This is a genomic window from Filimonas effusa, from assembly GCF_004118675.1.
GTDB lineage: Bacteria > Bacteroidota > Bacteroidia > Chitinophagales > Chitinophagaceae > Filimonas > Filimonas effusa.
On record NZ_SDHZ01000001.1, the window covers coordinates 1,614,800 to 1,730,142 of the forward strand.

At 45.1% G+C, this 115,343-nt stretch carries 99 protein-coding genes and 1 tRNA gene (2 of these 100 running past the window's edge); 51 read left to right on the top strand and 49 right to left on the bottom strand.

The annotated features are described in order from the left end of the window. Positions 1 to 251 carry the 3' portion of a hypothetical protein gene (locus ESB13_RS05950; RefSeq protein WP_129002095.1) on the top strand. The gene continues 73 nt to the left of window position 1, outside the view, so only the last 251 of its 324 coding nucleotides appear in the window; the start codon falls outside the window, past its left edge; the stop codon is at positions 249 to 251. On the opposite strand, the gene ESB13_RS05955 is transcribed toward ESB13_RS05950, so the two are convergent. The 4 genes from ESB13_RS05955 to ESB13_RS05970 all read right to left on the bottom strand — a co-directional run bounded on the left by ESB13_RS05955 (position 215) and on the right by ESB13_RS05970 (position 4,655). Continuing rightward, positions 215 to 880, bottom strand: a complete 666-nt coding sequence (locus tag ESB13_RS05955; protein WP_129002096.1) for an HAD family hydrolase — start codon at positions 878 to 880, stop codon at positions 215 to 217. The two genes, ESB13_RS05950 and ESB13_RS05955, sit on opposite strands and share 37 nt — an antisense overlap. Before the next feature lie 409 nt (positions 881 to 1,289). Next, complete coding sequence (locus ESB13_RS05960) at positions 1,290 to 2,435, bottom strand: aldose epimerase family protein (protein ID WP_129002097.1); 1,146 nt, start codon at positions 2,433 to 2,435, stop codon at positions 1,290 to 1,292. Between the two features lie 28 nt (positions 2,436 to 2,463). After that, positions 2,464 to 4,041 carry an alpha-N-arabinofuranosidase gene (locus tag ESB13_RS05965; RefSeq protein ID WP_129002098.1) on the bottom strand — a complete coding sequence of 526 codons (1,578 nt, stop codon included), beginning with the start codon at positions 4,039 to 4,041 and terminating at the stop codon, positions 2,464 to 2,466. 158 nt (positions 4,042 to 4,199) lie between these two features. Then, positions 4,200 to 4,655 (bottom strand): hypothetical protein, encoded by a 456-nt coding sequence (locus ESB13_RS05970; protein WP_129002099.1) that lies wholly within the window; start codon positions 4,653 to 4,655, stop codon positions 4,200 to 4,202. A gap of 206 nt (positions 4,656 to 4,861) precedes the next feature. Here ESB13_RS05970 and ESB13_RS05975 point away from each other — a divergent pair, with 206 nt between their 5' ends. After that, the gene (locus ESB13_RS05975; RefSeq protein WP_129002100.1) at positions 4,862 to 5,446 is read left to right on the top strand and encodes a DUF4142 domain-containing protein; all 585 of its coding nucleotides are present in this window, start codon (positions 4,862 to 4,864) and stop codon (positions 5,444 to 5,446) included. A gap of 263 nt (positions 5,447 to 5,709) precedes the next feature. Here ESB13_RS05975 and ESB13_RS05980 read toward each other — a convergent pair whose 3' ends face one another. Genes ESB13_RS05980 through rpoN form a run of 4 tightly spaced genes read right to left on the bottom strand, consistent with a single transcriptional unit; the run spans position 5,710 to position 11,275 of the window. Continuing rightward, positions 5,710 to 7,158: a hybrid sensor histidine kinase/response regulator gene (locus ESB13_RS05980; RefSeq protein ID WP_129002101.1), complete on the bottom strand. Its 1,449-nt coding sequence runs from the start codon at positions 7,156 to 7,158 to the stop codon at positions 5,710 to 5,712. 9 nt (positions 7,159 to 7,167) lie between these two features. Beyond that, a complete protein-coding gene (locus ESB13_RS05985; protein ID WP_164974109.1) occupies positions 7,168 to 8,355 on the bottom strand; it encodes a sensor histidine kinase in 1,188 nt (395 codons plus the stop codon). Positions 8,356 to 8,366: 11 nt separating this feature from the next. Further along, a complete protein-coding gene (locus ESB13_RS05990) occupies positions 8,367 to 9,851 on the bottom strand; it encodes a sigma-54-dependent transcriptional regulator (RefSeq protein ID WP_129002103.1) in 1,485 nt (494 codons plus the stop codon). 5 nt (positions 9,852 to 9,856) lie between these two features. Further along, positions 9,857 to 11,275 carry an RNA polymerase factor sigma-54 gene (gene rpoN, locus ESB13_RS05995; protein ID WP_129002104.1) on the bottom strand — a complete coding sequence of 473 codons (1,419 nt, stop codon included), beginning with the start codon at positions 11,273 to 11,275 and terminating at the stop codon, positions 9,857 to 9,859. Positions 11,276 to 11,578: 303 nt separating this feature from the next. On the opposite strand from rpoN, the gene ESB13_RS06000 reads away from it, so the two are divergent. Together ESB13_RS06000 and ESB13_RS06005 are read left to right on the top strand one after the other, a co-directional pair. Continuing rightward, positions 11,579 to 11,986: a response regulator gene (locus ESB13_RS06000; RefSeq protein WP_164974110.1), complete on the top strand. Its 408-nt coding sequence runs from the start codon at positions 11,579 to 11,581 to the stop codon at positions 11,984 to 11,986. A 31-nt stretch (positions 11,987 to 12,017) separates the two neighbouring features. Further along, positions 12,018 to 12,830 (top strand): type 1 glutamine amidotransferase, encoded by an 813-nt coding sequence (locus ESB13_RS06005; protein WP_129002106.1) that lies wholly within the window; start codon positions 12,018 to 12,020, stop codon positions 12,828 to 12,830. On the opposite strand, the gene ESB13_RS06010 is transcribed toward ESB13_RS06005, so the two are convergent. Together ESB13_RS06010 and surE are read right to left on the bottom strand one after the other, a co-directional pair. Next, positions 12,825 to 13,166 carry a hypothetical protein gene (locus ESB13_RS06010; protein ID WP_129002107.1) on the bottom strand — a complete coding sequence of 114 codons (342 nt, stop codon included), beginning with the start codon at positions 13,164 to 13,166 and terminating at the stop codon, positions 12,825 to 12,827. The two genes, ESB13_RS06005 and ESB13_RS06010, sit on opposite strands and share 6 nt — an antisense overlap. Before the next feature lie 30 nt (positions 13,167 to 13,196). Continuing rightward, complete coding sequence (surE, locus tag ESB13_RS06015) at positions 13,197 to 13,931, bottom strand: 5'/3'-nucleotidase SurE (RefSeq protein WP_129002108.1); 735 nt, start codon at positions 13,929 to 13,931, stop codon at positions 13,197 to 13,199. Positions 13,932 to 14,054: 123 nt separating this feature from the next. Between surE and ESB13_RS06020 the strand changes: the two genes are divergently transcribed. Beyond that, entirely contained in the window at positions 14,055 to 14,921 is an 867-nt protein-coding gene (locus ESB13_RS06020) for a diacylglycerol/lipid kinase family protein (RefSeq protein WP_129002109.1), read from the top strand. A 6-nt stretch (positions 14,922 to 14,927) separates the two neighbouring features. On the opposite strand, the gene ESB13_RS06025 is transcribed toward ESB13_RS06020, so the two are convergent. Next, positions 14,928 to 15,380: a response regulator gene (locus ESB13_RS06025; protein ID WP_129002110.1), complete on the bottom strand. Its 453-nt coding sequence runs from the start codon at positions 15,378 to 15,380 to the stop codon at positions 14,928 to 14,930. 150 nt (positions 15,381 to 15,530) lie between these two features. Here ESB13_RS06025 and ESB13_RS06030 point away from each other — a divergent pair, with 150 nt between their 5' ends. Beyond that, the gene (locus ESB13_RS06030; protein WP_129002111.1) at positions 15,531 to 15,839 is read left to right on the top strand and encodes a response regulator; all 309 of its coding nucleotides are present in this window, start codon (positions 15,531 to 15,533) and stop codon (positions 15,837 to 15,839) included. Here ESB13_RS06030 and ESB13_RS06035 read toward each other — a convergent pair. The 11 genes from ESB13_RS06035 to ESB13_RS06085 all read right to left on the bottom strand — a co-directional run bounded on the left by ESB13_RS06035 (position 15,832) and on the right by ESB13_RS06085 (position 28,719). Then, a complete protein-coding gene (locus ESB13_RS06035; protein ID WP_129002112.1) occupies positions 15,832 to 16,269 on the bottom strand; it encodes a GNAT family N-acetyltransferase in 438 nt (145 codons plus the stop codon). The two genes, ESB13_RS06030 and ESB13_RS06035, sit on opposite strands and share 8 nt — an antisense overlap. A gap of 46 nt (positions 16,270 to 16,315) precedes the next feature. Further along, entirely contained in the window at positions 16,316 to 16,936 is a 621-nt protein-coding gene (gene prfH / locus ESB13_RS06040; protein ID WP_129002113.1) for a peptide chain release factor H, read from the bottom strand. 4 nt (positions 16,937 to 16,940) lie between these two features. Continuing rightward, on the bottom strand, positions 16,941 to 18,341 hold the full coding sequence (locus ESB13_RS06045) for an RtcB family protein (RefSeq protein WP_129002114.1): 1,401 nt from the start codon (positions 18,339 to 18,341) through the stop codon (positions 16,941 to 16,943). 252 nt (positions 18,342 to 18,593) lie between these two features. Continuing rightward, positions 18,594 to 19,376, bottom strand: a complete 783-nt coding sequence (pflA, locus tag ESB13_RS06050) for a pyruvate formate-lyase-activating protein (protein ID WP_129002115.1) — start codon at positions 19,374 to 19,376, stop codon at positions 18,594 to 18,596. Positions 19,377 to 19,494: 118 nt separating this feature from the next. Next, positions 19,495 to 20,403, bottom strand: coding sequence for an AEC family transporter (locus tag ESB13_RS06055; RefSeq protein ID WP_129002116.1), 909 nt, complete (start codon positions 20,401 to 20,403; stop codon positions 19,495 to 19,497). Between the two features lie 68 nt (positions 20,404 to 20,471). After that, on the bottom strand, positions 20,472 to 21,320 hold the full coding sequence (locus ESB13_RS06060) for a helix-turn-helix domain-containing protein (protein WP_129002117.1): 849 nt from the start codon (positions 21,318 to 21,320) through the stop codon (positions 20,472 to 20,474). A 357-nt stretch (positions 21,321 to 21,677) separates the two neighbouring features. Next, positions 21,678 to 22,208, bottom strand: a complete 531-nt coding sequence (locus ESB13_RS06065; RefSeq protein ID WP_129002118.1) for an RNA polymerase sigma factor — start codon at positions 22,206 to 22,208, stop codon at positions 21,678 to 21,680. Between the two features lie 236 nt (positions 22,209 to 22,444). Beyond that, entirely contained in the window at positions 22,445 to 23,875 is a 1,431-nt protein-coding gene (locus ESB13_RS06070) for a TolC family protein (RefSeq protein ID WP_129002119.1), read from the bottom strand. Then, the gene (locus tag ESB13_RS06075; RefSeq protein WP_129002120.1) at positions 23,868 to 27,035 is read right to left on the bottom strand and encodes an efflux RND transporter permease subunit; all 3,168 of its coding nucleotides are present in this window, start codon (positions 27,033 to 27,035) and stop codon (positions 23,868 to 23,870) included. Before ESB13_RS06075 ends, ESB13_RS06070 begins: the two co-directional genes overlap by 8 nt. A gap of 24 nt (positions 27,036 to 27,059) precedes the next feature. Beyond that, a complete protein-coding gene (locus tag ESB13_RS06080) occupies positions 27,060 to 28,142 on the bottom strand; it encodes an efflux RND transporter periplasmic adaptor subunit (protein ID WP_129002121.1) in 1,083 nt (360 codons plus the stop codon). Positions 28,143 to 28,296: 154 nt separating this feature from the next. After that, positions 28,297 to 28,719, bottom strand: coding sequence for a hypothetical protein (locus ESB13_RS06085; RefSeq protein WP_129002122.1), 423 nt, complete (start codon positions 28,717 to 28,719; stop codon positions 28,297 to 28,299). A gap of 752 nt (positions 28,720 to 29,471) precedes the next feature. Between ESB13_RS06085 and ESB13_RS06090 the strand changes: the two genes are divergently transcribed. From ESB13_RS06090 to ESB13_RS06105, 4 genes are all read left to right on the top strand, one after another. Continuing rightward, a complete protein-coding gene (locus tag ESB13_RS06090; RefSeq protein ID WP_129002123.1) occupies positions 29,472 to 31,331 on the top strand; it encodes a DNA/RNA non-specific endonuclease in 1,860 nt (619 codons plus the stop codon). 25 nt (positions 31,332 to 31,356) lie between these two features. Continuing rightward, positions 31,357 to 32,646, top strand: a complete 1,290-nt coding sequence (locus ESB13_RS06095) for a S8 family serine peptidase (RefSeq protein WP_129002124.1) — start codon at positions 31,357 to 31,359, stop codon at positions 32,644 to 32,646. Between the two features lie 29 nt (positions 32,647 to 32,675). After that, positions 32,676 to 32,906: a hypothetical protein gene (locus ESB13_RS06100; RefSeq protein WP_129002125.1), complete on the top strand. Its 231-nt coding sequence runs from the start codon at positions 32,676 to 32,678 to the stop codon at positions 32,904 to 32,906. Positions 32,907 to 33,228: 322 nt separating this feature from the next. Beyond that, positions 33,229 to 33,302: transfer RNA gene (locus tag ESB13_RS06105), tRNA-Arg, on the top strand. A 133-nt stretch (positions 33,303 to 33,435) separates the two neighbouring features. Here the strand turns inward: ESB13_RS06105 and ESB13_RS06110 are convergent. After that, positions 33,436 to 34,293 (bottom strand): glycoside hydrolase family 16 protein, encoded by an 858-nt coding sequence (locus ESB13_RS06110; RefSeq protein WP_129002126.1) that lies wholly within the window; start codon positions 34,291 to 34,293, stop codon positions 33,436 to 33,438. Between the two features lie 313 nt (positions 34,294 to 34,606). Between ESB13_RS06110 and ESB13_RS06115 the strand changes: the two genes are divergently transcribed. After that, positions 34,607 to 35,533 (top strand): hypothetical protein, encoded by a 927-nt coding sequence (locus ESB13_RS06115; RefSeq protein WP_129002127.1) that lies wholly within the window; start codon positions 34,607 to 34,609, stop codon positions 35,531 to 35,533. 107 nt (positions 35,534 to 35,640) lie between these two features. On the opposite strand, the gene ESB13_RS06120 is transcribed toward ESB13_RS06115, so the two are convergent. The 3 genes from ESB13_RS06120 to ESB13_RS06130 all read right to left on the bottom strand — a co-directional run bounded on the left by ESB13_RS06120 (position 35,641) and on the right by ESB13_RS06130 (position 38,627). After that, complete coding sequence (locus ESB13_RS06120; RefSeq protein ID WP_129002128.1) at positions 35,641 to 35,850, bottom strand: hypothetical protein; 210 nt, start codon at positions 35,848 to 35,850, stop codon at positions 35,641 to 35,643. 46 nt (positions 35,851 to 35,896) lie between these two features. Next, on the bottom strand, positions 35,897 to 36,136 hold the full coding sequence (locus tag ESB13_RS06125; protein ID WP_129002129.1) for a VF530 family protein: 240 nt from the start codon (positions 36,134 to 36,136) through the stop codon (positions 35,897 to 35,899). A gap of 76 nt (positions 36,137 to 36,212) precedes the next feature. Then, positions 36,213 to 38,627 carry a TonB-dependent receptor gene (locus ESB13_RS06130; protein WP_129002130.1) on the bottom strand — a complete coding sequence of 805 codons (2,415 nt, stop codon included), beginning with the start codon at positions 38,625 to 38,627 and terminating at the stop codon, positions 36,213 to 36,215. A 126-nt stretch (positions 38,628 to 38,753) separates the two neighbouring features. On the opposite strand from ESB13_RS06130, the gene ESB13_RS06135 reads away from it, so the two are divergent. From ESB13_RS06135 to ESB13_RS06165, 7 genes are all read left to right on the top strand, one after another. Further along, complete coding sequence (locus tag ESB13_RS06135; protein ID WP_129002131.1) at positions 38,754 to 39,860, top strand: hypothetical protein; 1,107 nt, start codon at positions 38,754 to 38,756, stop codon at positions 39,858 to 39,860. A 358-nt stretch (positions 39,861 to 40,218) separates the two neighbouring features. Beyond that, positions 40,219 to 41,196: a trypsin-like peptidase domain-containing protein gene (locus ESB13_RS06140; RefSeq protein ID WP_129002132.1), complete on the top strand. Its 978-nt coding sequence runs from the start codon at positions 40,219 to 40,221 to the stop codon at positions 41,194 to 41,196. Then, a complete protein-coding gene (locus tag ESB13_RS06145; RefSeq protein ID WP_129002133.1) occupies positions 41,193 to 41,966 on the top strand; it encodes a TIR domain-containing protein in 774 nt (257 codons plus the stop codon). The genes ESB13_RS06140 and ESB13_RS06145 overlap by 4 nt, the downstream gene beginning before the upstream one ends. A gap of 5 nt (positions 41,967 to 41,971) precedes the next feature. After that, on the top strand, positions 41,972 to 43,399 hold the full coding sequence (locus tag ESB13_RS06150; protein ID WP_129002134.1) for an SIR2 family protein: 1,428 nt from the start codon (positions 41,972 to 41,974) through the stop codon (positions 43,397 to 43,399). Continuing rightward, positions 43,383 to 46,418: an nSTAND1 domain-containing NTPase gene (locus ESB13_RS06155; RefSeq protein ID WP_129002135.1), complete on the top strand. Its 3,036-nt coding sequence runs from the start codon at positions 43,383 to 43,385 to the stop codon at positions 46,416 to 46,418. The genes ESB13_RS06150 and ESB13_RS06155 overlap by 17 nt, the downstream gene beginning before the upstream one ends. 84 nt (positions 46,419 to 46,502) lie before the next feature. Continuing rightward, the gene (locus tag ESB13_RS06160; RefSeq protein ID WP_129002136.1) at positions 46,503 to 47,603 is read left to right on the top strand and encodes a helix-turn-helix domain-containing protein; all 1,101 of its coding nucleotides are present in this window, start codon (positions 46,503 to 46,505) and stop codon (positions 47,601 to 47,603) included. Between the two features lie 95 nt (positions 47,604 to 47,698). After that, entirely contained in the window at positions 47,699 to 50,092 is a 2,394-nt protein-coding gene (locus ESB13_RS06165; RefSeq protein WP_129002137.1) for an outer membrane beta-barrel protein, read from the top strand. 90 nt (positions 50,093 to 50,182) lie between these two features. Here ESB13_RS06165 and ESB13_RS06170 read toward each other — a convergent pair whose 3' ends face one another. The 3 genes from ESB13_RS06170 to ESB13_RS06180 form a co-directional block, all read right to left on the bottom strand. Continuing rightward, positions 50,183 to 51,343, bottom strand: coding sequence for a sialidase family protein (locus ESB13_RS06170; RefSeq protein WP_129002138.1), 1,161 nt, complete (start codon positions 51,341 to 51,343; stop codon positions 50,183 to 50,185). 135 nt (positions 51,344 to 51,478) lie between these two features. Beyond that, positions 51,479 to 52,249, bottom strand: coding sequence for an SDR family oxidoreductase (locus tag ESB13_RS06175; protein WP_129002139.1), 771 nt, complete (start codon positions 52,247 to 52,249; stop codon positions 51,479 to 51,481). Between the two features lie 33 nt (positions 52,250 to 52,282). Next, entirely contained in the window at positions 52,283 to 53,038 is a 756-nt protein-coding gene (locus tag ESB13_RS06180) for an SDR family NAD(P)-dependent oxidoreductase (RefSeq protein ID WP_129002140.1), read from the bottom strand. Positions 53,039 to 53,143: 105 nt separating this feature from the next. Here ESB13_RS06180 and ESB13_RS06185 point away from each other — a divergent pair, with 105 nt between their 5' ends. The 3 genes from ESB13_RS06185 to ESB13_RS06195 all read left to right on the top strand — a co-directional run bounded on the left by ESB13_RS06185 (position 53,144) and on the right by ESB13_RS06195 (position 54,436). Next, positions 53,144 to 53,497, top strand: a complete 354-nt coding sequence (locus ESB13_RS06185; RefSeq protein ID WP_246022450.1) for a winged helix-turn-helix transcriptional regulator — start codon at positions 53,144 to 53,146, stop codon at positions 53,495 to 53,497. Between the two features lie 15 nt (positions 53,498 to 53,512). Then, positions 53,513 to 53,872, top strand: a complete 360-nt coding sequence (locus ESB13_RS06190; protein ID WP_129002141.1) for a nuclear transport factor 2 family protein — start codon at positions 53,513 to 53,515, stop codon at positions 53,870 to 53,872. Positions 53,873 to 54,028: 156 nt separating this feature from the next. After that, positions 54,029 to 54,436 carry a nucleoside deaminase gene (locus ESB13_RS06195; protein ID WP_129002142.1) on the top strand — a complete coding sequence of 136 codons (408 nt, stop codon included), beginning with the start codon at positions 54,029 to 54,031 and terminating at the stop codon, positions 54,434 to 54,436. 205 nt (positions 54,437 to 54,641) lie between these two features. Here the strand turns inward: ESB13_RS06195 and katG are convergent, their stop codons facing one another. Further along, positions 54,642 to 56,915, bottom strand: a complete 2,274-nt coding sequence (katG, locus tag ESB13_RS06200; protein WP_129002143.1) for a catalase/peroxidase HPI — start codon at positions 56,913 to 56,915, stop codon at positions 54,642 to 54,644. A 282-nt stretch (positions 56,916 to 57,197) separates the two neighbouring features. Beyond that, positions 57,198 to 59,486 carry a glycogen debranching protein GlgX gene (gene glgX / locus ESB13_RS06205; protein WP_129002144.1) on the bottom strand — a complete coding sequence of 763 codons (2,289 nt, stop codon included), beginning with the start codon at positions 59,484 to 59,486 and terminating at the stop codon, positions 57,198 to 57,200. Positions 59,487 to 59,605: 119 nt separating this feature from the next. Between glgX and ESB13_RS06210 the strand changes: the two genes are divergently transcribed. Then, complete coding sequence (locus ESB13_RS06210) at positions 59,606 to 60,004, top strand: SPW repeat domain-containing protein (protein WP_129002145.1); 399 nt, start codon at positions 59,606 to 59,608, stop codon at positions 60,002 to 60,004. An 86-nt stretch (positions 60,005 to 60,090) separates the two neighbouring features. Continuing rightward, positions 60,091 to 60,528 carry a PNPOx family protein gene (locus tag ESB13_RS06215; RefSeq protein ID WP_129002146.1) on the top strand — a complete coding sequence of 146 codons (438 nt, stop codon included), beginning with the start codon at positions 60,091 to 60,093 and terminating at the stop codon, positions 60,526 to 60,528. 46 nt (positions 60,529 to 60,574) lie between these two features. Here the strand turns inward: ESB13_RS06215 and ESB13_RS06220 are convergent, their stop codons facing one another. The 5 genes from ESB13_RS06220 to ESB13_RS06240 all read right to left on the bottom strand — a co-directional run bounded on the left by ESB13_RS06220 (position 60,575) and on the right by ESB13_RS06240 (position 63,486). Then, positions 60,575 to 61,522, bottom strand: coding sequence for an aldo/keto reductase (locus ESB13_RS06220; RefSeq protein WP_129002147.1), 948 nt, complete (start codon positions 61,520 to 61,522; stop codon positions 60,575 to 60,577). Positions 61,523 to 61,629: 107 nt separating this feature from the next. After that, entirely contained in the window at positions 61,630 to 62,043 is a 414-nt protein-coding gene (locus tag ESB13_RS06225) for a rhodanese-like domain-containing protein (RefSeq protein ID WP_129002148.1), read from the bottom strand. A gap of 6 nt (positions 62,044 to 62,049) precedes the next feature. Continuing rightward, positions 62,050 to 62,364, bottom strand: coding sequence for a DUF3817 domain-containing protein (locus tag ESB13_RS06230; protein WP_129002149.1), 315 nt, complete (start codon positions 62,362 to 62,364; stop codon positions 62,050 to 62,052). 2 nt (positions 62,365 to 62,366) lie between these two features. Then, entirely contained in the window at positions 62,367 to 62,825 is a 459-nt protein-coding gene (locus tag ESB13_RS06235) for a hypothetical protein (RefSeq protein WP_129002150.1), read from the bottom strand. A gap of 70 nt (positions 62,826 to 62,895) precedes the next feature. Next, positions 62,896 to 63,486, bottom strand: a complete 591-nt coding sequence (locus ESB13_RS06240; RefSeq protein WP_129002151.1) for a TetR/AcrR family transcriptional regulator — start codon at positions 63,484 to 63,486, stop codon at positions 62,896 to 62,898. A gap of 126 nt (positions 63,487 to 63,612) precedes the next feature. Between ESB13_RS06240 and ung the strand changes: the two genes are divergently transcribed. Together ung and ESB13_RS06250 are read left to right on the top strand one after the other, a co-directional pair. Next, entirely contained in the window at positions 63,613 to 64,284 is a 672-nt protein-coding gene (gene ung / locus ESB13_RS06245; RefSeq protein ID WP_129002152.1) for a uracil-DNA glycosylase, read from the top strand. A 21-nt stretch (positions 64,285 to 64,305) separates the two neighbouring features. Next, positions 64,306 to 65,043: a lysophospholipid acyltransferase family protein gene (locus tag ESB13_RS06250; protein ID WP_129002153.1), complete on the top strand. Its 738-nt coding sequence runs from the start codon at positions 64,306 to 64,308 to the stop codon at positions 65,041 to 65,043. Between the two features lie 12 nt (positions 65,044 to 65,055). Here the strand turns inward: ESB13_RS06250 and ESB13_RS06255 are convergent, their stop codons facing one another. Beyond that, on the bottom strand, positions 65,056 to 67,779 hold the full coding sequence (locus tag ESB13_RS06255) for a putative LPS assembly protein LptD (RefSeq protein ID WP_129002154.1): 2,724 nt from the start codon (positions 67,777 to 67,779) through the stop codon (positions 65,056 to 65,058). Positions 67,780 to 67,849: 70 nt separating this feature from the next. Between ESB13_RS06255 and ESB13_RS06260 the strand changes: the two genes are divergently transcribed. The 14 genes from ESB13_RS06260 (at position 67,850) to araA (ending at position 86,655) form a co-directional block, all read left to right on the top strand. Beyond that, on the top strand, positions 67,850 to 68,797 hold the full coding sequence (locus ESB13_RS06260) for an N-acetylmuramoyl-L-alanine amidase family protein (RefSeq protein ID WP_129002155.1): 948 nt from the start codon (positions 67,850 to 67,852) through the stop codon (positions 68,795 to 68,797). Between the two features lie 133 nt (positions 68,798 to 68,930). After that, positions 68,931 to 69,896: an N-acetylmuramoyl-L-alanine amidase family protein gene (locus tag ESB13_RS06265; RefSeq protein WP_164974111.1), complete on the top strand. Its 966-nt coding sequence runs from the start codon at positions 68,931 to 68,933 to the stop codon at positions 69,894 to 69,896. A 137-nt stretch (positions 69,897 to 70,033) separates the two neighbouring features. Continuing rightward, complete coding sequence (locus ESB13_RS06270; RefSeq protein WP_129002157.1) at positions 70,034 to 71,044, top strand: MlaD family protein; 1,011 nt, start codon at positions 70,034 to 70,036, stop codon at positions 71,042 to 71,044. Further along, positions 71,044 to 72,672, top strand: coding sequence for an OstA-like protein (locus ESB13_RS06275; RefSeq protein WP_129002158.1), 1,629 nt, complete (start codon positions 71,044 to 71,046; stop codon positions 72,670 to 72,672). The genes ESB13_RS06270 and ESB13_RS06275 overlap by 1 nt, the downstream gene beginning before the upstream one ends. Positions 72,673 to 72,798: 126 nt before the next feature. Further along, positions 72,799 to 73,545: a DeoR/GlpR family DNA-binding transcription regulator gene (locus tag ESB13_RS06280; RefSeq protein WP_129002159.1), complete on the top strand. Its 747-nt coding sequence runs from the start codon at positions 72,799 to 72,801 to the stop codon at positions 73,543 to 73,545. Positions 73,546 to 73,862: 317 nt separating this feature from the next. Beyond that, entirely contained in the window at positions 73,863 to 76,982 is a 3,120-nt protein-coding gene (locus tag ESB13_RS06285; protein ID WP_129002160.1) for a SusC/RagA family TonB-linked outer membrane protein, read from the top strand. A 20-nt stretch (positions 76,983 to 77,002) separates the two neighbouring features. Beyond that, positions 77,003 to 78,664, top strand: a complete 1,662-nt coding sequence (locus tag ESB13_RS06290) for a SusD/RagB family nutrient-binding outer membrane lipoprotein (protein ID WP_129002161.1) — start codon at positions 77,003 to 77,005, stop codon at positions 78,662 to 78,664. 29 nt (positions 78,665 to 78,693) lie between these two features. Beyond that, on the top strand, positions 78,694 to 79,467 hold the full coding sequence (locus ESB13_RS06295; protein ID WP_164974112.1) for a DUF4397 domain-containing protein: 774 nt from the start codon (positions 78,694 to 78,696) through the stop codon (positions 79,465 to 79,467). 21 nt (positions 79,468 to 79,488) lie between these two features. Beyond that, positions 79,489 to 80,418 (top strand): fasciclin domain-containing protein, encoded by a 930-nt coding sequence (locus tag ESB13_RS06300; RefSeq protein ID WP_129002163.1) that lies wholly within the window; start codon positions 79,489 to 79,491, stop codon positions 80,416 to 80,418. A 523-nt stretch (positions 80,419 to 80,941) separates the two neighbouring features. Further along, positions 80,942 to 81,811 (top strand): AraC family transcriptional regulator, encoded by an 870-nt coding sequence (locus ESB13_RS06305; RefSeq protein ID WP_129002164.1) that lies wholly within the window; start codon positions 80,942 to 80,944, stop codon positions 81,809 to 81,811. Positions 81,812 to 81,880: 69 nt separating this feature from the next. Then, entirely contained in the window at positions 81,881 to 82,585 is a 705-nt protein-coding gene (locus tag ESB13_RS06310; protein ID WP_129002165.1) for an NUDIX hydrolase, read from the top strand. Between the two features lie 150 nt (positions 82,586 to 82,735). Next, entirely contained in the window at positions 82,736 to 84,406 is a 1,671-nt protein-coding gene (locus ESB13_RS06315) for a ribulokinase (protein ID WP_129002166.1), read from the top strand. A 10-nt stretch (positions 84,407 to 84,416) separates the two neighbouring features. Continuing rightward, on the top strand, positions 84,417 to 85,112 hold the full coding sequence (locus tag ESB13_RS06320; RefSeq protein ID WP_129002167.1) for an L-ribulose-5-phosphate 4-epimerase: 696 nt from the start codon (positions 84,417 to 84,419) through the stop codon (positions 85,110 to 85,112). Between the two features lie 52 nt (positions 85,113 to 85,164). After that, positions 85,165 to 86,655 carry an L-arabinose isomerase gene (gene araA, locus ESB13_RS06325; RefSeq protein WP_129002168.1) on the top strand — a complete coding sequence of 497 codons (1,491 nt, stop codon included), beginning with the start codon at positions 85,165 to 85,167 and terminating at the stop codon, positions 86,653 to 86,655. Between the two features lie 492 nt (positions 86,656 to 87,147). On the opposite strand, the gene ESB13_RS06330 is transcribed toward araA, so the two are convergent. Next, on the bottom strand, positions 87,148 to 88,473 hold the full coding sequence (locus ESB13_RS06330) for a nucleoside recognition domain-containing protein (RefSeq protein ID WP_129002169.1): 1,326 nt from the start codon (positions 88,471 to 88,473) through the stop codon (positions 87,148 to 87,150). Positions 88,474 to 88,576: 103 nt separating this feature from the next. On the opposite strand from ESB13_RS06330, the gene ychF reads away from it, so the two are divergent. Both ychF and queG read left to right on the top strand, forming a co-directional pair. Further along, positions 88,577 to 89,674 (top strand): redox-regulated ATPase YchF, encoded by a 1,098-nt coding sequence (gene ychF, locus ESB13_RS06335; protein WP_129002170.1) that lies wholly within the window; start codon positions 88,577 to 88,579, stop codon positions 89,672 to 89,674. 38 nt (positions 89,675 to 89,712) lie between these two features. Next, complete coding sequence (gene queG / locus ESB13_RS06340) at positions 89,713 to 90,642, top strand: tRNA epoxyqueuosine(34) reductase QueG (protein ID WP_129002171.1); 930 nt, start codon at positions 89,713 to 89,715, stop codon at positions 90,640 to 90,642. Between the two features lie 53 nt (positions 90,643 to 90,695). Here queG and ESB13_RS06345 read toward each other — a convergent pair whose 3' ends face one another. The 4 genes from ESB13_RS06345 to ESB13_RS06360 form a co-directional block, all read right to left on the bottom strand. Beyond that, positions 90,696 to 92,198: a hypothetical protein gene (locus tag ESB13_RS06345; RefSeq protein ID WP_129002172.1), complete on the bottom strand. Its 1,503-nt coding sequence runs from the start codon at positions 92,196 to 92,198 to the stop codon at positions 90,696 to 90,698. Beyond that, positions 92,188 to 92,748 (bottom strand): RNA polymerase sigma factor, encoded by a 561-nt coding sequence (locus tag ESB13_RS06350; RefSeq protein ID WP_129002173.1) that lies wholly within the window; start codon positions 92,746 to 92,748, stop codon positions 92,188 to 92,190. The genes ESB13_RS06345 and ESB13_RS06350 overlap by 11 nt, the downstream gene beginning before the upstream one ends. A gap of 68 nt (positions 92,749 to 92,816) precedes the next feature. Beyond that, entirely contained in the window at positions 92,817 to 93,371 is a 555-nt protein-coding gene (locus ESB13_RS06355; RefSeq protein ID WP_129002174.1) for an SRPBCC family protein, read from the bottom strand. Positions 93,372 to 93,375: 4 nt separating this feature from the next. Next, positions 93,376 to 94,485, bottom strand: coding sequence for an ABC transporter permease (locus tag ESB13_RS06360; RefSeq protein WP_129002175.1), 1,110 nt, complete (start codon positions 94,483 to 94,485; stop codon positions 93,376 to 93,378). 25 nt (positions 94,486 to 94,510) lie between these two features. On the opposite strand from ESB13_RS06360, the gene parS reads away from it, so the two are divergent. Together parS and ESB13_RS06370 are read left to right on the top strand one after the other, a co-directional pair. After that, complete coding sequence (gene parS / locus ESB13_RS06365; protein WP_129002176.1) at positions 94,511 to 95,020, top strand: type II RES/Xre toxin-antitoxin system antitoxin; 510 nt, start codon at positions 94,511 to 94,513, stop codon at positions 95,018 to 95,020. Next, on the top strand, positions 95,017 to 95,490 hold the full coding sequence (locus ESB13_RS06370; protein ID WP_129002177.1) for an RES family NAD+ phosphorylase: 474 nt from the start codon (positions 95,017 to 95,019) through the stop codon (positions 95,488 to 95,490). Before parS ends, ESB13_RS06370 begins: the two co-directional genes overlap by 4 nt. Before the next feature lie 6 nt (positions 95,491 to 95,496). Here the strand turns inward: ESB13_RS06370 and sppA are convergent, their stop codons facing one another. Further along, complete coding sequence (sppA, locus tag ESB13_RS06375; RefSeq protein ID WP_129002178.1) at positions 95,497 to 97,260, bottom strand: signal peptide peptidase SppA; 1,764 nt, start codon at positions 97,258 to 97,260, stop codon at positions 95,497 to 95,499. Between the two features lie 65 nt (positions 97,261 to 97,325). Here sppA and folK point away from each other — a divergent pair, with 65 nt between their 5' ends. Genes folK through ESB13_RS06390 form a run of 3 tightly spaced genes read left to right on the top strand, consistent with a single transcriptional unit; the run spans position 97,326 to position 99,750 of the window. Then, complete coding sequence (folK, locus tag ESB13_RS06380; RefSeq protein WP_129002179.1) at positions 97,326 to 97,808, top strand: 2-amino-4-hydroxy-6-hydroxymethyldihydropteridine diphosphokinase; 483 nt, start codon at positions 97,326 to 97,328, stop codon at positions 97,806 to 97,808. Positions 97,809 to 97,850: 42 nt separating this feature from the next. Continuing rightward, on the top strand, positions 97,851 to 98,483 hold the full coding sequence (locus ESB13_RS06385; protein ID WP_129002180.1) for a deoxynucleoside kinase: 633 nt from the start codon (positions 97,851 to 97,853) through the stop codon (positions 98,481 to 98,483). A gap of 16 nt (positions 98,484 to 98,499) precedes the next feature. Next, entirely contained in the window at positions 98,500 to 99,750 is a 1,251-nt protein-coding gene (locus ESB13_RS06390; RefSeq protein ID WP_246022452.1) for an MFS transporter, read from the top strand. Positions 99,751 to 99,806: 56 nt separating this feature from the next. On the opposite strand, the gene ESB13_RS06395 is transcribed toward ESB13_RS06390, so the two are convergent. Further along, complete coding sequence (locus ESB13_RS06395) at positions 99,807 to 102,062, bottom strand: cation:proton antiporter domain-containing protein (RefSeq protein ID WP_129002182.1); 2,256 nt, start codon at positions 102,060 to 102,062, stop codon at positions 99,807 to 99,809. Positions 102,063 to 102,131: 69 nt separating this feature from the next. After that, positions 102,132 to 102,632, bottom strand: a complete 501-nt coding sequence (locus ESB13_RS06400; RefSeq protein WP_246022454.1) for a YkgJ family cysteine cluster protein — start codon at positions 102,630 to 102,632, stop codon at positions 102,132 to 102,134. A 265-nt stretch (positions 102,633 to 102,897) separates the two neighbouring features. On the opposite strand from ESB13_RS06400, the gene gcvP reads away from it, so the two are divergent. Both gcvP and ESB13_RS06410 read left to right on the top strand, forming a co-directional pair. Next, complete coding sequence (gcvP, locus tag ESB13_RS06405) at positions 102,898 to 105,786, top strand: aminomethyl-transferring glycine dehydrogenase (protein ID WP_129002183.1); 2,889 nt, start codon at positions 102,898 to 102,900, stop codon at positions 105,784 to 105,786. A 40-nt stretch (positions 105,787 to 105,826) separates the two neighbouring features. After that, positions 105,827 to 106,789, top strand: coding sequence for a Gfo/Idh/MocA family protein (locus ESB13_RS06410; protein WP_129002184.1), 963 nt, complete (start codon positions 105,827 to 105,829; stop codon positions 106,787 to 106,789). 75 nt (positions 106,790 to 106,864) lie between these two features. Here the strand turns inward: ESB13_RS06410 and ESB13_RS06415 are convergent, their stop codons facing one another. From ESB13_RS06415 to glmM, 3 genes are all read right to left on the bottom strand, one after another. Continuing rightward, entirely contained in the window at positions 106,865 to 107,599 is a 735-nt protein-coding gene (locus tag ESB13_RS06415; protein ID WP_129002185.1) for a 2-C-methyl-D-erythritol 4-phosphate cytidylyltransferase, read from the bottom strand. Positions 107,600 to 107,677: 78 nt separating this feature from the next. Then, positions 107,678 to 108,805 carry a cysteine desulfurase family protein gene (locus ESB13_RS06420; RefSeq protein WP_129002186.1) on the bottom strand — a complete coding sequence of 376 codons (1,128 nt, stop codon included), beginning with the start codon at positions 108,803 to 108,805 and terminating at the stop codon, positions 107,678 to 107,680. Positions 108,806 to 108,987: 182 nt separating this feature from the next. Continuing rightward, positions 108,988 to 110,370 (bottom strand): phosphoglucosamine mutase, encoded by a 1,383-nt coding sequence (gene glmM, locus ESB13_RS06425; protein ID WP_129002187.1) that lies wholly within the window; start codon positions 110,368 to 110,370, stop codon positions 108,988 to 108,990. A 98-nt stretch (positions 110,371 to 110,468) separates the two neighbouring features. Here glmM and ESB13_RS06430 point away from each other — a divergent pair, with 98 nt between their 5' ends. Beyond that, entirely contained in the window at positions 110,469 to 111,218 is a 750-nt protein-coding gene (locus ESB13_RS06430; RefSeq protein WP_129002188.1) for a class I SAM-dependent methyltransferase, read from the top strand. Positions 111,219 to 111,277: 59 nt separating this feature from the next. Here ESB13_RS06430 and ESB13_RS06435 read toward each other — a convergent pair whose 3' ends face one another. Continuing rightward, positions 111,278 to 113,281: an LTA synthase family protein gene (locus ESB13_RS06435; protein WP_129002189.1), complete on the bottom strand. Its 2,004-nt coding sequence runs from the start codon at positions 113,279 to 113,281 to the stop codon at positions 111,278 to 111,280. A 168-nt stretch (positions 113,282 to 113,449) separates the two neighbouring features. On the opposite strand from ESB13_RS06435, the gene ESB13_RS06440 reads away from it, so the two are divergent. Both ESB13_RS06440 and ESB13_RS06445 read left to right on the top strand, forming a co-directional pair. Further along, the gene (locus ESB13_RS06440; RefSeq protein ID WP_129002190.1) at positions 113,450 to 114,076 is read left to right on the top strand and encodes a phosphatase PAP2 family protein; all 627 of its coding nucleotides are present in this window, start codon (positions 113,450 to 113,452) and stop codon (positions 114,074 to 114,076) included. A gap of 37 nt (positions 114,077 to 114,113) precedes the next feature. Beyond that, positions 114,114 to 115,343, top strand: the 5' portion of a protein-coding gene (locus ESB13_RS06445) for a hemolysin family protein (protein ID WP_129002191.1). The gene runs 57 nt beyond the window's last position; only the first 1,230 of its 1,287 coding nucleotides appear in the window; it begins with the start codon at positions 114,114 to 114,116; the stop codon falls past the right edge of the window.

Genomic DNA, 115,343 nt, shown 5'->3' on the forward strand with positions numbered 1-115,343 from the left:
CGGCGTTTGAGCTGGTATGGCTTGCCCGCCGGGTTGCCGGTTATATTTATGATGCTGCTTTGGATGAGGAGCTCAAGAAAGAAGTACCTGCCACGGTGAAAAAGCATGCCAATGAGCTTGCCGCCCTCAGTAACACCTCCGGGGCCAAAGCACTAAAACCTCATTTTGAGACAGCAAAGGAAGCTATCGCCAAAAGCATTACTCAACTGATAGATCAGCTGAACAAGACATCAAGTGCTTTATTGTTATAATCACTTACGCAGGCGATCACATTGGGAAAATGGCTGAAATCGGATGCCGGGTGCATGGTAGTTAATACAACCGCCTGCATGCCTGCGTTGAGGGCAGCTTCTATTCCTTTAGGCGAATCTTCGAATACAATGCATTTTTCGTAAGGCACCTGTAAAAGGTCGGCACATTGCAGGAATGTAGCGGGGTGTGGTTTGCTGACCGCAACGTCATCGGCTGTTACTATTGCTTTGAAGTAATGTCTTACGTTGAGGTTGTTGATGGCGAAGTCTACGTTATCGGAGATGGCAGCAGTGCCTATTGCCATGGCAATATGATGAGATCTGGCTTTGGCCAGGAAGGCTTCCAGTCCTGGTAACAGGCACAGATGTGGCAGGTAGGCTTCCTGGTAGCGCTTTTCTTTGGCCATGGAAAGTGCGGCGACCTTTTCGGGGGGAAAGTGGTCTTTGCCAAATATACGGTCAAGCACTTCTGCATTCTTGCCGTACATCTGTTTATCGACTTCTTCGCGTGTAAGGCCTGCGTTAGCCTGGTTGTTCAGTACTTCGTGCCATGCGAGGCCATGAAAGGCCATATCATCGATCATAGTACCGTTCATATCGAACAGAAATGCTCCGGGCTTTTGTATCATATATTCTCAGTTTCAATTACCATATGGCATGCAATCAAAAATACAGGCAACAGAACGAGTTTCTATCAAAGTTAAACAATGAAGAAGAAAATTTTTCATTACATTATACAAGGGGTTAGAGGCAAATGCTTTTACTTATTAAAGACAGAATGACATTATTTTAAGATGGATCGTAAGCGGCTTTAAGACGGCTTTAGTGTGGCTTTAGTGTGGCTTGCTCCATTGCCCGGGGTTTTGCAGTAAAAAAGCCAGAATGACAGCGATTTCGGGGTATGCGCTGCTATAAAAAAAGGGCTGACCGCTATTTGGTCAACCCTGGTAAAGTAAAGGCAATACTGCCGGCATTGTCGCAAGACCAGGAATAAGCCAGCCTTGTTCAGCCGGCAAACCGGCAGCGTGTTGCCCGGGTTTATTTATTCACGATCAGCTTATACTTGGTAACAGTATGATACTGTTGTCCCGGCTGGAGGATAGTAGACGGGAATCCAGGTTTATTAGGCGAATCGGGATAGTGTTGCGTTTCGAGACAAAGTGCTGAATTCTTGTTGATGGGTGTGCCGTTAGGCGCTTTGAAGGTACCATCGAGGAAGTTTCCGGTATAGAACTGTAAACCGGGTTCAGTTGTATATACTTCCAGGGTTCTGCCGCTGATAGAATCGGTAAGGGTTGCAGCCAGCATCAGCGAAGTGCTGTCTCCTTTTCTGTCCAGTACCCAGTTATGATCGTATCCACCGGGCACCTGTGCTATACGGCTTCCTATCTTTTGCGGGGAAGTAAAGTCGAAAGGACCACCAGCTACTGCCTTGATCTCACCTGTAGTAATGAGTGTGGAATCTACAGGCGTATAGTTGGCTGCATTCATTTGCAACACATGATCCAGGATGCTGTTGTTCACGTCGCCGGAAAGGTTGAAATAGCTGTGGTTGGTAAGGTTCACCGGTGTAGCCTTGTCGGTTTCAGCGGTGTAGTCGATAGCCAGTTCATCGTCATTGGTGAGTGTATATTTCACGACTACTTTCAGGTTGCCGGGATATCCTTCTTCGCCGTCTTTGCTTACATAGGTAAGTACCAGGGCGGGGATAGTATCTGAAAGAACGGTGCCCGTCCATATCACTTTATCGAATCCTTTGTTACCGCCGTGCAGGTGGTTAGGGCCATCGTTTACCGCCAGCTGATAAGTGGTGCCGTTGAGTTTAAAATTGCCTTTGGCGATACGGTTGCCATAGCGGCCAATGATAGCGCCAAAGAATGGTGGTTTAGCCAGGTATCCTGAAAGGCTGTCGAAACCTACCACTATGCTGGAAACCTTACCTGCTTTATCGGCAGCGGTCCATGAAGTTACCGTACCGCCATAGCTGCTGATCTTTACCTGTACACCGTTTTTATTGGTAAGTGTATACAGATCTACATCCTGGCCATCGGCTTTGCCCCATGCTGCTTTGGTAATACCGGCTTTCACGTCTTTCTTCTCTTCTTTAGTTGCTCCGCCGCAGCCTGCCAGCAGTGTTCCGGCAGCGATTGCAGCTACTGCCACATAACTGGTCCATTTGTTCATATTAGTTTCTTTTTTGTTTTTGAATTTATTAATTGAGTTCCAGCATTACAACGGATAATGCCGGCATCTGCACCTGCAGCGTGTTACCTGAAGCAACAGCATTGTTAAAGGCTGCGGGTTTTACCAGGTCAGGTTTCGCAAAGGTGTTAATGTCGGTAAATTTAGGAGAAGTTAGGATTTGGCCTGTCACCTTTTTAAAATTAATGCCGGCCAGATTCAACTGTAATGGAATAGCCTTGTTGGGATCGATGTTGGCAATGGTGAGATGCACTTTGCCTTCTTTGTCTTTGGAGGCAGAGATATTCACAGCAGGCAGTTTATCGTTGCCTGAAACATATTCAGGGCTTTTAAACTGGACAGGCAATAAGGTTGCGTCCTGGTGAACTTTATACAAATCAAATACATGATAAGTAGGTGTTAGCAGGAACTTTTCTTTTTCGGTAAGGATAAGGGCCTGCAGTACGTTTATTGTCTGTGCCAGGTTTGCCATTCTTACACGGTTGCAGTGATTATTGAAGATATTAAGTGTACTTGCGGCAACCAAGGCATCGCGCATACTATTCTGTTGGTACAGGAAACCGGGATTGGTGCCGGGTTCCACATTGGTCCATATCCCCCATTCATCTACTACCAGGGCTACCTTTTTTGCCGGATCATATTTATCCATGATGGCTTCATGACCATTCAGAAGCGTTTCCATGTAAAGGCAGCTCTTCATTGTAGTGAAGTATTCCTTTTCTTCGAATGCAGTGGCGGAGCCTTTGTTATCGCTCCAGTGTCCTGAAGGGAGTGTATAGTGGTGGAGGGTTATGCCCCACATCTGACCGGCGGGGATGTTGCGCATACATACATCTGTCCAGTTATAATCGGCAACATTGGCGCCGCTGGCAATTCTTTTCAGTCTTGCGCCCGGGTAATTTCTGGCGTAGGTTGCATAGCGTTTAAATTCGTTGGCGTAGTATTCGGGGGTCATATTACCACCGCATCCCCAGCTTTCGTTGCCAACACCCCAGAATTCGACTTTCCATGGCTTTTCGCGGCCGTTTTGTTTACGGATTGTGGTCATGGGACTTAAACCATCGAAGTTCAGGTATTCTACCCATTTGCTCATTTCTTCTACGGTGCCGCTACCTACGTTACCTGCGATATAAGGTTCGCATTGCAGCAGGTCGCAGAGTTCGAGGAATTCATGCGTACCGAAGCTATTGTCTTCAGTAACGCCGCCCCAGTTGGTATTTACCATTTTAGGGCGCTGGTTTCGGGGGCCAATACCATCGCGCCAATGATATTCATCGGCGAAGCAGCCGCCAGGCCAACGCAGGTTGGGAACTTTTATTTTCTTCAGTGCATCTACTATATCCAGCCTGATCCCCCCTTGTTTGGGGACTTTAATGCTGTCGCCTACCCAAAAGCCACCATAGATACACCTTCCAAGATGTTCAGAAAAATGGCCGTAAATGTGACGGCTGATTTGTTGTTGAGGATCGTACCCATTTACAAGAACCTGGGTTTGGGCAGTAGCTGATGACAAGCAGGTTACAGATGAAAAAGCAGCTAGTACAGCAAAAGACAAACGCTTTTTCAAATGCAGGCAAGCAATTTTCATTTTGAATCGTTTTAATGAGGAACTAAATTAAATGTAATTCCTACAATTAAAAAATCAAAATGATGCTTCTGCTGCCAACTCACAGAGCCTGAGACAAATGGGCTAAAAAATGAGCGAAAAAAGCGTATTCCGGCGGCAGATTGTGTACGTTACTATAACTATGCAGCAGAAGTATACCGGGCGGCAGCGGGCTCCTGGCGGAACATACCCACAATACTTTCCCTGAACCATTGCTGTACAACGGTAATCCAGCTACCGGAGGTTCCCTGAACCGGAGGTAAAGCAAGATCACACCATTCATACTGCTCCACCTTTACTTTTATTACAGCTATATTAGATGGCAGATACGATACTTCTGCAGCCCCCTCTACTTTTACCTTATGAGGTACCCCCTTTTGATAATACTGTAATGTTACCGGGAAGCGGCTTGCGATGCTATTCCAGGGTTGTTTCATCATGAGCCAGATGAAGTCGCCCTCTTCAGTTTCCTCGTAGCGGATAGTAGTGGTTAAAGCAGTTGGCATGTTGATGCCTTCTTCCAGCGTACCGTACATTAAAGCGGTCCTGACCGATTCAATACGGTGTTTCAGTGAGTGGTTAGAATTTTCTTCCATAGGTTGATGATTATATCCATCCAATATTCAAAGTTCATTCCATTTGCTGAGAGTGCCGGCCGGATGTGAATAAAACCGGAAGATTGCGGAACCTGTTCTACAAAATGCAGGTAATTTACCGTCAGATCCACTTGTTAGCACCTATTTTCTCATTAAAAAAGGCCTAATGGAACAGTTTTTTGAGCTTTATTGTTAAACAGAAATGTATGCTACGGAAAAACATTATTACCTGCCTGTCACTTGCCATTATTAGTATGAGTGTTGCGTGTAATGGCGGGGATGACAAAGCCAAAGAAAAAGACAGCAAAGAAGTTGCTGAAGATGTGAACGAACAAAAATTCACTAAAGACTCCAGCGAATCAAATGCACAGTTATTGGTAGATGTTGCTGCAGCCAACTATCATGAAATAGAGATGGCCACTATTGCGAAAGAAAAGAGCAAGGACAATGACATCCGCACTTTATCGGATATGCTCATAGCAGATCATAATAAAGTATTGGCTGAGGTAAAAGATATGGCATCGAAGAAAAGCGTTACGCTTCCTGTTGCAGAATCTGATGACAGTAAAAAAGCATCACAGGAGTTCCGGGATAAAAAAGCAGCCGATTTCAATAAAGACTGGGTAAAAGCGATGACAGACGCCCACGAAAAAAGCATCAGCAAATTTGAAAGCATTGTAAATGATTCTAAAGCCGACGGTGAAATGAAAACCTGGGCCGGCAATACCCTTCCTGCGTTACGTGCCCATTTGGATAAATTAACGCAGCTGAAGGCAAAATTTAAAGAGTAGTGTATAGAGTGGTGATTAAAGAAAGGCTGTTTCCTTATAGGAGACGGCCTTTTTTACGGGCATAAAAAAGCCCCTGAACCTAGAAAGGATGGGGCGTTGCTAACCTATGAAAAACACCTTCTTTTGGTGTGAACCTTCAATTAATTTCTAAAACAAACGTAAGAATTCATTTTCAAAACTGCAAACCCGGAAAACACATATTTGTTCTTTTAATGAGATTTAAATTCCCGGAAAGAAATTTAAAGGAATGTTTAAACAATCAACTACGCTGCAATTGAAAACAAAATAGTAAATAAAGTACCCTTCTTTTCTTCGGACCTTACTTCTATAGTTGCATTATGCGCCTGTAGTATATTAAGGGTAGCTACCATGCCCAATCCCATGCCATTACGCTTAGTGGTATAGTAAGGTTCAAACAACCGGCCCAGGCTTTCTGCGGGTATTCCCATGCCATTGTCCTGGATCTTAACAAGGATAGCATCTTTCCCTCTTTCAGCGGAGAGTGTAATAATGCCGTTGTCATGATCAATAGCCTCTATTGCATTGGTAAGCAGATTAAGAAAAGCAGAGGTCATTTTATCGAGATCTATATTTACATAGAGATCTTCCGGAGGCAGCGCCACTTTAATCTGAATTCCTTTCAGGTCCAGCCTGTCTTTTACTTTTGCCATTGCAGCATAAAATATATCATGAACAGGCCTACGTTGAATATTGATCTCCGTATGCCTCAGAGAATGCAACAACTCGGTGATCAGGGAATTTATATAACCGGAGTTGCGTGATACAATTTCGGTATAGGTGAGCAGGCTTTCATCGGTGATGAGCTCAACCATCTGGTCGATAGATAAATTAATATTGTTGAGCGGGTTTCTCACTTCATGCGCCAGCGTTCTAACAAGCCTGCCTACGGCCGCGAGTTTTTCGGCCTGAAAGAGATTACGTTCACTTTTACGGAGCTCAGTTATATCGTGCAGGAAGCACTGGAAGAAACGGTCCCCTTTTTCATTGGTAGAGCATGAAATAGATAAAAGTCCTATTTTAATGACGCCATCGGGAAGAACGAATTCGGTTTCGAGGTCTTTTATTTCCTTGCAGTGTGTAATAATATCGTTGAGTAATGCTTTCTGATGATCGGTAGTTACCAGGTCGGCAATAGAAAAACTGCCGCCTTCTTCTACAGAGAATCCCAGCATTTCGCGGAACACTGTATTTGTTTGCAGGATCACGCCTGAGCTATCGGCAATAAAGATCGCGTCTTTTGAGTTTTCAAATACAGTACGGTATTTTGTTTCACTTAAACGAAGAGCAGCGATAACTTTGCTCCGTTCTATTGCATACCTGATGCTTCTGTCGAGCTTTTCTTCATTCATTTCGCCTTTCACCAGGTAATCGGTAGCGCCGGCTTTCATGGCCATGGCATCGATCTTTGCATTACCTGCACCAGTAAGGAAGATAAAGGGTGTATCGGAATGAAACTGTGCTGCGTCGGACATCAGATCAAGCCCTGTTTTACCGCCGAGTCTGAAGTCTACAATAAACACGTCGAACTTACCTGATTTTACATGAGCAAGGGCATCGTTATAAGAGTAGGCCCAGGTTGTAACCACAGGATAGGAGATCGCCTGCAACATGTCTTTAATGATCATATAATCATCTTCATCATCGTCTACGATCAGAACCTGTACTGGCATTACATCATTCGTTGCTGGCATTATAATATTTTATCTGGTTTCGGGTAATAGAATAATAAAAGAAGCGCCTTCATCGGGTCTTCCTTCTGCGTAGATAATGCCATTATGCATTTCTACAATTCTTTTGCAGATAGAGAGACCAATACCGGTTCCTTCATATTCTGCTTTTCCATGAAGCCGCTGGAAGATCTGGAAGATGCGTTGTGCATCGGACTGGTCAAAGCCAATACCATTGTCCTTCACCTCAATCCTTAACACCTGTTTCTTTTGCAGCAACGGCCATCGGGAAAGCTCTCCGGGCTGCATTTTCCTGGCGGAAATTGTTATCTGTGATTTTACATCCTTACGGCGAAATTTGATGGCGTTAGACAGCAGGTTATTGAAAAGCTGGTGCATTTGTGAAGCAATAGCTTCTATTTCCGGAAGTTCATTTTCGATGACCACCGCAGCACCGGCTTCTTCGATACGCAGGTCCTGGTTACTCACCACCTGTTTTACGATATCGTCGAGCGATACTTTCAGGAATTCATGATTGCTGCCGGTAACACGTGAATATTCAAGCAGGTTTTCAATGAGTGCTCTCATGACACCTGCGGCCGCCATCATGCGGGACAGGTAGAAATTACCATCATCGCCCAGCACATCTGCATATTTCATATGCAGCCTTTCTCCAAACGTATTAAACTTACGCAAGGGCTCCTGCAGATCGTGTGAAGCGATATAGGCAAACTCCTCCAGTTCTTTATTAGAGCGGTTGAGCTCCATGATCTTTCCCTCCAGGCCCTCCTGGTAAGAACGGAGGTCGGTAATATCGCGGGTGGTACCCACCACGCGTAATAGAGCACCTTTGTTATCGCGGATAATACGTGCATTTGTTTCCAGGGTTTTTATTCTGCCCTGCCGGTCCCTGATGCGGAACTCCCAGCCATAACGCCCGGGATATTCGTTGAACGAAGCATTGATCTTCTTTGCGCGCTCAATATCTTCAGGAAACATATGACTATAATACAGATCGTGGTTTACCAGCAACGCCGGCTTGTCCTGCACAGGATCGTATCCAAAAAGCAGATACATACCATCGGACCAGGTAATAACCGGCTTACCAATGGTATAAGACCAGGTTCCAAACTGCAGATACGCCTCATTATCATGCACGTCAATTTCTTCAAGGGTAAAATGCTCCATGTTGTTCTCAATAAAAGGTAATGCAGTGGGCATAGGCATCCATATTAACGGTTATTATTGGCATCGAACTGCTTGATCTTGTTGTACAGGGTTTTCCTGTCTACATTTAATAACCTGGCTGCCTTGCTCTTATTAAAGTTCACCTCTTTCAGCGCCTTCAATATTGTCATATATTCTGCATCTGCCGCAGCGTCGCGTAAGCTGTTTTCCCCCAGCGTTTCTTCTCTTTTGGGAATAATTTCTTCATGCGTTTCCCGTGTTTCCTTAGCCGGAGCAGCTGCTGCTGCATTGCCTTCATCCGCCACATCAAAATTCAGCTTCGCAAAGTTGGTAACTTCAAAAGGCAGCGAAATCAATTCTATATAATCACCATCGGTCAGCAAGGAAGTACGCTTGATCACGTTCTTGAGTTCGCGCAGGTTGCCGTGCCATATATATTTCTTCAGTACATCTTCTACTTCAGGTGTAAATCCTTTGATATTCTTATTCAGCTCTTCATTCGCCTGATGCAGGAAATGCGTTGCAAACTGAAGCACGTCTTCCCTGCGTTCACGCAATGGCGGTATTTTAATGCTGAATTCATTGAAACGGTGAAAGAGGTCTTCACGGAACTTGCCTTTTTTAGCAGCTTCCCACAGTTCTTCGTTACTCGCTACGATAATACGTACGTTGAAATCGATGTCTTTGTTACCTCCTACCCTTCTGATCTTACGCTCCTGAACGGCTCTCAGCAAAGACACCTGTATGTCGTAAGAAAGGTTGGCTATTTCATCCAGGAAAACAGTGCCACCATCGGCCATTTCAAAGATGCCTACCTTTTGTCCAACTGCACCGGTGAAGGAGCCTTTTTCGTGGCCAAACAATTCGCTTCCTGCAAGTTCGCGTGATAATGCGCCACAGTCAACAGCCACGAACGGGCTTTTAGCCCTCCTGCTTTGCTGGTGTATTTCCTTCGCAAGCACTTCTTTACCACTACCGCTCTCACCGTAAATGATCACACTGTAATCGGTAGGGGCCACCCTGCGCACCTGTTCCAGTATATTTTTAAACAGCGGGCTTTTGCCTGCAACAAAATTATCGGAGAGACGAATAGGGTCTTTCGAGTTATCGGCAGACTGGTTTCTTGCGGCAAGCGTACCTTCGGTTACAGGCTGATGTGCTGCTCCGGCTCCTGTACGCAAGGCCTTTTCTATAGTAAGCAAAATTTCATCGGGGAAAAGCGGCTTGGTAACATAATCGAGCGCACCTTTTTTGATAGCGTCAACAGCTGTTTTGATATCGCTGTAGGCAGTGATGATAATGACCGGGATGTCGGGATAGTCGTTCTTTATTGAAGTAAGTAATTCTGCACCGGTAACATCCTCCAGTTTATAGTCGCAAAGTATGAGATGGATCTTATTCCTGAAAAGGCAATTCAATGCTTCTTTACCGGAATGGGCTACCACTACCTCATAATTCTTCTTCTTTAGAAAACGTTCCAGAAGCAAGCACATGTCTTTGTCATCGTCTACGACGAGAATTTTAGCCATAATTGTTATTTAGGTTGTATAGATGCTGATAATTTCCTTAACTGAGCAACAGGCAGTTGTAACTGTTCCCTGTATTTTGTAACCGTTCTGCGGGCAATAACAATACCGTTTTGCCTTAAGATATCGGCCAACTGCTGATCGGTATGCGGTTGTTGTTTGTTTTCACCGTCGATGATAGCAGCTATTTTATCCCTGATAATCCTGTTGCTTACAACTTCGCCAGCTGTATTATGCACTCCTTCGGAGAACAAGCGCTTCAGGGATACCATTCCGAATTCTGTTTCTACATATTTATTGGCAGTAGCCCTTGACACGGTGGAAATATCCACGCCCGCTTTATCTGCCACCTGTTTCAGGATCATTGGTCTTAACTGGTCGGTATCACCAGTTCTGAAATAAGCTTCCTGGAAAGCAACTATGGCTTCCATGATCTTCAGCATTGTAGCCTCTCTTTGCTGTACAGCACCTATAAACCAACTGGCAGCGGTTGTTTTATTTGAAATGTACTGTTTTGCCTGTTTTTGTTCTTTGGGAGTACTATTTACGTTGGCGAGTTTATAATCACCAACGCTGAGCCTGCCGCTATAAGGATTGTTAAGGCTTACCACCAAACGGTCATCTTCACTTGTTAAAAACAGATCCGGAATAATAAACTGTTTCTTTTCCTGCAACTGATCTGTTGTTACCATAGGATGCGGATTAAAGCGGGTGATATATTGCATCACAATCTGGAATTCTTCTTCGTCTAATCCCATCTGGGTTCTTACCTTATCAAAACTGCCTGCGGTAAGCAAGTCGTAGTAGCTCTCCAACAATGTACACGCTTTGCGGCAAACCGGATCTTTCCTGGTACGCTGTAACTGCAAAAGCAGGCTCTCGCGAACAGATGCGGCGCCTACCCCGGGAGGTTCAAGCGTTTTTACAATATCTATCGCTTTCTGCATGGTGGCGGTGTCTATAAACCGTTCCACCTGGAAAGAATATTCTTCTGCCAGCGCCTCTGCATCGGCATCGAGCATGCCATGTTCATTGAGCGAGTCTATCACGTAATCCCCCGCCTCGTGGATATCGGCATCTGCCTCCACCAGCCGAAGCTGCTTTTTAAGATCTTCTCTGAAATCGACCGTATCTTCCACAGGCTTGTCTACCGCCGCATTATCGGGCAGATAATTCTGATATTCTGCCTTATAATCCGGGATATCGTCATACATATATTCTTCCAGCCCCTTGAAATCTGCCACAGCCTCCGATGATTCCGGACCGGTATCGGTGGCGGGCGCCAGATCGAGTAAAGGGTTTTCTATCAATTCATTTTGTATTCTCATCTCCAATTCCTGCCTGTTCAGATATAAAAAATTTAAAAATTGTATTTTTTGTGGCAACACTTTCAACTGCCCCTTCTGTCCTAACTGCTGATGTATCATAGGGTATTTTTGAAAAGCACGGAATGAACCTGTAATTGCAATGACCAATCCAAAGATCCTTTACAGAAGAAAAAACACAATCAATTAAAAATCAAACAATTACAATTCAGAAAAAAAAGCGATCCTGCAACATAACAATAAAATTGTAGAATTGTTTCCACAACGTCATTTTATGCGCATGCGGCTCATTTTAGATGCAATACCAATTGCAGACCCTATTTTTAGGGAAAATAGAGGGTAGTTTCTACCCATTTGTGTAGAATATTGGGGATATCAACCGCGTCTTACAGATAAGAAATGTTTATGGAATGCATATTGCATGAAGGTGGATTAGATATTTCTGACGAATTACAATTAGAAATGAAACCTTACCGGATATTGATTATAGATGACGAAGCTGATTTCTGCCTGCTACTAAAAAACTATCTGGCAAGATTAGGACATGAGGTAGATACAGCCAATACCCTTCAGGATGGCCTTAACGCTGTTCAATCGTTTTCCCCTGATATTATTTTCCTTGACAACCATCTTCCTGATGGTCTCGGCTGGCAACAGGTGCCTTTCATCAAGAAAATCTTCCCTTCCACTCATATCAATCTTATGAGTGCTTATTATACCCATCTTGCACACCTGCAGAATTACCCCGATGTAACGTTCATAGAAAAGCCCATTGCTTTAAAAGATATTACCAGGTTGCTCGTCAGGGACTAGATATCTACCATCTATTCTTTATGTTTGCCTCATGGAGGTAAGAATAGCTTTACTGGATCTATATAACGGGCAGGCGAATGAAGGAATGCGCTGTCTGAGGGCTATTGTAAATGAATGGGCCGAAAAAAATAATTTCCAGCTCGTATTGAATGAATACGATGTTCGCAGGAAAATACAACTACCAGGTCTTTCTTACCAGATCTATATTTCTTCCGGTGGTCCCGGTTCACCGCTTACAACCAATGAGGCCTGGGAAAAGGCCTATTTCAACTGGCTGCATACCGTAGAAACTTACAACTTAAACAGGGACATATTGCCGGCAAAACATGTATTTCTTATTTGTCATAGCTTTCAGCTGGCATGCCGGCATTATGAATTAGCAACGGTATGCAAACGCCATTCGGAGGCTTTTGGCGTATTTCCTGTTCATCCTACCGAAGCAGGTAAAAATGATAAGTTACTGGAAGAACTGGCAGATCCTTTTTACGCTATGGACTCCAGACTATACCAGGTGATTTCGCCGGACGCTGAGAAGATGAAGAACATGGGAGCAGCAGTTCTTGCCATTGAAAAGGAAAGACCACATGTACCCTACGAGAGGGCATTAATGGCCATACGTTTCAGCCCTTATTGCGTAGGAACGCAGTTTCATCCCGAAGCAGATGCGGAAGGTATGAGCCGCTACCTGCTGCGAAGCGATAAGAAAAAGAAGATCATTGAAACGTATGGCCAGGAGAAATGGCAAAGCATGGTGACACAGCTGGATGATCCGGATAAGATCAGGTGGACTTACGATCACCTATTATCTGTATTCCTGGATCAGGCCATAGCCAATCATCTATAACTCGAAAAGCAATTGCTCTTCATGTCCTCTGGTAGGTATGAGACGGATAAAATTATCATAGTCTTCTTCATGCTCGCTGTACATACCGTATGCATCGAGACTATACCCCACCAATCCGTCTTTAGCCTGTATGATGTACAGGATCGACATATCGGAGGGATCGGTCATGCCTTCGAAACGAAATACTTTGATGATTTCAAGGTCTTCCGGCTGATAGGTTTTGCCTTTGCCGGCTGTGAATCCTTCGGGTTCCAGCCTGAATTCATTGTCCATTTTCTTAACCCTTAGTTTTTCCAGGACTTCGCTAAGGGTGGTCATTTCATGAGGTATCTGCATATAGCGTGTTTTTAAAGATAAATGCAAAAGCTATACCGTTTGCTGCTTCAAGGCTTTGGCCAGTTGTGCTTCGTTTGTAAGATCGAGACGCAGCGGCGTTACGGATACATAACCATTTTCAACTGCATGCCTGTCGGTTCCCTCTTCTGCTGCCTCAAGCGGCACCACGGTAAACCAGTAATGCTTACGCCCCAGCGGATCGGTTCCCGGCATGATCTTACCATCGTAGAGCCTTACAGACTGCCTTGTCCATCGCATCCCTCTGGGCTGTTTTGGAAAATTGATATTTGCCAATGTTAATTCTTTGTTTTCGAGCACCATTTCAAGCGATTTTTCCACAAAAGGAACAATGGCATCGAACTCTGGCGGCGTATTATCGTATGGCATACTTAACGCAATTCCCGTAACGCCCAGCAATACCGCCTGTTTGGCAGCGGCCAGTGTTCCGGAATGCCACATACCATTTCCCAGGTTAAGGCCCATATTAATGCCGGAAAGCACCAGATCGGTGGTGTTCCAAAGATGCGTACCCAGTGCTACGCAATCAGCCGGAGTACCGTTTACTTTATAGGCCGGGATGCCATCAAAATCTACAGGTGATTTACGATAAGAAAGGGGCCTTGTAGCGGTAATAGCATGTCCCATTGAAGACTGCTCCACATCAGGCGCTACCACTACTACTTCGCCAAATTTAGCCGCCACTGCAGCCAGGCATTTCAGGCCGGGACTATAGATCCCATCGTCATTGGTTACCAGTATTCTCATAGATATGTTTTTCGCTGTTACTGTCTGCGATTAGCATTTCTATTATCATGCCATCAAATCCCTGCGATAACAGCTGAAAAATGGTACACTTTTAAGGCATATATGGTTATTAATGAATGACCCATGAAAAAAGCACAGTTGCATCATAACCCAGGCGCCGGAGATGAGGGACTTAGCGAAGAGGCATTATGCGCCATTTTACGTGAAGAGGGCTTTGAGTGTAGACAATTTGCAACAGAAAATGATTTCATTATTGTTGCCGGTGGCGATGGTACGGTTCGCAAAACTGTTAAAGAGTTGCTGGAGCGCGATCATACTGCATCTATCCCTCCCCTGGCATTATTGCCAATGGGTACAGCAAATAATATCGCCAGGGCTATATCGATAGAAGGCTCTATAAAAGAAATTATCAGGAGCTGGCACCAGCGCCATATGCGTAACTATGACACAGGATCTGTAAAGGGAGTACCAGGCTCTTTCTTCTTTCTTGAAGGACTTGGATGTGGTGTATTTCCACAGCTTATAAAAAATATGGAGCCTATTGATGACCAGATAGAACATCTGGATACTCCTGCAAAGCTAAAGACTGCATTGAAAGAATTGCACCGGCTTATTCCTCAATTCGAAGCATTGGACGCCACTCTTCAAATAAATGATATTACTTATAAAGGACGGTACCTGATGATCGAAATCCTGAATATAAGATCGGTAGGTCCCAATTTATTACTGGCACCCCATGCCGACCCCGGAGACGGCTTTCTGGATGTGATATTAGTTCCCGAAGAAGATCGTTTCAAGCTGGCGCTATATGTAGAAGAGCAATTAAAAGATATTCCTTCCAGGTTTCCGTTCCCTGCAATACAATGCCGGGAAATGACGCTGGAAATACCTGCCGCTCTTTTACATATAGATGATCAGCTGACTACAATAACGCAGAAAACCAATATACAGATCCTGTTACAACCAGGAAGGCTATCGTTCCTGGTATAGACCTTTCTATGCATTTATCACAAAACTGGATTTAGGAGGATAGTACATCATCTTTTTCCAGTTAACGGAGAATATCTTTTCCAGAACATCTTTCAGTTCTACCAGGGAATGAGGCTTAATGGCATAAAGATTAGAGCCTTCACGGTAGCAGAACTCTATACTTTGCAGGTCTTCGAGAGAAGAGTACACGATAATGGGCATGGAATCATATTTCCTGTTTGCTCTTATCTCTCTCAGGCAATCCTTGCCATTTTTGCAAGGCAGCAGGAGGTCGAGGAAAAGCATATCAGGATGTTCTTCATCTTTTTCGAGCAGCTTGAACAATATGTCACCATTCTCTGCCCTGGTTAAAACCACTTTCACAGATAACTCGTTTACAGCCAGAGAAAAAAACATGTAATCATCATCGTCATCCTCAGCCATTAACACGTGTGTCGATTCGTAAGTAGATATAGCCATAAAATAATTTGCGCTAACAAATATCAAAATAAAGGAATTCTAAAGGAAGCTGTTAAAAAAACTGGTCCATATCCCCTTTTTTTATCCAAAATCAAAAACATAAGCATACTTACGTATAAAATAGCTATTCTTGCGCATTACGTCTCCCCCATGCTACTTACAACGTCGAAATATATTATCATAGTTTGCGATGACGAGGAATTATGCCGCCAACTTGATCAATCGTTAAAGGAACAACCGCCTGTAGCGCGCACTGCTATAGTAAATACATTGGAACAACTGCATGAACTGATAGCACAGGAACTACCGGATACCATCCTGCTTTACCTGGTACAGCCCGAATGTGCACCGGCACAATGGATCAGGAAGATCCGAAATGAAAAGGCAATGGATAACATCCCCCTTCTTTCTTATAGTGGCGAGCCCGATGCACCTGATTTAAGGGAACTGCTTAGCTAATCGACTTCAGCACCATTTTGAAATGCTGCAAACCCGCCTCCACAAAAATATCCCCCTCCTTTTGAAAGCCATTGCGTTCGTATAACGAAACAGCAGCAAGCTGCGCATGCAGGTACACAGGAAGACCATATTGCTGCAGATCGTTCAATACTGCTTTTACCAGCGCATCACCTACTCCCCTGTTCCTGAAGGAAGGCAACACAGCAAAGCGTTCCAGCTTATACCCTTTCCCGGTTTGCCGGTAACGTGCGGCCCCTGCAGGTATGCCATCTATCATAGCAACAAAATGTACCGACTGTTCATTTCCCTCCTGTTCCAATGAAGAAGCATGCCCTTGTCCTGCAACAAATACTTCGTGCCGCACACCAAATGCCGCCTGAAGATCCAGTTCAGCTATCGCCTTTCTTACTACAATATGGTTACTACTCATATAGCAAATGTACAAGTGTTTTATGGCTGTAAAAAAGAAGGCTGCATTAGAGCAGCCTCTCCTTTATTGTTTTTACGGGATTACCCCTTTCGAGCTCGTTATGACATTGCCATTGTTCCTGTTGCTGTGCAGTAAGCTGCTCTGCCTGCCAGGCCATTACTTTCAACTTTAACCGTTCCAGGCAGTTTTTCTTATTCTGCAACTGTGAGCGGCTATCCATAGCCAACACTTGTATACCTGAAGGAATATGTATTCCGCGTACAGCGGTTTCTACCTTATTCACATTTTGCCCGCCGGGTCCTGAAGCACGGCATGTTTCAAAACGAACCTGCCTTTCATCCCAGCGAAATTTTTGTTGCACTTCGAAAGCGGCTACACCTACAAACCAGTTCTTACGTTTGTGCATGGTTCTATAAGGACTTTCTGCAATCCATTGAACAGATCCCTGCCACTCACGGATCAATGTCTCCAATAAACCATTATCGTGCGCCAGTAAGGTAGCGGATACAAGTGTACCGCGCATGCCGGCTTTTTTATTCTCCAGCACCTCTATTGGTATGCTCATTTCTTTTGCCTGAATTAATAGCCGCTCCTGTACTTTGGCTACCACTCTGCAACATTCAACGGGTCCGCGGCCCGATGTTATCTGTATAATATAACTGCCCATTTCATTATTCTTTATTCATTCTTACAATACGTGGCTGAAATCTTCCCTGGATAGAAACCAGTTCCTGCTGCGCCACCATTACAGCATCTATGTCTTTATAGGCAAAAGGACTTTCTTCAACACTGCCGCCTATAAGTGTTACATCGGCCTGCGCCAGCATCTTTTTCAGAGCCGAAACCGTTGTGGTTTCCTTTGCTCTCTTGCGGCTCATGGCCCTGCCTGCTCCATGGGCTGCAGAAAATAATGCCTGTGCAACGCCCTTGCCTGCTACCAGATAAGCAGCAGTGGTCATACTGCCAGGTATAATCCCCAACTCATTATCGTGAGCAGGAGTGGCTCCTTTTCTGTGTATCACCACATTGGAACCATCAGGTAATACTTCGTGCCAGGCAAAATTGTGATGGTTCTCCACCTTCGCCAAACACTTCAGTCCAACCGATTTCAAAACATTTTTATGGATCTGGTCATGACAAGCTTTTGCATAGTCACCTGCCAGCTGCATACTCATCCAGTATTCTATACCGGCTTCACTATTCAAATCAAGCCAGGCCAACTGCTGCGCATGTCTTGGCAGTTTACAGTTATCCATAGCAATGCGGGTATATTCCTGCGCAATATTAGCGCCCAGGCCACGGCTGCCGGAATGCGACAACAAGGCCATATATGTTTTCGCAGGCAATCCCAGCGCATTATCTTCAAACAGCTCTATGGTCCCGAATTCCACAAAATGGTTACCGCTGCCTGAAGAACCCAGCTGCCGTGCAGCCTTACCATGTAAACGCCGCAACAGCGACGTCGCATGGAAAGATGGATGATCCAACACTTCGTGCTCTTGTCTGAAATCCAGTCCTCCTTCCATTCCAAAATGCGTAAACTCTTTCAAAGCCGTCTTCATTTGCCAGGAATGGCTTTTCATAAAGCTTTCACCTTCCTCTAAAATGGAAAGCGCCATACGACACCCGATATCTACTCCTACAGCATAAGGGATCACCGCATTCTTTGCAGCAAGCACACCGCCAACGGGTAATCCATAACCTGCATGCGCATCGGGCATCAAAGCCCCCTGAACACTTACAGGCAGCGACATCGCAACCTCCATCTGTGCCCTTGCCGTTTGTTCTATATTTTTTCCTCCATATACTTTTAGTTGTCCGGCTTCCTGCAGCAGATCAAAAGATTGAAAGATGCATGCTTCCTCTGCGGTTACAAAGGTGGCTGCAATATCTCCCAATACAGGATCCCCGGTATATTCAGCAGGATGCGCTTTGATACGTGTTAATAACGCTAATAGTTCTGTCTTACTATGATGTTTGTAATGTTTAGATAGTATGTTTATAACCAGGCTACGGGTGATGTTATTGGTATACCCCAGCCTGCTCAGATCTTTTAATTTAAGATTGTGCATATACGTACAGTTCCGATACCTGCCATACATTATGTATACAGGCATATGATCAATAAATGATTAACATGCTACCAGGAGATAACAAGGGCAGACAAACTGCTTAACAGTATATAGTTCTTATAAAAAGAAAAGAAGTCTGCCCTGCGTCAGGCAGCCACAAAAGGGGATGATATGGAGAGTCGTTCAGTCATGGTATTGTGTATTTAAAAGGTTACACAATATTGTTTATGACAGCAAAGGTATAGTATTCTTCTATTTCAATATTACATTGTCGAAATATTTATTGAAAATAGCAAGCGTTCTTTGCCTTACTTCATCAGAAGGAGAAGAAAGTTCTTTAAGTGGATAGTCCATTTTAAGCAACTCCCATTTATGAGCGCCTAACTGGTGGAAAGGAATGATCTCCACACGCTGAACTGTTTTATAATCTGCAAAATGACGACCCCATTCTTCAACATACTCGGGTTGATCAGTCCAGCCCGGAACCAGTACATAACGAAGCCACATAGGTTTACCGGTAGATTCGCGGTAAGCCGCCAGTCCAAGTGTATTTTTATTGGTAAGGCCTGTTAGCTTATGATGCCATTCGTCATTGATATGCTTTACATCGAGCAGCAGTATATCGGTATGTTCAAGAAGTTCATGAGCGCCGGCATCATTAAGCCGGCCATTGGTGTCGAGACAGGTATTGATGCCTTCTGCATGTAAGGCCTTAAAAAAGGTGGTGAGTTTACTGCGTTGCAGTAAAGGCTCACCACCGGACACTGTAACACCACCTTCTTCATCAAAATAATTCTTTTGCCTTTTCGCCCTCTTTACAAGTTCATCTATTTCAACCATCGTTCCTGCCTTCACATCAAGCGAGTCGGGGTTTTGACAGTAAACACAACGAAACTGGCATCCCTGTACAAACACTACCATCCTTACACCCGGGCCATCATGAGTACCAAATGTTTCAAGAGAATGAATTCTCAGATGACCGGGGTCATCTATATTCAATTTGGCTGCTTCAATATCTTGTAGTGGAAAGTACATGTATGCCTGTTTAAGCTCCTAAATAATCTATTGATAATGAGACAAAATTAATGGGAAACTGCGCTCTTACCTATGACGATGATCATAACTTATAATGATTTCAAACGGGGAGCATTCCTTAAAAGATGATTTCCATGATCTTAAACCAGGCTGCAGTAGTAAAAAATCCAAGTATGATGCTGATACCAATGATGAGGTTGGTGATCCTCGTATTCAGTTTAAATTGTTCAGCGATGATGCTGGATGTGATAAGTGTGGGCATAGCAGCTTCAAAAACACTTATTTTGGCAGCATGGCCGGTTTTGCCCGCCAGCAATGCCAGCCCTATCACCAATGCAGGAGCTATGAGCAGTTTATATACCTGTGTTACCATTACCTGCGAGATCTCCCTTTTCCAGCCATTGAACTTCAGTTGCAACCCAACGGAAAACAATGCCAGCGGAGCCACAGTTGCCGCCAATTTGTCAAAAAAAGGCTCAGCAGGTGAAATATCTATTACTGCCGATAGTAACAGCGCCAGCAAGGCACCAACAAAAGGCGGAAATGAAAATAACCTCTTTGCAACCAGCTTCGCAGAAACAGTAGCATGCTCCCCTCCTCCTTTCACCGCCCAGATAATACCAAAAGTTGAAAGCAGCAGGAACATGGCCTGGTCGCAGATAATGCCTATACTAATATACTGTTCGCCGTAATAGGCAGCAATAAGCGGGAATCCTATAAACGAAGTATTACTGAAGCCGCTTGCAAGAATCAGCGTGCTGCGCGTGCGTTTCGAATAACCCTTTATACGGCAGTAGACGGAAATGAATAACCATCCTGCAGCCATCACCACCAAAGAACCAATAGCCGGCAGGATCATTTCAGACGTCCAGCTTACCCTGGGAATATATTTAAAAGCAACTGCCGGCAATGCGATATATAAGATCCAGGTATTAATACCTTTATGTGCCTGCGGATGAATGAGCTTTGCCGATCTGAAGATCATACCCGCAACGATACACACTACGATCATAATAAAGTTAACCATAGTAATAACAAAGCTACTGGCTCAAAAGCAGCCACCATTGCACTATCCGGAAAGAATATGGTATTTTTTTACACCTGCGTTTTAGACCGCCTGAACTCAACAGGCGTCACATTCATATACTTCCTGAAGAAGCGGTTAAAATAAGCGGGATCCGCAAACCCCAGTTGATAGCTGATCTCCTTAACCGTTAACGCCGACGATGCCAGTAAGATCTTACTTTCTGTAAGCAGCCTTTTTTCTACAAGTTCATGCACCGTAAAATCCGATTCTTTTTTAACCATACGGTTCAGATTACGGGTATCCATATTCAAGGCACTGGCGTAAAACGACACTGGCGTACGGGTAGTAAAATTACTTTCAATCAACAATTCCAGGCGCGACATTAATTGTTTGGCATCGCTCAGCTGGGCAGCCGAAGCTTCATTTCTTCTATGCCGGCTGGCATGAAGGAACAACAACGAAATAAGATGGGTAAGCGCATAAATATCACCTGCTGCTGTTGAAAGCTGCAGACGCAGCATTTCAATAACATGATGAAAGAACGAAGCCCCCAGCGCATCTAAATCGGTATAGGGTAAATTTCGCCCCAACCGCATCATACCATTACCGGTATCTGCCGTATGAAAACGAAGGTATAACTGGTAAATAGACTCGTCAAAAATGATCATCCATCCCTCACGTTCAAAATCTTTCATTTGATGTACCTGGTCGGGATGCACGAAAAATACCCGGTTAGTGAGCATCTGGTATTCGTTCTCATCTATCAGCTGGCTCCCATGTCCCTTCGTGATCCACATGATCATATAATGATCATGACGGTGCGAAACCGGGGATAGCTCATGAACATAGCTATTCAGATTAATAAGCTGAACATGGTTATTATCGAGCAAAAGCTGCCTGGGAATCCTATTTTTCATACCTACAGGCAAATCTAAGGTTTTAGGCTACATAGCACAGCAACTGACACATGCCGGTGAAGCTATAAAAAATTGGGGCTGAAAGAATTCAGCCCCGCTTAACACTTAAAATACATCATATTTGTTGAAAACTAATCCAGCGTTGATGATCCAAAACTACCGCTACCACATCGGCGTCACTTGATAATTATTAATAAATACTATGCCTAAATTAACCCTTAGCCATGCATCAGTATCTGATATTTATCATATAATCAAAGCAATACTTATTTAAGTTATATCAACACGGCTATAATAAGAACAGGTTGTTTACCCGATGGCAACAACCTGCTTTCTTTGTACGCGCCCTATAAGGGATCAGAGGTATTGCTGCAGATAAGTGCGAACCGACCTGCGCGCCACTTCCAGATGATTTTTCAATGTATGTTTAGCGATCTGTAAAGTATCTGCCGCTTCATTCAAACTAAGATCTTCCTGCTCCACCAATTCGTATACCTCCTTTTGCCTGGGCGTAAGGCGGTCTATCGCCGTTTGCCACAAATGCCTGCATTCCCTGAATTCTGTATGATCCTGGCATATCCAGTAAGCATCACCCGGTTCATAAGACGAATGCAATAACGCATCCCTGCGCTGCTTCCTGTACACATCACTCACAACCATGTTCCGCAACAGCTGGTTAATATAAGCTTCCAGGTTTGCCACGTTCTTCAATAATGCCCTTCTTTCCCAAAGCTTCACAAATACTGCCTGGTGTAATTCAGCACAGGTATCCGGATCCGTTACCAGCTTCCGCAACCGGTGATGCACATAAGGACTGTACTTCTCATACATGCGATGAAAAGCTTCCCTATTCCCTTCGGCAGCAAGTACAAGCATCTCACGGTTCATAGCAGCGCTGGCATTTAGTAGTTTTATCAGATGAGTATGCAATATCCTACCTGTAGAATATTTTCCAATGGACTTCAATATTTTCCGTAAATTATTCGGAACAGAAGCAATAAAATGGTATTTTTTACAGATTCCAGAGTAACATTTCGTCACTGGCAATAAAAAATTTACCCCGGATGTTATAAAACAAAAAAAGCCGGCAAAATGCCGGCTCTTTTATTCTTTTCTCCTCTGCCTTACTTCCAGCCACCTCCCAGTGCCTGATAAATATTTACCATAACATTCATCTGCTGCTTCTTTGTTTCTATTAACTCAAATTTAGATTCCAGTGCATCACGCTGTGTCATCAGCACCTCCATATAATCTGCACGGGCCGATTTGAAAAGATCATTTGAAATATCTATCGATTGGGTCAACGCCTGTACCTGCCTGGATTTCAGGTCATAGCTTTTCTCCAGGTTTCCCATCTTCGATAATTGATTGGCTACTTCTACATACGCATTAAGAATAGTGCGCTCGTAATTATACACCGCCTGTACCTGCTTTGCATTAGCCGTATAATAAGCAGCCTTGATAGCATTTTTATTTACCAGCGGCGCAACCAGCTCACCCGCCAGTGAATACAGCATAGACTCAGGCGTTCTCACGATATAAGACGGATTAAAAGCCTGGTATCCCAATGCCGCAGAGATTCCCAGCGAAGGATAAAACTCAGCTCTGGCCGCCTTTATATCCAGTCTCGCAGCAGCTAGGTCCAGCTCCGCCTGCTTAATATCCGGCCTGTTCGCCAGTAACTGTGACGGAAGGCCTGCGTAAACAGTATTAGGCAGGAGATTGCCAAAAGCCTGGCCATCTCTCGGAATAGGCTGAGGATAACGTCCCAGTAAAAAGTTGATCCTGTTTTCAGTTTCGGTGATCTTCTGTTGTATATCATACAAAAGACTCCTTGTACTGAAAACTTCAGCCTCAAACTTACGTACAGCCAGCTCTGTTACCCGTGTAGCTTCTTTTTGCAGCTTCACGATCTCAAGCGCATTGCTTTGAATATCGATATTCTGCTTTACAATATCCAGTTGGTTATCTAATGCCAGCAATTCATAGTAGGAGTTCGCCACTTCAGCAACCAGGTTGGTCACCACAAAATTCCTGCCCTCTACAGTCGACAGGAAACGCATTACCGCAGCCTTTTTGGCATTACGCAGTTTATGCCAGATGTCAACTTCCCATTGAGCATAGGCCGCTACAAGAAAATCCGGTAGCGGATCAGGCATCTCTTTCCCGGGCTTTATTTCAGTGGTGGCATCACCAGCCCCCTGGCTGGTGTACCTTCCCACTTTTTCTATCCCCGCAGCTGCCTTTATACCAACAGAAGGCAACAACTCTCCTTTTCTGGCCCTGATTTCATTCCTGGCTACCTCAATTTCCTGCAGCGTAATATTCAGTTCCTGGTTATTCTTAAGAGCCGTATCTATCAAAGCATTTAAATAGGGATCCCTGAAATACTCGCTCCATTTCACAGCAGCCGTATTCGTAGTATCCTTTGTGCCGTTATAACTGGCAGGCACCTCCTTATTAGCTGTCTTTTCTACCAGCGACGGCACATGGCAGGCCGCAGCCAATGAGATACAAGCTATCCCCGCCACCCTGCATATTCTGTTTCTAAACATTATGATCAATTTCTTCGGTTAAGGGATTCTCATCTTCATCTTTGATGAGCTTGCGTTTGGCGGCAATACTGCCGAATATGTAATAAAGCCCCGGCACCACAATTACACCGAAGACAGTACCGAACAACATACCACCTGCTGCTGCAGATCCGATGGTTCTGTTACCTACCGCTCCGGGACCAGAAGCAAATACCAGCGGTATCAAACCTGCGATAAATGCAAACGAAGTCATCAATATCGGCCGGAAACGAACCTTGGCGCCCAGTATCGCAGCGTCAAGCACCGATAAGCCTGCCCTGTGTTTCTGCGCAGCAAATTCAACGATCAGTACAGCGTTCTTACCCAGCAAACCAATCAGCATCACCAGTCCAATCTGTGCGTAAATATTATTCTCCAATCCCATTAGCTTCAATAACAGGAATGCACCAAAAACACCTGCCGGTAAAGAAAGTATCACAGAAAACGGCAATACGAAACTTTCATATTGTGCCGAAAGGATCATATAGATAAACCCAAGACATATCAGGAAAATAAAGATCGCCTCGTTGCCACGTGCCACTTCGTCTTTGGTGATACCAGCCCAGTCTATGCCATAACCCCTGGGAAGGGTTTTCTTCGCAACTTCATTAACAGCTTTAATAGCCTCCCCGCTACTGTACCCGGGAGCAGCCGAACCGCTGATCTCGGCAGCTGTATACATGTTATACCGCGTTATCTCGCTAAGTCCGTATACCTTCTCCATTTTCATAAATGCAGACATGGGCACCATTTCATCGCGGTCGTTCTTTACATACAACTTAAGGATATCCTCCGGCAAAGCCCTGTACTGCGGAGCTGCCTGAACCATTACCTTGTATAAACGGCCAAATTTGATGAAACCCGTTTCGTAGTTACTGCCTATTAACGTAGACAATGTGGTCATAGCATTATCGATAGAAACGCCTTTCTGCTGCGCTATTTCATTATCGATCTTCAGCATGTATTGCGGGAAGCTGGCACTATAGAAAGAGAAGATAGATGTAAGCTCGCGACGTTTTGCCAGCTCTTTTATAAACTCCTTGTTTACATCTTCCATCCTTTTATAATCGTTACCACCCGTTTTATCAAGCAAACGCAATTCAAATCCGCCGGCAGCACCATAACCAGGTACAGATGGCGGCTGGAAAAATTCGATAGTAGCGCCTGGTATCTCTTTCGACTTCTCTTCAAGTTCAAGGATAATATCCTGGGCCGATTGCTTCCGTTCACTCCAGTCCTTCAGGTTAATCAAACAGGTACCGGAGTTCGACCCCGTACCTTCTGTCAGTACCTCATACCCTGCCAGTGCTGAAACTGATTGTATTCCTTCTATATGCTCCGCAATCCTTTGCAGCCTGCCGGAGATCTCATTCGTCCTCTCCAGTGAGGAACCGGGTGGCGTTTGAATGATGGCATAGATCATACCCTGGTCTTCACCGGGAATAAATCCCGATGGCACATCATTACTGATAAACCAGGTGCCAATACAGAAAAGAATAAGAATACCGAAAGTAACTACCCTGCGATTGACAATACCTCCCAGAACCCACTGGTATTTACCCGTAAGTTTATCAAACCCTCTGTTAAAGCCACCAAGGAACCGCACCAGCGGGGTTTTCTTTTTCGGTTTACCATGATTATTTTTCAGGATAATAGCACAAAGGGCAGGTGTAAGCGTAAGCGCAACGATACCCGACAGGATAATAGCCGTTGCCATCGTAATAGAAAACTGCCTGTAGAAAATACCTACCGGCCCCGACATAAACGCCACCGGTATAAATACCGCAGCCATCAGGAACGTAATCGCTATAATGGCCCCGCTGATTTCATGTATCACCTTTTTGGTAGCGGCATATGGCGAAAGATGCTCCTCTTCCATCTTGGCATGCACCGCCTCAATGACCACAATGGCATCATCTACCACCACCCCGATAGCCAGCACCAGCGCAAATAAAGTGATCAGGTTCAGGGTAAGCCCAAAAAACTGCATGAATACAAAGGTCCCGATCAGCGACACCGGCACCGCCAGCGCCGGAATAAGCGTAGAACGCCAGTCGCCAAGGAACAAAAACACGACAAGCCCTACCAGTATAAAAGCCTCACCTAAGGTATGAAGTACCTTTTCAATAGAAGCATCCAGGAACTTCGATACGTCATAGCTGATCTCATAATCCATTCCTTTCGGGAATGAATTCGCCTTGATCTCTTTCAGCTTCGCCTTTACATCTTTAATGACCTGGCTTGCATTACTGCCGTACGATTGCTTCAATACAATCGCAGCAGAGGGCCTGTCATTAAGATTGGAATAAATATCATACATCGCACTGCCAAACTCTATATCCGCTACATCTTTCAAATGCAGGATCTCTCCGTTTGCGTTAGAGCGAAGAATTACATTTCCATATTCCTCTTTGGTGCTAAACCTGCCCGAATACTTCAATACATACTCAAAAGCCTGCGAACGCTTCCCGGAGCTCTCGCCCGTTTTACCGGGAGAGGCTTCAAGACTTTGTTCTGCCAGCGCTTTCATCACTTCCTCGGCAGAGATCTTATAAGCCAGCATCCTGTCCGGCTTCAGCCATATGCGCATCGCATATTCCCGCGTACCCAGGATCTTGGCCGTACCTACGCCATTGATCCTGCGTAATTCAGGCAGGATATTGATATCGGCATAGTTATAAAGAAACTTCTCTTCAGCATGATTATCGGAACTGTACAGGTTCACATACATCAGCATGTTTGGCTGCTCCCTCGTGATCTGAACGCCTTCACGAACTACAAGCGGCGGCAGTTTATTCACTACCGAGGCCACCCTGTTCTGAACGTTCAGAGAAGCCTGGTCCGGGTCAGTACCTAAATCAAACACAACCTGTATAGAGGCTTCACCGTCGTTACCGGCATCAGAAGCCATATATTTCATACCCGGAACGCCATTGATAGCCCGCTCCAGCGGAATGATAACAGATTTAATTAATAACTCACCATTGGCGCCAGGGTACTCGGCGGTAACATTCACCGTGGGCGGAGAGATCGCCGGAAACTGTGTCACCGGCAGATGCATGATACCCAGCACACCCAGGAAAACAATAACAAGTGAAATGACTATAGAAAGGACAGGCCTTCTAATAAATTTACTAAACATGCAAAATGTGTTTGGGTACTTATTTTATTCCGTTCTCAATCTTAAATGGGTGACTACTTCCTTGGGATCCTGGTATTTATAAGACACCTTCTCGTTATCCTTGACCTTTTGTACCCCTTCCAGCAGAATATTATCACCTTCCGAAAGCCCGCCGCTAACCACGTAAAGATCTGGCAGCTCGGCACCGATGGTGATCTCTCTCGACTTGGCAACATTATCTTTACCTACTACAAACACATAACGCTTGTCCTGTATTTCATAAGTCGCTTTCTGAGGAATAACCAACACATTTTTGAGGGAAACTGTCATCTGTATCTTACCGGTTTCACCATGCCTGAGCAGCCTGCTGGCATTAGGAAACACAGCCCTGAAAGCAATATTGCCCGTTTCGTTATTGAACTCGCTTTCTATGGTTTCAACAACGCCGGACGAAGTGAACATACGCCCATTAGCAAGTAACAGGTTCACCTTCGTTTTACCAGCCGACTTTGCATTAGCCTGGTAATCGAGATATTCAGGCTCGGAAACGTTAAAATAAACATACATCTGGCTGTTGTCCGACAAACTGGTCAACAGCTCTCCTTCATCTACAAGACTGCCAAGTTTTAAAGGCAAACGGTCTATAATACCGTCAAAAGGCGCCCTTATTTCGGTGAACTCAAGATGAACCTTAGCCAACGCTGCCTCCGCCTTGGCATGATCCAGTTTCGCATTGGCCATAGCCAGTTCATTTTTCGATACCACGTTTCTGTCGGCCAGCGCCTTGGTATTCTGAACTTCTATCTCGGCAACTTTAGCCTCGGCCTGGGCCTTCAGTAACTCAGCTTCATAGATCTTCGGCATGATCTTAAACAACAACTGCCCCGCTTTTACAAACTGCCCCTCATCAACATAAATATTTTGCAGGTAACCCTTTTCCTGCGCCCGCAGCTCTATATTCCGTATAGAACGGATCTGGGAAACATACTCCTGCACAACAGAAGTATCGACTTTCAAAGGACTGGTAACGAAATAACTACTTGAACCTTCCTTTTCTTCTTTTTTGGATTTACAGCTTGTATGGCACAAAACGGCGCACAAGCTCATAAGCATGAGAATTCTCTTCATAAATAAGTATGCCTTCTAAAGCATTCCGGTTTTCTTGATAATTTCTATTTAGAGGTGCATAAACCCAATAGCATGAACGCTACGGGAAGCAAAGCAGTAAAAACAGTTTGAGAAATAAACAGGTTAACCTATAACCTGGAAGAAGCTGATAACATCAGATCCGGATCGCCCGGTACAGGATAAACCGGCAGGACTCGTTATGAAAAGAATGGTAACTGAACGGCAGGCGGTTATTGGAATACCAATAGCAGCAAACAGGAGGCCGGGCATTAAAGAAGGTGATACAATATTCGTCTACATCCGACTGTCTTCTGCAGGAAGAAGTTTCTTCCTCCTCCTCAATTTCTGTTTCGCTTAAATAATCGCTTCCATTTTCCGGGTTTGGAAAATCTGCCGCATAGAAAAGGGCCAATACCCCTTGTTGCAGTGTGCTCCGGTGGTATATTACCGGCTGTTTTACACCAGCCTTTCCTGAAGCAGCCCTGATAGTATTTTGACCGGTAGCGGCAAAAAGATGGCTGTTCTCCCCGTAAAGGAGAACACACAATAGGAGCGAAAACCTAATAAGCCATTTCATGATTTGACATCAAAAATAGCAGGAAGTTGACAAAATAGTACAAATAGCAAATTGTTAAATAAATTTAATCTGGCTTTTTCACCCCTGCCTCCAGTAAGCAGCCCTGTCCTTGCCCCCGGCAAACTCCCTCCCAAACAAGGAGTTATACACCACCTGTCTGCCCAATCCGGCTTACCGGTACCTGTGGCCGCAATCACTCATCCCCCCCGCCAACAAAACAGTAATATATTACCCGGTAACATTTTACTGGATCCCAACCCGTACAGCAATATACCACCTCACTCCCATCGATACCCAGCTTTCAGTATTTCCGGTATCTTTTAACCACCAACACTGGCAACCGCTCTTCGGTTAACTTTACATGAAACATCCCGGCGAATAGAATACTTTTTTCTTAAAACAAATTTTATGATTATTTTCATCGCAGTAACACCTGAACAATCTTCTTTTGCTTACCGGACCTGTTGCTGTTGACCAGAATGATTGCTTACTGGAACAAGAACACACATTGCCTATACGTATCTAAAACCGCAGTTATGCAAACACACCCTTATACCTATGTGCTGCACTATTCCCCCCCGGATGTATCTCCTCCAATACAACAATGCACTGGCAGCGCCATAAGTCATCGGGCCGCATCAGCCCGGCCCTCACAACTGTGCGTTAGCAAAGCCCCCCACGCCTCGGTTTTACCAGCTCAAAAAGCCTTCACACAAAAACGCAATTATATACATACTCAAATCAAATAAACAATGGCAAAACAAACCGGTTACCAAATCAACTTCATGGGCGTATCTGTACCCTTTCCCCAGCTGAGCGCTGGCCAGTTGAAAGACCTGGCAAGAACAGATGAAAAGAAAACCGGGGAGCTGAAATACCCGCATTTCAGTGTATTCCTGAGCAGCTCCCGGTGTTTCCCATTCTTCACCGCCACAAACATCGATGGAAAGCTGTTTAAAAAGATCCCAAGAAAAGAAGTCTTCCCCAGCGGCAACGACGAATGGTCGCTTGATGAAAGGGCTGCCGACTTCCAATGGGGCGCTCACCTGTACTCCGCTCAGAAAAGCGATTTTCAGCGCGGTCACATGACTAAAAGAGAAGACCCCCAATGGGGCGAAACCGTTGAAATAGCAAGAGAAGCAGCGCAGGCAACATTCCGTTTCGCCAACTGCGTACCACAAATGGGCGAACTCAATACAGAAGATTGGGGCAAACTCGAAACATATATCTTAACCAAACAAAGTGTACCGGAAAAACTAAAGGTCAGCGTATTTACAGGGCCGGTACTATCCGCTAACGACCCGGTATTCGTTACGGAAGTAGACGGCTATGAAGTGCAGATACCTACCCTGTTCTGGAAAATTGTTTATTACCTCGATGAAACGGGCACCTTAAGCCGCGCCGGCTTCCTTATGGGCCAGGAAAATGCCTTATTCGAAAAGAAGATCGTAGTGCGCCGTACAAAAGCCGCCATCGCAGAAGCAGCCGATTTTTCAGTCAGCTACTTCCAGGATTTTGAAGATGCAGCCATTTACCAGGTGAACATCAGCACTATCGAAAAACTCTCAAAACTTAAATTTCCTCCGGCACTGGAACCCTACCACGACGACCGCCCCCTCAAACTGGTCGTCGACAAAGTCCAGGTAGGCCCGCATATCGCAGCCATCTCAGACCAGGAAGCGTTGAATATGGACGAAAATGAAACCTTCCGTTTTCAATTCTCCAACATGAAAACAATCGCACTCCCCAACGCCGCAACCACCGCCCCTGCCGGAGTAGCCACAGCAGCAGGCATCGCCGGTACGGTAAGCGCCTCCGCAGCAGGGCCTGCCGGACAGTATACCGGGGAAATGAGAAAACACTTCGGCTATCACGCCACCTGGCTCCCTAACACGCCACTGGCGCTTGGCGACGTTGGTATTATGAAAGGCGATGTTTTCATCAAAGTATCCGACCTCGCCGCACGTGGCGTAAGCTTTCAAAAAGGTTTCCCTGAAACAAACCCCAAACCTGCCGACATAGATTACAGCTCAAAAGGCGCGGTATCTATGACAACAAAATTAGCCGGTAAAGCAGCCCCGGTCGGCAGCGCACTTACAGATGTCGATGCCGGTGTCATCATTGAATTTTCGAAGGAAAATGCCATCATATTCCAGGCAAACGGCACACTGGTGCATGCTATCGAAGACACACTGGAAGTAGGCGCGCAGATCATAGAACTATTCAAAGCAGGCAAATGGGATAAGAACTGGGTAGTAATAACAGAACTGGTATCTGCTGAAAGCGAAACCCTGCTTATAGCCAGCGGCAAAAACATGAAAGTGGAACTGAAGGCCAATGCAAACATCTCAGCAGCCTCCCTGAATATCGCCGACACCCAATTCGGCTTTACACTCCAGGGTTCCAGTTCATTACAAACAAAAATAGTAGCCAGCCAGGGCCTTACCCCATTGTTCCGCCTCATGAAATTAAGATCTCAGCTGTTTAGCCCCCTTGAATTCAGCATCGCAGGCGTCTCCCCGCTCGATATGCTCACACCCGAAGACGCCTCAGATCCTGCCAACAATGGAAAGATCCAGTTTAACTACCTGGAAGAATACAACCGTTCATAACCCTTAACTATAAAACCACATTTACATGAAAAAACCAATACTGGGTAAAAGAACCTTCCTGCGCGATAACACCGTACCGGCTATAGCCTTCGAGAAAGCAATGACCATACGTCATAGAAACACTTTCTCCATAGCAGCCGGCGAAGAACAGAATGAACCATTATACACAGGAAGATATATTGCCGTTTTAAAAGAAGGCGCCGACGATTTCAAACACGCCAGGAAAGTCTTTACCAACAACGCCGGCATGAAGATCTCCAGCATCAACGACTTTAACGCAAACAACTATGCAGCCGCAAACGAAGTTGACGCGGATGTTATCACCTACGACCAGCTCGGCGTAGCCCTTATCAGCGGAGAACCGGAACAGATCAGCACAGTGTCGGCAATGGCAGATAATGAATACATCATCATCCCCGAAAGGATCGCCTATGTGCCAGAAGACCTGCCCGCCCTCGCCGACAGGGATGTCGCTACATGGGGCCTGAACTGCACCGACGTACTGAAGTCAACCTATACCGGCAATGGCGTTAAAGTAGCCATCCTCGACACCGGTTTCACAATGAACCACCCCGACTTTGCCGGCCGCAACATCACAGCCCAGTCTTTCGTAGACGGCGACACCGATCCAATGGATCATCATGGCCACGGCACACATTGTACCGGAACCGCCTGCGGCGGTATAGATGCCAACGGTCTTCGTTACGGCGTAGCCACCAAAGCCGATATTTATATAGGAAAGGTCCTGGGTAACAACGGCAGCGGCTCACAACAGTCTATCTGGAACGGCATCCTATGGGCAGCCGATAGCGGCTGCAAAGTGATCTCTATGTCGCTCGAAAGCCCCGTTTTCCCAGGACAGAATTACGACCTCACCTATGAGCGCTTTGCTAAGTATGCAAGCGCAAAAGGAGCGATCGTAATTGCGGCAGCAGGTAATGGCAGTAAACGCAACTGGGGCCACTTTACACCCGTTAGCAGCCCTGCAGACTGCCCTTCAGTTCTCGCCGTTGCCGCACTCGACTCCAACATGAATGTTGCCGACTTCTCAAACAGGTGTATCAACCCCACCGCACAGGTAGATATCGCGGCCCCCGGTTACGACATCTATTCCTCCTGGACACTGCCCCAGCGCTACAACAGGATTCACGGAACCAGCATGGCAACCCCGCACGTCGCAGGAATACTGGCACTATTATGGGAACAGTACCCTAACTATTCCCCCTCAGAAATTACCGTGGAATTGTTTAAATTTGCTAAGAGACTGGCGCTTCCATCAATCGATGTCGGAATTGGGTTAGTAATGGCAAAGTAATATTAAAGTAATATTTAAAATTTACTGAGATGAAAGAGATCGTAATCACATTGGATGAGTCCTGTATAGAAAGAACGGGGGATCTGGCTAAAGACTACGGCAAAGAAGGCCTGTTGGTAAAAAGTGTATACCCCATAGGTGTGATCACAGGCACTGCCGACGATCAAACCATTGAAAAGCTTCGCACCCACAAAGAGGTTGCCCAGCTAAAAGAGGAAATAACTGTCCGGGTTCCCAATAAGAACAGCAAGATCCAGTAATCCCGGTAAAATATTGGTTCACACCGCGTAAAGGCTACCTTCAGGTAGCCTTTACGCTCTTAATCCCCTTCCTCATCAAATATTCCTCCCCCTCCCATCTACGAAAAAGTACGCTTTATATACGGACGATCGACGAACTATGAACGAGCCATAAACGGCCACCAACATAGCACCTCATTATAAACAAGCTGTCTTTAAATAAAGGCCGGGCCATTTTCAACTTTATTCCGCATCACAAACAAAATACACTGTAAACGAATGAATTAATCTCCAGATTTGTTAATTACAAACGAACCCCTTACCTTTGCCACCCTCATAAATTGGATCGGTAGCTCAGCTGGATAGAGCAGCTGCCTTCTAAGCAGCAGGTCATTGGTTCGAATCCAATCCGGTTCACAAAAGCGCAATCTGAAAATTGCGCTTTTTTTATACGATTTTATTCCAGCAAAACCTTCCGGCCATACCTGTAATCACAATAAGATACCGCAGGCCGGCAGCATTGTCTTAACTGCTGAAACTAACCCATTCCTCATTTTTCCACCATCTTAAAAACACGCACATAATCAATTTCCATTTTAGCGGGTAAAATGGAGGGGTCTATGCCCTGTTCACCACCCCAGTTGCCACCATAGGCAACATTGAGAAGCAAATGGAATCTTTTATCAAATGGCCATGCAGCAGCGCCTTTACCCTCATTCACAAAGGTGAAAACCAGCGCATTATCAATGTAACCGCGGATCGCATAAGGCGTCCAGTCCACCCGGTAAACATGAAATGCCGTCATAGCATTATCCACCATTTTAGTGGCCGTTTTCTGCGTGTTGATTACATGATTGTATGCTTCTGAATGTATGCTGATATGCACTTTATTGGGGGCGTAACCCACGTGCTCCATAATATCGATCTCACCGGATTTGGGCCATCCTCCATAAGCCCGGTCTGTTGGCAGCATCCAGATGGCAGGCCAGGTGCCTTTGCCGATGGGCAGCTTTGCTTTTACTTCAATACGGCCATACAGAAAGTCTCCTTTGCCCTTCGAAACCAGGCGGGCGGAAGTATACTCTTTTCCTTCAATGGCTTCCTTCTTTACAGTAATGGTGAGGATGCCATTCGCTACTGAAGCATTGGCAGCTTTGTCCGTGTAGTATTGCAGCTCGTTATTTCCCCATCCATTGCCGCCAAGGTCGTAGCCCCACTTGGTGGAGTCTGGCTTACCTGCCTTATCAAATTCATCCGCCCACACAGGCTTAGTCTCAAATGCCCATCCCTTATCCTGCGAAACCTGTAACGCTCCGCTTGCATCCACAGGCTTGCCTTTCCGCTGACCAGCACAGGCCAATAACTGAGTAGTGATCAGTACGATCATTCCAAACGTCAAAATTTTCATTTGATAAATTTTTATTTTTAATAACCAAAAGCAGCCGCTCCATCCCCCGTAGCACTGGCGAATATTTATAAAAAAAGAAACGGCATTGCCGTATTGTAAGCCAGGCATTTTAATCAGAAGGAATCGCCCCTGCTGACTGAAATGAGTTGCCCGGTTTAGACATATGGCCTGTTCTTGTAAAGCTAATAAAATATATCTACCAGCGGTTATTCCACAAAAGCCCGATCATTCTCTTAATACTGCATTCCAATAACAGTTGATCCCTAATTTCTCTTACCTATTGTATAACCAGGTAAATTGTGCTAACAGGTAGGTGTTACTTGTACTAAAGAAAATAATACTCAAAGTGATTTCAACCCTGATAAGACATTTCCTTATTGGAATACTATTTATTTCAATCCCCCGCTTAGTTTTCGCTCAATCTGATAGCGCAACAAAACATTCGGGAAAGCCTAAGATCTACCTGGTAGGCGCCGTCCATTCCATGCATTTCAATCCTGGTTTTCACTATTCTGTCAACGACTTGCTGGAACAGGTAATTCAGCTAAAGCCGAATGTAGTATGTGGTGAAATCACGCCCGAAGCGTTTGAAAAGGACATGGAAGGTTACTACCCCGTGGAAGCAGCATTTTTGGCAGAAATGGCAACGAAGCACAAGTATAGTTTTATACCTGCCGACTGGAGAATAGATGCATCTACTCAGGCTTTGGCTGCAAGCATCTTCCCAAAGGACATTGAAAACAGGCAGTCGGATATTGATAGCAGTTATTTAGACGGAATAAATAAATTTAATGGAGCGTCCTTATACGACTTTATACATGCCCCTGAAAGTGTTGGGCTAATGGATTCCCTCTTCGAAAAAGTGGTAGGAAGCAATCCTGTTTCCGAGATAGCAATGGGAAGCTGGCACGAACGTAATAGGCGAATTGTGGAAAATAGCTTGAAATATCTGAACGATAGCAGTGTCGTTGTGTTTGTGTTCGGAGCGGCTCATGTACCCCAAATAAAAAGACAGCTGGAGGCGTTGGGATTCCACGCGGAAATACCCAAACGCCTTTTTATCCCGTCAGATAACTTGAAGATCTCTCAACAGGTAATTAACCGCTGGAAAAAGAACCTGTCTCAATTGACCAGGATCCGTGACCAGACAATAAATAACTCCTACGATAACTATCAAAAAGTTATCAGCAGTAATAGAATTGCCGAATTGACTAAAACACTGGAGCTTGTAAAACAATGAATAACAGAAAACCTACGGTAAAGCCAAAGGGACGGAAGCGATCCCAGCCGATGCGTCTTTCTTTGGCGTGAAAGATCTGAACAATCCTGAAACCCGCATATGTATCATTAATGATGTGTTTGTGGATGCAATATTTTAAACAGCTCCTTTTGTAGATCTTCGTTTGACAGTTCGTTTAACGACTGGCTATCAATTTCATACCATTTCTTTTTATGGCCTAATACACCAATTACATAAGTGTGTCCGGCCTGAACAGCATCACCGGTTTCGGGATGCTTTTTAGAAAGTGTAACTACTATATCTTTATATTTTGACATCCTGTAAGATAACTAAAATAGCTGGTAGTATACGTTGAAAAAAAGACTACTTTTTTAACCTGTTATGCCTAAGTGAATATTTGTAGAAGTCCTCAACCTTGGTACGCGCCCAGGGTGTTTTGCGTAGAAATTTAAGGCTTGACTGAATGGATGGATTGCTGGTGAAGCAATTGATACGGATCCTGTTCCCCAATTCTTCCCAGCCATAGCTTTCTACCAACCTGGTAATAATATTTTCCAGCGTTAAGCCGTGTAAAGGATCTTTTGAGGAATTTTCCGCATTCATTCGCTACAGTTTTAGACCAAAGATAATCTTCTTTCCCCCAATAGTTCCCTTGCTAAATAATTGAAGGAAACATCTGTTAAATTCTTGCCTTAACTCCAATGGCAATATTCCTCCCAGGCAGCGGTGCAAGGTATTTCAAAAATGAATTCTGCGGACGCGCCTCAACATTCATCAGGTTATTTCCACTCAGATAATATTCCATCCCAACACTTTTGATCTCACTTTTATAAGATATCCTTGCCCCCAATATCGAATAAGCAGGCATAGGCGGTTCCGGATTTATATTCTTACCCAGGTACCGCTGTTTAAGATAACGATCAAATAGTAAGGCAGCTTCTATTTTCTTATAACCTGCCTTACACGAAATCCCATACCTGCTGGTAGGCATATTAGGCATGTAATCTCCTTCCGCCCATTGCCTCATCCTGTCGTCGGAGGTATTGATGTTTTTAACCAGGTCGAAGAATGAAGTCAATTCCCAGTTGTACCTTTTTTCTTTTGAATATTTATAACCCAACTCAGCCTCCCAGCCCGTTATTTTAGTATCTGATTGCCGCCACTCCTTTACAAGGAAGCCGCCTGACCGGGATATACCCGTATGCGCCAGGTACATATAATCTTTAAACCTGGTCAGATAACGACTAACAGCAATACGAACACCACGATAATTAATACCCCCTCCTAACTCAACAGTTTGAGACATCTCCTTCTTAAGCCTGTCATCGCCATTCTCCTCCAGCATAATGGTATAGTGGTTATTGCCGGCATATAGCTCGTTCACATCAGGAGCCCTTTCAGCATGAACATAAGAACCTTTCAGGTTGCCAATCCTAAACACATCCCACTGTATAGAACCATTGAAGTGATTCAAATGATAATCCCGCTGCGACAACTCCCCTCCTGCAAGCCCGCGGCCTGGCGTATAACCATTGCCACTTCTGGCCCGCCTGTTTGCAATATCATGCCTGTAGCCCAGTTCTATATTCAGCTGCTTTACTTCCAGCCGCTGTAGCGTGAACACACCATAGTCCTTGCTCTGATTATCTGGCAGATAACGGTGCTGCCCAAACCCGCTCATATTTACAGCCGATAAATCAACCCCACTTATCCCTTTCAATTTTTTTATTTGTTTTTGCTCAACTTCCATTCTTACTACATGACGCGTTGTAACGAACCTGTTTGCGCTGTAATTTCCGGTCAGCTCTCTGTCATCTCCCAGCTGTAGCATATAATTCAGCTTTAAAGAGGAAATGCCGGCTATCGGTGAACGCAAACCAGCTTCAAACAAAAAACTGTTATTATACGACCTTGTATTAATAGGCAGATATACCATTTTACCGCGCACAACATGCGAAGCCCCATCATTGTGGCTATGGGCATGCCCAGGCAATTGAAGCAGCGCATAACCGGGAATACCATAATAACCATAAGAGAAACGATACCCCATCCCTGCATAAAAGTTTTTGCCAACATAACTCCCTCCTAAGTTAACCGATCGGCTTTTAGAATGACTATTAGGCATAATCCCCCTGGTAACCGGCGCATAATCATAAATACCCTTTACAGTAGTTGTATAAAGCGGCGTATTAGGATCCTGGCCGGGAATATATTTATCATTCCTCGGATTTTGAACAGTTTTACCATCAACTACAGAAGTCTCCAGGAAAGTGTACAGGTCAGCTTCACTAAGATCCCAGGCCGGATTATTTATGTTCTCGAGAACAAACTGGCTGAGATAAGGATATAGACTAAGATTCCTGACCACCTCTTTATCTACATTCACTTGAGCCATAGCCTGCGTGAGATCATCTATTTTAGGATCATAGGCAATAGGAGCCTTGGTATTACCTGGAATGCGTATGTCTTTGTTCCATCGGTTCATAACGCCAACATGCCATGCCCAGTTTTTACCCATATTTCCATTAAGGTCAGCGGATTGTTTATATCCATTATTAGTACTCCCCTCCCCCGTCACAAATCCCGATACCTCCTTCGAAAACCTGGCTCCAGGAATGGTATTGTCTCTAAGGTTAACAGCACCACCAATAGCTTTACCCCCATATAAAATGCTCGCACCACTTTTATAAACGTCGATCCCCAGCAGGTTATCCATATCGGTAACTACGTTTAGGTTGGGGCTTATACCAGAAAGATCATTTATAGCTAATCCATTAGAAAGCGTTCTAACCCGGTTACCACTAAGACTTCTTACAACGGGCGCCCCGGAATTAGGTCCAAAATAAGAGTTATGAACACCAGCAATATGACTCAAGGTCTCTCCCAGCGTCGAAGACTGCAATAACTCCAGATCCTTACGGGATATCTTTTGCGCATTTAATTCGCCTGCATACACTTTTGTAGATACTATCACCTCCGGAAGTACCGCCACCTTCAGAGAATCTTTTACACTGCCCTGCTGCGCAAAAGCATCTCCCATAATTAAAAAGAAAATAACAGAAAACAGGTGGCAAGAGTACTTGTTAAGGAACATCTTCTGATAGTTTAGAATTTGAATGCCCGGATATTTTGGCGTTGCAAAGATAGAGTTCTAAATTAATAATTGCAACTACGTTTCATTTTTAAATTTTATCTTCTACTTTCGCAAAAATTTTTATCGATGCTTATTACAAACAACTACACACGACTATTAATCGTTACAGGAAGTTTATTATTCTCAGTTTTCACCTCTTGTAAAAAAGACGGACAGGAAGCTATCAGTGATGTTGACATCAATCTGCCATCAACGCTTACATTAAATTATGGAGAGGAAAAAGACCTGGATATACCGGCTGAACTCCTTGGCCGGACTGATCTAAACTTTACGCTTGAGTTTACAGAAACTGAAAATAATCAGATCAACACAGAAAACAGGCTTTACGATAAATTAGCAAAAGCTATCACTGTAAATAGAGCCCAGGGAAAGATCCACGTGAATAGCAATTTCATTTACCCAAATGGCGCAGTATCATCTGTAACAGGACAAAAGCTACCGGAGAGCTATAAGATAACAGTTATTGCAAACTCGGAAAACAAAACGCGCATTGGTAAAAAAACAGTAGCCATTACCGTAACACCAGCTAAATTCAACATCAAGGGAGCAGACAATAAAGCCGAGATACCATATGCTTATGTTTTATATAACAACGCAGGGGCTACTTTTGAATTGGAACCAGGTACGCTATCCCTGGACGGAACCTCCTGGTACCTGGATAGCAAAGGTGCAGAAACAGTCGTTTCGCTAAGCGGCAATAAAATTCAGTTTAAAGGAAGTGCCGGAGACCCCGCTAAGAAAACTGAAAAGGCATACGACCTAACGCCTTCATTGAAAAAAGACGGCTTTGATATTGCATCCAGGCCATTACGTGTTATTTTCATCCCTCAGATAAAGTTCTTCTACGGCGCATACTATCCCGAACTTGATCTTACCATTTTACTTAACCTGGTGCATATTGGCTTATCAAATGCCTACGTATCAGCCGCACCTGTACTTTATCCTGAAAATTACAAATCCACATTCAGCCTCACCTCTATCGAGAAAGACGGCAAAGCTTTTGAAGACAAGGATGGCATATTCGAAGTAAATGACAAAACCGGAATAATCACTGTAAAAAAGAACACCACGCTTACAGCAGGCAGTTATAAACTCAGCGTAAAAGCAACCACAACAACAGGGCTGGAATTCCCGGCAACTATGACACTGGAGATGTCTAAGCTTACAGACTAAAAAACTGTTACACCATTAAAACCATTAGTGAAGCCAGCCTATTTGCGATACATAGCAAATACAGCCAAAATCCCGCAGGCAAATGAATGCGCGGGATTTTGGCGCTAAAAGCATTATACAATTCAATGCGCTCCGTTTACCGCAAACAGGAATCAGCCAATATAATAATACCTGCTCATAGGTATTATCATACCCTGCGGCAAGCTTATTATAGTATTCGTTAATTCATAACAAAAAGAAAACATACAAAAACGAATTGTTTATTAAAAAAACAAGCATTTCTAAAAATATAATTCTATATTTAGAGTACTAACTGCACTAAAAAATACAATTCATACTCTAAAACACTCCTGACTGTATGTGGAAATACCTGCAACTATGCCAAACCCTGAAAGCCTTATATTATACACAAGAGGAGATAATAACACTCCTTAAAAAAGCCGGGCTCGAAGCCGGTGATTTCAATCTAACAGGCAGGGGAATTGTCGTCTGGGTAGGAATAATAACCAGACTGGAACAGCTGGATAATATAAAACAACTGGTACAGGCAGCCTTGGAAGACTTCCCCAAAAACCCGGTATTGCTTGCTACAATGGCCGATCACCCTCAGGCCAATGCAGGAGTATATAATGGCAGGGAAATAGATTGGAAAGACGGCCCGGTAAGTAAAAAAACATTGGAAAAAATTACCGGAGAAAAAAGCACCTTGCTTCCTGTAAGCTTCATGGAAAAAGGCATAATAAAAGCAAGAGCTGTAGCAAGGATCGAAACTTCAGACAGCCTCGGTACAGGTTTTCTGATCAGCAAAGACAATTTATTCCTGACTAATAACCATGTCCTGCACAGCCGGGAAGAAAGCGGGCTTAGCAAGGTTCAGTTTAACTACCAGAAAACCAATACCGGCGCGCTGGCTATTTTTGAAGAATTTGAAGTTGACAACACTGTATTTGAAACCTCAGTAGCCGATGACTGGAGCATTGTTAAAATAAAAGGAAACCCGGCCGAAAAATATGGCTTCCTGAAATTAACAGAAACGAAGACCAGAAAAGACGACTTCGTTAATATAATTCAGCATCCGGGCGGTGAAGACAAGAAAATAGGCATCTACCACAATATCGTTACATATGCCGATGACAATATCGTTCAATACCTGACCGATACTATGCCAGGGTCATCCGGCGCCCCTGTATTCGACTCTGACTGGAATGTGGTTGCTTTACACCATAGCGGCGGATGGATTAAAGAACCCGGTGCACCAACCGAAGCACTCCGAAACGAAGGAATCAACATAACAAAGATCATACACCAGCTTACAACCCTGGGATTCGAATTATGAGACTTTTTTCAAAATACTACAACGAACTGCTCCAGGAAATGTATACCAGATATCCCACCAGGGAAGACATTTCAACATTAGTTAAATCTGCAGAAATAGAGCCTGGAGACGTCAACTTAAACGGAAGTGCACTGGTAATGTGTAACTCAGCTTTAACTGTGGCGGAACAACAAAATAAATTATTGCCGTTGATAGAAGCAGTACTCCGGGAACATCCCAACCTATCAACGGTAAAAGAAATTCTGGAAAGAATAAAGGACGGCAGTGCCATGATCCATCCACTGCAATACACTCATAATAAGGCTCAGCAATATGTCGATAGTAAAAAAGTGTTCCTGGTATATGACGATACAAATAAAGACATGGTTTTACTCTTGAAAAAACACCTGGCACCACTTTACAGGTTTTCAAAAAAAATATCACTTTTTGACATACATACGGATCTGGGAGGAGGAGCTAACAGGGAAGAAATACTTTCCAGGAATCTCGAAAACGCCTCAATAGTATTACTCTTATTAACGCCGGACTTTTGGGGCAACATAAACAATGACTGCGACAAAATGATGTTCGCAGCCCTGGAAATGAGGAAATGCACCATCCCCGTACTATTGATCGATTGCCTTTGGACAAGGATCGAAGCGCTGGAAAATATAGTCCCACTTCCTAAAGACGGGCAATTTGTTTCATCGTCGGCAAACAAAGACCAGTTACTAAAAAAGATTGCAGAGGGCATAGAAGAAGTCGTCAATTCTAACTGTAACCAGAACTAACTATAATGAACATATCATCCGAAACCATAGCGCAGATAGACCAACTTTTAGACCGTATCAAATACGGGGATTGCGTTCTCTTTCTGGGACCCGACATCCTGGTTGATAACCGGGGAATGCCATTGAGCGTATCCTATTCGCATGATATCTGCAATCGGATGCAAAAAGCCAACATCGATTTCGATACCACCCAGCAAAATGATATTTACTATTCCACCAACAGGTATATAAGCGGACTCAATAAGTTACAAAGCAACAACTACGTAAAAACAACCGATCTAACGATTAAAAGGGAATACAACAAATTTATCAACGATAAGGCCAGTTATACAAACCTGCACAAACACCTGTCTAAGATGCCGTTTTATCTGACAATCAACACAAACCCGGATGATCTGATATTTAAGCTTATAAAAGAAGACATAGGCACAAACCAAAAATGTCACTTTGGTTATTACGACATAACCAAGGACAATAACGAGGGACGCGCAGAAAAAGACCTGCCTGCCGAAATCAACACAGAGAACTATGTTGTATACAACGTATACGGCCATGCAAGCGACAATACAGCCAGCTCTGTCATCATCAGGGAATCTGAGTTTCTTGATTTATCAAGAAAAATAAATACCACCGGAAACGCTATGCCGGACGTTATAAAAACATTTATAAAAAACAACAAAATTTGCCTGTTCCTTGGCTTTCAATATGACTCCTGGCCCCTAAAAATATTGCTACGATCCCTGGGATTCACGCAAGATGTACCTGGCCAGAATATCTCATTTACGTACAATGGCCTGCTAAAGCACCACGCCGATTTTTATAAAGACAATCTTCAATTTGTATTCATTGACTCGGAACCATCCAGCTTTGTAACATTTCTTTATGAGCGCATGCAGGAAAACATAAGCCCCGATGATATTCTTAAAAAAATACCCGACAAGCCTTTGAATATCGTATTTATCTCCGATCTATCCGATACAGAAGATAGTAAAATCGATACTCAAATACGCGATCATATTGCCAATACCCTGCAACCGCTCCGGTATAACGGATTTATCAGCATGTGGTCGGAAGACCTTCCTACAGGAGGAACCGATAAACAAGCGGAGCTAACAAGAAGATACAACGAGGCAGATATGTTTATTGTAGTTGGTACTGCAAATCTTTTTGCCGCCGACTATTTTTCCAGGATAGAAAACGCACTGGCATTAACTCATGAGGGAAATAAAATGCTGATCCCCGTTTATGCTCGTGATTTTCTCTACAACGACATCTCCGGTATAACAAACAACAGCTGGATCCCCCGCGAAAACAACAAACCGGTTCCTGTAAAAGAAGACCTGGACCGAAGAGGACTGGCCGCCTGCGAAGTAATTAAAACACACATCACAACCATACTAAAAGCTAGAGAAGCAAATGCAGGAAAAAATTAACAGGTATCCGAGCATCCGCTCGTTCGAAACCAACGAGCAGCAGCTTTTCATTGGCCGGGAAAAAGAAACCCAAAGCCTCTTCAACAAAACGATATCTGAAAAACTCGTCTTACTATTTGCCAGGTCTGGTATAGGCAAAAGTTCACTGCTGAATGCAGGCTTAATTCCATTACTTCAAAAAAAGGGGTTCCTGCCCATTAACGTAAGACTTAATACCAACGCTACCTCATCGCTGGACTCACCTGTTAAAATATTAAAAGACGCTCTCGCTCTTTATGAAAATAAATTTATTGTAAACCAGCTTCCCGGCGCCGGCAAAGAGGCGCCCGCGTCTGAAACACCAGGCAGTGAAGCCGCCTTAAATAAACTTCCACTATGGGAGTATATAAAATGCTGCAGCTTCCCGCTGGGCTGTACGCCAGTGCTGATCTTTGATCAATTTGAGCAGTTTTTTAACTTTGAAATCTCTCTCCAAAACGAATTCCTGACACAACTCAATGAACTCGTACAGGAAAAAATACCTTTACGTATCGCCGAAGACGCTGAAGACCATAACAGACCTGAAAAAGCGAAAACAGAACTCCAATATTCATTTTTGCAGGAACAACCCACCCTAAAAATAGTCGTAGCCATAAGATCCGATAAGATCTATGAAATGAACCGGACAGCCCAATTTCTCCCCGAAATCCTAAAAAACCGCTTTGAACTCTTACCCTTAGCTGAAGAAGACGCAGAACGAGCCATTAAAGAACCCGCCACGATCAATAACCCCGAAGTATTTGAATCAAATTGGTTCAAATACGACAACAAGCTGATTCAGGAAATTATACAAAGTCTTAAAGGCGGGAACGATGTTATCGAAACTACCCAGCTGCAAATTGTTTGTAGTCAAATAGAAAACCGGATTATTAAGCCAAATCCGGCATTGAAAGCCAGAGGCAAAACGCCCGGATATACAGTTACATCCAATGACATTGCTCAAATAGGCGGCATCCAAAAGATCATTGACGACTTTTACGGAAATCAAATTGCCTTATTAAAAACCGCAGAAGAGAAGGAATTGGCCAAAAGACTGATTGAGGACAAGATGTACGATAAAAATACTAATAACCGTAAAATCGTTTTTGAAAATGAAGTGATCTTGATAATAGAAACCGAAAAAAGAAAACTAGGCCTATTTTCTCTTAACAGCAAAAACTTCATAAACGACCTGCTTAACCTTCGTTTGATCAGAGAAGATTACAGGGAAAAGAAAATATTTTATGAGATAAGCCACGACTACCTGTTAAACGCAATAGGCGCTTCATTTGATTCACGCGAAGCAAAAAGACTTATCCACGAAAACTCCGAACTGGATATTTCCCGAAGGAAAGCAAAAAGACTGGCAAACATAACTATCATATTATTCGCATGCTTTATTATAGCTACAGTAATTGGAGTAATAGTCCTAAAACAAAAAAATAACAAAAACCGTTCACTGCTCTCACAGGTATACACCAATGAAGGAGAAAAAAAATACAGGAATGGGGAACAACAATTCGCACGCTACTACTGGAACCTGGCCGAAGAAATAAGTGATACGGAGATTAACAGATCCTATATCTATGGAGCCTTTTCCGGAAAATCCATCTCAGTATCAAAGGACGGCAATTACGTAGTAACGCAGTTCATGGATAATTCAGCCGCAATATGGAAACTTGTCAAAGACTCAATTATCTTAAAAAAACAATTTCCTAATCATAGTGTCTCATTTCTACCGGTTCAAGACATTCTCGAAACTACTGACACATCAGGAAAATCAGTATACTACTTCATAGCTAATCTAAATAAACCAATCAGCTTTGTTAAAAATGGTGTAAAGAAAGACACTTTAATATCCAAAAGAATAAGCTTTCAGGATTCCTCGTATTTCTGCTTAGCCGATAAAAAGAACCTTGGTATTGATCCATATTTTTACCCACTCCCGGGCAAGCCCCCTTTAACGAAAACAAATAGATTTCTGGACTCAGTTTATCTGTCATCTGTAAAAAAAGAAAAAGCAGAAGCAAAAAAAAGAGACAAACTCTTGCAAAAGTATCTCACTAAGGATTATGAACCGTATAGCACAGGTAATATCGTGACTAATGTAAGATCGCTTGACCACTCCTTCACTGTAGTAACAATTGCATCCTCCGGATACCTTGTGGACTTAAAGTCCGATACAGTTTTCTCTCTGAAAAAAAGCATATATCCCTACTCTTCAAGCACTTCTTCATCCGACACTTCCATTAGTATTGCTGCAGAAAAAGAATTATATCATTATGCCAGAACCAGTAAAAAGCTAACTATAACCCCTATTAAAATAAATACACAGGATGAAATACTGGCATTTGAACAGGATAAATACATAATATACGATAAATACAGGAATGAAGAGGATTCGGATCCATCTCTTGTTATTTATGACATCACTTCAGGTAACAAATACACAATTGGAGATTTTAATTTGGGAAGAATAACAAATGAAAACCTCTTCTTATCTGGCATGGACAACGACTTGTACTATATATATAACATCAGGAATAGAGATTTACAACTTCTGGATAGCCAATCGGTTAATATCATACTGTCAGAAGACCTCCGATATACATCTGTTATCAAAGAAGACAGTATTTTAATTATCGACAACAGGGAATATCCTGTCAGAATAAAAGCCCGCTACCCTTCTTCGCCATATACTTATAATCGCCGGCCCGGATTTAATGGATCATCCTTCTTCTTTTCGTATCAAAACAGAACATTTATCTATAACTGCAATACCAATGAGCTAAACACTTACAATTCTGAAGATTTAACCCTGACAAATATCTACAGCAACAAATTCATCAGTTACAGAATTGACAATACAAGCAAATATTACAAGCAGCAACCAGCAGGAGCCGCAATGTTGATCCTCAATTTCCAGGACAGCACAAAAAACACTCCATCTTACCTGCAAAAAGCATACTGTAATTACTTCAAAAACCAAATAGGTAAATAACAATACAGAAACTTAACGCAACCCTTACCGCAAAAAATAGGCTCCCCTGCGAAGTTTATTTTTTATGTATCTTGGTTGCGACACATGGATTATACCCAGCAGATATTATTCCTGGCAAGCGCCTTGGGAGCGGTTAATGGCCTCCTGTTAAGCCTGTACCTGTTTGCCAGCCGGAAAACCCGGTCCTTGCCTGCATTTTTCCTGGGACTACTGCTGCTGGCGCTAAGTATAGAAATAGTAAAAACTGTTTTTGTCTATTTCAATCCCGATCTGCCCAAGATCTACCTCCAGATAGGAGCCTCAGCCTGTTTTTTGATTGGCCCCGCTTTGTACTACTTCCTACGGGCATCATTAAAAACAGTATCCCATATGCCCGTTGCCTGGAAACGGCACTGGGGACTGCTGGCCGGGATCATATTAATAGGCGGCAGCCTCGTACCATATGCCTCCTACCCCGATGCCTGGTGCAGGTATATCATGCGCGGCGTCTACACCCAGTGGTTTGTATTTTTGGTATTATCCGGATTGCAGCTAAAACCGGTTTTCAAAGTGCTCAAAACCAACCGGAGCGAACTCCAGACAGCGGAAAAATTCTGGTTGCTGGTATTCCTGGGCAACTGCCTGGTTTTCTTCTTTTACGTGTTGTCTAAATCGCTCAGCAGCATTTGTATCAGTGGTGCTATCATTTTTTCATTCTGCTTATATCTTACCATCCTGTTTTACCTGTACAACGCCAACCTCGAAAATATCCTGCAGGTAAGAGCTGCCACCCCCGATAAGCCGGAAAAAAGAAAGATCGCCGATACCAATGCACAACAATGGATCGAAAAACTGGAGCAGATCCTCCACGATAAACAGCTCTACAAAGATCCTAATCTGAAATTGCATACCCTGGCGCAGAAAATGAATATCTCCGGTCACCTCTTATCGCAGCTGCTTAATGAAAACCTTGGCAAAAGCTTTTCAACATATATCAATGAATACCGTATTAATGAAGCCTGTAAGCTGATCTCTGTCAACGACCACCTTACCCTGGAAGCGATCGGCTATGAGGTAGGATACAATTCCAAGTCCACTTTCTATGCCTCTTTCAAAAAGATAAAAGACACCACTCCGGCTTTTTTCAAGGAAAGCCTGGAAAAGACAACACCCTCCCAACAAATTAATTATCAGCCACATAAATAAATCCGAATGTACGGATTTATAAATTCGTACGCCTGATTTCCCAAACCGGAACCCCGCCTGTTTCACTCATAATTAAGTTTACGCAAATACTTGTTATGCTGAAACAGATCCTGGCTGTCGCCCTTTTTTATTGGTGCTATTGGCCCCTGAATGCCCAGGTTACTATTACCGGTAAACTGGTAAATAACCAAACCGGTAACCCCATAGAAATGGCCCCCGTCCGTTTATTATCCTGCCACGATAGCTCCCTGGTTAAAACCACGGTAACAGACTCCACCGGTATGTTTTTGCTTAGCGGACTTCCCAGCAACAGGTACCTGTTACATTTCTCACCAATCGGCTATCAGCCACTATACCACCAGGTAATGCCGGAACAAGCCGGTTCCACGGTATGGAAACAGGATCAGATTACCATGACTGCAGACACCAGTTTACTGACCGGCGTTGTGGTAAGCGGACGAAAACCTGCTTTTCAGATGCAGCCAGGAAAACTGGTTGTAAATATCGCCGGCAATAAATTATTTAACACGGCAGCCCATACACTTGATATCCTGAAAAGAATACCTGGATTGGAAGTAACAGGTGACGGATCACTGCAAATGTCAGGCAGAATTACTCCCGCCGTATTTATAGACGGAAAGCCTGTGCCTATGGGAGCAGAAGAATTGCAAAATTACCTCGCTACACTTTCTCCCGACATGATTGCCTCCATTGAAGTGATCAATAACCCCTCTTCACAATACGATGCTGTATATAAAGGCATCATCAATATCCGCCTGAAACCAGACAAGGCGCTGGGCTGGAAAGGCCTGCTTACCGCGAATCTTCAACGTAATGCCTATACCCTCGCAGAACCCAACTTGCTGCTTACCTATAAAACACGTAAAATGGCTTATACGGCACGCTGGGGTTACACCAGCGGCACAACCATTCGCCGCTACGAAGCTTTGCAACACCTCGCCAATACCAATATAATGGCAACCAACACCAGGACTCTTACCGGCAACAACAACATCAATTACCAGTTGGGCATCGATTATAATATCAACCCCAGTCACAAAGTGGAGCTGCTGCTAAGAAACTACCGCCTAAACCGTACAACAGGTTCTTATAACGCCTTGTATACAACGGATTCTGCAAGCAATAAAGTAGTATCCAATACCAATAGCGATAATAACGCCACACTCAAACAACGGAATTATGCAGTCAATCTCAACTACACGGCACAACTGGGCCAAACCCTATGGCAGTTGCAGTCGTCTTTGTTAAGTATTACCAACAGGCAGCTCGAAGACATCCAAAACAAAAACATATTAACCAGCCAGCTGAATGATTACTGGAAAACAGCCTCTAAAAACGACATATCTGTACGAACTGCACAACTGGATGTTTCCGGAGATCTGGCAAAAGGCAAATGGAGCATAGGCACGAAACTGGTATTCTCCAATACCCAAAACGACCTGAGGTACGATACCCTAACCACAGCCAATATTTTTAAACCCGACAGCTCTCGTACTAACCGTTTTGACTATGATGAAAACATCACAGCAGCTTATATTGCTTACGAAAGGAAATGGAACAAACTACAACTGGCAATGGGCCTGCGTGCCGAACAAACGCACACAACAGCCAATAGTATTACCGATAGCCAGGTAACAAAAAGAAACTATATTAACTGGCTACCCAGCCTGAATATAACCTATACAATGGAAAGAAACAGGCAGCTGCAGTTTGCGTTCACCCGCCGTATCACCCGCCCCAACTTTGCACAACTAAACCCGTTCCGGTTTTATTTCAGCCCGTTGAACTATTGGGTAGGCAACCCCTACCTTAAATCTTCAGTAACCACGCTCTTCCAGTTTACTTATAACATCAGATCGTTAACCTTCTCTTTACAGGCAGGGCGGGAGAACGATCCCATGACACGATATCCCGAATACGATTCCGTTACCAATATCTTACAGTACCTGGGGCGGAACCTGCCTTACAACAACTTTGCTGGTATTGAAATGAGCATCCCCTGGTCTGTTACACCCTGGTGGCGAATGAGCCACAATCTGGGAGGGTATTATAAAAAAGAACAAACTCCCTACCATAACGTCACCTATGCAATTCCCATCTACAATCTTACCATTACCGGAAGCCAGGTTTTTACATTACCCGGGGCATTTACACTAGACCTTTACTATTACTATAACACACCCGGAGGCGATGGTTTATATACTGCAGGTGCAATATCCAACATCGACCTGGGTTTGCAAAGAACATGGCTGAAAGGAACGCTCAACACCAGGTTGAATTACTACGACCTGTTTAATATGTATCGTGTAAAGCGCGGATTTCGTGAAAAAAGCATCATAAACAATCGTCTTTCACATTGGTTTGGTATGCAACGTTTAAGCATCACTGTCAGCTACAGTTTTGGAAAGTCAACCTATAAAACAAAACAGGCAAAAAGAAACGAAGAAGAAAACAGGGCCGGCTGGTAAGCAATGAACACTGCTACACCAACAAAAGCCGTTATAGTTACATACTATAACGGCTTTAATACTATGCTGCAAACTGTTTTATATAGAAAACTATTTTTCCGTACTCTTGATAAAAGGTAATTTATCAATTGGCCATTGCCCGCCCTTTATAGGATATGTCACCAGCTTATTGGGATCTAACACTACATGCTTGATCCGTTCCCTGTGCCAGGTATATATAACATGCACCAGGCCATCTGAAGTCTGGATAATAGAAGGATACGAATATTGCTTGTTCGGCTCGTCAATATAGTCAAGCACCAACGCAGCCTCCCACTCCTTGCCATCTTTGCTTACGGCTATGTTAATAACGCCGCGTCCTTTATGCCCCATCCCCTTTTGATTGCGCGTAGAATGATTATATACCAATACCTGCCGGCCATCCTTGAGCGTAACAGCATCCAGCCCGGAGTTATTATTGGGAAGTGGAGTATTTTTCATTTCCGACCATGTAAGACCTTTATCCTTCGACCAGCATTCCACAATATGCCCTTCCTCATTATTACGGGTTCTGCATAACATTTGAATACTGCCGTCAGCATAGGTAAGTAACGTAGGTTGTATGACTCCTGTTTTTTTAGGATCATTCAATGGCCCAATGAATGTCCAGCTTTTACCACCGTCCGTACTACGTTCAATATGAGCACACCAACCACCATTCTCCGTACTTGAACCGGAAAGAATAGTACCGTCACTTAATTGAATGGGCTTGTTCTTGATCGGCCCCAGTACCTTTCCTGCAAGCCTCTGTGCCTTGCTCCATGTATACCCGTTATCGCTGGAAGTTTTAAAAGCTCCCCACCATTCACTCGGACTTGGCCCTACTTTATAATACAACATCAGTTCGCCGCCTCTGGGTTGAAAAATAACCGGGTTCCAGGTAGGCAGCCGCTTGCCATCGGGCTGAATACCGTCAGCAACACTTACAGGAGCTGTCCACGTTCCATCTGTTTTTTTCCGCTGTAAACGGATCTCAACATCGGGATGCCGCTCATAAGTACCACCAAAATAAGTAGCCAGCAACTCTTTGTTTTCAAGCTCAACCATTGTCACCGCATGACACGATGGAAATGGAGCGCTTGTATATAAAAACTCTTCCAGAACAATACCGGCTCGTCTGTCTGATACATCTTGCGTTGAATGGGTGCTGCTGTCATTCTTAAAACATAATCCGGCTGCTGCCAAACCTAAAGAAAGAAGGATCTTAATCATGTGGCTGTAGAATTAAAGTTATTACCTGGCTAAACTATCCATTCCAGAAACCAAATCTACCAAACTTGTTCCTACGATGAAACACCAGGAAACATAACCCAACCCCTCTACCGCAAACGCCCAACAGGCAACCAATTATTTCATCAGGCTGATATTGGTAAGGCCACCGTCTGAGAGAATTTCAGTACCAACTATAAAAGCCGAATCATCCGACGCTAAGAATACAGCCGCATTGCCAATGTCAGACGGAAGCCCTTGCCTTCCTGCCGGCGTAATATCTATCCAAACTTGTTTTACCTGTTCCAGCTGTTCCTGCGGTACAAGCTTACCAAAAACAGGCGTATCAATAGAGCCCGGCGAAAGTGTATTGACGCGTATCTTTCTTGGCAATAGATCCAGCGACAACCCCTTGGCTAAAAATACAATAGCCGCTTTTGCCGCTCCATAAATGGTCATTCCGGGTGCAGCACGATGCGCGGCACTCGACCCTATAAGTATAATAGAAGCGCCGTCATTTAAATAGGGAAGCGCTTTTTGTACCGTGAAATAGGCGCTTTTTAGATTCAGATCCATATAACGGTCATAATGTTCTTCCGTCACATCATCTATAGCAGCCAGCGGAACGCCATCTACAACGCCGCCCGCATTTACTACCAACGCATCGATCTTTCCAAACTTCTCAGTCGTCTTCCGGAATACCAGCTCCAGGTCATTCATATTCGTGACATCACCTTTGATACCAATAAAATCACCACCCAGGGCTTCTGCTGAATGGCGTAACGTCACCTCATTTCTTCCGGTAATGGCGCCAACTGCACCTTCATTTTTAAATGCTTCCGCAATGCCAAATCCAATCCCGCTATTGCCGCCTGTAACTACAGCTACCTTATTTTTTAACTTATCCATTTTTCTCTGTCTTATTAATGAACACCTGAATATTTATAAACCATAAATGCCCCCCGAAACAGCAATCAGTTCTCCCGTTATCCACGCCGCATCATCAGAAGCAATGAATACAGCTACTTTCGCAATATCTTCAGGCTGTCCGGTCCTGCCTAACGGCGTATGAGCAACAAACTTCGCCTCCGCCTCACTGCCAATGAAACCGGCACTACGCGAACCCTCTGTTTCCACAACACCAGGCAAAATAGAGTTGATATGGATATTTCGTCCACTGAATTCTTTCGATAAAGAAACCGTAATGGCATCCAATGCAGCTTTAGTGGAGGAATACACCGACCCTGTAGGAAGAGGCGTTCTGCCCGCCCCAGAACTGATATTAATGATATTACCTCCCTTGTCGCCAAACAGTTTTAAAGATGCCTGAATGGCAAGCAAAGAGCCTAAGACATTGATATTGAACTGCCGATGAAAAGAAGCTTCCGAAAACTGCTCGATCGGGGCATACTCATAAACACCCGCATTGTTTACAAGAATATCCAGTCCGCCAAAAGCCTTTTTCGTTTCATCAAACAGCCTCGTAATATCGGCTTCTTTCGATACATCTCCCTGTACAGCAATAGCTATACCTCCATCATCAGTGATGGCTTTCACAACATTCTCCGCATCATCCTTGGCAGATGCATAATTAACAACAACGCTGGCTCCTTCTGCTGCAAAATATTTAGCAATAGATGCACCTATCCCTTTCGATCCGCCTGTAACTACTGCTACTTTGTTCTCTAGTTTATTCATTTTTCTATTTGTTTTAATTCCTGAGAGACAAAGTTAGACAGGTTGCTTTATTTTAGTAACTTTGTAACCAAAAGTAACAGTAACCTACAGGTAACCAAGTAACATATGATGACGTGCAAAGATTTTGAAAAGGATCACAAAAAGGAAATGAGGGCCATCCAGGATTCGATGGACGTATTAAACGGGAAATGGAAAATAGCCGTTATCTCGTCTATCTGCTATTACAACAAAAGAAGGTTCTCCGATATACTGGGCGACATAGACGGCATATCCAATAAAATGCTGAGTAAAGAATTAAAAGAACTGGAATTAAACAAACTCATCAAACGAACTGTTTTAGATACACAGCCTGTAACTGTTCACTACGAACTCACAGCGCATGGTAAAACATTACAAACGATCATCAACAACCTCACAGATTGGGGAATAAAACACCGCAAGGTGATCATAGGAAAATAAAATCAGGAACTCCATATGAATTTAAGCAATAAGGAAATACTGGAAAAAGCAAACGCGGCTATTACCAGGGGCGATTATGAAGAATTTCTGTCTTTTTGTTCAGATGATACTGAATGGACATTTGTAGGCGACAAAACCCTGCAAGGAAAAGAGGCAGTAAGACAATATATGGCAACAGCATACATAGAGCCTCCCAAATTCACAGTCGAAAACTTAATTGCAGAAGACGGCTTTGTCACAGCGCTTGGCCAAATCAGTATGAAGTCCGCCGAAGACGGGCAAATGATTCATTATGCTTACTGCGATGTCTGGCGATTTCATAACGGCAAAATGATCGGATTAAAGGCTTTTGTCATCAAATCAGCATCAAAGTAGTTCAAAGACTGTGAATACCCATTAAATATCTAAAATTTATGTTTGAACCGGTTTCGCCGTAAACGGCCTTGCCCCTCTGACCCGCCATCAGGCCTTAAAAGAAGAACAGGCCACTTATCTGACAAATGTTAACCGGTTTCAATAATTTTGCCCGTTATGAATACACACAGAACATTTATGCACCGCTGCTACCAGCTTGCAACGCAGTCTGAAAACGAAGGCGAAAGTGCAGTCGGCAGCATCGTTGTTAAAGACGGTGTAATTATAGGCGAAGGAACAGAGAAAAGCCGTCAGCAGAAAGATATCACGCGTCATGCCGAAGTTGTAGCAATAATGAATGCAGCGCAGCACACAGCGTCACTGACCGGTGCAATCCTGTACACAAATGTAGAACCTTGCCTGCTCTGCTCGTATGTTATACGCCACCACAGGATCGCAGAAGTCGTTTTCGCCAAACACTCCGGCGAACTGGGCGGCACCAACGAAAACTTCAACCTGCTGACTTCCGGCGATTTCAAATCATGGGATGCACCACCTGTTGTCACTCTATACTCAGAGCAGTAAAACCGTAAATAAAAGCACGCCCCCCCCTGTAACATACTAATGAAGCGAAGATTTGTAAATACTGTTCATGCAAAGAGGTTGGCTCATAAATAAAAATAGCCACTGAGAATCGCTTAAACGGGAAACCTTCTCCATCAGGTACCCGAGAAAAACGAGGCCGTATCGCACTTATGATACGGCCTCTTCATATACACAAATTCAGAAGCTACAGATCAAACCTGTCAAGATTCATTACCTTATCCCATGCAGCTACAAAATCGTTCACGAATTTCTCCTGGGCATCCGCACTTCCATAAACCTCTGCAATGGCTCTTAATTCTGCATTGGAACCAAACACAAGATCCGCACGCGTGCCGGTCCATTTCAATTCACCTGTAGAGCGACTCGTTCCTTCATAGATCTCTTTATCAGGAGTTGCCGCCTTCCAGGCTGTCCCCATATCCAGTAAGTTGATAAAGAAATCATTCGTAAGCTGACCGGGACGGGAAGTGAAAACTCCATGACGGGATCCATCAAAATTAGTTTCCAATACACGCATACCCCCTACCAGTACAGTCAACTCCGGCGCCGTAAGCGTCAGTAGCTGAGCTTTATCGATCAATAACTCTTCCGTAGACACAGGGAAACCTGCTTTACGATAATTCCGGAAACCATCTGCAACAGGCTCCAGGTAACCGAAAGACTCAACATCCGTCTTATCAGCAGAAGCATCCATCCTACCTGGAGTAAAAGGCACGGAGCCTTCATAACCTGCATCTTTTGCGGCCTTTTCTACACCAGCGCAACCAGCAAGTACAATCAGGTCGGCCAGCGAAACTTTTTTGCCGCCTTTGGCAGCGCTGTTGAATTCGTTGCCAATACCTTCAAGAACATTCAACACCTTTTGCAGCTGCGCAGAGTTATTTACCTGCCAGTATTTTTGCGGAGCCAGGCGGATACGGGCACCGTTGGCGCCACCGCGCTTATCCGAACCACGGAAGGTTGAAGCAGAAGCCCATGCAGTACCAACAAGTTCAGAGATACTCAATCCTGCATTCAGTACTTTGGCCTTTAATGCAGTAATATCACTTTCATCTATTAATACATGATCCACTGGCGGAATAGGATCCTGCCAAAGCAGTTCTTCAGCAGGAACATCAGGCCCCAGATAGCGTGCGCGTGGCCCCATATCACGGTGTGTTAACTTAAACCAGGCACGCGCAAAAGCGTCTGCAAATTGATCAGGATTTTCAAGAAAACGCCGCGAGATCTTTTCATAAGCAGGATCCATCCTTAACGATAGGTCAGTTGTAAGCATCGTTGGCCTGTGTTTCCTGGAGCTGTCATAAGCATCAGGAATAATACCCTCGGCATCTTTAGCCACCCACTGGTGAGCGCCGGCAGGACTTTTAGTAAGCTCCCACTCAAAGCCAAAAAGATTTTCAAAGAAATTATTACTCCATTGTGTAGGTGTTTTTGTCCATATTACTTCCAGTCCGCTCGTAATAGTATCAGCGCCTTTACCCGAACCGTAACTGTTGCTCCATCCCAATCCCTGCATTTCAATACCCGCCGCTTCAGGTTCTTTACCTACATGACTTGCAGGAGCAGCCCCGTGCGTTTTACCAAAACTATGTCCGCCCGCAATAAGCGCAACAGTTTCTTCATCATTCATTGCCATCCGGCCGAAAGTATCGCGGATATCTTTTGCTGCGGCAATAGGATCAGGATTACCGTCAGGCCCCTCAGGATTCACATATATCAACCCCATTTGAACAGCCGCAAGCGGCTTTTCAAGGTTGCGGGAATGAATATCACCATCATCATCATCATCAGACGATACTACCCCATGCTCTTTAGGCACGCCGGGGGAGCCGTGCGCATAACGGATATCACCTCCCAGCCACGTCCTTTCAGAACCCCAGTAAACCGACTCATCCGGCTCCCATACGTCCTCACGTCCACCGGCAAAACCAAAAGTCTTGAAACCCATCGATTCCAATGCTACATTCCCTGTAAGGATCAATAGATCAGCCCAGGATATTTTCTGCCCATATTTTTGCTTGATAGGCCAAAGCAGCCTGCGGGCCTTATCCAAACTCACATTGTCGGGCCAGCTGTTAAGCGGCGCAAAACGCTGCATGCCTGCACCTGCACCTCCCCTGCCATCACCTACACGGTAAGTACCCGCGCTATGCCATGCCATACGGACAAACAAAGGACCATAATGCCCAAAATCAGCCGGCCACCAATCCTGTGAATCTGTCATTAATGCATGAAGATCTTTTTTAACTGCTTCCAGATCCAGGCTTTCAAAAGCTTCCTTATAATTAAAAGTTTTGCCCATAGGGTCCGATAAAGGCGAATGCTGGCGCAGTATAGTCAGCTTTAACTGGTTGGGCCACCAATCACGATTCCTGGTGCCACCACCACCAACACTTTGCTTCATGCTGCCATTATGAAAAGGGCATTTACTGATGTCGTTTGTTCCTTTTTCCATTAGTTTCTTGTATTGAATGAACAATTACTTGCACCGGTACTTGTGCAGACGATAAAATTATAATATCGGGTAAATAAGCGCAATCGTTAATATCTATTCTTTAATAGTTAAAACCTATTAAACATCACTTCACTCATCAAAAAGCCCTATAAATATAATTAGGAAAGAGCGCAAAACAAGAAGCCCGGCATTAAAATATAAAATGAAAAGCCCCCTGAAACCCAAAGTTAACAGGAGGCGTTATTGGCTTTTATAATCAAAAACTACATCGATCGCAGCAATTTAAATAGTTGTTTCGTTTGGCAAACGGTTGTGCGGTAATAGCTCATCTTTGTCAACGGGCTGAATGAGCAGCAAAATGGCTCTCGGGCCTAACAGCACCTTATCTGTAGCGCCGAATTGCAGTGCCGCTTCAGGAAACGAAGGAGTTTTCGAGGTGTCGAATACCACTGTCCATTGTTTACCATATTTCTCAGGAGGCAGTACAAATTCCAGAGGCTCGGTATGTGCATTAAAAATAACATAGAAATGATCATCGATCATGCGCTCCCCCAGCTCATTTAAACAACGTAGCCCTGTACCATTTAAATAGATACCGATAGATTTTGCATAATAGGTATTCCAATGCGCTTCCTGCATTTCACTGCCATCAGGTAAAAACCAGTTAATATCTTCAACACCCTTAATAGGCCGCCCCTGAAACCAGCGTCTGCGGCAAAAAGCAGGATGTGCTTTTCTTAAAGCTACTACCTCCGCAGTAAAAGCAGTCAGTTCTTTATCCGCTTTGGCCCAGTTGATCCACGACAACTCGTTGTCCTGGCAATAAGCATTATTATTCCCCTGCTGCGAATTACCAGCCTCATCACCGGCAAGTAACATAGGCACTCCCTGGGAAAGAAATAATGTTGCAATAAAATTTCTCTTTAACTGGTTACGTAAAAAGTTGATATCAGCATTATCGGTCTCTCCTTCTACACCGCAGTTACATGAAAAATTATCATCTGTACCATCGTTGTTCTCATCACCATTAGCTTCGTTATGTTTATGCTCGTAAGTTACCAGGTCATGAAGCGTAAATCCATCATGTGCGGTAACAAAATTAATGCTGGCAGTAGGTCGTCTGTAATCGTTCTGATACAGATCAGGACTGCCTGTAAATCGTAGGGCAAACTCTCCCAACATACTATCCGCTCCACGCCAGTAGTCTCTTATGCAATCCCGGAATTTGCCATTCCATTCCGCCCAGCCTGGCGGGAATTTACCTACCTGGTACCCACCCTCTCCTACATCCCAGGGTTCAGCGATAAGCTTCACCTGCGATATAACCGGATCCTGGTGAATGATATCAAAGAAGGCACTAAGGCGATGCACTTCATGTAATTCCCGCGCCAATGCAGCTGCAAGATCAAACCGGAAACCATCTACATGCATCACCTCTATCCAATAACGTAAACTATCCATAATAAGTCTTAGAACATTGGGCAGGTTTGCATTTAAAGTATTGCCGGTTCCGGTATAATCCATGTAATAACGCTTATCTTCCGTAAGACGATAATAAGAAGCATTATCGATGCCACGGAACGACAAGGTAGGTCCCATATGATTGCCTTCTGCTGTATGATTATAAACAACATCCAGGATAACCTCTATTCCAGCTTTATGAAGCTCCCTTACCATTTGCTTGAACTCTGTCACCTGCTGTCCCATAACGCCGGAAGAAGCGTACCGGGCATCCGGTGCAAAAAAGCCTATAGTATTATAGCCCCAGTAATTGGAAAGCCCCTGGTCGGTTAAATGGCGATCTACAACAAAATGATGTACAGGCATCAGTTCTATAGCAGTGATACCCAGTTTTTTAAGATAAGCAACAGTAACGGGGTGCGCAATAGCTGCATAAGTACCCCTTATTTCCTCCGGGATCTCCGGGTGCATTTGGGTAAATCCCTTCACATGTGCTTCATAAATGATACTATCGTGATAAGGAAGATGAAGTTGCTTATCACCCTGCCAGTCGAATCTGTCATCTACTACTACGCATTTGGGTATGAATGGCGCGCTGTCTGTTTCACTATAGCTAAGGTCCATATCCGGATGCCCTATCTCATAACCAAATAAGGAGTCGTGCCAGCGAACAATTCCCGCAATCGCTTTTGCATAAGGATCGAGCAGTAATTTGTTAGGATTAAAGCGGTGCCCTTCTTCCGGTTTATAAGGTCCGTGAACCCGGTAGCCGTAAAGCTGTCCTGGCTTTAGTCCGGGTATGTAAGCATGCCATACCTGATGAGATCGTTCAACCATATTTATCTTCACCAATTCCGGCTTATCATAAGGCTGATCAAAAAGGCACAGCTCCACCGCAGCTGCATAGTCGGCATATAAAGCGAAGTTTACCCCCTTGCCATCCCAGGTGGCTCCCAGAGGAGAAGGGCTGCCTGGCGGAATGTTCAATGGTAACTGGAAACTGGATGGTTCCGTTTTCAATGGCTCCCCTTCTCCTGTGACTTCCTGTTCCAACGCTCTTTTACCAGCACTTTTTTTATTTTTTTCTTTAAATATTTTGGGGCTATTCATAGACTTCCGCATTAGGTAGTTCCGGCCATAATAAGTTTCATTACACAAAGAAAAAAATCATACCATGCGAATTATCACCGGGAATAGTTTTTTCTGCATTCTTTTAAAAAACTTACATTATGCGATTCATACCTACAAAGATCCATGGCATATTGGATTACATTATGGGCGTCATCCTGGTAACACCCTGGATCTCTTATTACGAAGGTGTTCCAAAGCTACTGCCTTCGTTGGCAGGTTTATTCATTCTCGTCTATAGTCTTATTACTGATTATGAATTGGGTTTTGTTAAACTAATATCAATGAAAACCCACCTGGTATTCGATTTCATTATCGGTGCACTGCTGATTGTATCACCATGGCTCTTTAACTTCTCCGACGCTCTTATCGCGCCATTTGTAATTGCAGGATCAGTAACCCTGGTGGTAACATTGCTTACCAAACCCAAACCCTCCGATAAACCAACAGAAGCCCAGGCAAACCATTCCCGTGAAATGAAAGGCGCCAATATCCGGTAAACATGATTGAAACTTGTATTCAATCCGGGAACAGTGAAGTTGATGAACAAAAAAGCATTCCTTTGCACCTATAAAGCAAGCAGTGTATGCCATCAAACCGCATCCCGGATAATATCTGGAACTTCATCAGCCAGCAGCATGTAGTAGCTGTAACAGCATCAGCTGCAGGAGAGCTATGGAGTGCATGCCTCTTTTACGCCCCTCACAACAAAACGCAAACGTTATATGTATTAACGGAAGAAACAACCCGCCATGCCCGGTTGATGCTTGAAAATAACATCATCAGCGGCACCATTCATAATAACACCCGCGAAGCAAAACAAATTCAGGGTATACAGTTCAAAGGCTTCATTACCAAGCTGAACGATCCTGAAATGTTTGCTGCCCGTGAATACTATCAGCAACAGTTCCGCATTGCTTCATCACTGCCACCACACCCGGTTTGGAAAATAACCATGACGGAGATCAAATTCACTGATAACACAGAAACTTTCGGTAGTAAATATTACTGGAACCCGGAGTAAATAAAAAAGGCGGCACAATTGATGCCGCCTTTCAGGGGATAAGTTATTATTTGCTGGCTTCATTCAATTGCGCCAGATCCTGGTCGTCTAACACCAGTTCCGTAGCAGCAAATAAAGCCTGAAGTTGCTCCGTGCTTGTAGCGCTAACGATGGGAGCCCCTATATTAGGCTGAGCCAGTAACCATGCCAATGCCACACTGGTAAGTGCAGCCTCATGCTTCGCAGCTACCGCATCCAGTGCATTTAAAACGCCCAGTCCTTTTTCATTGAGATATTTTTTTGAAGCACCGCCACGTTTGCTTTTACCAAGATCTTCTATAGAACGGTATTTCCCCGACAGGAAACCCGAAGCAAGCGACCAGTAAGGAAATACGGTCAGATTATACTTTGCGGCCAGCGGCGCGTACTCCAATTCATATTTAGCGCGCTCTACCAGGTTGTAATGTGGCTGCAAAGCCTGGTACCTGGGTAAACCCTCCTTTTCAGCCAGCTCTATCGACGCTGTAAGCCTCGCAGGAGATAAATTGGAAGCCGCAACATAACGCACCTTACCCGCTTTGATAATTTCGTCATAAGCCGATAAGGTTTCCTCTACAGGCGTTTTCTCATCATCAAAATGGGTATAATATAGGTCTATATGATCTGTTTGCAGCCGTTTCAACGACTCATCTACAGTTTTCAGTATATGCGCCTTGCTTGTATCTATGGGATGCAGCCCGGTTTCTCCGCCAACTTTGGTAGCCAGCACAATTTTATCACGATTCCCCCTTGACTTCATCCAGTTTCCGATGATTGTTTCCGATTGTCCTCCCCCTTTCCCTTCTACCCAATAGGAATACATATCGGCAGTATCAATAAAATTAAAACCGCCCGCAACAAAAGCATCCAGGATCTCAAAAGACTGCTCCTGGTTCAACGTCCAGCCAAAAACATTCCCGCCAAAATTAATGCGGCCTACTTCCAGATCAGTTTGTCCGATTTTCACCTTTTTCATCTTTACATTCATTTAATATGTTTCACAAATGCAAACCCGTGTAAAGTTACACCCGACAACCAACCCCGCAATAGCATTTTTTAAGACATTCTATAAGCAGTTTCATCTCATTCCCTCTCCTCCCTGAAAGGCGACTTATTCTGATGGGAGCCATCTCCGGAAGTTTCTGAAACGGTAGGTAAACTAAGATCAGACCAGGCACCTCCGTTAAATACATTGGCAAATCCTCTTTCCTTTAAAAGGCTTACAGCTTTTACGCTTCGTAAACCATGAGAGCAAACTGTAATGTAAGTACGCTTTTTATCCAAAGGAATTACATCGCCATGTAACCTGCTCAAAGGAATATTAACCGCTCCTTCAATATGCCCCGTACTAAATTCCCGTTCTGTTCTTACATCCAGGATCACGGCACCATTAGCAATCCTGGCATCAAGTCCCTTATCAAGATTAACGAAACGATAGATCCTGTAACCGATATAAATGAACAGGCATACGCCCGCGATGATCAAAATTGTCTTCATACCTCTTTATTTATCTGCATCCATTTTAGAAAGAATATGCCTGTCGATATAAAACGTTCCGAATGGAATGATACAAGCCAGCAATACCCTAACCGTAACAACTCTGAATGGCCAGCGTTGCGCTACACCAACACTAAGCGCATTAAATACAAACAGGAGGAACAGCACCCCGTGTACAGGTCCCATCACTGTTGAGAGCTGCGGCTGATGCACCATATACTTCAACGGCACTGCTACAAAAACAAGCAGTAACAACGATATTCCTTCAAGCCAGCCAATGATACGTAGGCGGCCCAGGCTGGTATTCAATAAATGTTTCATTGTTATCTTAAATAAGGTCGCGCAACCAATGGAGAAAAAGGCCAGGGAACAGCTATAAAGATCAATACCAATGCAAAAACAAACCAATATAACATAGTCCTGAATTTCAGCTGGTCGGCAGCCCTTCTCTTTGCCATGGCCGATCCTATCGTGATGCATATAATAGCTGCCAGCATCAGTAAAAGATGTATCAAAGCAAAAAAACTCACCTGCAAATCGCTTATCGCCTCTGCTTTATTATGCCAGAAATAACCAATCACCGGGCTTTTTACATAAAGAAGGATACCAATGATCAATTGTATATGGGCAATGGTAGCCGTCCAATGCCTGACGGCGTTATCCTTCCTGGAAAAAAGCCGCTGTTGCTTATACCCGGTAAATGCACGATATACAGCGTAGATAAGACTGATAAACACCAGCCACCGGATAATGGAATGCAGGAATAGAAGAATAGAATACATCAGCTATTGTGTTTAACTGATGCGAAAATACAAAAACATACCAATTAGTATGTTTTTTTTATCATAAAGATTATACGAGTCCTTCCAGGTATTTCTTCAGTTCTTTAAGATAAGGCACGTAAGCAGCCTTGTCGCCCGATAACTTGCCGATATTGCGGATTCCCCAGTAGCCCGACAGTATAAATATCGTTACCTGTCCGGCATTCACCTTCTTGTTTACCAGCCCTTTTTTCTTACCCGTTTCAATTGCCTGTACCAATACACCGTTCCATTCTGTAGTTAGTTCATCAAGGGCTTTGTTGAAATCGGCATGCCAGGGCGCCATTTCCTGTGTAAGATTAGAAGCCGGACAACCATATTCTACCTTCATAAACTCATTCTCCATCAATAAATGATGCATCATATTATAAATAGCCGTCAAAGGGTTCGCCTCCTGCTGAAGCGGCTTTATAAAGCTATCCTTCAATGCAGGCTTGAGTACCTCATTGATAATGGCAAGTCCCATTTCATCTTTGTTTTTGAAATGGTAATAGAAAGCACCTTTTGTGACCTGCGTGGTAGCGATAATATCGTCGATACTGGTTGCATTATATCCTTTTGTATAAATAAGATCAAATGCTTTCAGGAGAATATTATGCCTGGTAGCGACTGCCTTCTTCATAGAAATACCCTTTATAAATTTCTTCAAAGGAACAAAATCTTTAACTGCAGGGGAAGAGATTCTGCTTACCTGTAGGAAATACAGGCAAGTTTTAGTTAGTTTGTAATCAAACTGTACAAGACCATTATGGACGTAAAAATAGAGGAAAGCTGGAAATCGGCGCTCAAACAGGAGTTTACCAAGCCTTATTTCCAGGAAATAGTCGCATTCCTGAAAACAGAGAAAATGCAGGGGAAGACCATTTATCCTCCGGGCCCCCTTATTTTTAATGCCTTTAATCATACTACATTCACCAACGTAAAAGTAGTGCTGCTGGGGCAGGACCCCTACCATGGCCCGGGACAGGCGATGGGACTTAGCTTCTCCGTTGCCGCCGGCGTGCCTCCTCCCCCCTCATTGGTGAACATCTATAAGGAACTTCATAAAGATATAGGCATGGCCATCCCTAAAACGGGCGACCTTACGCCTTGGGCCAACCAGGGCGTATTGCTCCTGAACGCAGCGCTAACCGTTCGTGCCAATGAACCAGCCAGCCACAGCAAAGCAGGTTGGATGCAGTTCACCGATGCCGTTATTCGTCGTATCTCCGAAGAAAAAAAAGGCGTCGTATTCCTGTTATGGGGCAGGTTTGCCCAGGAGAAGCAGGTGTTGATAGACGCCACCAAACACCATGTGCTAAAGGCTGCGCATCCCTCACCCTTTAGCGCCGATAAAGGCTTCTTCGGATGCCGCCACTTCAGTAAAACCAACGAATTACTAGCCAAAGAAGGACTCGATCCTATAGATTGGTCGCTATAGACATTTTTAAAGTATTACCCGATGAAATGGTGGAATAATGTGTTAGGCAGGATATGGGCTTTATGGGCCGTCATTGTTTTTGTGCCTACAATGCTGGTAGCCTTTATCTTTTATTTGCCTTGCTTTCTGCTGAAAGAACCTTCGCTGGCACGCTGGCACCGGCATGTTTCGCGCGTTTGGATGACCGTATTTTTGAATCTGATAGGTTGCCCGCTAAGGGTTAAAGGAAAAGAACATTTCCGGAGAGAAGAAAACTATGTGATCGTTTGTAATCACAATAGCCTGATGGATGTTCCGGTTACAACACCTTTCATGCCGCGCGCCAATAAAACTATCGCCAAAAAAAGCTTCGCCGCCATTCCCATCTTTGGATGGATCTATTCCTTTGGCAGTGTACTGGTTGATCGCAAAGACAACGACGACAGGCGCAAGAGCTTCGAAAAAATGCGTAAAGTGCTTTCATCCGGCCTGGATATGTTAATCTATCCCGAAGGAACACGCAACAGAACCGGCAAGCCCCTGAAAAGCTTTTACGACGGCGCTTTCCGATTGGCATTAGCTTCGGAGAAACCTATCATTCCGGCTCTGGTATTTAATACCAATAAAGTATTGCCTGCAAACAAACCTTTCTATGTAGCCCCATATCGCCTGGAAATGCATTTTCTTGCTCCTGTTGAAGTAAAAGGAAAAACGGTTGCCGATCTCAAACAGGAAGTCTTTGAGCTGATGTGGAACTATTATACGGTAAATGACAGGTAGCTGTCTTAATGTTTATTGCTCTATAGCACTATAGAAACTTCTGGACCTGTTTATTTTCAGGTCACGTAATATGCCCGATTTAGGGTTCAGCACTATATTAAAGCTCTTTATAGGTCCTATAGGTGTAACATTGATAGATAGTTGCCAGCAGTGCATTTCACGGGTAATATACATGGTAACGCCTTCTAACTTGGCCGTTCTTACATCGTAGAAAAAGCTGCCCCCCATCTTCCACTTGGGTGTAAGACTGAAATCGCCGCTAACATTAAGATTCGTATTGATCTGTGTGACATAGCTTCTATAGTCAGCCGATCTTTGCCTGTTGAAATTAATAGACAGAGAGGTTTGTACAGACCATGGAATATTGAAGTCTACGAATTCCGCCGGATTGGCTCTAACATAGTCCAGCTGTCGCTGCTGTTCGTCGGGCGTCATCGTCTGGTCTACAGGCATACGGCTTTTATCAGATCTTTGATCTGCCGCCTTGCTTTGAAAAGAAGAGGATATAACAAGGTTCCCACCGGTGAAACGTCCCAGGCTACCCTGTTTCCATAACAGTTTGTTTATACGATCTCCTACGGAATCTACCGCATAAGGATCAATACTTGCCCCGCCTGTAATATTGACCTTTTCAAACAAAGTACTACGAAAAGCAATACTTACCGGAGACCAGTTCATACTATCCAGGAAAAAGTTATAACCCGTATTAAAACTTAAACCGTCAATAAGTTTGATCTTTTTATATGGGTCGTCGCCAGTTGTGTCATTTTTGTTCCTCTTTTTCATTTCGAAGAGGTTGTCAAATCCGAAATTAAAGCCACCAAAACTGCCTTCACTAAATCCGCCGACGACACTGCCTTCAAACCTGGAAATCCTGATCTTTTTTCTGGCGGTAGAAGTATCTACCTGTAAAGAATCATAAAACTGTTTTACCAGGTCGGGCTTATAGTTGATGCTGAAAGTAGGTTTTATCTCATGCCGTAGTTTGGTATCCTTGCCCAGGTTAAAGGTACCGAAGATCCTGGTGTTGGTAGACATGCCAAAGTTCACCTCCCGCGCAGCAAAGAAACCACGGCTGATACGGGTTTCAACGGTATCTCTATCTGGATTCCATCTTCTCAGGATCTGCTGGCCATACCATTTTTCGGAAAAAGAAATGGAAGGAGAAAACAGAAGCGGCCCCACTGCCGGTAATGTTAAGCTGATAGGCACACTATGCTGTGCTCCCCATTGGGTTGTATCCAGCATCCGGGCAAAATTAAATGCAGTATCATAGAAAGCTACCTGGTTCAACAGGTTGCCGGTATAGGAAATACCCAGTTTTTCATACCATTTAGCAGTACCCACTGATTCCTTTTTTTGAAAAGGATAGAACGTATTGGCAGTGAAGTTAACCGTAGGAAGCGTTACGTTCACCAGACGCTGGTTATTATTCTGGCTATGGTTGGCGCTGGTTGTTAAGTTATACTTCCCTTGTCCCCAGGTCTTACTATAAGTGATAGATGAGCTCAACTGGTTCTGGAAGTTCTGGTAAATATTGTTGGTCACATAATCGTTATACCTGGTGCTTCCCGCATTCACACTGGCCGAAAAACTGGTTCCCGGCCGCGCCCTGGTGTCTGTACTATGGCTCCAGTTGATAAGAAAGCTGGTATACTTGATAAATTCGTTACTCTGGGCAGTGGATGTATTTACCAGCTTGGTCTTTTGAATGGTCAGGTTCAGGTTGCCCGAATATTTATACCGCTTCATGTATTTGGGATTCACAAATAACGCCCATCCGCCATAGGTATAAAGATTGGCCCTTGTAGTTACATCCCAGTTGTCATTAATGACCTTGTAATATCCCAGTCCTTCCAGTCCAAGCCCCGCACTCTGGTTGGTAGCAAACTGAGGCGCCAGCATACCGGAATGCCGTCCTTTTACCATAGGATAAATACCGAAAGGAATGGCTACAGGCATAGGCACCCCTTCAAACTCAGGGAAAGCCGGCCCCGACACTGCAAACCTGTCGTTAATGATCTTTACCCGCCTGGTACGAAATGCAAAGTGAGGCGTATCGAGGTTGCAGGTAGTCATACGCGCCCGGAATGCAAACGCTACATCCTTATCCATCCGTTTCAGCGTCTGCGCCTGCACATACATCTCACCCTCCTGGAAATAAGAGTTTTTCGTAAGCCCCCTGCCCGTCTTGACATTATATTTAATGGTGTCGCTGATCGCTTTCGACTGCCCCTGTGTCATAGTAGGCAGATTCAACGGATTACTACTGGTATCCTTTCCGCCATATGCCTCCATTACCTGCGATTGCTGATCGTAATGGATCACATTTGCTTCCAGCTGGTTGTCCTGGTATTTAACAACAGCCTTATTATACAGGAAGAATTGTTTTTTGGGAATACTGATGATAGCAGAATCTTCAGCAGTATAATCTACAGGTGCATCCAGCGTATCCTTCGACATCGGAATGGAATCAATACGTTGCCATAAAGTATCGCCGGTAAGTGAATCAATGGTAAACCTGACAGAATCAGTGATGAGCTTTACAGAATCGCCTGCTATTTTAAACCTGGCAGAATCAAGGGATATTTTGCCGCTGTCGATGACAGATGCAGGAGGTTTAACGGGAGCAGCAGGTCTTACCTGCGCCTGAACAGCCAGCGTTGTAAATAACATGAACACGAAAACAGACCAGGCTGTAATACAATTTATACTAACTTTACAACGTTTGTTCATAATTTAAGGTGGACAAAAATAGGGCTTAAATACAAACGAGTTGTGAAGAATACCCTAAACAAAAAGTAATATGTTCAAAAAAGCTTCCCGGTGGTCATATCTTATTTTTTCTTTTGCATTCCTGGTTTCGTTTACCACTGTTGAAGCCCCCCCGGCAAAACCGGCGGTTAAAGTGATCATAGTAGATGCGGGCCATGGCCTTCCCGACCCCGGAGCGGTAGGCGAAGAAACCAATGAAGCTGCTGTTACACTTGCGGTGGCGCTAAAGCTGGGTAAACTGCTGGAAGAAGCATTACCAAATTGTAAAATAATATATACCCGTACCGGATCGGGATTACCCGGTGGTTTAAAGGATAAAAACGAAGCCAACCGCCTCAGGGCAAGAATGGCCAATGAAGCCCATGGCGACCTATTTATTTCTATCCATTGCAATAGCGCCGGCAGTGGTTACAAAACCAAGGTAGTAGGCCATAAAACCGAAACCTATTATGTAACCCAGGGCAAAGGCAAAAAAGCAAAAAAAGTAAAAAAGACCCGCAAAGTAGCTGTCACCAAACGTTATAAAGTTCCCGGCACAACCGTAGGAACAGAAACCTATGTATGGGCCGCAGCTAAAAACGACCTGAAAAAGCAATTTGTCGGCAACCAGCACGAAGAAGAAGAAGAAGGCGGTGAACAGGAGCAGGCAGATACGTCCTACAAATATTTTGATTCCCCCGAAGCCAAGATCATGGCTTCTCTCCGTACACGCAAGTATTTCGATAATAGCTGCCTTATGGCTTCTTTAATAGAAGAAGAGTTTGTAAAAGCAGGCCGCCCCAGTCGTGGGGTGAAACAGCGCGACTGGGAGGCTATATGGGTGCTGCAGGCAACGGCAATGCCAAGTATTCTTACAGAATTGGGATTTATATCCACGCCGGAAGAAGAAGCTTACCTGAATAGCACCAAAGGACAGGATGAAATAGCCGCCTGCCTCAAACGGGCTGTTTTAAAGTATAAGGCACAGTTAGAAAAATAAACCTCCCCCCGGAATATACGTTATAAGTAAGTATTTTAACTTATAACTTGCAAGTTCCAGGGAAATTATTCTGGCCGCAGTGTTAACTTTATAAGGAATGATTTGTAAAACAAACAGTTCAACTAATATAGGAATGAAACAACTGGTGGTAATGGTGATGGCATGGGTAATATGCAGTTCTTTTCATGTGAGCGAGCCGCCTGTTAAACATGAATTTCAACGCAAGCCGCTGCAAACTATTGTTATTGACCCAGGTCATGGTGGTAAAGATGAAGGCGCCCCCGGAAAGTACTCGTTTGAAAAAAATGTGGCCTTGGCAATATCCCTGAAGCTGCAACAACGAATAGCCCAGGAAATGCCCGACATCAACATTGTGATGACACGCACAACCGACACCTACCCTTCGCTGTACGACAGGGCAAACCTGGCCAACCAATCAAAAGGTGATCTTTTTATTTCTATCCACTGCAATAGCGCCGACCCTATCCGGCATCGCGAGCTTACCGGGTATAAAACAGTAACCTCCTACAAGGGAAAGGGAAGCAAACGGAGAAAAGTTACCAGCAAGGTTCCCCAATATAAGTACTGGACAGAGGCTAATCCCGCCAAAGGCACTGAAACCTATATTTGGGCCGCACATAAAAACGAGGCTAAGGAAGTAGCTATGCGTGAAAACGAAGCATTGTTCATGGATAGCTCCTCCAGCAAACAAATGCAGGATTTCGATCCCGATTCACCACAGAAACGTATCCTGTATTCCCTTAAAACACGCCAGTATTTCGACCGAAGCGCCAGCCTGGCACTTACCGTTGAAGATGAATTCATTAAAGTAGGCCGCGTTAGCCGCGAGGCACGTCAGCGCCAGGTAGGTATTTGGGTATTACAGGCCACAGCTATGCCTAGCATCCTTGTTGAAACCGGTTATATCTCAAATCCTGAAGAAGAAGATTATCTGAACAGTGAAGCAGGTCAGAACGAACTGGTAAACGCATTGGTAAATGCCCTGAAACGCTACCGGTTTTCATTGGAATCACATGGCGCGCCCTCTCCTAATACGCCGGCTCCCGATTCCATTCCTGCAGCCCCTGCCGGCAACTAATTTAACAACCTGCCCAACCCACGGAAACCAATAACACGTATTTTTGTCCGGTGGAGAGGAAATAATGCCATAACCGGCGTGCAAGTGACGTGCGGCACAATGATTGATTGAGGATATAAACAACCATAAAATACCGGATGAAAGTCGCAAATGAAACCAAAATAGGCGCGTTAACCGTAGTCGCCGTAGCCCTACTGATTCTAGGATTTAATTTTTTAAAAGGAAAAAGCCTGCTCAAATCCGGCAATTTCATCTATGCACGCTTCGATAACACCAAAGGCCTCACTCCTTCCAATGCTGTACTCATTAAAGGTTACCAGGTAGGAAGTATCCAGGACATTGAAGCTGCCGACAAAAGCCTGAACGAGATCATTATCACCATCAAGCTTAACGACAAATACAACATCCCTGATAACTCAGTGGCTGCTATCAAGGCCAACCCCCTGGGTTCACCAAGTATTGAAATAGCGATGGGTGATTCAAAAAATTTCCTGACCTCAGGCTCAACCATCAAAAGCTCCAATAATGCAGGAATGTTCGATGAACTTACAGCCAAAGTAGGACCTGTTGCAGATAAGCTCACTGCCACCCTGGGTTCCCTGGATTCTGTATTGCGTAACATCAATACCGTATTGGACCCCAACACCAAAGGAAACCTTCAGAGTGTAGTAGCTAACCTCAGCAAAGCTACAGCCAGCTTTGTAAGCAGCTCAGCATCACTCGATCAGCTTTTAAACACCCAAACAGGTGCGCTTGCCCAGTCGCTTAATAATGTGAACAGCTTCACCAAAAACCTCGCAGGCAATAATGAGCGATTGACAGGAGTAATGACAAACCTCGAAGAAACTACCGGACATCTTGCCAAAGCAGATATCGACGGGGTAGTGAACAGACTGCGCAGCTCCGTTGAGCAGTTGAATGAAGCTATGACCAGGCTAAACTCTACCGACGGCACGCTCGGCGCCCTGGTTAACGATAAACAGCTTTATAACAATATGAATAATACCGTACGCAGCCTCAACATCCTGATGGATGATCTGCGTGTTCATCCTAAACGTTATGTAAGTTTCTCTGTTTTTGGCAAAAAAGACAAAGGAACGCCGTTAACAGCACCATTGCCTGTTGACACGACCAGTAAAACCAAATAATGAATCGCTTACATCATTTGCTCCTATGCAGCCTGCTCGTAATGACAACGCAGGCGCTTCACGCGCAAAATCCAGTTCATGCAGACAGTTCAGCAGCGAAAAAACTGGTTATAATTGAACACGCGGAGCGTTTTTCTTTTGAGCAGAAAGACACTGCCCAGTTTCATATGGCTGCCGGCAAAGTAAAAATGATCCAGGAAAAAACCGTGTTCTATTGCGATAGCGTAGCGATCAATGAAACCACCAAGGTATTGGAAGCGTTCGGCAATGTTCATATCAACGATAACGACAGCGTACACACCTATTCAGACTATCTGCGCTATAACAGCCGCGACAAAAAAGCCTTTCTGAAAGGAAATGTAAAACTCACCGATGGCAAGGGCACACTAACCACCCCTACCCTCGACTATGATGTAAATACCAAAACCGGTATTTATACACAGGGCGGCAAGCTGGTGAGCGAGAAAAGTGTATTAACCAGCAGGGAGGGCTATTACTATGGCGAAACCAGGGACGTTTATTTCAAGAAGAAGGTAGTGATGACAGACCCGGAAACCACTGTTAAAACAGATACCTTACTATTCAATACATTTACCAGGAAAGCCATTTTCACAGTACCAACAGACATCGTTTCTAAAAACGGCAGCGTAGTTAAAACCTCCGACGGATACTACGATTTCAATACCAAACGCAGCTATTTCGGCAAGCGTTCCACATTAAAAGACAGCACCGGCGTATCACTTATTGCCGATGAAATTGCCAACGATGATTCTACAGGTTACGGAGAAGCCAGGGGACGTGTAATATATAAGGATTCTGTACAAGGCACAACCTTACTGGCCAACAACGTAAAAAGTAATAAGAAAGACAATTCCTTTCTTGCAACGGAGCAGCCCATCATGATCCTGAAACAGGAAAAGGATTCTATTTTTATAGCTGCCGATACATTTTACTCGGCTAAACTGTCCGATCTTATCACCTATCGCTATGTACCCAATGTAAGAGACAGCGGCAGGCTTAACGATTCCATTTTACATGCGCCTCTCGACAGTAACAACAACAGGTTCATCGAAGCCTGGAACCATGTAAGAATATTCTCCGATTCGCTTCAGGCCGCCGGTGACAGCCTCTTTTACTCATTGGGTGATACTACATTCAGGCTGTTCCGAAGCCCTATCGTATGGGCACAGGATAGCCAGGTTACCGGCGATACCATCTATATCTACACGGCGAATAAAAAGCCGGAGCGCATGTTCGTTTTCGATAATGCCATGATGCTGAATAAAGTTACCAAAAGCAATTTCTATAACCAGGTAAGAGGCAGGAATATGAATGGCTTCTTTAAAGAAGGAAATATAGACTTCATGCGGGTGAAGGGCAGCCAGGCAGAAAGCATTTATTATTCTACCGACGAAGAAGACAAGTTTATAGGCGTAAACAAATCTTCCGCAGACCTGATCGAACTCTATTTTGCCGAGCGGAAACCCGACCAGGTAAAACTGATCACAGCCGTAAAAGGTACCTTATACCCTATGAACCAGGCAGATCATGAAGGCCTGAAGCTAAGAGGATTTAAATGGCAGGAAGACCGCCGTCCAAAAACCGGCCTGTCCTTATTTGGCAATTAACACAATGCTTTTCTCCAAACAATTAGCCTCTTCTATATTGAGAAATATTTGTATTATTGACGCTATAATCGACTGCAAAAAGGAGGTCCTGCAACTAAATCCGGGGCCTAAAAACAGAGGAAGACTATGTTAAAGAAGGAACGCCATGCGTATATCATGCAACAGATCAACATACACAATAAAATATTGTCTTCCGATCTGTGTGTACAGCTGAATGTTTCTGAAGATACGATACGCAGGGACCTCCAGGAACTTAGCGAAGAACATAAGCTCATTAAGGTCCACGGCGGCGCCCTTAGCAATTCCTTCCATTTTACATTACAGAACAATAACATCTATTCTCTTCCCGAAAAGAAGATCATTGCCCATAAAGCCGCCCGTTTGATCAAAGACGGCATGTTCATTCTTTTATCCGGCGGATCTACCATCCGCGAACTGATAAAAGCGCTCCCGCTCGATCTCAATGCCACCTTCATCACCCCCAGTATCCCTACAGCACTGGAATTAATGAACCATCCGGGGATCGAAGTGATCTTTGTAGGTAATAAACTCCTTAAAAGCGCCCAGATAGCCGTAGGTGCCGACGTAATACAACGTTTATCCGAGATCAGGGTCGACTACTGCTTCTTAGGCACCAACAGCATTGACATCCATAACGGCATTACCGATCTTGAATGGGAAATCATTGAAGTGAAACGCGCCATGGTAAGAGCAGCGCATAAAACCGTTTCGCTGGCAATATCGGAAAAGCTGAACAGCGTTCAACGACTTCAGGTATGTCCGCTTTCTGAAGTACAGATCCTCATCACCGAACTGCAACCTGCAGAAGCACGGTTACAGCCCTTTAAAGAGGCTGGTCTCGAAGTATTATAAGATCCAATCTTTTGAATTTTCCCGGCTTTCAGACCCTGTTTTTAGGAAACTAACAGGCTGGTGGCTATTTATTGCGCGCTAAAACTGCTTTTTTTTGCAGCTTTTCGATATTTTTTTCCGCGCTTTCCCGAAAAAAATTGTTGGAGTTAAATAAAATTGCTAACTATGTATTAGAAGGGATTTAACATACTGTTAATAAAAGCCGTACCGATTCTTTTTTTGCAGCTTTTTGCGTTTTTAGCCTGTAATGAAAAATTACCCAAGTTACTGTAATACCGGGTTCACGATTTAAACTGTATTCAAACAAACAAACTGATATGAGAAAAAGTGCTCGTTTCACGGCAGTTTTGCTTTTGCTGCTATTTACTCTCTTCCGCTCGTTCGGCCAAACCGGGACGATATCCGGGACCATTACATCGGCAACGGATGGAGCTCCGTTAGACGGAGTAACCATCACCAACAAAACAACCAATAAAAGAACTATTTCCGACGGCAGTGGTCGTTTTACCATCACCGCAGTAAAGGGGCAGACCCTGCTGTTCACATTTGTAGGTTATACCAACCAGGAACACCTTGTACAGGAAACCGGCCCGCTTAGTATAAAACTGGCAGGTGACGGTAAAGGCCTTGGCGATGTGATAGTAACCGCATACGGCGTAAAGCAAAATAAACGTTCACTGGCTTACCAGGCACAGGAAATTGCCGGCTCCGACATATCAGAAACACGACGTGAAAACTTCTTTAACGCACTGGCAGGTAAAGTTGCCGGCTTAATGGTAACACCATCCAATGGCGCCCCAGGCTCCTCAACTCAGATCATGTTACGTGGCGCTACTTCACTCGACGGACAAAACTCTCCGCTGATAGTAGTGGATGGCGTACCTTACGATAACCAGACGCTTAACCAGGAAAACATTGTCGGCGGCGGCGCCAACCGCAATACCGACTACGGCAACCGTGCTATGGATCTCAACCCCGAAGACATAGAGAACATGGTAGTACTGAAAGGCCCAGAAGCAGCAGCCCTGTATGGCTCGGATGGCGCTTCAGGCGTTATTATCATTACTACCCGCAAGGGAGCAAAAGGTAAAGCCACTATTTCATACGACAACTCTTTCAAATGGGATAAGGTTTACCGCTTCCCTGAAATTCAAAAAGAATATGGACGTGGCACCAACGGCGTAAATGATGATTTGGCAACCCTTACCATCAGTTCTATTTCATCGGTTCCATTATATAAATACTTCGGCGCCAGATATGCACCGGGAACAAAGCTGTACGATAACATGCATGCATTCTTTAAGCCTGGCTTTACCCAGAATCACAATCTTGGTGTGGAAGGCGGTTCAGAAAGCGCAACCTACAGACTGTCTACCAACTACCTTAACCAGGATGGCGTTGTTCCCAATACCAATTATACCAAGTACTCCGCCCGAATGAACGGAAGTGTGAAGATCTCCAGTAAAATGAACCTGAACACCTCCATCACCTATACCAACTCAAAAAACAAAAAGGCGCCTAAAGGAACAGGCAGTTATTTTCTGACGTTATTAACTTTCCCTGCCGATGAGGACGTTACTGATTATAAAAATGCAGACGGCTCACGTAAGATAGCCGGCTCCAGTGGAACAACCGAATTCGACAATCCATTCTGGGATGTATACAAAAACTCCCTTAACGATAAACTCGATCGTGTAACAGGTAACCTTAATCTTAATTACGATCCATTCCCGTGGATGAATGTAGGATTAACATCAGGCCTCGATTACTATAGCCAGATAGGCGACTGGTTCACCCACCCGCAATCCCGTACAGGTATTACCACAGGAGGTTACTACAACGTTTATGAACAAAGCACGCGCAACGTGAACAACCAGGTGAAACTGCTTTTCAGAAAAAAATTCGGTGAATTCAATAACACCTTGCTGGTTGGCTTCAACAATGAATCATACCTGACCGATATTCAATCACAGGACGGAAGCCGGTTATACGAACTGGAATTCAAATCAATCAACAACACGCTGCTTTCTTCACGTAATTCAATGTCTACTACAAGACAGTTCAGGAAAGCAAGGTTCTTCGGTAATTACACATTAGGTTACCAAAACATCTTATACCTGTCACTCGCAGGATCGAGAGAAGGTAACTCTACTTTATTGTCTTCAAAAGTTGACAAAACCCCCTGGTACAATTTCGGATCGGCGTCTTTAAGCTTCGTGTTTACCGATCTTAACGCCTTGAAAAACATACCATGGCTCAATTTCGGCAAGGCGCGTTTCTCATACGGCACTACAGGTAAAGGTCCTGTAAACCCTTATAAGATAGACCCCAGCTTTATTGCTTCTACATTTACAGGAGGCGGTTATTCCTTATCGGTAAACGGCTCCAACACCGGCCTGGTACCTGAATTTTCAAAAACGCTGGAATATGGCGCTGAATTCAAGTTATTCGACAACAAGCTTTCTCTCGATATCACCCGTTACGAAACACGCAGTACCGATCAGATCATGAATGCGCGTTTAAGCTATGGAACCGGTTATGTTCAGAAATACATCAATGGCGGTGAAGTAACCAATAAGGGTATAGAGATCCTCGCAACATTTGAACCTATCAAATCACGGAATTTCTACTGGCGCACAACACTCAACTACGCCAGGAACCGTGGTACGGTAACACAGATGCCAGCTAATCTGCCCACTTTCTATCAGTCCGATACCTGGGTAGCAGGTAACCTCCGTTCACAAATGTTTGAAGGCGCCGCCAACGGCAACCTCGCAGGTTATACCAATGCACGCACTACCAAAGGAGAATTACTGATCAATCCTTCAACAGGTTTACCTACTAATAACGGCGATTTCGTGACAGTAGGTAACAGGCAGCCAGACTGGACCGGCGGCTGGATCAACAGGTTTGAATACAAGGGCTTTTCATTAAGCTTTACCCTCGATATCCGTCGCGGCGGACAGGTATTCAACGGTAACGAATTCCTTTTATATCACCTCGGTTTAAGCGCCAGATCAGTAGATCGTGATAAGCTCGTTGTTTATGATGGTGTATTATCAGACGGAATGCAGAACACTGCTACGCCTACCACTAATAAAATTACGGTTAACCCGCTTACAATGGAAAGCTACTATTCTTCCGTTGCAGCTAACCCTGAATCAGCTTTCATAGAAACAGTGAACTGGGTGCGTTTGAGAGATCTTACACTTGCTTACGACTTTCCGTCCAAATGGCTGAAAAAGCAAAGCCTGATCTCTGCTGCAGGAGTATTTATCACCGGCGTTGATCTGCTGATGTTAACCAACTATTCCGGTGCCGATCCTTCCGTAAGCGTCAACAACGCTTCTTCCAGGGGATTCGGTGGAGCTGGTATAGATTACGGTTCTCTTTCAACTCCAAGAGGTGTGAACTTCGGTTGCCGGGTTAAATTCTAATCATAAAATCTTTAAAGTATATGAAATTAAAATATAAAATATTCGTGACTGTGTTGCTGGCTGCGTTTGCAACTACCAGCTGCAACAAGTATCTCGATGTTAACTCAGACAATTCCAACCCGCAAGATCCCGATGTGTCATCCGTATTCCCTACCCAGTTGGGTAACATACCACGTGGCCTTCAATATGACGCACGTTATGTAAGCAGGTTTATACAAAATTTCGGATCGGCGAGTTCAGGCAGTACCACCGCCATCAACTGGGACAAAATGGGCTTCCAGTCTGCCTCAGACGTTAACGGTGACATCTGGCGTATGACCTACTATGGCTTAGGAGCAAACCTCAACTATATTATAACCAAAGGAATAGCGAACGGTCAATGGGATTATGTTGGCGCCGCTTACGCATTAAAGGCCATGAGCTTCCAGTACACGACAGATTATCATGGCGATATCATTTTCAAAGAAGCCTTCCCGGCAGATGAAAACCAGGTATTTTTTAAGTACGACAACCAGGAAACCGTCTACGCCGGTGTTGATTCTCTTTGCCGCATGGCGCTGACATACCTGTCACGTACCGACTACAATCCAAGTGTATCACGCTTATCGAAAGGCGACTATGCCTATGATGGCAATGTAGACCGCTGGAAAAAGTTTGTTTATGGATTATTGGCAAGGAACTTCCATCGCATTACCAATAAAGCTTCTTACCAGGCTGATAGTGTGATCAAGTATTGCGATCTGTCGCTTGCAAGCGCACAGGATGATTTTGGTATTCCATTCGATGCACAAAAAAATGACGATGCCAACTTCTTCGGGATCTTCAGGGATAACCTCACCTTGTTCCGCCAAACCAATTATATCGTTAGCCTGCTCGACGGAACTACGCTTACCGGCACCACAGGCGGCGCCAATATCGACCCCAGGATGAAGCATATGTTGAGCCGCTCTGCCGATAGCAGCGGTACCAATAACGGAGGTTATAAAGGTGTTGTAGTGGGCGTAGGCGACCCGCAGTACTCCTCCCTGGGCACCAACCGTAAAGCAGTGCCTACACCTTTTGGCGACAGCATCTATGTTATTACCGCCGGCAATTTCTCCGGGTCACAAGGTAAATACCTGTTTGCCAACAAAGTCGTCATGCCCATCATGACTTCCGCTGAGATACAGTTTATGAAAGCCGAAGCCCTTTTCCGCAAGTCGGACAAGCCTAAAGCGCTTCTCGCTTATCAGGCCGGTATCAGGCTGCACTTCGACTTTATCAACCGTACCAGCTGGCCACGCGGCAATACGCCCCTCTTCAATGTTACCGCCATTTCACCGGCCGAACGGGACGCTTACATGGCCAGCGCCAATGTGAAGCAGATTGCCGATTCACTTACGCTTTCCGATATCATGCTTCAGAAATACATCGCATTATATGGATGGGGTTTCTTTGAAACATGGGTAGATATGCGCAGGTATCATTATACCGACCTCGATCCCAATAAAATTGAACAGGGCATCCAGGTTTACAAGAACCTGGTGTTACCCACTTTTGCAGCAGAAAATGCAGGACGGCCTGTTTATCGTGTGCGCCCCCGCTATAACTCAGAGTACATCTGGAATGTGGAGGAACTAAGGAAAATAGGAGCCATGAACGGCAACTATCACACCTATGAATGCTGGTTCAGTCAGCCTTAACATTTTCATCATCAGAAAACGAACTACTTATGTACTCAAAAATATTTTCGGGATTACTGGCAGCCAGCTGTATGTTAATGCTGGGATGTAAGAAAAACGAATTCAGAACCAACGAATATGTAACCCCTAACGGGAAGGCTTTTGTAAAAGTCGCTTACTTCTCCCCCTACTTCGCAGCGCAACAAGTGCAGGTGTACATCAACGACGAGCGGGTAAGCAATACGATCACTACAAATCATACGCCCTTTCCCGGCGGTGGTTATAATACGGGAGGCAACTCCGACAACGGCTACCTGTCGGTGCAGCCCGACTCCAAAGGAACAGCCAATATCATGTTCGCTACACCCAGTACCGGCACCTCCATTATCGCGAAAGAACTCTTCCGCGTATCGGTTCCCGTTACAACGGGCAAAGAGCAAGTGGTATTCATATGCGATACAGCTGCCAATACAGCGGCATTTACAGTAGATGTAGATACCGAAAGACCTGATTCGGGATACGCACGCTTTAATTTTGTTAACTGTATCCCTAACTCCGGCCCTATCGACTTCTATTATGCCGATAGCCTGGTTGCCAGCAATATTCCCTACAAAGGATCAAAAGCTTTTGTAAACCTGCCCCTGAAAGCAGCTCCTGTCCTGAAAATGTGTCAAACAGGAACTACTACTATAATAGGAGCAGCTTACACGTTCACAAATATCGGCAACCAGAAAATATATTCCATGTTAGGACGTGGTTATGCAGGCATTGCATCCACAGACGGCCAGAGAACGCCCAAGGTATCATTGGTAATTGTGAAATAAATATCCATAAACTATTCAGGTATGAAACGAGTAAAATCAATATATATACATCTGTTATCGGCTGGTTTGATAATGCTGTCACTTAACAGCTGCAGCAAAGACGATGACAACACACTTCCCATTAATACACTGGAAACGCTTGTAGCGCAGGATAGCAGCCTCAGCATTTTTAACGCAGTTCTCAAGGAAACAGGTTTAATCACCTTTGCCCAGGGACCTGGCCCGTTTACGTTCTTTGCACCCAGTAACACTGCTTACAAAAAATATGGCATCAACTCCGTTGCAGATGTTAAACTGGTAAACATCGATACCCTGAGAGTGAATACCACCTGGCTTATCGCAGCAGGTTCCCGGACATCGGATGCACTTATAGGGAGCGGACTTACCATATCAACACAGGTGGGTTCCTCTATTTTTGCCCAGGCCTACAACAACGATGTTTATTTCAATGGACTGAAGGCAGTAAAAAAAGATATCAGCGCTTCCAATGGAACCATGTTCGTATTGGATTCGTACATGGCGCCTACAGTAGGATCAACCAGCGTTACGTTAGGCCGTTATTCCGGCAATCCTTTCAAACTGTTCCTGCAGGCGGCAACCAGGGCTTCCTTAACCAGTACCAGTACCGGTATCAATAAAACCACCACTACCCTGTTTGCGCCCACCAATACTGCTATGCTGGCAGCGGGTTACGATTCCGTGACCATCAGTAAAACAGCTGTAGCAACGCTGGCAAACCTTGTTAAATATCATACGATAGGGGCTGTTAATTTCAGGTTTGCCCTGCAAAGCGCCGCCTATAAAACAGACCAGGGCAATGCTGTTACTTTAAATATGTCCGCAGCCACTCCTACCGTTACCGGGAGAACAAATACTGCCCAGATCATTAGTTTCGATCAACCAACCAATAACGGAGTGATTCACGCTATCGATAAGGTGCTGATTCCTTAACGGATCCGGAGCGCCATTGTAGAAATCCCCCCAAAACGGCCGTATCACCCCTGTGATATGGCCGCTTTTCATTTTCCGCACCCTGTACGCCACAGCATACCACCCCCATATCACAGCATTCCACCCCCATATCACAGCATTCCACCCCCATATCACAGCATACCACCAGCATATCACAGCATACCACCAGCATATCACAGCTATCATACAGCTATATCATCGCTATACGATAGCTATACCATAAGTATAACTTAATCACACCTGAATCGCAGTAACATCGCACGTGCATCGCACTTGCCTGCCACGGTCCTGCCCCGGTCCTGCCTTCGGTCCCGCCCCGGAAGGCCTGCTTTTTCTCACTGAAACCTGCCGCGAAGCATTTATTCAGTCCTCCCGCCCCACCAATAGAAACCCACCTTTCAGGCCGGTCGTATTTGTTTAAGTAAATCCTAAAGCCGGCGGACAGTCTATAATATTAGCCTTAAATACTTATTTTAGCCCTAAATAAAGCATAAATAGCTGAATGAAACCCCAATTGTTGAAAGTGGCAAAAGGAGCCCAACACTCCTTCAGCGTGCGGAGAGATACGGTTCCCCATACCAATAACCGGTGGCATTACCACCCGGAGGTGGAGCTTATTCACTTTAAAAAAGGCAATGGAACACAGTTCATAGGCGATAATATCAAACGCTTCAAATCGGGTGACCTGGTGATGATAGGCGCCCATTTACCACATTACTGGCGGTTTGACGACGAATATTTCGGAGAGCAGCAGAAGCTTCAGGCCGATTCGCGCGTAGCTCATTTCAGAGAAAATTTCTGGGGCGAAACCTTTCTTAACCTTCCCGAGAATGTTAAGATCAAATCCGTGCTCGAAAAAGCAAGGCGTGGCATCCAGGTAACAGGCAAACCCAAACAGGAGATCGCAGAACTGCTGGAGCAGCTGGTTCAGACTGAGGGGCCGGAGCGTATTTTTCTGCTGATGAATATACTCGTGATCCTGGCCAATATCCCCCAGCTTAACCTCATCTCTTCCATAGGGTTCAAATATGATTTCCTGGAGTCGGAAAACGACCGCATCAATGATATCTATGAATATTCGGTGAAAAATTTCAGGCAGAAGATCCAGCTCGAAGAAATCGCCGCCGTCGCTAATATAAGTCCCAACTCATTCTGCCGTTATTTTAAATCACGGACCCGGAAAACCTACTCCCAGTTTATGCTGGAAATAAGGGTGGGCCATGCCTGCAAGCTTCTTATCGACAATAAGGTGAGCATTAAACAGGTGTGTTACGAAAGTGGCTTTAATAACTTTACCGGCTTCTACAAATATTTTAAAAAAATTACCGGCAAAAGCCCCCTCAACTATCAAAAAGAATACACTGCAGGCTAAAAAGCAATGAATCGTTGATTTTACACTAAATTTATTTTTTTATTGCTAAAGCCTTACCAGAGCCAACATATGACACGTTATAGCCGGCAACATAAGATAGTAGTAGCAGTGGACTGTATTATTTTCGGATTCGACGGGCAGGAGTTAAAACTGTTATTGATAAAAAGAGGATTCGAACCAGAAAAGGGGAAATGGAGCCTTATGGGAGGTTTTGTACAACCCGCCGAGAGCTTTGAAGAAGCTGCCAGCCGTGTATTACATCAGCTTACCGGGCTCGAGAATGTATATATGGAACAGCTTTATGCCTTTGGTGATCCTCATCGCGACCCTACGGAAAGAACAGCCTCTATCACCTACTTCAGCCTTATAGACATCCATAAATACGAGAAGCAGATAAGCGACGAATATCATGCAGAATGGTTTCCTGTAAACCAGGTTCCTGATCTCATCTTCGACCACCCGGCCATGATAAAAATGGCCAAGGAAAAACTGCGTTATAAAGCTGCCATCCACCCCATCCTGTTCGAACTATTGCCGGAAAAATTTACGCTGCCCCAGTTGCAAAACCTGTACGAAGGCATTTACGACACCGTACTGGATAAAAGGAATTTCAGCCGTAAAGTATTATCTACCGGCCTGTTAATCAAGCAAAAAGAAAAGGAAAAGGCCAGTTCCAAGAAAGGAGCGTTCTACTTTAAACTGGATAAAAAGAAATACCAGAAGAAGTTTGATGCCTTCCTCAACTTTATTCCCAACCCCGATAACCTTAAATAGGCTTCTTCGTACTGATTTAAAGTTACTTTAACCTATAACGGGCGAATAAAATTTTGTAATGTTAGGCTACAAGTGTTATTTTGACACTAAATTGCCATATGAAGCTGGAAGGCTTCATCCGACAAATCACGTTAAACAATCTAAACACGGATGAATCAGGAAACTTTTGTGATAGGCGTTGACTACGGTACAGATTCAGTCAGGTCTATTCTCGTAAATGCAACAAACGGTCAGGAAATAGCCTCTTCCGTTTTTTATTACCCCCGTTGGAAAGCAGGAAAATACTGTGATCCTTCTGCGAACCAGTTCCGCCAGCACCCGCTGGATTATGTTGAAGGACTGGAACATACCATCAAACATTGTCTTCAGCAGGCTGGCAGCGATATCGCCGCCAAAGTAAAAGCCATTTCAATCGACACTACCGGCTCTACTCCTGTAGCTGTTGACGAAAACGGTACCCCCCTGGCTTTGACACCTGGCTTTGAAGAAAACCCACATGCCATGTTCGTGTTGTGGAAAGATCATACCGCTGTAAAAGAAGCAGCAGAGATCAATGCACATGCTACAAAGTTCGATACCAATTATCTCCAGTTCGTTGGTGGCATCTATTCTTCAGAATGGTTCTGGTCTAAATTATTACGTACGCTGCGTGTCGATGAAAAAGTACGCAACGCCTGCCAAAGCTGGGTGGAACATTGCGACTGGATTCCCTTCCTGCTGACAGGAGGCAAAAAAGCATCGGAGATGAAACGCAGTATCTGCGCAGCAGGACACAAAGCACTCTGGGCTGCTGAATGGGGCGGATTACCTCCTGAAGAGTTCTTTAGTTCTCTCGATCCATTATTGAATGGTTATACAAAGAAATTGTTTACAGAAGCGCTTCCTTCCGATAAAGCGGCAGGTAAACTTAGCCAGGAATGGGCAACTAAACTTGGCCTTTCTACCGACGTAGTTGTTGGTGTTGGCGCTTTTGATGCACATATGGGTGCTGTAGGCGGTCAGATCGAACCTTATCACCTGAGCAAAGTAATGGGTACCTCAACCTGCGATATGCTCGTAGCTCCAACCAAAGAAGTGGATGGCATCCTGGTAAAAGGTATCTGCGGACAGGTGCCTGGTTCCGTGATTCCCGGCATGATGGGCATGGAAGCTGGTCAGTCGGCTTTTGGCGACTGCTATGCATGGTTCAGGCAGGTACTGGCCTGGCCTTTAAACGAGGTGTTAAGCAAAACCAGCCTGGTAGACGCAGAAACGGCAAAGGCCCTTGCCGCCGAAGCCATAGACAGGATCATCCCTACATTAGATAAAAAAGCTGCTGAATTACCACTGGATGAAAACAGCGTCTTAGGTGTAGACTGGCTGAACGGCCGTCGTACCCCCGACGCCAACCAGGAGTTGAAAGGCGCTCTTGCCGGCCTGAACCTTGGCAGCAATGCCGTGGTTATTTTCAGGGCTATTGTTGAAGCCACCTGCTTTGGTGCAAAATCTATTGTAGACCGTTTCAACAGCGAAGGCGTTACTGTAAAAGGACTTATTGGTATGGGTGGCGTAGCCAAGAAATCGCCTTTCATCATGCAGATGATGGCAGACGTTATGAATATGCCTATCCGTATACACAAATCGGAACAAACCTGTGCAGTAGGTGCAGCCATGTTTGCCGCTACTGCAGCCGGCATCTACGATAAAGTAGAAGATGCGATGAAAGCAATGGGACAAGGTTTCGATGCCGAATATTTCCCTGATGCTGCAAGAGCAGCTATTTATGCCAAACGTTATGAAAAATACAAGGCATTAGGCAAGTTTGTAGAATCATTGAATTAAACCCGTTATAATGAGCTATCAGCACATACAGGAAGCTGCGTATGAAGCAAACATGCAGCTTCCTAAATTAGGACTTGTATTATTCACTTTTGGAAATGTGAGTGCAGCCGACAGGGCAGCAGGCGTATTTGCCATCAAGCCCAGCGGCGTTCCTTACGAGGAGCTCACACCGGCTAAAATGGTGATCGTTGACTTCGATGGCAAAACCGTTGAAGGCAACCTGCGTCCTTCTTCCGATACCCTTACCCATGCCGTATTATACAAACATTGGGAAAATATCGGCGGTATTGTACATACACATTCTACCTATGCTACAGCCTGGGCTCAAAGTCAGCGCGACATCCCTATTTACGGCACCACCCATGCCGATCATAACACTGTCGATATTCCCTGCGCACCTCCCATGGATGATGTAATGATCCAGGGCGATTATGAGTACCAGACGGGCTTCCAGATCATGAATGCCCTGAAGGAAAGGAATCTTAGCTATGAAGAAATTGAAATGATCCTGGTAGGCAACCATGCTCCTTTTACCTGGGGTAAAACACCTGCCAAAGCGGTATATAACAGTGCAGTGCTGGAAACAGTAGCTAAAATGGCCCTGTTGACAGAACAGATCAGGCCCGATGTTCCCCGTTTGAAAGATGCTTTGATCAAAAAGCACTTCGAGCGCAAACATGGTCCAAACTCTTATTACGGTCAGTAGCAGCTGACACAAGAACAATTCACAACATTCAACACTTTTAAAATAAACACTAATGATTGATCTGAAAAAGCTGGAGCTGTGGTTTGTAACCGGCAGCCAGCATCTATATGGAGAAGAAACGCTGAAGCAGGTAGCAGAACATTCTCAAACCATTGCCAGCGCGTTGAACAAAGCAACACAAATTCCCGTAAGCGTAGTATTCAAGCCTACTGTTAAATCAACAGAAGAGATCTACCATATCTGCGCCGAAGCGAACAATGCGCCTAATGTAATTGGTATCATTGCGTGGATGCACACCTTCTCTCCTGCCAAAATGTGGATCAATGGCCTGAAGATCTTACGTAAGCCTTTATTACACCTGCATACACAGTTCAACCGCGATATTCCATGGAGCGAAATTGACATGGACTTCATGAACCTGAACCAAAGCGCTCATGGCGACCGTGAATTCGGCTTTATGGTAAGCCGTATGCGCAAAAACCGCAAGGTGGTAGTAGGCCATTGGGAAGATGCGGAAGTACTTGCTTCTATCGGCAGCTGGTCACGCGTTGCAGCAGGCTGGCACGACTGGCAGGGCGCAAGGTTTGCCCGTTTCGGCGACAACATGCGTTTTGTAGCAGTAACTGATGGCGATAAAGTTGAAGCTGAATACAAATTCGGTTTCTCTGTCAACTCTTATGGTATTGGCGACCTGGTTAAGGTGATCAATGGCATCAGCGATGCAGAGGTTGATACGCTTATCAAAGAATACGAAGCACAATATAAACTTGCCGCTTCTATCACCAAAGACGGCGCTCAGCGTCAGTCACTGGTAGACGCAGCCCGTATTGAACTGGGTTTGAAAGCGTTCCTGGTAGACGGCAACTTTAAAGGTTTCACCGATACTTTCGAAGACCTGCATGGTATGATTCAACTGCCTGGCATTGCTGCCCAGCGTTTGATGGCTGCCGGCTACGGTTTCGCCGGCGAAGGCGACTGGAAAACAGTAGCGCTGGTACGTGCCATGAAAGTAATGGGTCATGGTTTGAAAGGCGGTAACGCATTCATGGAAGACTACACTTACCATTTCGATCCTAAAAACCCGCTGGTGCTGGGTTCTCACATGCTGGAAGTGTGTCCTTCTATCGCCGAAGGCCCTGTTTCCTGTGAAGTACATCCTTTAGGTATTGGCGGCAAAGCCGATCCTGTAAGGCTGGTATTCAATGTAGGTGGTGGCGATGCCCTCAACGCATCCCTGATAGATATGGGTAACCGTTTCCGTTTGCTGGTGAACGAAGTAAAAGCAGTAGCTCCTCCACAGGATCTGCCTAAACTTCCGGTAGCAAGAGCATGCTGGCAGCCTTTACCTGATATGAAAACAGGTCTTGCAGCCTGGATCCTTGCAGGTGGCGCGCACCATACCGGCTACAGCCAGAACCTGACATCTGAAAACCTGGAAGACTTCGCAGATATGGCTGATATCGAGTTCGTATGCATCGATAAGAAAACCGACCTCCGCCAGCTGAAGAACGAGCTGAAATGGAGTGAAGCATACTATAAATAGCAGATCGCAGCATTCGGAAGCATAGCTCTCCGATTGCCTGAAGTCAATTAAAAACGAGGCCGTATCAACTTATGATACGGCCTCGTTTCATTCGCCCCCCTGGCGCCGAAGAATACCCGTTTAAGCGACTCTCGGATACAGCCTCGTTTCATTCGCCCCCCGGCACCGAAGAATACCCGTTTAAGCGACTCTCGGATACAGCCTCGTTTCATTCGCCCCCCGGCGCCGAAGAATACCCGTTTAAGCGACTCCCGGCGGCTAATTTTATTGATGAGCCCTCCTTTTTTTATCAGGAGCCCCGATGGAGCCACATACTATTTGCTAAAAAAAAGCGCAGTTTTGACAAAGCACTCTTAAAGCTTCACTAAAGCATCTCAAAAGCTTCTTTAAAGCTTCCTTGAAAAAGATCGTTTTTTTAGCAAAAGATCATTTGTAAAAAAAGCCGCTAATATTATTAGCAATGCATCGCTCATCTCTTCCGTTATCTAATGTCTACCTGAAGAACACATAGGCGATCAATATGGCAGCGATGACACCAATGAAATCGGCGAGCATGCCGGCCCAGATGGAATAACGGACCTTTTTAATGCCTACACTTCCAAAGTAAAGGGCTACAATGTAAAAGGTAGTATCCGCAGAGCCGTGGAAGGTACAGGCCAGCTGACCAACAAAGGAATCGGGGCCGTTAGACTTCATCACATCTATCATGAGCCCCCTTGCACCGCTGCCGCTGAATGGCTTCATAATGGCAACGGGAAGTGATGGTGTAAAATCGGCATTCAGTCCCATAGTGCGGATCACGGCTGTGAGTCCGTCTACGATATACCCGAGCGCGCCGCTATCCCTGAATACGCGGATGGCCACCAGCATTCCAACCAGGTAGGGAATAATTTTAATGATCACATCAAAGCCACCTTTCGCGCCTTCTATAAAGGCATCGAAGACATTCACTTTTTTCCAGACCCCGGCAATAATGATCAGCGTAATGATTAGCAGCAGTACAAGATTGCCGGCAACTTTGCTGAAGATATCTTTCTGAACGGCATCCATACCGCTTACCCACCATATCAATAAGCCCACGGCCAGTGCAATGCTGCCCAGCCAGGTGATCAAAATGCGATCCCATTTTATTTTCTGCCAGATACTTACCAATATGATGGCTGCAAGTGTGGTACAAACCGTTCCCAGCACACAAGGAATGAATACACTGGAAGGATTGGCGGAACCCGCCGCCAGGCGATAGGCTATAATGGACAAAGGAATTAGCGTAAGACCACTGGTATGCAGTACCAGGAACATGATCTGCGCGTTGGTAGCTGTTTCTTTATCCTTATTCAGCGTCTGGAGGCTTTCCATCGCTTTCAGACCGAAGGGAGTGGCGGCATTGTCGAGTCCTAACATATTGGCGCTGAAATTCATCACCATTTGTCCCATTGCCGGGTGGTTATCGGGAACGCCCGGGAAAAGCCGTTTCATAAACGGGTTCAAAAGCCTCGCCAGCCAGTTGATAGCCCCGGCCTTTTCGGCAATATTCATCAGTCCCAGGAAAAACACCATGGTACCTGCCAGCGGGAAGGCAACATCTATCACCGAGCTTTTGGCACTGTCGAAAACGCCGTCAACGAGCGTTTTAAAGACATCATTATCATGAAGAAAGAAAAACTTATAAAGGCCAATAGCCGCAGCGATATAAAAAAACAGGATCCATACCAGGCTCAGGGCGCCATTTCCGCTTTTTTGAGCTGCACGAAGTATTGCAATTCCACCCACTGCTGCCAATACGTAAAAAACACCTGCTGCAAACTGAATCCCATCCATCCGTTTTGGTTTATGAGCGTCTAAAATAATTGATTATCGGCGGTTAACAATCAAACCGTACTTTTGCAGCCGAAAAATTGCGAACGCAAACCACAATAATCATATGGCTTTACAAGTAGGGATCGTGGGATTACCCAACGTCGGAAAATCAACTTTATTCAATGCTGTAAGCAACAGTGCCAAGGCGCAGGCAAGCAACTACCGTTTTTGTACTATTGACCCCAACGTGGGACTGGTAGATGTACCTGATGAACGCATGACGAAACTGGCAGAGTTGGTAAAGCCCAACCGTATTGTTCCTACCCAGCTGGAGATCGTGGATATTGCCGGTCTTGTAAGAGGCGCCAGCAAAGGAGAAGGACTTGGTAACAAGTTTTTGGGAAATATCCGCGAGGTAGATGCTATTATTCACGTGATCCGTTGTTTCGAAGATGAGAATGTACTTCGTGAAGAAGGCGCCATTAACCCTGTAAGCGACAAAGAGATCATTGATACGGAGTTACAGCTGAAAGACCTTGAAAGTATTGAAAAGAAGCTTCAGCGGACAGAGAAGATGGCTAAAACCGATCCCAAGGCCAAAGCCGAGCTGGAGGTATTACTTCGCTGTAAAACCCAGCTGGAGCAAGGAAAAAGCATTCGTGCATTAGGACTGGAGAAAGAGGAAAGAACTGCTATCGCCGATCTGTTCCTGTTAACAGAGAAGCCGGTACTTTATGTAGCCAACGTAGACGAGGCTTCTATGCATACCGGTAATAAATATTCTGAAGCACTTACCGAAGCCGTTAAAGCAGAAGGCGCACAGGTAATTGTGATGAACAATACCCTTGAAGCGCAGATCGCCGAGATGGAAGCTGAAGACGACAAGCTGATGTTCATGGAAGAATACAAAATGACTGAACCGGCGTTGAACAGGCTTATCCGCTCTGCCTACAAACTGCTGAACCTGGATACCTATTTCACTGCCGGTGTTCAGGAAGTAAGGGCATGGACCATTCATAAAGGCTGGAAGGCGCCCCAGGCGGCAAGTGTGATTCATACTGATTTCGAAAAAGGCTTTATTAAAGCAGAAGTAATTGCTTATGAAGACTTTATCAAATACGGCAGTGAAGCGGCCTGTCGCGACAATGGTAAATTAAGAATCGAAGGCAAGGAATATATCGTAAAAGACGGCGATATTATGCATTTCCGTTTTAACGTATAAGTACACGCTGGCCAGCGATAAATTGGTTAACTTGACTAATGCATCTTACCTACCGTACTCAACAGATCAAGGGCTGGGCGCAACAGCTGGGCTTCGGTTACTGTGGTATTGCCAGGGCTAAGATGCTGGATGATGACGCCCGCAGGTTGGAAAAATGGCTTCATAAGGGAATGCACGGCAGCATGCATTATATGGAGAAAAATTTTGACCTGCGGGTAGATCCCACCAAACTGGTTCCGGGCGCAAAATCCGTCATAACACTGCTTTTAAATTATTACCCGGAACAACAACAGCAGGAAGGCACCCCCCGTATTTCCAAATATGCCTATGGGCAGGATTATCATGAAGTGATAAGGCCCAAGCTCAACCAGCTGCTTCTGTTGATGCAGGAGCATATAGGGGCGGTTGAAGGCCGTGGATTTGTAGATTCTGCCCCTGTATTGGAACGCAGCTGGGCTAAGCTTACAGGCGCCGGATGGATAGGAAAGAACGGTAATCTTATTTCTCCCAAAGCGGGCTCTTTCTTTTTCCTGGCCACGCTCATCACAGACCTGGAGCTGGAATATGACGATCCTTTCAGCCGCGATTATTGCGGCACCTGCACCCGTTGTATCGATGAATGTCCTACAGGCGCCATCCTGCCCGATAAAGAGATCGACGGCAGCAAATGTATCAGTTACTTTACCATAGAATTAAAGGACATGCTGTTACCCGAGGAGATGAAGGGTAAATTTGACAACTGGATGTTTGGATGTGATACCTGCCAGGATGTATGCCCGTGGAACCGCTTCAGCAAACCCGGAGCAGAACCGGCTTTTGCGGCAATACCTGAAATATTAAATCTCAGCACCAAAGAATGGGAGCTGCTTACAGAAGATCGTTTCCGGCAGTTATTTAAAGGATCTCCTCTAAAAAGGGCCAAATTCAAGGGCATCCAGCGTAATATCAGCTTTACGCAACCCCCCTAGCCATACCTGAAACGCTGTGCCGATATTGTCTTTACGCTTTTACTACCTGCAGGTTATTTTAATTTCAATGTAACCTGCAATCCTGTTTGCAATAAGTGCTGGTCGCCTTGTTTTGCCATTGTTTTAAGACCATATTGGATGTATGGCATCAACTGCCACTGGAGCCTGGACTGACCCGGTATTTTTACGACAAAAGCAAAGTAGGCATTGGGCATCCAGACGTTCATTGTTCCTCCCAAAGAATTTCCATCTTTATTGGCGCCGACCATGAAGTCGTTTACAACGCCTGCGGTTATCCCTACAGGGCGGGTAAGATCGTAGTGCAGCAGCACGGGAACACCCAGGTAATGCATTTTGTAGTTTTCGGTACCATGAATATCAGAAGTTGACACCGTAGAATAAAAACCGTTTGTCAGTCCGCCAATGCTCTCTGTTGTTGTTGATATCAGTGTACTATAATGAACATACTGGTATCTTAAACCCAATTGAACCGATAACTTTCCGAGCAGCGACCTTTCTGCCAGCACACCCGCATTGAAGGCTTTTCCGGTATTAAACGCGGTTTTGTAGTAGACGACAGATCGTACTGCCTGCTGGGAACCGGGAGAGGCATTGTACCCAATCTGATCATTATTTTTTTGATAAGTAGAGATCCCGCCATCATTTTCACCTATCACTTTTGCGATGCCGCCACTTACAAATGGCAGAAAGTGCCATTGGCTTGCGGGCTGATCTTTGATGGTTATAACCGGCGCACTTACTACAGGCGTAGCGTTCTGCTGTTTGAGCAACGGCATACGCGTCATGAATGCTGTTTGAGGTACATGTTCTATTTCCGGGTCAACAGGATATTGAGCGGGCAACCGTTCCAGGTTGTCTGGTTCCATCTGGTAGCCATTTCCGGCAGTTCCGTTCAAGTGCTTATTGCTGCTATTCAAGGACTGCTGTGGTTTACGGGCATTGATAGCAGCAAGTTTCTCAGGCCCTGTGGCGCCGGGAGTAGTAGTGCCGGCTGTGTTTTTTGCAGACAGTACCCCGTTTACGGATCTATTATCGGTATTCTTTTTAGCAGCGCTGATACCGTTGTTATTTGCGCCCGCATAGGTATCCGGAGATACGTTTACAGGTTTATTGTCATTGAATAGCTGGCCACCAGCTGCAGCAGTGCTCTCAGGCTTTGCTGAGTTTACTGAGTGAGTATTTCCTGAGCTGTTATTAGCCGGGGCATTACTTTCAGCCCGGCTGTTATGCCCGTTTAAACCGGAGGCTGACTGATTCGTTGTAAATGAATCGGTGTTGTCTTTATTGGCAATAACAGCATTTTCGTTTTGCGCTGTAAGGGGTGAGGGAGCATTATTATGATATAAGCTCCAGATACCGGCGCCGGTACCTGCGAGTAATAATAATAACAATAAAGGGATACGCCAGCCGATGACAGGCTTTTTCTTTTCGGGAGCCAGGCCTGCCTTCACATTTTTCCACACGACAGGGTCGGGCTTGAATTCAAGCCCTTCCATCATTTTCTGTATCTGCCGTTCTAATGAATTATCCGACATAATTCAATTTTTTATGGTCTTGCTCATATTTTTTGATCCATGTTACCAATAAGTTTCGTGCACGGAGGTATTGAGAGCGTGAGGTGCCCTCGTTAATTCCAAGCATTTGTGCTATTTCCACGTGAGAGAATCCTTCTACCGCGTGGAGGTTAAAGACAGTTTGATAACCGGCTGGCAGCTGACGGATGAGTTGTGCCAATTCTTTGGCGCTCATATCCATTTCCGGGTTTTCGTCGGCAACGGGATGAAGATGATCATCCATAAGCAGCATATCGGCCTGGTATCTTTTTTTCTTTTTGAGGTAGTTCAGGGCTGCGTTCACCATAATTCTCCGGATCCAGGCAGCCAGTTCGCCATCCATTCTATACTGATGCAAACTCCGGAATACATTCAGAAAGCCATCCTGAAGCACATCCTGGGCATCTTCCATCGATTTGGTATAGCGATAACAGACACCCAGCATCTGCCCGGCAAACGCATCGTAAAGCGCCTGCTGTGCCCATGCTTCTCCTGCGATGCAGGATCTTATCATTTGCCTGGTATCTGTCATTTCTTCAGTTAAGTTGACAACGGCGCATTTAAAAGCGTTGCAGGCAAAGGTAAAAAAACGGGGATTTTTTATGGGATAATGGCTTCCCCACCCTGCTGCACCGTTTCATTGGCGCTGTTTTCGGCCAGGGTTTTAAGATTAGCCAGGCTTTTTTCCATCACTGGCCCCAGGATCTTATCGTTCATCATAGATCCCAGGCGTTCCCATGGATACCATTTGATATGCTGTGTAAAGGACCACTGTACAGTGGTAACGGCGTGTGAAGGATTGGTAATAATGTTCATTACCGCTTCCTGGCGGAAGCCACCTTTGCCCATCCATTCGGATACTATGGCGGTATCGGTAGCGCGGATGATCTGAATATTGTTTCCATTCACATAACCACTTGCTCCTTTCCCTATACTATCGGCGGAGGTAAGTTTGAAACCATTTGCCTGGATGCCTTCTATCCAATTGGGCCAGCGGCTCAATGTGTTAATTTCCTGCCGGATACGGCCGGGATCCTTCCTGTTGATATCAACAGCACGTGAGACCACTACAGTGGAAGGCAGCATGAGTCCTATTAAGGTTGCAACAACAAACAAAACCAGAAAACTTATCAGCGCGAGTTTCAGCAATTTCATACGCTTATTCCCATTTAAATACTTTAATTGCTATGGCATATATAATAACTCCCCAAATGAGCATCACTCCTATGTTCTGCCAGCAGCTGATGAGGCTGGCCCCTTCGAACGCGATGTTCCTCATTGCATTATTAAAATGAGTAAGCGGCAATACGCGGCAGATCGGCTGCAGCCAGGATGGAAATGCCTCGATAGAAAAGAAGGTACCCGCCAGGAGGAATTGCGGCAGGGTAAACAGGTTAGCCAATGGCGGAATGGTGCTTTCTGTTTTTGAAATACCACTTACCACAAAGCCATATCCCATAAACACCACCAGGGCAATAAAGCTTAATATCATGATCTCCAGGAAAGTACGGAAACCATGCACCAGTGTAAAATGAAATGCAAGCGTTCCTATTCCAATGATAATCACTGCGGTGATCATTTGAAAGATCACCCGGCTCAATGCTTCTCCCAGGATGATATACGGACGGGTAACGGGCGTTGCAAAAAAGCGTTTCAGTACTAATTGCTGGCGCAGGTTAAAAAACAAAAACGCCACCCCAAACACGCCGGCGCTTAACAGGGAAAAGCCAAGTTGCCCGGGCAAAATGAAATCGATAGTGCGGTACACACGTCCCGGGATCTCGGTTATTTCGGGCGCAACGGTGGCAACAGAAGGCACGTTGGGGTAACGGTGGGCATTGATGTCGCTGATGATACCGGATAAGAAAGTGCCTTTAAAAAGATGGAGGTTCTGAGGGTTCACCGCTCCTGAACTGGTAAGATGGACGATATAGTCGGGGCCGCCCTTTTCATTTTTACTGATGCGGACGATCGCGAGCATCCTGCCCTTTTCCAGGTCTTCTTTCACTTCCAACTGAGACTTGCGTACCACCTTTACAGCCGGAATGGCAGTAAGACGTTTGTACACATCATTGGTGGTATCACTTTGGGGATCAAAAGCAATTTTGAAAGAAACACTGCTTCCTCCTCCCATAAAACCAAAAACCAAAATAAAAATCAAAGGGAAACCAATACTAAACACTACAGAAGAAGGGCTGCGTAAAGTAGAACGCAAACTCCCTTTTGTAATGGCCAGCATAGCCCTGATCTGGCTATATGAACCCTGCATTTACAAAAATTTGAGAAGCAAAGCTATGTTAAAAAGAAAAAGAAAAGAAACCCAGACAAAAGACGTATATTTGGAAGACAAAAGACGGGAAATGAAAAAAGGAGCGAAATACAAAAAAAACGAGGAAACGCCTCAACGGCAAGTTGAGGAGGAGGCAGCTTTATATAAAGCTGTAAAAAAGTTACCTGTTATTGCCGATTTTACCTTTAAGAAATTTGCCAAAATAGCGGCGAAGGTGCCATTTACCCAAAAAGACTGGGCTGGCATGATGCATCTTTCCGAGCGCACCCTGCAACGTTATGCCAAAGACAACAAAACCTTTGAAGGCATATACGTCGATAAAATCCTGCATATAGAAGAACTCATTGAGGCGGGGCTGGCCACTTTCACCAATGCGGCAACCTTTTACAGCTGGTTAAAACGTGACAAGCAAGTAATGGGTTATCACCTTAATTTCGATTCATTATCTTCTTCACGAGGCATCCAGGCCACCATAGATCAGCTGGGACGCATTCAACACGGAATATATACATGATAGTTTATCGCTTTGCACATGCGAAGTATGCAGCAGACATTTCAGGAGAAGGGGCGAAATTGTGGGGAGGCAGATGGAATAACAGCGGCATACCTGTTTTATACACCAGTGAACATATTTCCCTGGGATTGCTGGAAGTGGTTGCCAATGGAGTAGCCTTACATGAACTACAGAACATAAGGCTGATAGAAATAGAGCTACCTAACAGCGCCGCTACCCATGAAGTAAAATTAAACCAGTTAAAAAAAGAATGGTGGACGGATCATGAGTTCACCCAATGGATAGGCAGCGAGATATTACAAGCCAATCAGCATTTACTTATCAAATGCCCTTCGGCCATCATACCTATGGAGCACAATATCCTCTGCAACCCGTTACACAAGGATTTTCATAAAGTAAAAGCGCGAATAGCGGATTTCCGTTTCGATGAACGCCTGTTCAAGGCTCCGGAGATCAGCTACAGTGAATAGATGAAATTAGTTTACCCTCAGTTCAAAAGGAAGCCTTGCCTGGGGAATATCGAACCAGCCTTTTACTTTCTTCATTTGCTGAAAAAGCATGAACTGTTCCTCTCCTATTTCTTCCCTGATAGCTTTGGCTTTTACGCTCTTGGTGGCACCGCCTCCCATTAGCTGGTCGATCAGTGACTTACGTTCGGGGAACTCCTTGATACGATAGTCTTTTATTTTTGCCATCCTTACTGCGCAGGTTATGGCATCCTGCAAGGTGCCGATACGATCAACAAGTCCTATTTCAATCGCGCGCTTTCCTGTCCACACCCTTCCCTGTGCGATACTGTCGATATAGGTTACAGATCTCTTTCTTCCGGAAGCCACACGTTCTTTAAATGACATATAAACAGAATCGACATCGGCCTGAAGGAAACGGCGTTCAGCATCGGTCAAGGGGCGGGTTGCGGAGCCGGTATTGGCATAAGGGGAAGTAGCAACGCCGTCGAAAGTGATGCCGAGTTTATTCTTAAAGAATTCCTTCATATTTACCATCATGGTAAATACACCTATAGACCCGGTGATAGTATTGGCGTCGGCAAAAACAGAATCGCCGCCGCAGGCAATATAATATCCTCCCGAGGCTGCAACATCGCCCATACTAACTACTACAGGTTTTTCTTTGCGGGTAAGCATAATTTCGCGCCAGATAACATCGCTGGCCAGGGCGCTTCCGCCCGGAGAATTCACCCGCAATACAACCGCTTTAATATTTTTATCGAAACGCGCTTTGCGAAACAGGTTACGGAAGGGTTCGCTGCCTATTTGTCCTTCATCGCCTTTACCATCGACGATATCGCCCTCTGCGAAGATCAAAGCCACTCTTGTATCGAAGCTTCCTTTATTCAGGTTCACCGATTTGGCGTATTTGCTTAAGCTTACAAAATTCAGTTTTTCAATTTCTTTTGTTTTCAGGCGGGAGAAGATCTCTGCCTTTACTTCATCGTCGTAGCGGGCGGCATCGATGAGTTTAAAATTCACAGCATCGGAAGCCGTTCTTATGGCGCCATCGGATGCGAGTCGATGAAGTGAAGCCGTGTCCAGTTTCCTGGCTTCTGCGATGTGTAACAGAAAGCTGCCGTATAAATCGCCCAGCCATACGCTGGTTTGCTCGCGGTTGGCGCTGGTCATTTCCGTTACCCGGAAAGGTTCTGTTGCACTTTTATATTTACCGGCGTAAAAGATCTCCGGCTGTATCTGAAGTTTATCGAGCAGGTTTTTGAAGAAGATCAGCTGGGTAGAATATCCCGACCAATCTAATCCTCCTTTGGGATGGCAATACACTTTATCGGCGGCAGAGGCCACGAGGTAGGCTTTCTGGGTAAGCACTTCGCCGTAGGCTATTACGAACTTACCGCTCTTTTTGAAGTCGACGATGGCGTTTCTCAGTTCTTCGTTAGCCCCGCTGCCATTGTTGTTATAAGATGCTTTGATGTAGATACCCTTTACCGCTGAATCGCTTTTTGCATGCTGGATAAGCCTTATGGCCTGGTACAAGCCGGGAATAGATGCTTCGGCCTCACTGTCGAACAGTGCATTGAGCGTATTATCTTTTGTTTGCTCGGGGAAAGAGGCAGACAAATCGAGTACGAGCACTGCATTACTGCCCACGTCGGCCTTATCGTCGCTCACTGCATTTCCTGCCATCCAGACGACTATTATTATGCCTATTAAGGAGAAGGCTATTAAAGCCAGCAGCGATGCGAAAAATATTTTCAGAAATCCTTTCATACTAATTTTTACCCTGTGCGTTTATTAAAAATAAAGATATTTGAAGCTTGTTATCCCAGGAATTTATGAATAGAGCATACCTTTTGATAGGCGGTAATTTGGGCGACCGAACGGCATATTTAGACCGTGCCAAGGAATTGATACAGGAGCGCTGTGGCATATTGGCAAAGGTATCGGCTATTTATGAAACTGCCGCATGGGGATTAGAAGAACAGCCTGATTTCTACAATCAGGCGCTTTTACTTGAAACTGAGCTCAGTGCAGGCCCCCTCATGCAGCAATTACTGGATATAGAACTGGTGCTGGGGCGGAAAAGGGATCTCAAGATGGGCCCCCGTACGATAGATATCGACATTTTGCTCTTTAATGATGAGATCATGGCTACGCCGCTGATAACCGTACCGCATCCGCGGCTTCCCTCCCGCCGGTTTGCGCTGTTACCCCTGGTGGAAATAGCAGCCGAGGTGGTTCATCCACAGCTTCATGAAACCATAACCAGGTTACTGGCTTTGTGCACGGATACACTGGATGTGCATAAAATTTCGTAGAAACTGGCAAGGGGTTTTTAATTTTGAGCGCATAATCACGTAATGAAGTATCATTTTATCACGATAGAAGGGAGTATAGGAGCCGGAAAGACCACGCTGGCCCATTTACTGGCGAAGAAACTAAATACAAGATTAATACTTGAGGAATTTGCTGATAATCCGTTTTTACCCAAGTTTTACGAAAACCCCAAGCAATATGCTTTTCCGCTGGAGCTCTTCTTTATGGCGGAGCGTTTTAAGCAGCAAAAGGAATTACTGCATACCAATGATCTGTTTCAGCATGTCACCGTATCGGACTATCTTTTTACCAAATGCCTGCTTTTTGCGAAGATGAACCTGCCTGAAGAGGAGTTTCGTTTATACCAGAAGCTGTTTGACATCATGTACCAGCAGCTGACCTTCCCGGATATACTGATCTACCTGCATTCACCTGTTACCAGATTACAGGCCAATATCCGTAAGCGGAACCGTTCGTATGAACAGCAAATACCTGATGAATACCTGTTTAACATACAGGAAACATATACCAATTACATCCGGCAGCATAATATTAAAACGATCATTATTGATGCCAGCAATGCGGATTTCCTGGGAAACGAGGCACATCTCCAGGTAGTGCTCGACGCCCTGGAAAAGGATTATGATACCGGGCAGCATTTTTTTACGCTGCCTTAGTAAACGAAAAACAGATATGGCTAGTGACAGTACGGTTAAAAACGACCCTTTTATTGCACTCAAGACAGTGGAATTAAGACATCTTCTTTCGGGGCGGTTCCTTTTCATCATGTCGCTAAGGATGATGAGCACTGTGCTTGGCTGGTGGATATTCAATCTTACGAATGCTCCTTTTGCGATAGGGCTTATCGGTTTATCGGAGATCATTCCTGCCATCTCGCTGGCGTTGTATGCGGGGCATGTGATAGATCTGAGTGAGAAGCGCAAGCTTTTGCTCACGGGGATCTCGCTTTACCTGGTGGCGGTGCTGATACTTTTACTGCTGGCAACCCCTTATACAGCAAGACATTTCAGTAATCACTGGATAGCGGTGTTCATTTACATCACGATATTCGGAACGGGCATTGTGCGTGCATTTGCGGGTCCTGTATTCAATGTGATACTGGCATCGGTTGTACCACGTGAAAACCTTCCCAATGCGACCACCTGGAACCAGGGCACCTATCTTATGGGATCGGTAAGCGGGCATGCCATAGGAGGTTTTCTGATAGCGGGATTAGGTATATTAGGCGCCTTTGGCGTTATAGCGGCCCTTATCGTAATATCCATAGCCATCGTGTTTCAGCTAAAGCCCAAACCTCCATTGAATGTAAAAGGAGAGAAAAAGACCTGGGATAGTGTAAAGGAGGGCGTCAATTTTGTGTTTAAGACCAAGGAGCTGCTGGGTGCGGTTTCTCTTGATATGTTCGCCGTTCTGTTCGGAGGTGCAGTGGCAATGGTTCCCGTATATGCAAGAGATATTCTGCATGTTGGTCCGCAAGGTTATGGCTTTCTTAATGGCGCCGCAGATATTGGTGCTATTTTCAGTGTGCTATTACTTACTTTATTTCCGCTGCGAAAGAAACAAGGCACCCGTTTACTGGTAGCAGTTGCGGGATTCGGGCTTTGCATCATATTGTTTGCGGTTTCGCGGATGTTCTGGTTATCTTTCGTGGCCCTGATGTTCAGTGGCATTCTCGACGGTATCAGTGTTGTGGTGCGTGGCACCATTATGCAGTTGAAGACGCCTGACAATATGCGCGGCAGGGTGTTAAGCGTTAATTCCATGTTCATCAATTCCAGTAATGAGCTTGGGCAATTTGAAAGCGGGCTTACCGCCAAGCTGATGGGGGTTATCCCTTCGGTGATCTTTGGCGGCTGTATGACGCTGGCGGTGGTGATAGTTACCTGGATCAAGGCGCCATCACTAAGAAAAATGGAGTACTAGCCGGACAAGCAGCTATACCCGATAGTACCGGAGTCTACCGGGTATGATCCTTTGTATTATTGATCGTGACGTACATACAGTTGCTGGATGCGGCGGCGGTCGCCTACAATCCAGATAACATCATCCCAGGCGAAGACAGTGTCTGAGGCCGGGTTGAGAATGCGGCGGCCATCCCTTTCGATGCCTACCACGAGGCCGTTGGTTTTTTCGCGGATACCGGACAGGCGGATGGTATTTCCTTTAAGTTTCGTGTTTTCGTCTACTATGATCTTTTGCAGCACAATGTTTTCGCGGTCGTCGCTCTCTTCTTCGTAAACCCTCTCGGCGGAGTTATCGTCGAGTAAAGGACGTAGCTGCATCAGCTGCTGATCGGTGCCTATGACGCCTATGGTGTCGAAGGGATAGATCTTTTCATAACGCTGGGGGGCATAGATCATTTTGCCGCCGCGTTCTATATAGGCTATGTTGATACCGAAGGTTTCGCGCCAAGCCAGTTCTTCGAGCGTTTTACCTACGTAGTTGGCATGGGGGCTGATCTCGAAATCGGCCAGGTGTGCATCCCATGGGGAAAGGCTGGCTTTGGGCGTTTCGGCTGCGGGGCTTTCCGCTTCACGTTCGTTGAGGTTATTGAGGAAACGTTTTTCGATGCGGCTGTAGAAGTTTTGCACCCGTTTGCGGAACACCAGCAATACGACGATGATAACAGGAATCGCTACGAGGATAGCTACTATACCGGAGAACAATCGATCGACCAGCAGCGCCAGCAAGAGCACAGCCAGAACGTTTCTCAGTATTTCGATCATCACCAGCGGGCCGCGGTTGTATTTCTTATCGAGCCACAGGTTGGCATAGGCGAACGAATCGGGTCGTTTTGCCATCATTGCCCATAAAAACGGTGCAATAGCGGCGAGGCTAATGATGAGGATGAGAATGTTGGCTACCGTTGGGTTGGCAATCCTGGACTGTACAAACGGCGCTACGAAAGTTGAGAACAGCAGGATGATAGCTATTACTATTACCAGGTTGGTAAGGATGATTGAAAGATAAGATTTCAATACTGCTTTCCAATCGCTTTCGGCCTGGATAGATTGCGTTCCCGAGGAATATTTATTCAGTCCGTTGATAAGCCGTGCGGGTAATACCTTATTCAGAAAGTTATAGAACGGTTCTGAAAGGCGGATCATGTAAGGCGTGGTAAAAGTGGTAATGGCAGACACTGCTACGGCAATAGGGTACAGGAAATCGCTTGTTACCTTAAGCGTTAAGCCGAGGGTAGCGATGATGAACGAGAACTCCCCTATTTGTGCAAGGCTCATGCCTGCCTGGATAGATTGTTTCAAGGGCTGACCTGAGAGAATGGCTCCGAGTGATGTAGAGAGCAGTTTTCCACCTATGGTAAGCACTGTAATGATCAATACGGGCCAGCCGTGCTGGATGATGGTAGAGGGATCGATAAGGATACCTACCGAGATAAAGAATACGGCAGCGAAGAGATCTTTCACAGGTTTCACCAGGTGTTCGATACGTTCAGCGACCGTGGTTTCGGCGAGGATGGAGCCCATTACGAAGGCACCGAGTGCAGGAGAAAAGCCTACCTGAGTAGCCAGCACCACCATACCCAGGCAAAGTGCGAGGGCAAGAATGAGTAACATTTCTTCGTTCAGCAATTTCCGGGCTTTCCTGAGGAAGGTGGGCAGGATAAAGATGCCTGCCAGAAACCATAAGGAGAGGAAGAACAAGAGTTTGAGAACGGAGAACAGCATTTCGGAGCCTGCAAACTGGCGGCTTACTGCCAGGGTAGACAAGAGCACCAGCAATAAAATAGCAACAAGATCTTCTACGATAAGAACGCCAAAAACAATGCGGGCGAACTGCTGGCTTTTTACGCCAAGTTCTTCGAAGGCCCTGATGATAATGGTAGTAGATGAAACGGATAAGATACCACCGAGGAAGACGCAGTCCATCAACGACCATCCCATGAGGCTGCCTGCGGCATAACCAATGAGGAGCATGCCTATGATCTCTACGATAGCGGTGATAGAGGCGGTGCCTCCCACACGGACCAGTTTTTTAAAGCTAAATTCGAGGCCCAGGCTAAAGAGGAGGAAGATCACTCCTATTTCGGCAAGGACATTAATGTTATCGGTATCGACAACGGTGGGGACTATGGAGATATGAGGTCCTACGAGGAGGCCTGCAATGATATATCCCAACACCAGGGGTTGCCTGAGACGTTTGAACAATAAGGTTGTAATGGCACCGGCGATCAAGATGAGCGCCAGATCTTCAATCAGTTTGGGCAAATGCGTCATAGACAATACTTTTAAACTTACACCATGCTGTTACCAATATCCCAGGCCAGTTTTGTCACCGAACGCATGTTATTTCACGGTCATCAATTTTTCGAGTACGTAATAAACGGCGGCACAAAAACTGGCATTTTTTTGCGTGATCTGCGGTCTTTTCAGCAATACATCCTCATTTGTATAAGGAAAACGCTCACAATCCGACGGACGCACCTCATAAATACTGCAATAGTTATCCGCTCCCAAAAACGGGCAAGGTGAAGCTTTCACCACGAAATCACCATCTTCATCCAATCTCAGGTACTTTTCTATAAACTCTCCCTCTTTCAGCTTCAGATGTTTGCTGATCCTTTTGAGATCAGGCGTTTTAAAACGCGGAGAATAGTTTTTGCAACAGGCAGCACAATCCAGGCAATTGATCTTCTCAAAAGCTTCGTCATGAAGGGCCGGCAACCGTTTCAATACCTTGTTTTTATCCGCTTTCTGCAGAAACTGCCGGTACTGTTTGCTGTGGTCGGCGGAACGCTTCTGCCAGTTGTCAAGTTTAATCTCCTCCATTTCCCATCGGCGGCCCATAGGAGCCGCATTCCAATATATTAATTTTTAGATTATGCGGGCAAAGATAACCCAAATCGGCGGGAAGGCCAGCCCATAACGGCAATGAAATTTATTTAACAACCGGGTTATTTTGCATTCGAGGCTGCGAAGAACCGGTCGGTTTAGGAAAAAATGTCTAACAACGCTGCGGAAAGCTTGCGATTTGATTAATACGCCAATAAAATCGTTGCAACCTCGTAACTTTGCGCATTCTTTCAAAAAAGGTCAACCTCATTTGTCATCTATGAATTTATTTACTGCCCAATCGTCAGAATTTGCACAAAGACATATTGGTGTTAATGAAGCGGATACCAAGGCCATGCTGGAAACTATCGGCGTTGATTCGGTAGAAACATTAATAAGCCGTACTATTCCCGAAGCGATCAGGTTACAGGCTCCTTTGCAGTTACCTGCCTCTGTGAGTGAATTTGAATATCTGCAGGAGCTGAAGCAAACGGCGGCGAAGAACAAGCTGTTCAGGACCTATATAGGACAAGGTTATTACAATACGATCACGCCCAGTGTGATCCTTCGCAATATTTTTGAGAACCCAGGATGGTATACCCAGTACACTCCTTACCAGGCTGAGATATCGCAGGGCAGGTTAGAGAGCCTGTTAAATTTCCAGACAATGGTATCGGACCTTACGGGTATGGAGCTTACCAATGCTTCGCTGCTCGATGAGGCTACTTCTGCTGCAGAGGCGATGGCGATGCTGTTTCACCATGTGAACAAGGCGGATAAGATCACCAGGCCCAAATTCTTTGTCGATAATGCGGTATTTGCGCAAACCAAAGATGTACTGGTAACAAGGGCCACTCCTATCAATATAGAGCTGGTGTTCGGAGAATATCAGAAAGTATTACTTGACGATACTTATTTCGGCGCTCTTGTACAATATCCCAACAGCAATGGCAGCATTGAAGATTACAGGGGCTTTATTGCCAATGTACACAATGCAGGTGGTTTTGTGGTGATGGCTGCCGACCTGCTGTCGCTGACCTTACTTACGCCTCCGGGAGAACTTGGCGCTGACGTAGCTGTAGGCAGCTCTCAACGTTTTGGCGTTCCGCTGGGTTATGGCGGACCTCATGCTGCTTTTTTTGCTACCAAAGATGAATTCAAACGCGGCATTCCCGGCCGGATCATTGGTGTTAGTATTGATTCGAAAGGTAACCGTGCGCTTCGTATGGCGCTTCAAACCAGGGAGCAGCATATTAAACGTGAAAAAGCAACTTCCAATATCTGTACGGCACAGGCGCTGCTGGCCAATATGGCTGCGATGTACGCGGTTTATCATGGACCTGCGGGGCTGAAAAACATTGCGTCACGCGTCGCATTACTTACACAGACACTGGCCGAATCGCTGGAGGAGCTGGGTTATAAGCATGTTTACAACCAATATTTCGACACATTGAAAATAGAGGCTGACGCCGCGGCTGTACGTGCTGTTGCTGAAAAACATGAAGTAAACTTCCATTATTTCAATGACGGGCATATAGGCATTACCCTTGATGAAACCACTACCCAGAAAGATGTACTCGATATCGTGTATGTTTTTGCCGAGGTAAACGGGCTGAATGAAGCTACCATTGGTTTTGACGAAGAGGGATATGAATTAAAAGGCATTCCTGCCTTTGCGGTACGCAGTTCTGCTTACCTGACACACCCTGTATTCAACACACATCACAGCGAAAGCCAGATGATGCGTTATATCAAGCAACTTGAGAACAAAGATCTTTCTCTTAATACCAGCATGATCAGTCTTGGCAGCTGTACCATGAAGCTGAATGCTGCCACTGAGATGCTGCCTGTAAGCTGGCCTGCTTTTAGTCAGCTGCATCCATTTGTTCCTGCTGACCAGGCCAAGGGTTACCAGCAGATCATTGGTGAGTTGAGCAGCTACCTGTGCACTATTACAGGATTTGATGCGTGCAGCCTGCAGCCCAACAGCGGCGCGCAGGGTGAATATGCGGGTTTACTGACCATTATGGCTTATCACCAGGCAGCGGGTAATGCGCACAGGAATGTGGTACTTATCCCTATTTCGGCCCACGGCACCAATCCTGCGAGCGCTGTTATGGCGGGCATGCAGGTGGTAGTGGTGAAGAGTGATGAAGACGGGCATATAGATGTTGCAGATCTGAAGGCGAAAGCTGAACAGTACAAAGACACCTTAGGCGGTTTGATGGTAACCTACCCTTCGACCCACGGAGTGTTTGAAGAAAGCATTAAAGAGATCTGTTCTGTTATACACCAGTATGGCGGGCAGGTTTATATGGATGGAGCGAACATGAACGCACAGGTTGGTTTAACTTCTCCTGCCACTATTGGTGCGGATGTTTGTCACCTGAACCTTCATAAAACATTTGCCATCCCTCATGGTGGTGGTGGACCGGGAGTAGGTCCTATTTGCGTTAAATCGCACCTGGCGCCTTATTTACCAGGACACGCTTATTTCGTTGACGGAGAGTGGTCGGCCCAGAATGCGGGTAATGCAGTGAGTGCGGCGGCTTTCGGCAGTGCTTCTATCCTGCTTATCAGCTATGCTTACATAAAAATGCTGGGCGCTGAAGGTGTGAAGAAGGCTACAGCATATGCTATCCTGAATGCCAACTATATGAAGGCAAGACTGGAGAAGTTCTATAAAATACTTTATACCGGCAGTAATGGCAATTGTGCACATGAGTTCATTGTTGACCTGCGTCCATTTAAAGCAACCAGTGGTATAGAAGCTGAGGACGTAGCCAAGCGTCTTATGGACTATGGTTTCCACGCTCCTACCATGAGCTTCCCTGTACCTGGTACCATTATGATAGAGCCAACGGAAAGTGAAGACAAGGCAGAGCTGGATCGTTTCTGTGATGCGCTGATCAATATTTATGAAGAGATAAAGGCGATAGAAAACGGCAGTTGGGACAAGGCTGATAATCCTTTGAAGAATGCGCCTCATACACAGGCTGTGATCTGCGGAGACGAATGGGGCCATGCCTATACGCGCCAGGAAGGCGGGTTCCCGTTATACTATGTAACCCAGAACAAGTTCTGGCCGAGTGTAGCGCGGATCAACAATACTTATGGCGACAGGAACCTTGTTTGTACCTGTGAACCTATAGAGTCGTATATGAGTTAAAAATTGTTAGATTGCATCTTTATAACTAATTATATCTGGCATGCTTAAAATTGGTGTTTTCGGAGTTGGTCATCTTGGCAAGTTTCATTTGAATAACTGGAAGGAAATAGAAGGTATAGAAATTACGGGCTTCTATGATCCAAATGATGAAATGGCCGCAGAGGTCGCCGAAAAGTATCAGTTGAAGCGTTTTACGAATCCCGAGGAGTTAGTAGCTCTTGTGGATGCCATAGATATCATTGCTCCGACGAATCACCATTTCGCGCTTTGCGAGATGGCGATTCGTAAGGGTAAACACATTTTCGTGGAGAAGCCGCTGGCTTATACCATGGAGGAGGCCAGGAAGCTGGTTAATATGGCCAAGGAGGCCAATATAAAAGTACAGGTAGGGCATGTGGAGCGCTTCAATCCTGCTTACCAGGCTATACAGGACATGCCGCTGAATCCTATGTTCATCGAGGTTCACAGGCTGGCCCAGTTCAACCCGCGCGGTACAGAGGTGAGTGTGATACTGGACCTGATGATCCACGATATAGACATTATTTTAAGCCTGGTCAAGAGTGATGTTAAAAACATTTCGGCAAGTGGTGTAGCTGTGATGACGGACACACCAGATATTGCCAACGTACGTATAGAATTCAACAATGGCTGTGTTGCCAATCTGACGAGCAGCCGTATTAGTATGAAGCGGATGCGTAAGATGCGCCTGTTCCAGAAGGATGCCTATATTGGTATAGATTTCCTTGAGAAAAAGACTGAGGTCATCAGGCTTAAACAGCCAGGTGATGACCATTCCTTCACATTTGATCTAGAAACACCTCATGGCACCAAAACCATCGCCATTTCCAATCCTGAGATAGCATCCAGTAATGCGATGAAGGCTGAGCTTATTGCTTTTGCCGATGCTATCAGGCAGAATAAACCTACGCCGGTAAGCGAAATTGACGGTTACCTGGCAATGGAGGTGGCACATAAGATATTGGAAAAGATAGAGAACAGGTAACAGCTGGCAGTTTGCAGCCGGCGGGCGGTATAACCGCTTTTTTCTGAAGACAAGAATTGATGTCAGGCAGGTGATCTATTGCTGTGATCCGGAGATGATGGATTCTGCCAGGAGGAGATCGGCAGGGCGGGTGATCTTGATATTGTTGTATTCACCTTCGGTAAGGAAGATGGGGTGATTAGCGGCTTCTACAACCGTAGCTTCGTCGGTGAATAATGGGTTGTAGGTTTGGGCAAAGGCTTCGAGCAGGAGATTACTCAAGAATGTCTGGGGGGTTTGGATGATACGGATGTTATCACGATTGGCAACCTTAGGGATGCCATTTTCCATTATACGGATGCTATCGGTGGCGGTTACTGCGGGGATAGCGCTTCCTTTTTCTATGGTTTGTTCGTAACAACGGCGGATCAGTTCCTTTGAAATCAAACATCTTACGCCATCGTGAACGAATACAACTGCGTTCTGTGTTTCCGCACTTTCTTCCGATTTATTTACTGCAGTGTTTGCTATTAACCAGTTTTGCAGGGATATTTGGGCCAGGCCATTTTTTACGGAGTGGAAACGCGTTTCCCCGCCATTGACCATTGTTACCCGATGCGCAGCCTGCAGGTCTTCTATTATCTGGTTGCCCTTATCGAAATGTGCTTCAGGAATTACCAGGATGATCTTCAGATCGTCGTAGGCGTCTAAAAATGCCTGTAAGGAGTATTGCAGTACAGGTTTGCCATGCAGTAAGAGAAATTGCTTGGGGGTAGCGCTGCCCATTCTGACACCGGCACCACCTGCTACTATAATTGCGATCTTCTGCATGGACTGTATGTTATTATGCTTTATATCTTATGCTGTGCTTTTTTTGATCCCTGATACGACAGGGCGGGGAGCTCTCTCTCAGATCAAATCTTTCAGCTTTTCCACTACGCGGTCTATTTCTTCTGTGGTATTATGTTTACTGAAGGAGAAACGAACCGTTACCTGGTTAGGGTTGTTATTGATGGCACGGATAACGTGGCTGCCAGCATCGGCGCCGCTTGTACAGGCGCTGCCACCGGAGGCGCAGATGTTATTTATATCGAGGTTGAAAAGGATCATTTCACTTTTCTCTGTTTTTGGAAAACTTACGCTCAGGACCGTGTATAAAGAACGTCCGAGGGGATCGCCATTAAAGAAAACACCTTTAACGTGTTTTTCGAGTTGCTCCATCATGTAAAGCTTAAGGCTTTTGATGTAGCTGCTATCTTTTTCATAGTTCTCTGCAGCCATATCGAGGGCTTTGGCGAAGCCTACAATACCTGCTACGTTTTCGGTTCCTGCGCGCATGTTGCGTTCCTGTGCGCCACCATGAATGAACGGGCTTATTTTCACATTTTCATTGATGTAAAGGATCCCTACACCTTTAGGGCCATGGAACTTATGTCCTGCCCCCGTGATGAAATGAACGGGCGTATTCCTGAGATCGAAGGGGAAGTGTCCGACTGTTTGAACGGTATCGCTATGGAAGATAGCGCCATACTGTTTACAAAGAGCACCCACAGCCTGCAGGTCGATCATATTGCCGACTTCGTTATTGGCGTGCATTAAAGTGACCAGGCATTTCTCTCCGCTTGTTTTGAGTAAATGTTCCAGGTCTTCCATATCGACGTGTCCGTTGGGCAGCAGTTTTACATGACTGAGGGCAGCCTCGCCGGTATGGTAGAGGTGTTCTGTAGCATGTAATGTAGCGTGGTGTTCAATGGGAGAAGTAATAATGTGTTTACATCCGAGGTCACGTATGGCGGCTGTAATAGCAGTGTTGCTGCTTTCGGTACCACCGCTGGTGAAAAAGATCTCAGCAGGGTGCGCATTGAGGGTCCTGGCTACTGTTTTGCGTGCGTTTTCGATGGCAAGCCTGGTTTCACGTCCATAACTATAAATGGAAGAGGGATTACCGAAGTGGGTAGTCAGATAGGGCATCATTGCCTCCAATACAACAGGCTCTAATGCAGTTGTTGCCGCATTATCGAAGTAGATTCTGCTCATGTTCGTGGTGTACTCGGAATTAAGAATTGTCTACAAAAGTAATGTAAAATTACAATGTACAGGTATAAGGCAGTCAAGGAAGTGGGGCGGGGTGCATTTTTATGCAGGTGTAGCTTCCTAAATCGTTACCGCAGCTCCTCTGTTAGCGGTGGTAACGGGAGCTGCGGGCAATTAGATTATGGTTACAGGCATTCTTTGATGTCCTGCATCAGACGTTTGGCGATATTATCGGCAGTAGTTTCGAGTGTGCTTTCGGAATAGATGCGGATGATAGGTTCTGTATTGCTGGTACGCAAGTGTACCCAGTCGCTATCGAACTCTATTTTAAGACCATCTTCCGTATTAATGGGATGGTTCTTATATTTTGACTTGATGTGTTCGAAGATGTTAGCTACATCGATCCCTCCATTCAGTTCTATTTTATTCTTACTCATAAAATAGTTGGTATAGGTATTACGGAGCTGGCGTGCGCTTTTCTGCGTGTTTGCCAAATAAGTAAGGAAGAGTGCAATGCCAATTAAAGCGTCCCTGCCATAGTGCAGATCGGGCACGATAATACCTCCGTTGCCTTCTCCTCCTATCACGGCCTCTACCGCTTTCATTTTATTGACCACATTCACTTCACCTACCGCGCTGGGTGAATACTGTCCACCCTGTTTTTCGGTTACATCTCTTAGCGCTCTTGTTGAAGACATATTACTTACCGTATTACCTTTTCTATGTTGCAATACATAATCGGCAACGGCTACGAGTGTATATTCTTCGCCAAACAGGGAGCCGTCTTCACAAACAAAGCACAACCTATCGACATCCGGGTCGACGGCTATGCCCAGGTGTGCCTGCTGCCTGCTTACTTCGTTACACAGTTCTGTGAGGTGTTGTGGAAGCGGTTCGGGATTGTGTGCGAATTTTCCATTCACATCAGCATTCAAGACAATAATGTCCTCTACGCCGAGCGCTTTCAATAATGCGGGTACAGCAATGGCGCCGGTGCTGTTAATAGCGTCGACCACTATTTTAAAAGACTGTTGTGCGATAGCTTCTTTGTTCACCAGGGGGTAATTAACAACAGCCTCTATATGTTTGGACAATGCCTCCGTATCTGCAGTATAAGCGCCCAGTTTTTCTACCGGTGCGAATTCATAGTTATCGGCTGCTGCCAGTTCGAGTACTTTGGCCCCGGTTTCGCCACTGATGAATTCCCCTTTATGGTTGAGCAGTTTAAGGGCGTTCCATTCTTTGGGGTTATGGCTTGCGGTTAAGATAATGCCACCTGCTGCTTTTTCGAACACTACAGCCATTTCTACTGTGGGCGTTGTGCTAAGGCCGAGGTCCAATACGTCGATACCCATAGCGCTGAGGGTACCCACAACCAACTGCTGTACCATTTCACCGCTGATGCGGCCGTCGCGGCCTATCACCACCTTTTTATTTACGGGATTTTCCTGTAACAGCAGTGTAGCATAAGCTGCTGTAAATTTTACGATATCCAAAGGACTTAAAGTATCTCCTGGTCTTCCTCCTATCGTGCCTCTGATGCCCGATATGCTTTTGATAAGCGGCATATTTTCAAATTTCTAGGCGGCAAACATAACGATTTTTAAGGAAGGGTCTATCTGTTTTGAATGCGGATGATTTACATTTGCAATACACAAGAATATATATGGCTGGAAAAGGATGGTATAAAGATTGGTTCAATTCCCCTTATTATCATTTATTGTATAATAACCGGGATGAAGATGAAGCGTTTCTGTTTATCAAAAAACTGATCGACCATCTGCAACCTCAAAAAGGCAGTACTATGCTGGACGTAGCCTGCGGGAAGGGACGGCATAGCATAGCCCTTGCTGAGATGGGTTTTGACGTAACCGGCATCGATCTTTCGGCAGAATCTATCGAAGCTGCCAAAAGTGCTGAGAACGAGCGACTTCATTTTTATCAGCACGATATGCGTTTGCCTTTCTGGATCAACTATTTTGATTTTGCGTTCAACTTTTTTACCAGTTTCGGGTATTTCAGGACAAGGCGGGAGCATGACAATGCTTTCCGGACCATTGCGCAAAGTCTTAATACCAATGGCATTTTCGTTATCGATTATTTAAACGTTCACTATACGGAAGACAACCTGCAACGTACCGAAACCAAGGTAGTGGATGATACCCTTTTCCGTATTTCACGCTGGCACGATGAAGATCATTTCTTCAAACAAATACAGGTGGAGGATAAGGGCGGCATATTGAAGCACCTTTTCACGGAGAAGGTAGCCAAGTTTTCGCCCGGTGATTTTACCGATATGCTGGCTTACCAGGGTATGCAGGTAAAGGAGATCTACGGTGATTACCAGCTGGGGGCTTATGACATACGGAAGTCGCCGAGGATGATCATTGTTGCGGGGAAGACAAGGCGGAAATAGTTATCAAATACCGGAAGACAATTTTAAAGGGCGTTGATCATTGGTCAACGCCCTTTTTGTTATTTATTCAGTTTCTTTTTATTGTTCAGGAGGAGGTAGCGGGATGTTTCGTAAAAGGCGTTTGTCATGGAGCGGTATTGATGGCGGAGAGAATCGGTGAGCACCACCTTTTCATCTGTTACGATATTGCTGATCTGTTCGAAGCTGTTACCATTTACGCCATAGCTATAGAAATACGGGCTTTTGATGACACCTATCTGTTTGCGTTCGGTATCGATGATAAACGCGCAGTTGCTTTTGCCGGAATCGGCTGCCAGGCGTTTAGGATCGAGAAGGTTCCGGCCGAGTGTAGTGTTGGAATGCGTGATATTGCATAGTCCTGCTACTGTAGGTAAGATATCGATCTGGGATGCGATCATATCGTATTTCTTCGGCTGCAGTAAGGCAGGGGAATAGAACAAAAGCGGCACGTGTTCGGCAGTAAGCACCTGATCGGTATAGGCCCTGGGCAGTATAGCAGAGGCGTCGCCTGCTATGCCATGGTCGCCAACGAAGACGAAGATGGTATTTTTGAAGTAGGGTTGTTTGCGTGCTTCTTCCATAAACTTACGGAAGCAGTAGTCGGTATAGCGGAAGGCGTTAAACTCGTCGAGAGTTTTGAAGCCGTATTTAAGAAGCGAGTCCATGGGCACCCGTTCCTTTTTAAAGTCCTGGCGATCTTCTTCGGGGATGGTGTACGGGCGGTGGTTATCGGCTGTTTGTATAACGGCGAAAAACGGCTTTGACTGCTGTTTCAAGACATTATTAGCTTCCAGGAAAAGGTTTTTATCGCTGATACCCCAAACGTCGATCTTAGGGGCTTTATAGTCGTCCTGTTCATAGAGGTGAAGGCCGGAGAGGTTATTATTGAGCACGCCGCGCAGGTTGGCCCAGCTGGTGCTGCCTCCTATGAAATAGTATTTTTCGTAATTATCGAAGTCGTTGATAATACTGTGCTGGTCTACCGCGGCAGGGTTGCGGCTGGCAGTTTTGAACCATTGCACGTCGGGGATACCTGTAATTGTGGCCCATACGCCTTTGGCAGTTCCGTAAGTAGGCGTAAAGCAGCGGTTGAAGAAAACGCCCTGTTGACAGAGCTGGTTAAAAAACGGCGTAGTATTCAGCGGGTTATTATACATGGAACTTTTGTAGGCGCTGAAAGATTCGCAGATAACGAGCACCACGTTGGGAGAAGCGGCAGAAACCGGGGCGCCGGCAATTTGGCGGTCGAAGCGAAAGGAATTGCTATCGGGCGCATCTACGCCCAGGTAGCTGCTGATCCAGTTGTAATTGGCGCGCAGTTTTGTTTCATCGTAGGTGGCTCCGCGGAAGTTAAGTGTGCTGAAGAATGACTGGAAAGGGTTGAGTGCTATATTGGCGGCGTAATCGCTTTCGAGGTCGAAGGCGTCGCTCCAGCGGAGGGGGTATTGGCCTACACGTCCGAAGATACCCAATGCCAATAGCAGGAAGAAGCCGAAGGCCCAGGCGACCTGGATCCTGCGGTTATTGTAAACCGGGCGTGACAACACCCTGTTATAAGTTAAACGTACGATGCTCAGGACAGCTATGACCACGACGATCAATCCGAGGAGGATCCAACCGAGGTGATAGGTTTGCCAGGCCATGCCGAAGGAGATCTTAGTATCCTCGGCATAGTTGAGCAGTGTAGCGCTCATACGCTGAGAGAGGTAGGCGTAGTTGGCGAAATCGACCATATAAAATATGGTTAAAATAATCACGAAGACGCTCCAGAGCCAGAAAGCGACCCTTTTTCCCCATTTTTTTCTAAGGGGGTGCAGCCAGGGCAGGGATCCGACGAGGAATAAAACGAGGCAGGCGATACATACTATACGGAGGTCGAAGCGCATTCCGAGGATATACGCATCGATCAGAGAGGTCAATTTTTGAGAGGGCGTGCGGAAGGAATAGACCAGAGCTACACGCAAAAGGGTCATCAACAGTAAAAACACAATGCCGAGCTCCCCTATCCACCGAATATAACGGGGTATTTTCAAATTTTTCATGCGGCTGCAAAGGTAAGGATTTGATAATATTGGAATAAGCAGCAGAGTGGTGGATGGTAGATGCGGGTGGTGGATACCGGGATTGGGAGGATGGAACAGGATAACGTGTGGATGTAAATATGGTGATATGACGGGGGCTAATTATTATCAACTACTTATCTTTAGCTTATGATATTATTAAATGCGCCGGACAGCGGCCCCCTGGCTTCCGGTTTTTTAGAGAACCTGAAGTTACTGGATGCCTGGCTGTTCCTCAAGATCAACCAGGAGTGGAATGTACCTTTCCTGGATAGCATTTTTCCGTGGTGGCGCGATCAGAATACGTGGACTCCGTTGTATCTTTTCCTTTTTCTTTTTGTTGTGTTGAATTTTGGGTGGCGTTGTGTGCCCTGGCTGCTGGCAATAGCTTTAACTACTGCGTTAACGGACCAGGTGAGCAGTACTTTGCTGAAGAACTGGATCAACAGGCCAAGGCCGTGTAACGATCCTTTCCTGATGTATTATACGCGGCTTTTGCTGAGCCGTTGTCCGAGCAGCGGCAGTTTTACCTCTTCGCATGCTGCGAATCATTTTGGGGCGGCCGTCTTTTTTTATCTCACCCTAAAGCCCTGGTTCAAGAAATGGGGTTATCTGTTCTTTGTATGGGCGGCAACGGTAAGTTATGGCCAGATATACATAGGCGTTCATTATCCGCTGGATGTTATAGGCGGTGCTGTTATTGGTGGTTTAATAGGACTAATTTCGGCCAGGATCTTCAACAGAAGGTGGCAAATGGAGATTCCTGTGCAGGAATAATCACAGGAATCCTTAGTTTTACAACAGATCACCTCGTATGATAGAAATATTTATTATTCTCGGACTTATTCTGCTGAATGGACTTTTTTCAATGGCTGAGATCGCGCTGGTATCTTCCCGGAGGGCCAGACTAGAAAGCCAGGCCAACAAGGGGGATTTAAAAGCTAAGGAAGCACTTAAACTTGCCACCCATCCCGAAACATTTCTTTCCACGGTTCAGATAGGCATTACGCTGATAGGTATTTTAACCGGTATTTTTTCCGGTGAGAACCTGAAAGATGATATAGTACGCCAGCTTGTGAAGCTACCAGTATTGGTGCCTTACAGCGGTCCGATAGCAACCGCCATACTACTTATCGTTGTCACTTACCTGTCGCTTGTTATCGGGGAACTTGTTCCGAAGCGGCTGGGGCTTAGTATGCCTGAAACCATTGCCAAGAACGTGGCGGCGCCGATGCGGCTGTTAAGCAGGCTTACCTATCCTTTTATTGTATTGCTTACCAAATCGAGCAACCTGCTGGTAAAGCTTTTTCATATCAAAGGTTCCGATGCATCGGTTACAGAGGAAGAGATAAAAGCCATCATTAACGAGGGTACAGAACAAGGAACGATAGAGGAGGCTGAGCAAGAGATCATTGAAAGAGTATTTCATCTTGGCGACAGGAATATTACTTCGCTGATGACACACCGTACTGATATCGTGTGGCTGAATACAGAAGGAACCGTAGCAGACCTAAAGGCCGTTACCAGTGAAACCGCCCATTCGGTGTATCCTGTTTGTGACGGATCGATAGATGCGTTGCAGGGTGTTGTGTACCTTAAAGATCTTTTTCTTTCCGATCCTGCCACTCCACTTACATCGTTCCTGCGGCCTGCGATGTTTGTTCCGGAAAACAATACGGCGTACCAGGTACTTGAGCGGTTTAAAGAAACCAATAATCATTATGCTTTTATCGTTGACGAATATGGCACGATGCAGGGCATGATCACGCTCAATGATATATTACAGGCGATTGTTGGGGATATGGCTCCTGCCAATGAAGATGACTACGAGATAATACAACGTGAAGACGGCAGCTATCTTATCGATGCGCAGATACCCTTCTACGATTTTCTAGCCCGTTTTGATCAAACAGAGTGGATGCATGAAGGGGAGCATGAGTTTGATACACTTGCGGGATTTATATTACACCAGTTGGAACGCATTCCCCAAACCGGAGAAAAGCTTAGCTGGCGCGGTTTTACCTTTGAGATCATTGATATGGAT

Excerpts from the sequence above, each read along its gene's own strand:
- ESB13_RS06070 (WP_129002119.1), bottom strand. The coding sequence starts at position 23,875 with ATGTTTAGAAACAGAATATGCAGGGTGGCGGGGATAGCTTGTATCTCA.
- gcvP (WP_129002183.1), top strand. The coding sequence starts at position 102,898 with ATGAATTTATTTACTGCCCAATCGTCAGAATTTGCACAAAGACATATT.
- ESB13_RS06390 (WP_246022452.1), top strand. The coding sequence starts at position 98,500 with ATGGCTAGTGACAGTACGGTTAAAAACGACCCTTTTATTGCACTCAAG.
- ESB13_RS05980 (WP_129002101.1), bottom strand. The coding sequence starts at position 7,158 with ATGCCAGCAACGAATGATGTAATGCCAGTACAGGTTCTGATCGTAGAC.
- katG (WP_129002143.1), bottom strand. The coding sequence starts at position 56,915 with ATGGAAAAAGGAACAAACGACATCAGTAAATGCCCTTTTCATAATGGC.
- ESB13_RS06180 (WP_129002140.1), bottom strand. The coding sequence starts at position 53,038 with ATGAATAAACTAGAGAACAAAGTAGCAGTAGTTACAGGCGGATCGAAA.
- araA (WP_129002168.1), top strand. The coding sequence starts at position 85,165 with ATGATTGATCTGAAAAAGCTGGAGCTGTGGTTTGTAACCGGCAGCCAG.
- ESB13_RS06075 (WP_129002120.1), bottom strand. The coding sequence starts at position 27,035 with ATGTTTAGTAAATTTATTAGAAGGCCTGTCCTTTCTATAGTCATTTCA.
- ESB13_RS06110 (WP_129002126.1), bottom strand. The coding sequence starts at position 34,293 with ATGAAAATTTTGACGTTTGGAATGATCGTACTGATCACTACTCAGTTA.
- ESB13_RS06010 (WP_129002107.1), bottom strand. The coding sequence starts at position 13,166 with ATGCAGATACCTCATGAAATGACCACCCTTAGCGAAGTCCTGGAAAAA.
- ESB13_RS06255 (WP_129002154.1), bottom strand. The coding sequence starts at position 67,779 with ATGAACAAACGTTGTAAAGTTAGTATAAATTGTATTACAGCCTGGTCT.
- ESB13_RS06005 (WP_129002106.1), top strand. The coding sequence starts at position 12,018 with ATGGAGGTAAGAATAGCTTTACTGGATCTATATAACGGGCAGGCGAAT.
- ESB13_RS06400 (WP_246022454.1), bottom strand. The coding sequence starts at position 102,632 with ATGGGCCGCCGATGGGAAATGGAGGAGATTAAACTTGACAACTGGCAG.
- ESB13_RS06085 (WP_129002122.1), bottom strand. The coding sequence starts at position 28,719 with ATGAAATGGCTTATTAGGTTTTCGCTCCTATTGTGTGTTCTCCTTTAC.
- ESB13_RS06090 (WP_129002123.1), top strand. The coding sequence starts at position 29,472 with ATGGCAAAACAAACCGGTTACCAAATCAACTTCATGGGCGTATCTGTA.
- ESB13_RS06295 (WP_164974112.1), top strand. The coding sequence starts at position 78,694 with ATGTACTCAAAAATATTTTCGGGATTACTGGCAGCCAGCTGTATGTTA.
- ESB13_RS06195 (WP_129002142.1), top strand. The coding sequence starts at position 54,029 with ATGAATACACACAGAACATTTATGCACCGCTGCTACCAGCTTGCAACG.
- ESB13_RS06080 (WP_129002121.1), bottom strand. The coding sequence starts at position 28,142 with ATGAAGAGAATTCTCATGCTTATGAGCTTGTGCGCCGTTTTGTGCCAT.
- ESB13_RS06150 (WP_129002134.1), top strand. The coding sequence starts at position 41,972 with ATGAACATATCATCCGAAACCATAGCGCAGATAGACCAACTTTTAGAC.
- ESB13_RS06235 (WP_129002150.1), bottom strand. The coding sequence starts at position 62,825 with ATGTATTCTATTCTTCTATTCCTGCATTCCATTATCCGGTGGCTGGTG.
- ESB13_RS06440 (WP_129002190.1), top strand. The coding sequence starts at position 113,450 with ATGATATTATTAAATGCGCCGGACAGCGGCCCCCTGGCTTCCGGTTTT.
- ESB13_RS06185 (WP_246022450.1), top strand. The coding sequence starts at position 53,144 with ATGATGACGTGCAAAGATTTTGAAAAGGATCACAAAAAGGAAATGAGG.
- ESB13_RS06190 (WP_129002141.1), top strand. The coding sequence starts at position 53,513 with ATGAATTTAAGCAATAAGGAAATACTGGAAAAAGCAAACGCGGCTATT.
- ESB13_RS06435 (WP_129002189.1), bottom strand. The coding sequence starts at position 113,281 with ATGAAAAATTTGAAAATACCCCGTTATATTCGGTGGATAGGGGAGCTC.
- ESB13_RS06240 (WP_129002151.1), bottom strand. The coding sequence starts at position 63,486 with ATGAAGAAGGCAGTCGCTACCAGGCATAATATTCTCCTGAAAGCATTT.
- ESB13_RS05975 (WP_129002100.1), top strand. The coding sequence starts at position 4,862 with ATGCTACGGAAAAACATTATTACCTGCCTGTCACTTGCCATTATTAGT.
- ESB13_RS06140 (WP_129002132.1), top strand. The coding sequence starts at position 40,219 with ATGTGGAAATACCTGCAACTATGCCAAACCCTGAAAGCCTTATATTAT.
- ESB13_RS06035 (WP_129002112.1), bottom strand. The coding sequence starts at position 16,269 with ATGAGTAGTAACCATATTGTAGTAAGAAAGGCGATAGCTGAACTGGAT.
- ESB13_RS06230 (WP_129002149.1), bottom strand. The coding sequence starts at position 62,364 with ATGAAACATTTATTGAATACCAGCCTGGGCCGCCTACGTATCATTGGC.
- ESB13_RS06225 (WP_129002148.1), bottom strand. The coding sequence starts at position 62,043 with ATGAAGACAATTTTGATCATCGCGGGCGTATGCCTGTTCATTTATATC.
- ESB13_RS06315 (WP_129002166.1), top strand. The coding sequence starts at position 82,736 with ATGAATCAGGAAACTTTTGTGATAGGCGTTGACTACGGTACAGATTCA.
- ESB13_RS06415 (WP_129002185.1), bottom strand. The coding sequence starts at position 107,599 with ATGCAGAAGATCGCAATTATAGTAGCAGGTGGTGCCGGTGTCAGAATG.
- sppA (WP_129002178.1), bottom strand. The coding sequence starts at position 97,260 with ATGAAAGGATTTCTGAAAATATTTTTCGCATCGCTGCTGGCTTTAATA.
- ESB13_RS06130 (WP_129002130.1), bottom strand. The coding sequence starts at position 38,627 with ATGTTCCTTAACAAGTACTCTTGCCACCTGTTTTCTGTTATTTTCTTT.
- prfH (WP_129002113.1), bottom strand. The coding sequence starts at position 16,936 with ATGGGCAGTTATATTATACAGATAACATCGGGCCGCGGACCCGTTGAA.
- ESB13_RS06345 (WP_129002172.1), bottom strand. The coding sequence starts at position 92,198 with ATGTCGGATAATTCATTAGAACGGCAGATACAGAAAATGATGGAAGGG.
- ESB13_RS05990 (WP_129002103.1), bottom strand. The coding sequence starts at position 9,851 with ATGGCTAAAATTCTCGTCGTAGACGATGACAAAGACATGTGCTTGCTT.
- glgX (WP_129002144.1), bottom strand. The coding sequence starts at position 59,486 with ATGAATAGCCCCAAAATATTTAAAGAAAAAAATAAAAAAAGTGCTGGT.
- glmM (WP_129002187.1), bottom strand. The coding sequence starts at position 110,370 with ATGCCGCTTATCAAAAGCATATCGGGCATCAGAGGCACGATAGGAGGA.
- ESB13_RS06290 (WP_129002161.1), top strand. The coding sequence starts at position 77,003 with ATGAAATTAAAATATAAAATATTCGTGACTGTGTTGCTGGCTGCGTTT.
- ESB13_RS06025 (WP_129002110.1), bottom strand. The coding sequence starts at position 15,380 with ATGGCTATATCTACTTACGAATCGACACACGTGTTAATGGCTGAGGAT.
- ESB13_RS06065 (WP_129002118.1), bottom strand. The coding sequence starts at position 22,208 with ATGAACCGTGAGATGCTTGTACTTGCTGCCGAAGGGAATAGGGAAGCT.
- rpoN (WP_129002104.1), bottom strand. The coding sequence starts at position 11,275 with ATGATACATCAGCAGTTAGGACAGAAGGGGCAGTTGAAAGTGTTGCCA.
- ESB13_RS06095 (WP_129002124.1), top strand. The coding sequence starts at position 31,357 with ATGAAAAAACCAATACTGGGTAAAAGAACCTTCCTGCGCGATAACACC.
- ESB13_RS06145 (WP_129002133.1), top strand. The coding sequence starts at position 41,193 with ATGAGACTTTTTTCAAAATACTACAACGAACTGCTCCAGGAAATGTAT.
- ESB13_RS06360 (WP_129002175.1), bottom strand. The coding sequence starts at position 94,485 with ATGCAGGGTTCATATAGCCAGATCAGGGCTATGCTGGCCATTACAAAA.
- ESB13_RS06125 (WP_129002129.1), bottom strand. The coding sequence starts at position 36,136 with ATGAATGCGGAAAATTCCTCAAAAGATCCTTTACACGGCTTAACGCTG.
- ESB13_RS06265 (WP_164974111.1), top strand. The coding sequence starts at position 68,931 with ATGAAACAACTGGTGGTAATGGTGATGGCATGGGTAATATGCAGTTCT.
- ESB13_RS06210 (WP_129002145.1), top strand. The coding sequence starts at position 59,606 with ATGCGATTCATACCTACAAAGATCCATGGCATATTGGATTACATTATG.
- ESB13_RS06170 (WP_129002138.1), bottom strand. The coding sequence starts at position 51,343 with ATGATTAAGATCCTTCTTTCTTTAGGTTTGGCAGCAGCCGGATTATGT.
- ESB13_RS06020 (WP_129002109.1), top strand. The coding sequence starts at position 14,055 with ATGAAAAAAGCACAGTTGCATCATAACCCAGGCGCCGGAGATGAGGGA.
- ESB13_RS06410 (WP_129002184.1), top strand. The coding sequence starts at position 105,827 with ATGCTTAAAATTGGTGTTTTCGGAGTTGGTCATCTTGGCAAGTTTCAT.
- ESB13_RS06280 (WP_129002159.1), top strand. The coding sequence starts at position 72,799 with ATGTTAAAGAAGGAACGCCATGCGTATATCATGCAACAGATCAACATA.
- surE (WP_129002108.1), bottom strand. The coding sequence starts at position 13,931 with ATGAGAATACTGGTAACCAATGACGATGGGATCTATAGTCCCGGCCTG.
- ESB13_RS06300 (WP_129002163.1), top strand. The coding sequence starts at position 79,489 with ATGAAACGAGTAAAATCAATATATATACATCTGTTATCGGCTGGTTTG.
- ESB13_RS06285 (WP_129002160.1), top strand. The coding sequence starts at position 73,863 with ATGAGAAAAAGTGCTCGTTTCACGGCAGTTTTGCTTTTGCTGCTATTT.
- ESB13_RS06385 (WP_129002180.1), top strand. The coding sequence starts at position 97,851 with ATGAAGTATCATTTTATCACGATAGAAGGGAGTATAGGAGCCGGAAAG.
- ESB13_RS06370 (WP_129002177.1), top strand. The coding sequence starts at position 95,017 with ATGATAGTTTATCGCTTTGCACATGCGAAGTATGCAGCAGACATTTCA.
- ESB13_RS06420 (WP_129002186.1), bottom strand. The coding sequence starts at position 108,805 with ATGAGCAGAATCTACTTCGATAATGCGGCAACAACTGCATTAGAGCCT.
- ESB13_RS06165 (WP_129002137.1), top strand. The coding sequence starts at position 47,699 with ATGCTGAAACAGATCCTGGCTGTCGCCCTTTTTTATTGGTGCTATTGG.
- pflA (WP_129002115.1), bottom strand. The coding sequence starts at position 19,376 with ATGTACTTTCCACTACAAGATATTGAAGCAGCCAAATTGAATATAGAT.
- ESB13_RS06330 (WP_129002169.1), bottom strand. The coding sequence starts at position 88,473 with ATGGATGGGATTCAGTTTGCAGCAGGTGTTTTTTACGTATTGGCAGCA.
- ESB13_RS05965 (WP_129002098.1), bottom strand. The coding sequence starts at position 4,041 with ATGAAAATTGCTTGCCTGCATTTGAAAAAGCGTTTGTCTTTTGCTGTA.
- ESB13_RS06320 (WP_129002167.1), top strand. The coding sequence starts at position 84,417 with ATGAGCTATCAGCACATACAGGAAGCTGCGTATGAAGCAAACATGCAG.
- ESB13_RS06350 (WP_129002173.1), bottom strand. The coding sequence starts at position 92,748 with ATGACAGATACCAGGCAAATGATAAGATCCTGCATCGCAGGAGAAGCA.
- ESB13_RS06120 (WP_129002128.1), bottom strand. The coding sequence starts at position 35,850 with ATGTCAAAATATAAAGATATAGTAGTTACACTTTCTAAAAAGCATCCC.
- ESB13_RS06045 (WP_129002114.1), bottom strand. The coding sequence starts at position 18,341 with ATGCACAATCTTAAATTAAAAGATCTGAGCAGGCTGGGGTATACCAAT.
- ESB13_RS06060 (WP_129002117.1), bottom strand. The coding sequence starts at position 21,320 with ATGAAAAATAGGATTCCCAGGCAGCTTTTGCTCGATAATAACCATGTT.
- ESB13_RS06155 (WP_129002135.1), top strand. The coding sequence starts at position 43,383 with ATGCAGGAAAAAATTAACAGGTATCCGAGCATCCGCTCGTTCGAAACC.
- ESB13_RS05955 (WP_129002096.1), bottom strand. The coding sequence starts at position 880 with ATGATACAAAAGCCCGGAGCATTTCTGTTCGATATGAACGGTACTATG.
- ESB13_RS06220 (WP_129002147.1), bottom strand. The coding sequence starts at position 61,522 with ATGAAAAAGGTGAAAATCGGACAAACTGATCTGGAAGTAGGCCGCATT.
- ESB13_RS06355 (WP_129002174.1), bottom strand. The coding sequence starts at position 93,371 with ATGAAATTGCTGAAACTCGCGCTGATAAGTTTTCTGGTTTTGTTTGTT.
- ESB13_RS06000 (WP_164974110.1), top strand. The coding sequence starts at position 11,579 with ATGGAATGCATATTGCATGAAGGTGGATTAGATATTTCTGACGAATTA.
- ESB13_RS06055 (WP_129002116.1), bottom strand. The coding sequence starts at position 20,403 with ATGGTTAACTTTATTATGATCGTAGTGTGTATCGTTGCGGGTATGATC.
- ESB13_RS06260 (WP_129002155.1), top strand. The coding sequence starts at position 67,850 with ATGTTCAAAAAAGCTTCCCGGTGGTCATATCTTATTTTTTCTTTTGCA.
- parS (WP_129002176.1), top strand. The coding sequence starts at position 94,511 with ATGTTAAAAAGAAAAAGAAAAGAAACCCAGACAAAAGACGTATATTTG.
- ESB13_RS06030 (WP_129002111.1), top strand. The coding sequence starts at position 15,531 with ATGCTACTTACAACGTCGAAATATATTATCATAGTTTGCGATGACGAG.
- ESB13_RS06175 (WP_129002139.1), bottom strand. The coding sequence starts at position 52,249 with ATGGATAAGTTAAAAAATAAGGTAGCTGTAGTTACAGGCGGCAATAGC.
- ychF (WP_129002170.1), top strand. The coding sequence starts at position 88,577 with ATGGCTTTACAAGTAGGGATCGTGGGATTACCCAACGTCGGAAAATCA.
- ESB13_RS06100 (WP_129002125.1), top strand. The coding sequence starts at position 32,676 with ATGAAAGAGATCGTAATCACATTGGATGAGTCCTGTATAGAAAGAACG.
- ung (WP_129002152.1), top strand. The coding sequence starts at position 63,613 with ATGGACGTAAAAATAGAGGAAAGCTGGAAATCGGCGCTCAAACAGGAG.
- ESB13_RS06275 (WP_129002158.1), top strand. The coding sequence starts at position 71,044 with ATGAATCGCTTACATCATTTGCTCCTATGCAGCCTGCTCGTAATGACA.
- ESB13_RS06215 (WP_129002146.1), top strand. The coding sequence starts at position 60,091 with ATGCCATCAAACCGCATCCCGGATAATATCTGGAACTTCATCAGCCAG.
- ESB13_RS06135 (WP_129002131.1), top strand. The coding sequence starts at position 38,754 with ATGCTTATTACAAACAACTACACACGACTATTAATCGTTACAGGAAGT.
- queG (WP_129002171.1), top strand. The coding sequence starts at position 89,713 with ATGCATCTTACCTACCGTACTCAACAGATCAAGGGCTGGGCGCAACAG.
- ESB13_RS06160 (WP_129002136.1), top strand. The coding sequence starts at position 46,503 with ATGGATTATACCCAGCAGATATTATTCCTGGCAAGCGCCTTGGGAGCG.
- ESB13_RS06430 (WP_129002188.1), top strand. The coding sequence starts at position 110,469 with ATGGCTGGAAAAGGATGGTATAAAGATTGGTTCAATTCCCCTTATTAT.
- ESB13_RS05960 (WP_129002097.1), bottom strand. The coding sequence starts at position 2,435 with ATGAACAAATGGACCAGTTATGTGGCAGTAGCTGCAATCGCTGCCGGA.
- ESB13_RS06270 (WP_129002157.1), top strand. The coding sequence starts at position 70,034 with ATGAAAGTCGCAAATGAAACCAAAATAGGCGCGTTAACCGTAGTCGCC.
- ESB13_RS06305 (WP_129002164.1), top strand. The coding sequence starts at position 80,942 with ATGAAACCCCAATTGTTGAAAGTGGCAAAAGGAGCCCAACACTCCTTC.
- ESB13_RS06310 (WP_129002165.1), top strand. The coding sequence starts at position 81,881 with ATGACACGTTATAGCCGGCAACATAAGATAGTAGTAGCAGTGGACTGT.
- ESB13_RS05985 (WP_164974109.1), bottom strand. The coding sequence starts at position 8,355 with ATGCCCACTGCATTACCTTTTATTGAGAACAACATGGAGCATTTTACC.
- ESB13_RS06250 (WP_129002153.1), top strand. The coding sequence starts at position 64,306 with ATGAAATGGTGGAATAATGTGTTAGGCAGGATATGGGCTTTATGGGCC.
- ESB13_RS05970 (WP_129002099.1), bottom strand. The coding sequence starts at position 4,655 with ATGGAAGAAAATTCTAACCACTCACTGAAACACCGTATTGAATCGGTC.
- folK (WP_129002179.1), top strand. The coding sequence starts at position 97,326 with ATGAATAGAGCATACCTTTTGATAGGCGGTAATTTGGGCGACCGAACG.
- ESB13_RS06395 (WP_129002182.1), bottom strand. The coding sequence starts at position 102,062 with ATGACGCATTTGCCCAAACTGATTGAAGATCTGGCGCTCATCTTGATC.